This is a genomic window from Aeromonas oralensis, assembly GCF_049665575.1.
In the GTDB taxonomy this organism is placed as follows: Bacteria; Pseudomonadota; Gammaproteobacteria; order Enterobacterales; family Aeromonadaceae; genus Aeromonas; species Aeromonas hydrophila.
In genome coordinates, this window is record NZ_CP187186.1 from 3,614,553 (window position 1) to 3,727,688 (window position 113,136).

Sequence of the window (113,136 nt, forward strand, 5' to 3'; positions counted from 1 at the left end):
ACCGCGACATCCGCCCGGAGCGCACCGCCCAGAAGCTGGAGCCACTGCACAACGTCATGCTGCGCGCCCGCCTGCCCGGCGGCATCATCACCCCGGCCCAGTGGCAGGTGATCGACAAGTTCGCCGAGGATCACAGCCTGTACGGCAGCATCCGCCTGACCACCCGCCAGACCTTCCAGTTTCACGGGGTATTGAAGCGCGACATCAAGCTGATGCACCAGACCCTCAACAGCACCGGCATCGACAGCATAGCCACCGCCGGCGACGTGAACCGCAACGTGCTCTGCACCAGCAACCCGGTGGAGTCCGAGCTGCATCAGGAGGCCTACGAGTGGGCCAAGAAGATCTCCGAGCACCTGCTGCCCAAGACCCGCGCCTACGTGGAGATCTGGCTGGACGGCGAGAAGCTGGGGGGTGACGAAGAGCCGATCCTGGGTTCCAACTACCTGCCGCGCAAGTTCAAAACCACTGTGGTGATCCCGCCTCACAACGACGTGGACATCCACGCCAACGATCTCAACTTCGTGGCCATTGCCGATCACGGCAAGCTGGTGGGCTTCAACGTGCTGGTGGGCGGGGGTCTGGCCATGACCCACGGCGACACCAGCACCTACCCGCGCAAGGCGAGTGATTTCGGCTTCGTGCCACTCTCCCACGTGCTGGAAGTGGCGGCCGCCGTGGTCAGCACCCAGCGCGACTGGGGCAACCGGGTCAACCGCAAGAACGCCAAGACCAAGTACACCCTCGAGCGCGTCGGCGTCGAAGCCTTCAAGGCCGAGGTGGAGAGCCGCGCCGGCATCCAGTTCGGACCGGTACGCCCTTATGAGTTCACCAGCCGTGGCGATCGCTTCGGTTGGGTAGAGGGGATCGACGGCAAGCACCACCTGACCCTGTTTATCGAGAACGGCCGCCTGCTGGACTTCCCGGGCAAGCCCCTCAAGACCGGCATGCTGGAGATCGCCAAGGTGCATCAGGGGGATTTTCGCCTCACCGCCAACCAGAACCTGATCATCGCAGGCGTGCCTGCCGGCGAGAAGGCCCGTATCGAAGGGCTGGCACGCCAGTACGGCCTGCTGGATGACGGCGTGAGCGAACAGCGCAAGCAGTCCATGGCCTGCGTGGCCCTGCCCACCTGCCCGCTGGCGATGGCCGAGGCAGAACGCATGCTGCCGGCCTTCGTCACCGACCTTGAAGGGCTGCTGGCCAAACACGGTCTGGCCGATGACGCCATCATCTTCCGGGTCACCGGCTGCCCCAACGGCTGCGGCCGCGCCATGCTGGCGGAAGTGGGTCTGGTGGGCAAGGCGCCGGGTCGCTACAACCTGCACCTAGGGGGCAACCTCGAGGGGACCCGCATCCCGCGCCTGCACCTGGAGAACATCACAGAGCCGCAGATCCTGGCCGAGCTGGATGCCCTGATCGGTCGCTGGGCCAAGGATCGCAACACTGGCGAGTGCTTCGGCGATTTTGTCATTCGCGCCGGCATCATAGCCCCGGTCATCGACTCTGCGAGGGACTTCTATGCAGCCTGATCAGACCGATACAGAGCGGCTGGCGCGTACCGCCGACGGCCGGCTCGACCTCGACGCCCTGCTGGCCTTGAGTCGCGAGGAGCAGGTCGAGGCACTGGCCCCTATCAATCGGGCTCTCGATGCCATCAGCGCCCCCGAGCGGGTGCGCTGGGCCCTGGCCAACCTGCCGGGGGAGCATGTGCTGTCATCGAGCTTCGGCATCCAGGCGGCACTGATGCTGCACCTGGTGAGCCGCGAGCGGGCCGATGTGCCGGTGGTGCTGACCGATACCGGTTATCTCTTCCCCGAGACCTACCGCTTCATCGACGAGCTGACCGAGCGGCTCGCCCTCAACCTCAAAATCTACCGGGCCGAGCTCACTCCGGCCTGGCAGGAGGCCCGCTTCGGCCTCCTGTGGGAGCAGGGAGTGGAGGGGATCACCCGCTACAACCAGCTCAACAAGGTGGAGCCGATGGACCGCGCCCTGAACGAGCTGGGCGCACGCACCTGGTTCTCGGGCCTGCGCCGGGAGCAATCAGGCAGCCGGGGCAAGTTGCCGGTGCTGGCCATCCAGCGCGGCCGCTTCAAGTTCCTGCCGGTGATCGACTGGAGCAACAAGGACGTCTTCTACTACTTCAAAGAGTTCGACCTCCCCTACCACCCGCTGTGGGAGCAGGGCTACCTGTCGGTGGGCGACGTGCACACCACTACCAAGTGGGAGCCCGGCATGAGCGAGGAGCAGACCCGCTTCTTCGGCCTCAAGCGCGAGTGCGGCCTGCACGAGGAGAACGGCGAGAACGACGGCTCCGGCATCTGAGCCAGAAGGCCCGCCCGCACGGCGCCCATAAAAAAGGCTCTGTCCCAGTTATGTGTTGAAAGGCTAATCTTGAAGTAGGTCATCACCTTGAGGGCCTCCACCATGGATACCCAAGCCTTTCAACACCTACTGTCCCTCTTCCCATTACTCACTTTGCGTCAGCGTCGTCTCGCGCAACATGAACTCACCACCCCTCACCCCATCACCTCGTTGGCCACTCAACTGCCCGCATGCCAATGCTGCCCTCACTGTCAGGCCGAGGCCACACAGTTGGCTCCCTGGGGCTGGTCTCGCGGGCTGCGCCGTTATCGCTGCAAGCAGTGTTTGCGCACCAGTTCCGTTCTCACCAACACGCCTCTCGCCCGACTTCGCAAGCCACAATGCTGGGAAGACTATGCTCAGGCCCTCATCGAAGGTCTGACCGTCCGGCAGGCGGCGCTCCGCTGTGGGGTCGGTAAAAACACCGCCTTTTTATGGCGCCACCGCTTCCTGAAGGCCATGGCTAGCCACCAGGCAGTACGGGAAGAGGGTATCGTCGAGGTCGATGAGACCTTCTTCTTAGCGTCGTTCAAAGGACAGCGCGGATTGCCCCGCCCGGCCCGCCATCGTGGAGGCAAAGGCTGTACCCGAGGCACAGGGCCGGATTACATCCCGGTGATGGTGGTGCAAGACAGAGCAGGTCACCTGGCTGACTTCCAGTTGAAGCAGCTGAATGCCAGGGCAGTTAAGGCGGTGCTTGAGCCGCTTATCGCCCCGGATGCCGTCCTGTGCAGCGATGGCGCTGGGGTGTATGCCAGTTTCAGCAAGTCGCAGGGCATGACCCACCAAGTGGTGCACAACCGTGCGGGAGAGCGAGTGGTAGGTGCATATCACATCCAACATGTGAACGGGTACCACAGGCGATTGAAGGAGTGGATGGAACGGTTCCATGGGGTCGCGACCCACTATCTGAGGAATTATCTGGGTTGGCGAAGGATGTTGGAGCGCTATGGGCGGGAAGTGAATATCTCATGTTGCTTGCATGAGGCGCTGGGGCGCCCCATGCAACACGTAATTGGGACATAGCCATAAAAAACGCCCGGTAACTGCCGGGCGTTTTTATTTGCGCAAAGAGCGAGCTACCGCCCCTCGTTACTTGGCGGCGGCGCGCGCCTGGGCCAGCCAGTCGTTCACCAGCGCCTCGTGGCCATTGAGCCAGGCGTCGGCGTGACGCTCCACGTCCGCCGGCTTGTTCTGCCCCTTGTTCATCAGGCCGTTCTGGACGTTGATGTCATTGAGCGGCAGCTTGACGATGGAGAACAGCCTGGCGGCTGCCGGGTTGGCCTCGGCGAAGTGCTTGTTGGCGACGATGTGCATGGTGTTGACCGGGAAGCCGTAGTTCTTGCCGTTCGGCAGCCGGGTCTTGGCCGCATCAGGGCCGTCGGCGGGCACCTCCAGCCACACCACATCCTTGCCCGGCACCAGCTCGCTGCTGAGCCAGTAGGGGGTCCAGGTGTAGTAGAGCACCGGCTTGCCGGCCTGGTAACGGGCACGGGTATCGGCGATCAGCGCAGCGTAGTTGCCCTGCTTGTGGGTGACGGTCGGGGTCAGACCAAAGCCGGCCAGATGACGGTTGATCGCCTCTTCGCAGCCCCAACCCGGGTTGCAGCCCGCCAGGTCGGCCTTGCCGTCGCCATCGCCGTCAAACAGCGCCGCCAGCTTGGGGTCCTTGAGCTGACCCAGGCTGGTGATGCCGTAGCGGGTCGCAGTCTGCTTGTCGATGAGATAGCCCTGGGCGGCACCGGCCACATAGGTACCCTCACGGAAGAACACCTTGTCACCCCCCGCCTGCTCATACTTGTTGTTTTGCAGCGGTATCCAGTTGAACGCGAGGAAGGTGCCATCCCCCTGCGCCACCGAGGCGTAGGCCACGTTGTAGTCCACCTCCTGGGCCGGCTGGACGTCATAGCCGAGGCGCGCCATCAGCTTGCTCACCAGCAGGGTCTGAAAGCTCTCCTCCGGCAGCGAGCTCTGCAGGGGCTGGACGCGCACACCCTCCCCCGGCAGCTCGGTGCTGGCCATGGCGAGCGGGCCGAGCAGTTGGGAGCTCAACAGCAGGGAACCCAGGGTCAGCGTCTTGGTGATGAGTCTCATGCATTTACTCCTTTGTAATCGATAGACTTGTCGCGGCCGCGCAGGCGCAGCAGCAGGGCGGCGGGACCGCGTTGATACCAGCGGCCGCTACGGCTGCGATCCGGCTGTCCCATCGCCTGGGTCAGGCGGTCGAGCACGATGGCCAACAGCACGATGCCGAGGCCGCCGATGGAGGCGAGCCCCATGTCGAGCCGGCCGATGCCGCGCAGCACCATCTGGCCGAGGCCCCCCACCGCGATCATGGAGGCGATCACCACCATGGAGAGTGCCAGCATCAGGGTCTGGTTGACCCCGGCCATGATGGTGGGCATGGCGAGCGGCAGTTGTACCTTGAACAGCAGCTGGGAGGGGCTGGCGCCGAACGAGTGGGCCGCCTCCACCAGATCGGCGGGCACCTGGCGAATGCCCAGCATGGTCAGCCGGATCATCGGCGGCAGCGCGAAGATGACGGTCACCACCACCCCGGGCACGTTGCCAATGCCAAACAGCATGACGATGGGGATGAGGTAGACGAAGGCCGGGGTAGTCTGCATCGCATCCAGCAGCGGCCGGGTCCAGCGCGACAGCCGCTCGCTCCTCGCCAGCAGGATGCCGACCGGTAGCCCGATCAGCACGCAGAAGAACAGCGAGGTCAGCACCAGCGACAGGGTTACCATGGCATCGGACCAGGCGCCGATCAGTCCCACCACCACCAGTGAGAACAGGGTTCCCAGCGCCATGCGACCGTTCACCAGTTGCCAGGCGATCAGGGTCAGCAGGCCGATCATCAGGGTGGAGGGCACCGTCTGCAGCAGATGGGTCATGCCACCCAGCGCCAGCTCCACCGGCGCACGGATCAGCTGAAACACGGGACGCAGGTTGTCCACCAGCCAGCCGATGCCGCCCTCGACCCAGCTATCCAGCGGCACCAGCGCCTGCTGGAAGGGATCCAGCCAGTCGACGGCGGCAGTGGTGTCAACCGCCTCGATCTGGTTCTGCCAGTCGGTAGCCTCAGTGTCGATACTGCCCCAGGGATCGGCAACCTCGGTAGCCGCCGCACTGGCCCCCCAGGGGTCGGCTGCCACCTCATCGGCACGCAGGGAAGGGCTCGCCAGCAGCACCAGGGCCAGCAGCCCGCTCAGTAAAAAATGGGGATTCATCCGCTTCATGCCGGGGTACTCCTGTCCAGGGTGTTCAGCAGGTTGGCCTTGGAGATGAGGCCCAGGTAAGTGCCATCCTCCTCGACCACGGGCACCTGACAGGGGGCGGCCGCCACCTGGCTGATCAGTTCGTTGAGGGCGGTGTCCGCCAGAATGGGCTGGATGTCAGCCAGCAGCGCCTGCTCCAGGCTGCCTTTGGCCCTGACCGCCTGACCGAGCGACTCCACCGAGACGACCCCGATGAAGCGACGCCGGCGATCCACCACGTAACCGAACTCCCGCTCCTGCTCCTTGAGCTGGCGCAGGGCGTTGCCTGGCCCGTCGGTGGTGTGTTTCTTGATGAGCGGCATCTGTTTGCGGCTGGCCACGTCGCGGGCACTGAACACGTTGGCCAGATCCACCCCGCGAAAGAAAGCGCGCACATAGTCGTTGGCGGGCTGGTTGAGGATCTCGTCCGGGGTGCCGACCTGCACCAGCTGGCCGTCCTGCATGATGGCGATGCGATCACCGATGCGCATCGCCTCGTCCAGATCGTGAGAGATGAAGACGATGGTGCGCTGCTGACTGGCCTGCAGCTTGAGCAGCTCATCCTGCATCTCGGTGCGGATCAGCGGATCCAGCGCGGAGAAAGCCTCGTCCATCAGCAAGATGTCGGGGTCATTGGCGAGTGCGCGGGCCAGGCCGACCCGCTGCTTCATGCCACCAGAGAGGGCATCGGGGAAGGCATCAGTCCACTGACCCAAGCCCACCTGATGGAGCGCCTGACGGGCGCTCTGCTGGCGCTCCGTCAGCGGTACTCCGGCCAGCTCCAGCCCGAAGGCGGTGTTTTCCAGCACGCTCAGGTGCGGCATCAGGGCGAAGGACTGGAATACCATGCTGATCTTCTTGCGTCGCACCTGACGCAGCTCGCTGTCGGAAATGGCGGCGATGTCCTCGCCATCGATCAACACCTGACCGCGGGTCGGCTCGATCAGCCGGTTGAAGAGACGCACCAGGGTAGATTTGCCCGAGCCGGAGAGGCCCATCACCACGAAGATCTCCCCTTCGTCGATGGCCAGATTGACATCCTGGACTCCCAGGGTCTGCCCGGTTTTTTGCAGGATGCTGGCGCGGTCATGCCCTTTCGCCAGCAATTTGAACGCTTTTTCCGGCTGATCGCCGAAGATTTTGTAGAGTGATTTAACCTCGAGTTTGACTGTCATATTGTCCTTTTTTCTTGGCCGACGACTTGCCTGGCAAACCGTCGAACGTGAGCCAATTACTTTTAACACTAAGTAATTTACAACCAAAACAAAAGAACCAAAAGAGTCCAAACAAAAAGACAAAATCATAATCTATTGATTTTTAAAGATTATTTAACACCATAAAAATTAATCCTAAGGTGATACAAGACCCTGTACCAAGCCATTAAATGCAAACAAATTCAATCATGATGCCGGATTTATTGAGGAATAAAGCCAGGAAAAGGTCAAAAAAACGCGCCAGACAAGGAAGGAATCGCGCGTATCTGCCAAGGGCAACAAAATAATTAGACAGCTAATTATTTTTGAAATCCGCTTTAGGGAGAAAAACAGAGAGGGCGCGGGTCAATCGATGCCCTGATTAACACCGCCATTCATCCCTCGCGCGGCAGCTACGGACAACAAAAAGGCCCCTTGTGCAGCACAAGGGGCCTTTTATCTGCCAGCGAGTTAACGTCGCCCGTCAGCGCCGCTGCCAGGTCTCGAAACAATAGGAGTGAGGGTTCTTCTCGTCGGGCTGATGTGACTCGCGCTCGATGCACGACCAGTCGCCCTCATCGAAGGCCGGGAAGCGGGTATCCCCCTCCACCGCCAGATCGATGCGGGTCAGATAGAGCCTGTCGGCCCGTGGCAGCAGCTGGCCGTAGAGATGACCGCCCCCGATCACCATCAGCTCGGCCACGTCGCTACCGGTCAGCAACGCCAGCGCCGCCTCCACCGAGTCGATGACCTCCACGCCGTCGGCCCGGTAGTCGGGGTTGCGGCTGATCACCAGATTGCGGCGGCCAGGCAGCGGCCGCCCGATGGATTCAAAAGTCTTGCGCCCCATCAGTACCGGCTTGCCCAGGGTCACCCGCTTGAAGTGGGCCAGATCCGCCGGCAAGTGCCAGGGCATCTGGTTGTCCAGCCCTATCACCCGATCGTGGGCCATGGCGGCAATCATGGAAATCATCATGGGGTCAACCTCTCGAACCGTCGGTCAGATAATGGGGCGGTTACGGTACACGACCAGGGAGGGGATCGCCAAACCGAAACTGAGGGCCCCCACGATAAACAGCGCCTTGAGGCCGTTTTCCACCGCGCTCTGGATAAGCTCCATCGTCACTCCGGAGATATTGAGCTCCACCACCGCGATCATCGCCTTGAACGCATAGCTACCCGGGATCATGGGGATGATGGAGGCAACGCTGAACACCGGGCGCGGCGCCAGCAGCCGGCGCGACCAGTAGACACAGACAAAGCCGACCGTGGTCGCCGCCGCCAGGGTGGCCCACTCGATGGGCATGCCCTGATGGATCAGCAGGGTGCGCAGGCTGTGAGCCAGCGCGCCGCCCATGGCGCAGTACTTCAACATCCGTGGCGGCACGTTGAACAGCATGGCAAACCCCACCGCCGGAATGGCCGACCAGAAGGCATCCTTGGCCAGCAGCCAGATGAAATCCATCATACCTTCCACCCCCAGATACCGGTCACCGACATGGCGAGAATAATCCCTATCGCTGCGCTGATGGTCAGCAGGGTCGCCGTGCCCCAGCGGGCCAGCCCCATGTTGAAGTAACCCTTCACCATGTCGGAGACCGCGTTGATGAGCGGAAAGCCCGGTACCAGCAGCAGTACGCTGGCCGCCATGGCGAGATAGGGCTGCGCCCCCCAGTTGAAGAAGGTGGCGCTGGAGGCGAGCAGGGTGGCGATGAAACCGGTGACGGCAAAGTTGATGAGGGGGCTGTGATGATGGCGGGCGATCAGCTGACGCACCCGCATGGCGACCGAGGCCGAGAAGCAGGTCACCAGGAAGATGGGCCAGTCGCCGCCAAACAGCAGGCTGAAGGCGCCGCAGGAGAGCCCCACCATGGGCACCACCAGCCAGGGATGATAGTGAAACGGCACTATGGCATCGAGCCGCTGACGCACTTCCCGCGCGCCGATGAGCTCCTTCTCCGCCATGATGCAGATACGCTGGATCTCGCACACCACCTGCATGTTGATGCCATGCTCGCGCACCCGCCGGGTGGTGGTGACGCAACTGCCCTGATAGAGGCTGGTGAGCACGATGGCGCTGGAGGAGATGGCCATCTCGACGCTCTCCAGCCCGAGCGCCGTGCCGAGCCGGACCGTGGTCTGCTCGATGATGCGACTCTCGGCGCCGAACTGGGCCAGCATCTGGCCCACCTTGACGATAATGCGGGTGATCTCCGTCTGCTGCTCCCGCGACAGCACCCGTCTTGGTGTGATACTTCTCATAATCCCTTCGAGTCGTAGCAAATTAAAAAAGTCTCGCCATATTAGCCTAACAATCGGCGCCATACATCTACACATATCACGCCAATAACCAAACTCAAATAAAATAAAAGGCGACACAAAAATACATCAAATGGATTACAAATCACGCCAAACTGTTCAACGTTCGTCAACCAGCCTCACCCGGCAACTGCGCAGAATAACGGAGATATATTTTGATAATTACTCGGGAATAATATTATTTTTTCTTGCGGTAATAATCGCTGAAATAGAGAACATTGTTCTCCTTATATTCCGGCAGTGGTTCAGCATAATCAGGATTATTGAGATGAACCATTTCACAGCGCATGGAATAAAAGGAGTCGTGCATCATGGCGGCAATCCGGATGCAGCTGTCCAGGTTGTTTTTGGCCAGCTGACGTTGGCAGTCGATGCGAAATTGCAGACCGCGCAGACGCATTTGCTGCTGCGGGCTGACCCGGTCGATCAGCCCCTCAATCTGCTGCTGCAGCAACTCGTCAAGCCGCTCGGGCTCCGCCACCGCCAACCGTTTCAAGGTATCAAAATCAGGCAACTCCATATGCCCTCCCGCGGCCAGCCGCTGCATGGTGATACTCAAACAACAACAATCGGTTCATATTTTCACCAATCGCATATGGAGTTATATAAGCCGAACCCCGCCGCGGTTCAATCCGCCGGGCCCGCTTTCCCCTCCTCTTGCGCCAAAAGATGACGGCGCAGCCGGACCTCAGGCGGGTTATTCGTTATGGATCAACCGATTATTCCTGAATATCGATGGCGGGTTCGTTTATACATTTTTGGCACGGCAATATGCCTATGTTATGTCTTATTGAAAGGAGGTTGCCAATATGGCTTGCCATTTGACGCTCGCCTTCACGCCACCATCCGGCTGGTTTAACATATCTTGCTGATTATGTTATTTTATTTGCCACTTATAGCGGCAACCAAGAGCAGACCATGAGCAAGGCAAAAATCGGTATCGTCACCGTCAGCGATCGCGCCAGTGCAGGCATCTACGAAGACCTGTCCGGCAAGGCCATCATCGACACGCTGAACGCATATTTGACCTCGGCGTGGGAGCCCGTCTATCAGGTGATCCCCGATGAACAGGAACAGATCGAAGCGACCCTGATCCGGCTGGCGGACCAGGAGCAGTGCAACCTCATCGTCACCACCGGCGGCACCGGGCCGGCCAAGCGGGACGTCACCCCGGAGGCCACCGAAGCGGTGTGCGATCGCATGATGCCGGGCTTTGGCGAGCTGATGCGGGCCGAATCCCTCAAGTTCGTGCCGACCGCCATCCTGTCGCGCCAGACCGCCGGTTTGCGCGGCAGCTCGCTCATCGTCAACCTGCCGGGCAAACCCAAGTCGATCCGTGAGTGCCTGGATGCGGTCTTCCCCGCCATCCCCTACTGCATCGACCTGATGGAAGGCCCCTATCTCGAGTGCGACGAGACCGTCATCAAGCCGTTTCGTCCGAAGAAATAAAGGCTGGGCGGGGATTTGCCCCGCCCTTTGCTTATTTGCGGCCGTATACCTTGACCCCGGCCTTGCTCCCTTCCGAATTGCCGTACACCTCGATCCGCTTGATGCAGAGCCGGCTGCCGAGGGATTTCCACCCCGACTCCTGATCCTCTTTCAGATCCTTGTCGAAATAGAGGGTCTTGCTGCGATCGTTGCCATAAAACACCTTGACCCGCTCCAGGGTCAATTCCCGCCCAGCCTTGACCATGATGGATTTGGTCGGCCGGCAGGCGAGCATGGGAATGATGGCGGGATGATCGCCGACCCCGAGCAGAATGGTCTTGCCCAGCCGAAATTCATCATCGGCCATGGCGGGGGCGGCCAGCGCCCACAACAAGCTGGATAACAGAACGCCCTGCAGGACACGCAGCCGCGCGGCGGCACAAGAAAAACCAGATAACAAAGACATGATGCCTCCCGAAAAAAACGGGGGGCATATTAATTCATCAAGGCTAAACCCAGCCTGTACCGGTGCCCTGCCAGGCAGGGCACCGACACTCAGGACCAGCGTTTGAAGATGAGGGAGGTGTTGATGCCGCCGAAGGCGAAGTTGTTGGACATCAGGTACTCCACCGCCAGCGTGCGGCCGCTGCCCACAACGTGATCGAGCGGGGCGCAGGCCGGGTCCGGTTCGGTCAGGTTGATGGTGGGAGCAAACCACCCCTCCTGCATCATCTCCAGCGCCAGCCAGGCCTCGATGGCGCCACAGGCTCCCAGGGTGTGGCCGAAGTAGCTCTTGAGCGACGAGATGGGGGTACGGTCGCCAAAGATGGCGGCGGTGGCGTGGCTCTCGGCGATGTCACCGCGCTCGGTGGCGGTGCCGTGGGCGCTGATGTAGCCGATGTCGGCGGCCGCGAGCCCGGCCTGGGCCAGCGCCATCTCCATGCAAAGCTGCATGGTCTCCTGCTGGGGCTGGGTCACGTGGGCGGCATCGCAGTTGGTGGCAAAGCCCACCAGCTCGGCGAGGATGGTGGCGCCGCGCGCCTGCGCATGTTCCAGCTCCTCCAGCACCAGGGTGCCGGCCCCCTCGCCTATCACCAGCCCGTCCCGCTGCCGGTCAAACGGGCGTGGCGCCAATTCGGGGTTGTCGTTCATCTGGCTGGTGGCAAACAGGGTATCGAACACCACGGCCTCCGACGGGCAGAGCTCCTCCGCCCCGCCAGCCACCATCAGGGTCTGATAGCCGTGCTTGATCGCCTCATAGGCGTAGCCGATGCCCTGGCTGCCGGAGGTACAGGCGCTGGAGGTGGGGATGACCCGCCCGCGCAGGCCGAAGAACAGCCCGGTGTTGACCGCCGCCGTGTGCGGCATCATCTGCACATAGGTGGTGGCCGTGATGCTGGCAGTGCTCTTGTCGTTGAGCATGACCCCGAAGGCGCGGATAGGATCCGTGCTGCCAGTGGAGGAGCCGTAGGCGATGCCGGTACGCCCGTCGGTGAGCACCGGGTTGTCCAGCAATCCCGCCTGCGCCAGCGCCAGCTCGGTGGCGACGGTGGCCAGTGCCGAGACCCGTCCCATGGCGCGGGTCTTCTTGCGCGGATAGTGGGCCGGCAGCGTGAAGTCCGGAATGGGGGCCGCCAGCCGGGTGTTGAGGCCGTCGTAGATGGCCCACTCCGGCATGTTCACCACGGCATTGCGCCCCGCCTGCAGGCGGGCCCGCACACTCGACCAATCCTGCCCGAAGGCGGTCACCCCGGCCATGCCGGTCACCACAACCCGCTTCATACCATGCCTCCGTTGATGGAGATGACCTGGCGCGTGACATAGCCGGCGATGTCGGACATCAGGTAGGAGACCAGACCGGCCACCTCGTCGGCCTGCCCCATCCGCTTGAGCGGGATCAGCTTCATCGCCTCCGCCTTCACCTCTTCATCCACCATGCCGGTGTCGATGAGGCCGGGGGCCACGCAGTTGACCGTGATCTTGCGCTTGGCGAGCTCCAGCGCCAGCGCCTTGGTGGCCCCCATGATGCCCGCCTTGGCGGCGCTGTAATTGACCTGGCCCCGGTTGCCCATCAGCCCGGACACCGAGGAGATGGTCACGATGCGCCCACCCCGGCGCAGGCCGATCATCGGCATGATGCAGGGCTTGAGCAGGTTGTAGAAGCCGTCCAGGTTGGTGTGCAGCACCCCGTCCCACTCCTCGTCGGTGAGGGCGGGGAAGGCACCGTCACGGATGATGCCGGCGTTGCAGACCACGCCGTAATAGGCACCGTGCTCGGCCATGTCGGCCTCCAGCCGCGCCCGGCAGACCTGCCGATCGGCGATGTCGAACTGAAGCAGGCGCCCCTGCCCACCGGCCGCCTGCAGGCTGGCCAGGGTGGCTTCGGCCCCGGCCCGATCGCTGTGGTAGTGCACCACGATGGAAAAACCGTCGGCCCGCCAGCTTGAGGGCGATGGCGCGGCCTATCCCCTTGCTGGCGCCCGTGACCAATACGCTAGAGATCATGAAGCTTCCTCAGGCTAACAAATCGGACAATTCGCCGGGGCTCGGCTGGTAGGTGGAGAGTCGCGCCTGGGCGCACTCCTCCCCCGCCAGCAGGATCCGGCAATCAAAACTGGCCATGCCGCCGTCTTGCAACAGGCAGTAAGCCTCTATGGTGAGCAGGCTGCCGGCTGCAAAGGCGGGGCGCAGGCAGCGATACTTGCGACTGCCAAGCAGCATGCCGATGCGCACCGGCTCGCCGCGCAGACGCCCCTGCATGCCGGCCCAGGCGGCGATGGTCTGCGCCATCAGCTCGATGCCTACCCAGCCGGGCAGGTTGCCCTCACTATCCAGCAGCAGGGCATGGCGGGCACCGATTCGGGTCTCGCAGCGCGCCTGCTGGGCATCCGCCGCGCAGAGCCGGTCCAGCAGCAGCATGGGGGCCTGGTGGGGCAGCAGGGTCTCGATGGCGGGCAGTGAACTTGGCTCATTCATGGTGAACGCTCCCAAGCAGCAGGCTGACGTTGTTGCCACCGAAGGCAAAGGAGTTGGAGAGCACCCGGGGCACCGCCAGCGGCACCTCGCCGCTCACCAGCCGGATGGGCGCCAGCGCCGGATCCGCCGTGGCCACCCGCTGGGTTGGCAGCGGCAGAGCGCGCTCCAGCAGCAGGCAGGCAAGCGCCGCCTCGATGGCCCCCGCCGCCCCCAGGGCATGACCGGTGAGCGGCTTGGTGGAGCTGCAGGGCACCTCGACACCAAACAGCCGATGCACCGCCTGGCTCTCCATGGCGTCATTGAGACGGGTGGCGGTGCCGTGCAGGTTGACGTAACCCACCTGTTCCGGCGTCAGGCCCGCCTGGGCCAGCGCCATCTGCATCGCCGCCTCGGCGCCGATACCGTCGGGATGGGGCGCCGAGATATGCCAGGCATCGGACGATTCCCCCACCCCCAGCAGCGCCAGCGGCGCAGGCGTGCGGCTCAGCAGAAACAGCGCAGCCCCCTCGCCGATGTTGATCCCCTGGCGCGCCTCATCAAACGGCTGGCAACGCGTACAGCTGAGGGACTCCAGACTGTCAAAACCGTTGAGAGTGAGCCCGCACAAACTGTCGGCGCCACCCACCAGCACGGCGTCCACCAGCCCGGCCGCCAGCAGCCGCTGGCCGCTGATGAAGGCGCGCGCGCTGGAGGAGCAGGCGGTGGAGATAGTCCAGGCCGGCCCGGTCAGGCCGAGATGGCGGGCCAGAAATTCCGACGGCGAGCCCAACTCCTGCTGGCGATAGTCAAAGGCGGGCGGCACAGCCTCCCCGCGCCGGGCGGCGGCAACCGCCAGCTCGGCCTCGCCGATCCCGGCGGTGCTGGTGCCAAGCACCAACCCCACTCGCGCAGGGCCAAACGTTTCCAGCGCCTCGTCGAAGGCGGGCCGCACCTGGGCCAGCGCCGCCAGCAGCAACTGGTTGTTGCGCGAAGCATAGGGAGCCAGCGCCACCGGTATGGCCGGCAACTCCCCCTCCACCCGCCCCACCGGGGTCAGCCGGCCATCCAACAGCGGCGCCCGGTGGCGATCCAGCGGGCTCACGCCCGACTGCTGCCAGGCCAGCAGCGCCTCGGCGCTGGCATCACGCCCCGTCCCTAATGCCGAGACGAGGCCATAGGCGGCGATATAACAGCTCATTGGTTCAGGGTCTCCAGTTGCAGACGGTAGTGGAATACATGCTGCTGCAGGCCGACCGGCTCGCGCACGCCGTCGGCGTCGCGGTAGCGGATTTCGGTCACCAAAGTGCCGTCGGGGGCGCGCAGCCGGCGCAGCGGCCCTTCGTCGCGCAGCGTCCAGCCCGGTGGCAGCTGTGGCTGCCAGCTGGCCAGCGGCCAGTAGCAGAGCATCACATCCGCCAGCACCTGGCTCACCGGCGGTATGCCGGTAGTGAGCAGCGGGCTGAGCTGGCGAGTTGAAATCCCCTGCTGGTCATAGCGCACCAGGAACAGCCGCACCCCGCTCGGGGTCAGCCCAACCAAAATCAGCTGGCGGCCGTCAGCCTCCAGCACCGTCATCAGCTGGTGAGTGCTCTCCCCCACACTGGCGGTCAGCAGCTGCTGGCGATAGAAGGGGGCTGCCAGCACGGGAGCCGGCAGCGTCATGACGGTCCCCTTGTCGAGATAGGCGGTGGGAGTCGGCTGGCTGCTGCAGCCAGCCAGCAGCAAGACGATGAATATGAACAAGGCTTTCATGATGAGGTTGGCTCCCGGCCATGCGGCCCCGGCAACTGCGGTCGCACCCGGTCCAGCACCAGGGGCGAGAGCAGGAAGGCGGTAAAGATACCGCCGCTCAGCACCAGACCAAAGCCCGCGATGGCGGGGGTGTGACTCAGCGCCAGCAGACCGAAAGCCAGCTGGGTGGTGAGGTTGGCCAGCAAGATGGCGAGCAGGGTGGAGCTCTGGTGCGCCACCTGGTTGCCGCTGTGAGCAAGGAAGAGGCCGTAGTCGATGCCGATGCCGAAAATGAGGCTGAGCGCCAGCACCCCGAACAGGGTGAGCGGCTGGCCACAGGCGGCAAGCAGCGCCAGCCCCATGGCCAGTGCAATCAGGTTGACCAGCAGCACCCGGGCCGCCCGCGCCGCCCCCATCCGCCGCCACAGCAGCAAGGCCACCAGCGCGATGGCTACCGACAGCAGCTCCGCCAGCTTGATGCGGTAGTGGGCGAACAGCTGGCTCCATTGGCTGCGCTGATCCTGCCAGTAGACTCCCTGCTCGGCCGCCGCCAGCGCCGTCAAAGCCCCTTCATCTGCCACCCCCACCAGCGGCACCCAGATGGCGACGCGGCCATCGGCCAAGGCGTGCCACAACAGGCGGCTCCCCTCGCTGACCGGGCTGGCCAGCCAGGCGACCGGGGTCAGCCAGTGCGGCTCGCGGGTAGGCACCTGCAGCGGCAGACCGGCTGCCTTGAGCCGGCTCACCACCTCGGGCAGCAGGGTACGGATGGCGGCGGCATCCTCATGCTGGCGCGCCAGCGAAGGCAACCAGCGGGCAAGCGAGACAAAATCCTGCAGCGCTCCGCGCTGTTTCAGCTCGGCCAGCCGGCCATCGAGCCGTTCCAGTCGTTGCAGTGCCTGTTCGCCGTCCGCCCCCGTCACCAGCAAGCCCTGCATGCCCCCCTGCTGGCCGGTGAGAGCCTGGATCCGCTGCTCCTGCCCCTGCAGCGCCACCGGCAAGGGTTGCAGCCGGCGGATATCATCATCCACCTGCAGCTGGCTGATGCCGAGTGCTGCCAGCAGCAGACAGCAGAGCGGCAAACCGATGCGCACCAGCGGACGCTGCTGCCAGGCCAAAAGCCAGCCCAGCAGCCAGCGCTGGCCCCGCAGCGGCCTTGTCGGCAGCGGGCCGGCCCAACGCGGAAACAGGCAAAGTACCGTGATGAAGGCGCTGAACAGCCCCGCCAACGCGCACACCGCCAGTTGCTGCAAGCCGGGGAAGGGGGCGAACCAGAGCAGGCCATAGCCGATCAGGGTGGTCAGCACCGCCAGCGACAGGCTCGGCAGCAATTTGAGCCGGGTCTGGTGTGGCGTCTCGTTGTCGCCATGCAGCCGCCGCTCGCACAGGAAGTGAATGGCGTAGTCGATGGCGATACCGATGAGGCTGCTGCTGATCACCAGAGTGAAGATGTGGATCTCGCCGAACAGGATGAGCACTGTGCCGAGCCCCCACATCAATCCCACACCGATGGGCAGCAGGGAGAGCAGCAGCGCCCGGGTCGAGCGGAACACGCCCCACATCAGCAGGATGACCCCGACCATGGAACCCAGCCCTATGGTGGAGATGTCCTGTTGGGCAAGATTGCTGGCATGCTGGCTGTAGAAGAGCGTGCCGCGGCGCAGCAGCTCGGCGCCGGGATAAGCCTCGGCGAGGCGCTGCTCGGCCCCGGCCAGTTCACTCAGCAGCGCCTGGTTGCGCTGGATGTCGAAGGCGGAGAGATCCAGCTCGGCGCGCACCATGTACCAGTCGCGGCCCGCCTTGTCCCGGCTCACCAGCCAGCCCTCCTTGAGCTGCATGGGGCCGCGGGCCTCGGCCAGCACCCCGGCCCGGGTCAGCAGCAGGGGATCGTTTTGCCATTCGGCGCGGGAGACGCCGCCGAAAGGGGAGTAGATCTGGCCGAGCACCCACTGGCTCCAGCCCTCGGCCCCCTCGGCCAGCCGCGCCCGGCTCGCCGGATCCAGCCGCTGCCAGGCCAGCTCGTGCAGATAGCGCTGCCAGGCGGAGGCCAGCTCGGGCTGGTAGCCCTTGATGTGGGAGAACGCGGTCAGCTTGCCGAGCTGCGCCACCCAGAACTGGGCGGCGGCCCGTCCGTCCTGGCCGGCGGGCAGGCTCAGCAACCAGACCAGCTGGCGGTCGAGCTGCTGCAGCAGCCCCTGCTGCAGGGCCGGGTCCAGATCGCTACGGGACTCGTGGGGCAGCAGATCCATCAGGCTGGTGTTGATACGACTATGGGGCAACTGCCAGGCGAGCACCGCCGCCAACAGCAGGCAGAGCCAGATCCAGAGAGTGCCGAGCCGGCGCCAGGTGGTTTCAGCTTGCAGCAAGAGGAGCTCTCCTCGTCCCGGCGGGGGCGCCGCACTGGCGCGTCATCGTGCTAGTGGGCAGCAAAGCGGGCCTGCTCCTCAGGGGTCAATGGCAGGGCGCGATCCCGCCAGTCCGTGAAACGGATACGGGTGCTGTCGCCCTGCTTGTCGGCGATGAGCAGCTGATCCAGCTGCCCCTGTCCGCTCAGGGTGAGGCTGGCAAACACCTTGTCGAGCGGTGCCAGGGTCGGCACCAGCACCAGCTGCCAGCCCGTCTCCGTGCTGTGAAAATCGATGCTGAAGTAGCGGCTCAGGGTCGCCTCGTCCGAGCCGAACAGCGCCAGCAGCATCTGGCTGAACTCCAGCAGCTGGGGGTTGTCGATGACGGTAGCGGGCTGACCCGCCATCTGCTGCACCATGCGCGTCGGCGTCAGGACAAGGGTCAGCGGAAAGGGTTTCTGCTGCTGCCACCAGAGCCCCTGATCGCGCACCAGCAGCAGCTCGCCGGAGGCTTTGAGCGGCTGGCTCAACCCCGCCACCTGCTTCTCCTGATCGAAACGGGCCTGCTTGGCCTGACTCAGGGCCAGCATCTGCTGCACCTCGGCCCGGCTCAGGGGCGCCGCCTGCAGCGGCCATGTCAGCAGCAGGATCAGACCGGCCAGCAGTGGCCTTGTCAGCCGGCTCATTGCTTCACCCCCAGCTTGTCCAGCAGCACCTGGGGCGAAGCCAGGCACATCTCGCCGCTCGCCTTGCTCACCGCCACCTGGATGCTGTAACCCTTGCTGGTGCGGGTACCGCTCGCGGCGTCGCTCAGCAGGTAGTCGATCTTCAGGCGATTCTGGTACTCGGTCAGGGTGGCGCGCACCCGCACCCGCTGACCAAAGCGCAGCGGTGCCAGGTACTTCATCCGGGTGTCGATGATGGGCCAGAGGTAGCCGGAGGCCTCCATCTGCGGGTAGTTGTAGTCGATGAGATCGAGCAGGGCGCAGCGGGCCAGCTCGATGTAGCGAAAGTAGTGGCCGTGCCAGGCAACCGCCATCATGTCCACGTCGTGGAACGGGATGGTCACTTCGATCTCGGTGCTGATCTGCCAGGGTTCATTCTGCATGGGTTGTCTCATTAATAGTGACCTTGTCTCAGTCCCGGTGCGGCCCATAAAGGGGATAGTGACGCTGGCGAATGCGGGCGATCAGCGCCCTCAGCTCGGGCTCGAGCCCCCGATCTTCCAGCAGCGGGGCAAACTCGGCTCGCACCTGCGCGACCATGGCGGCCAGCGCCGTGCCAAGCGGACGGGTGAAGGGGGTGGGCCGGGCGAGGCGCAACTCCACCCCCTGCACCGCCGCCAGCAGGCAGGCGGCCGCCACCTGTTCGGTCAGGGTCAGCACCCGCAGCACATCGCGCGCCGCTATGGTGCCCATGCTCACCTTGTCCTGGTTGTGGCACTCGGTGGAGCGGGAGAAGACGCTGGCGGGCATGGTCTGCTTGAGCGCCTCCGCAGTCCAGGCCGAGACACCGATCTGCACCGCCTTGAAGCCGTGGTTGATCATCTGCCGCTCCTCTGGCGCGCCGGAGAGGTTGCTCGGCAGGCCGCCGTTGAACTTGCTGTCCACCAGCTGGGCCAGCTGGCGATCCAGCAGGTCGGCCAGGTTGGCGACAGCAGCTTTCATGCTGTCCATCGCCATGGCGATGTGGCCACCGTAGAAGTGGCCGCCGTGCATCACATGCTCACCCTCCCCGTCGATCAGCGGGTTGTCGTTGGCGCTGTTGAGCTCGTTTTCGATGAGCTGACGCCACCAGGGCAAGCTGTCGGCCACCACCCCGATGACATGGGGGGCGCAGCGCAACGAGTATCTGTCCTGCAGCCGGTCGCTGTGGCGCGGCAGCTCGCCGGCCACCAGATCTTCCCTCAGCCAGGCCGCGATGCCTTGCATGCCGGGGTGTGGCTTGGCGGCAAACAGCCGCTCGTCGAAGTGGAAGGCGTTGCCCCCCATGGCGACGCTCACCAGGGCGGTGATCCGGGTCGCCAGCCGCATCAGGTAATCGGTGCGGGCATAAGCGAGGCAGGCCAGCGCCGTCATCACCGAGGTGCCGTTCATCAGCGCCAGCCCCTCTTTCGGCCGCAGGGTCAGGGGGGTGACCCCCAGCTCCCGATAGACCTCGGAGGCGGGGCGCAGCACACCATCGTGATGAAGCTCGCGCTCCCCCACCAGCACGGCGGCGACGTAGGAGAGCGGGGTGAGATCGCCGCTGGCGCCCACCGACCCCTCTTCGGGAATGCGCGGCACCAGATCCTGCTCCAGCAGCCAGCAGAGCCGCTCGAGCAAGGCCGGGCTGACCCCGGAGACCCCCTGCGCCAGCGAGCAGAGCCGGGTCGCCAGCACGGCGCGGGCGGCATCGAGCTCGAGATCCGCCCCCAGCCCGCAGCCATGGAAGCGGGTCAGGTGCAGCGGCAGCTCAGGCACCAGCTCGGTCGGCACCGGCCGGGTCACCGAGTCGCCGTAGCCGGTGGTCACCCCGTAGATGACCCCCTCTTCGGCCAGCAGCCGGTCGAGAAAGTCGGCGCCCCGCTGGATGCGGGCCATGAAGGCGGGATCCGGATTCAGTGCGGGGGTGGCGCGCCCTTCGGCCAGCGCCACCACATCCTCTATGGTCAGCGGCTCGGCGCCGAAGGTGACCCGTCTCATCTCACTCTTGTTCATCGGTCAGCTGCCAGAAATCAAAAAAGTTGAACCAGTCCAGCGGGGCCTGCAGGCAGTGATGCTGCAGGCGATCGGCATAGGCCTGCACCCGGGACGCAAGAATCTGTTGACGCCCCTGCCGTGGCAGGGGTTGGCCGTCGGCAAAGGGTTCGAAATGCACCCGAAAGCGGCCCTGCTCCTTGAGGCCGAACATCAGGTAGACCGGGCAGCCCAGCACGCTGCTGAGCACGAAGGGCCCGAGCGGAAAGGGCGCCGGCGCGCCGAGGAAATCGGCCCAGATAACCCGCTTCTCCCGGGTCACCGAGGTGCGATCGCCGACGATCACCACCCACTCCCCCCGCTCCAGCTTCTCCTTGAGCAGGATGGCGGTATCGGCCCCCAGCTCCTGCACCTGGATCAGGTTGAGGTGCGAATCCGGGTTGATCTGTTTGAGCAGGGCGTTGAAGCGGGCCGCATGGCGGGTGAACACCAGCGCATTGATGCGCAGCCCCTGCTTACGGCTGCCAAGGGCACGGCACAGCTCCAGATCGCCGAGGTGGGAGCCCAGCAGCAGCACGCCCTGACCGCTGTTGATGGCCGTCTGGTAGTGCTCCGCCCCCACCAGCTCCACCTCTTGCTCGGTGATGTCGCCGCGCCAGCCGGCCAGCTTGTCGAGCGCCGCCTCGCCAAAGCGCAGGAAATGGCGAAAGCTCGATCTCGGCTCGGCGGTCAGCGCAACGCCCTGCGCGCTGGCGAAACGCTCGAGGCGGGCCAGATAGGCCCGGGATGCCTCCCGTTGGGCGCGGCCGGTCAGCCAGAAGTAGCCGATGACCGGATAGAGCAGCAGGGAAAACCCGCGCCGCCCCAGCAGGCGATAGCTGGTCAGCATGATCTGCATGCCGAGCAGCGATCCCCGCTCCGGGGTGCGTGACCAGTGGGTGCGCCGCTCGCGCCACAGCTGCGCCGCCCGGGTGCCGAGGCGGCGGGGCCAGCGGCAGAGGCGCAGCAGCTGATCCCACAGCAGGCGGCACACCAGCCGGGTGTGCATCCAGGAGATGTCGCGGTTGTCGCGCCAGAGCTGGAAGTGGGAGCTGCCATCAGCGGGATAGATGACCCGGGTCGGCACGAAGCGCACCGCCACCCCGGCCCAGTAGAGGCGCACCATCACCTCGGTGTCGAAATCCATCCGCCGGCCGAGCGCCACCCGTTCGAGCAGCGCGCAGGTGGCCGCCACTGGATAGACCCGAAAGCCGCACATGCTGTCCTTGATGGCGAACGACAACGTCTCGATCCAGACCCAGACATGGGTGATGTAGCGGCCGTAGAGGCGCCCCTTGGGCACGGAATCATCGTAGAGCGGGCGGCCGGAGACAAGCGCCGCCGGGTGCTTGTCCGCCTCGGCCAGCAGGGCCGGAATGTCCGCCAGATCGTGCTGGCCGTCGGCATCCACCTGCAGGGCGTGGCTGAAGCCGAGTGCATGGGCGCGGCGCAGCCCCGTCATCACGGCGCCACCCTTGCCCTGGTTGTGGGGGTGGCGCAGCAGGGTGACCCAGGGGTAACGCGCGGCCAGCGCATCCAGCTCGGCGGCGGCGACCGGCTCGCTGCCATCGTCGACCAGCAGGCAGGGCAGCCCGTATTCGGCCAGCCGTGCCAGCACGGCAGCCAGCGGGCCGGCATGGTTGTAACAGGGGATGAGAATGCAGGGCGTCATGGGATCAGCCGCACCCGTCCGCTGCTCGCCGGCTCATCGCCGAGCAGGTACTGAAAGAGGAGCTGGCCCTTGTCCGCCTGCCACTGCAGGTGCAGGCTGCACTCGGCCCCGGGGCGCAGGGGGCGCTGGAACTTGAGCTGATCCACCCCGTGAAACGGCTGCGCCAGCTTGAGCAGGCTGGCAGCATAGTGCATCACCCAGTGGATCTGGGTAACCCCGGGCAGCAGGGGCGCACCGGGAAAATGGCCTGCAAACCAGGGCAAATCGGGATCGAGCCGCAGTTGCAGGCGCACCCCGTCGGCCAGCGTCTCGCAGGCCAGCACGGTGGGCAAGGTGTTCGCTGGCAGAGAGTCAACCGAGAGGCTCATCGAACAGCTCCTTGAGTTGTGGCCAGGGGCGCTTGCCCTGGGCGTTGACGGGCATCTGTGCGACCCGGCGCACGCTGCGCGGCAGGGCGACCGGCTCGAGCCAGGGACGCAGCTGCTGGCGCAGGGCCAGCAAGAAACGCCCGGGCCCGAGCTCGGCCCAGCGGGCGGCGCCCAATTCGCTCAGCACCAGCACGGCGCCGAGGATCTGGCGCTGGCCCTGTTGCAGCGGCAGCACGGCGGCTGCCTCCACCTCCGCCAGTGCCTGCAGGCGCGCCTCCACCTCGTCGAGGGAGATGCGCTTCTCCTCCAGCTTGACCACCCGATCCTGGCGGCCCAGCAGCTCGAAACCGCCCTCGTGCAAGGCGATGCGATCGGCGCAGGCCAGCCACTCCGCCGTCGGCAGGAAGGGGGAGCGCAGCAGCAGGCTCTGATCCGGGCCGACCCGCACCTCGACCCCGGGCAGCGTCGTCCAGGGGGTATGTACCAGGTGGCGCTGGCGCCAGCCGATGCCGCCGGTCTCGCTGCTGCCGAAGATCTCTACCGGCAGCTGACCGAACAGCAGGTTGGCCCGCTGGGCATCGCCCGGTTGCAGGGGACCGCCGGAGGAGACGATCAACCGGCAGCCGGCGGCGGCAATGGCCGGATCGAGCCGGCTCAGAAACGCAGGGGAAGCGATCAGGCACCAGGGGGCCGTTTGCAGCGCCAGCTGCTCCGGGTAGTCGATGCTGCGACGATCAAAGGGGCGGCCGAGGCCAAGCGGCAACAGAATGCGAAACAGCAGGCCGTAGATGTGCTGGTGACTGACGCTGGCCAGCACCCGGGTGTCGGCCAGCCGTTCACCCCACAGTGCCATCTGCACCCGCAATTCCGCCTCCAGCTGGGGCCAGGCCTTGGGGATCGCCTTGGGCTCGCCGGTGGAGCCAGAGCTGAACAGGGTGAGATCGAGGCGCTCGGGCGGCAGAGTTGCGCCGTCTACCCCCGGTTCGTCATCCACCACCAGCAGCGGCAGCCTGAGCTGCGTCGCCATGAGCGCCGCCCCCGGCAGCTCGCCGTCGGTGAGCAGGCCGTCGAACTCGCTCTGCAGCGCCTGCAGACCGGCCAGTCGCTGATGGCCCGGAAGGATGGCCCTGTGCCCGCCGAGGGCGCAGGCGAGCAGCGCCTGAGTAAACAGCAGGCTGTCATCGAAGCAGAGTGCCCAGCGCATGCCGGGCCGATCTGGGCCAGCCAGACGGGCCATGGCCAGCGCCAGCTGCTGGCTGCCGCGACGCAGCTCGGCCAGGGTCACTTCGCCATCCGGGCCGAACGCCACCACGCGCTCGCCGTCCCGCTGCCAGATAGTTTGCAGCAGGGTCATGGGGCCAGCCTCTTGAGCAGGCGGCGGCGTACCAGATACTCAGCGCCCATCAGACCGCCCATCAGGGCGTAGCTGATGAGGCCGTTGTAGAGGCTCCAGAGCGCCAGATCCCCGTGCCAGATGGTGAAGGCCGCCAGCGCGCCGTTGATGACGAAGAAGCCGCACCATACCTGGGTCACCCGCCGGGTATAGCCGATGGCTGCCGGCGGCAAAGCGGGATCCTGCAGGCGGGCCAGCCGCTCCACCAGGCTCATGGGACGGGTCAGGCTCCAGCCGAACAAGCAGAGCAGCGCCAGGCTCACCGCCAGCGGATAGTAGAGCAGCCAGTGCCGGGCGCTGAACAGGGCCGACAGCAGGGTCAGTCCCAGCCCGATGCAGGCCAGCAGGCGGCCCAGCCAGAGCCACTCCGGCAAGGGGCCGAGCCGGACCCGCCCCTTGAGCAGGCCGGGCAAGAGTCGCAGCGAGAAGATGAGCAGCAAGCCGAGCAGCAGCGGGGTCTGACCGGCGTGGGTCAGCCCCCAGTAGACCGCCAGCGGGTAGAGCAGCAGGGCACCACCGGCCAGCCAGGAGAGCCAGCGCATCATGGCAGGGCGTGCACCGGCATCAGGCGTCTGCCAACAGACGTTCGACCGCATCCACCACGTCGTTGACACTGCGCACCGACTTGAACTCTTCCGGCTTGATCTTCTTGCCGGTCAGCTTCTGCAGGTGCACCACCAGATCGATGGCGTCGATGCTGTCGAGCTCGAGATCCTGATAGAGACGGGCCTCGGGGGTGATGGCCTCTTCGTCGACCTCGAACAGCTCGACGAGGGCGGCCTTGATCTGGGCAAAGATGTCGTCACGGGTCATGGCTCAGGCCTCCCCTTTCGACTGGGCCTGCACCAGGGCGACCAGCGCCGCGACGGAGGCAAAATGACGACGGGTGTTTTCATCCTCGGCGGAGAGCACGATGCCGTAGCGGCCCTTGATGGCAAGGCCCAGCTCCAGCGCATCGATGGAGTCCAGCCCCAGGCCGTCACCGAACAGCGGCGCCTGACTGTCGATGTCGTCAGGGGTGAGCCCCTCGAGGTTGAGGCTGTCGATGATGAGTTGTTTTATCTCTAGATGCAGGTCTTGCATAACTGTTCCACATGCTGTCATTGGGGCCCCGGTTGCAGGGCCTGGGTGAGAAACCGGGTCAACTGGCGGGCGGCCAGCGCACTGCTCTGGCCGGTGGCGACCACCTCGTCCGCCGCCACTTGCTGCAGGAATTCTATGGTGAAAATCGGCTTATTTTCCGGGATCTTGAACCATTTGTCCTGCTTGGTGAGAAATCGGGTGCTGCAGTGGATCCGCACCAGTTGCAACGGCACCTGGCTGCGCACCGCCAGCTGGGCCGCGCCGCGCTGCAGCTTGATGGGTTCGCCCGGGGTGGTGCGGGTTCCCTCCGGGAACACCAGCAGCAGGCCGCCGGCCCGGATCCGCCCCTGGCACAGGGCCAGCAGATCCTCGCCTGCCACGTTGGGCAGGTAGTCGGCGGCCCGCACCACGCCGCCGATGAAGGGGTTGCGCCAGAGGGACTGCTTGACGATGCAGTCGCACACCGGCATCTCGGCCGCCAGCATGACGTAATCGAGCAGGCTGGGGTGATTGGCCACCACCAGGGCACCGCGCAAGTGGGCGGGCATGCCGCTCACGCGGTAATCGAGCACTCCCCAGCCGCGCAACACGCCGAGAAACAGCCGAAAGCTGTGGCGAATGGTGAGCTGGGCCAGGGTACGACGCCGCTCGCCGCGCAGACAGAGCGCCAGCAGCGGAAACCAGCACAGGGAGAGCAGCAGGCCGCCCACCCCGAACAGGGTGAAGCCCAGAGCCGTGCCGATCAGCCGCCAGCCCCGGTTCAGCAACGCTGCCATCTCCATTCCTGACGGTCATCAGCGAGGATCAGGGTCGGCTCTCCTCGCAGCAGGGCACGCCAGCAGGCCAGACTCTGCGGCAGCGGGCGGGCAGCCGACTCGGCGGTGCGATGCGCCCCCGCGCAGCGCCACTCTTCGCCCGCCGTCAGCACCAGCCCCAACGCATGGGGTGGCGCCTCTTCCGCCAGCCAGGGGTGGTGAAACGCGGGCACCGGCCCCTCGAAGGCCACCAGCAACACCCGGCGGGCGCCGGCCTGCAGGGCGCAGACCGCTTCGGTCAGGCCCGCCATCAGGCTGTTCTCCCCCGCGGCCAGCGAGGTCATGGGGATGGCGGCCTTGCCCTGGATGGAGCAGAGCCCGGCGGCGGTGTTGTGCACCGACATGGAGAAATCGGTGGGCGACAACGCCTGCCCGTCCGCCAACGCCTGCAGCAGGGTCATGGAGCGGGCCAGCTCGCCGTGACGGCTGACGAAGACGGCACTGTCTATCTGGTGGCGGGCCAGCAGGCTCAGCCCCACCTGCACCGCCAGCCGGGCGCCCTGACTCAGGCGGCGCGCCATCATCATCGGCAGCAAGGGGGTGGCGGGAAACGGCGGGTCGACCGGCCAGCGGCCCTGCTGCGCCCACGCCTGCCAGGCAGCCTCATCTGCCAGACCGGGTGACAGGGCCTGACTATCCAGCAGCGAGAAAGAGAGCATGTTTCGGGCAACCTGTCCTTACATCGATGGGTGGACGCGAAGACGATAAAAGGCACTCACCCGGCGGGCAGTGCCTGCTCCACGACATTGAATGACGTCATCGGCTTAATACCGGCGGATAATACCATTATTCATCAAAAATAATAGCCAGCGCAGATTATCAACCGCCTTGGTGATTGAAAATAAACTATTTGTGTTGTCTCATTGCCACGCTCAAATTGATGAATATCCTTCCCAAGGAAAATATTATGAAACTCATTAATAAAATATCCCTGCTGCTGGCCTGTGCCCTGCTTGCCGCCTGCTCCACCAGCCAGCCAATTCGCAATATGGCAGCCAATCCGGTGCCCTTCAATCTCACCGAAGAACAGGTGGCCAATGCCATTATTACGGCCGGCATCAGCAAGAGCTGGGTAATGCGCCAGGAGCAGCCAGGACTAATTCGAGGCCAGGTCAATGTGCGCCAGCATCAGGCGGTGATCAATATTCCTTATAGCGCTCGCGATTATTCCATTAATTATGTGAGCAGCGTCAATCTGGACGACAAAGGCAAGGGCAGCATCCACCGCAGTTATAACCGCTGGGTACTGGGTCTGAACCAGGCCATTCAGGCAGAACTCGCCCGCCCCCAGAGCCGCTGATCCGGCAGGAGCCACCCCGTGAATCACTATCAGGCGGATCCCTACAATGCGCTGGAAGCCATCAGCGAGGCCCAGAAAATCGCCTTCGGGCCCATGCTGTTTCAGGCCAGCTGGTGCCTGCGTGAAACCGGGGTGCTGGCCTATCTAGAGACCCGCGGCTCGCGGGGGGCCGCGCTGGCCGACATCGCCCAGGCGTGTCAGCTCAGCGAATACGGCGCCGGCGTGCTGCTGGACATGGGGCTCGGCGGCGGACTCTGCTATCTGAGCGAGGAGCACTATGTGCTGGGCCGGGTCGGCAAATACCTGCTGCACGACGCCATGAGCCGGGTCAATCTCGACTTCACCCAGCACGTCTGCTATCAGCCTCTCGCCCACCTGCTCGATGCCATCCGTGACGGCACCCCGGCCGGTCTGCAGGAGTTCGGCCCCTGGCAGACCCTCTATCCGCACCTGAGCGAGCTGCCCGAACCGGCCCGCCGCAGCTGGTTCGCCTTCGATCACTTCTACTCCGACTGGGCCTTCCAGCAGGCCCAGGACAAGGTGTTCGGCTACGAGCCGCGCCACCTCTACGATCTGGGCGGCAACACCGGCAAGTGGGCCATCGCCTGCGCCAGGCGGGATCCGGCGCTGCAAGTCACCATCCTGGACTTGCCCGAGCAGCTGGCGCTGGCCCGCAGCAACATCGAGGAGGCGGGGCTGGCGGCACGGGTGCATGGCCACCCGGTGGATCTGCTGCAGGCGGGCCCCCTGCCCGGCGAGGCGGATATCTGGTGGATGAGCCAGTTTCTCGACTGCTTCAGCCACTCGCAGATCGTCGCCATCCTGAACCGGGTCCGGCTGGCCATGAAACCGGACGCCCGGGTCTGCATCCTGGAGCTGTTCTGGGACAGACAATCCTTTGAAGCCGCCAGTTTCAGTCTCAACGCCACCTCCCTCTACTTCACCTGTCTGGCCAACGGCAACAGCCGCTTCTACCACTCCAAACAGCTGTACCAGTGCCTGCGCGAGGCCCACTTTCACGTGGAGGCCGAGCACGAGATCCCGGGGCCGGGCCACACCCTGCTGGTTGCCCGCCCGTTGCACACGAGGCCATAATGCCGCCATCGGCATGGAGATGATGATGAAACGAGAAGGAGCACGGCATGAGGCGTGACTGCATGACCCTGATGGCCCTTGTCCTGACCCTGGGCAGCCTGCTCGGCGGCTGCGCCGACATCAAGGAGGCGGGCAGAACCGTGGGGCACACCACTCGCAACGTGACCCGCGAGATTGGCCACACCACCCGCGACGTGACCCGGGAGATCGGCCACGGCACCCGGGATACCGTCAAGAAGGTCGGGGATGAACTGAGCAAATGAAAACAGGGGCCGCGGCCCCTGTTTTCATGGTGCTCATGACCAGGCTCAGTTGCCCCACATGGCCATCATCTGAGACTCCATGGCCTCTTCCTGCTCATCCGGCAGCTCGGCGAAGAAGTCCAGCCCGGTCTGCTCCTCCACCGCATCCACCGTCACTATGTAGTCTGCCAGCTTGCTGGCCGACACGTTCTGCTGCGGCAAGATGAAGGCGATCGCCTCCTTGTTGGCCACATCCATCACCACCCGGTAATAGGCGTGGGGCACGGTCACGCCGTTGCCGATGGAGGCGTCGGAGTTGGTGAAGATGGGGCCGGTGATCACATAGACATCCTGATAGGCGATGGCCCACTGCCGGGTCTTCTCCTCCAGGATGCGCCAGGCCCCCTGGTTGAGCGCCGGCAGTTGCGGGGTCATGTTGGTCAGCAGGAAGCTCTGCTTCATGGTGGTGGCGGTGGAGCGCATGTCCGCCGCTGGCGCCTGATGGCCACGGTCATAACCGGAGCCCTTGTAGTCGGCCAGGGTGGCGCGGAACTGCACCGGCACCTCCTTGTCCTCGGCAAAGGCATCCTTGCGCGGCACCTGGCCCTGGGCGCTGGCGGCCGTCATCCGGTAAGAGACCCAGTCAGAAACCTTGGTGTCGTAGTTGTAACCGGCGGCATAGCCGTCCCGGCACAGCAGTTGACTGGATTGGCTGGGCACCCCGAGCTTGACGTGATCCTTGCATTGGAAGCCCGCCGCCAGGCTCGGGAAGGTGGTGAGAGTGAATCCGATAGCCAGAACTAATTTATTGATATTATTCATTATTATGCCACTCCTTGTATTAGGCGGAGTGATTTGACACCAGGTCGGATGAGTAAGGCAATCGAACAAATTGTGAGCGTGTCGGAAATGTGAAGAGGGCTGCAAATCGGTAAAATCGGCGTCGCCAGCTGGGGGATTGTCATCCTTTTGTCATTGTGTCAGTGCAGCAACTTTGACTGGCTTATCAGATAGATAGGCATGAAAAAGCGGAGCCGGTGGCTCCGCTGCAATCATCACTCCCGCTCAGCTCTTGACCTGAGGCCTGGGGGTATCGGGTTGGGAGGGCGGCAGAATAGGCAACACGATTTGCGGCTGCTCGCCGGTCAGGCTCTTGAGGTAGGCGGTCATGTCGTCCGCCTCCTGCTCGCTCAGGGTCTGGCCGAGCTGGATGTCCGCCATGACCTGCACCGCCTCCTTCAGATCCCACACCGAGCCGTCGTGGAAGTAGGGATAGGTCAGCTCGATGTTGCGCAGGGTCGGCACCTTGAACCAGCCGATGAACTGCTTCTCGCCGGTCACCCCACCGCGTCCCTGGGCCGGGTTGTCGGTCTTGAACGGCTTGACCAACCCCATCTTCTGGTAGGAGTTGCCGCCGATGGCCACCCCGTTGTGGCAGGCGGTGCAGCCCTTATCCTTGAACAGCTGATAGCCCTTCAGCTGCTGCGCGGTCAGCGCCTTGGCATCCCCCTTCAGCCAGCGATCGAACGGCGCATTGGGGGTGACCAGGGTCTCCTCGAAGGCGGCGATGGCATCGGTCACCTCGTCGATGCCGAAGTCCGCCTTGCCGTACACGGCGCTGAACCGGGCCCGGTACTCGGGCAGTGTGTGCAGGGTCTCCACCGCCAGCTTGTGGGTGAAGGCCATCTCCAGCGGGTTCTCGATGGGGCCCGCTGCCTGCGCCTGCAGATCCTTGGCGCGCCCATCCCAGAACTGCACGAAGTTGAGGCTGGAGTTGAGCACGGTGGGCGAGTTGATCGGCCCCTCCTTCCACTTGTGGCCGAGGGAACTGACCTGGTTGTCTACCCCGCCGGTCGCCAGGTTGTGGCAGGAGTTGCAGGAGATGGCGTTGGATTTCGAGAGCCGCGGCTCGAAGAACAGCATCTTGCCCAGCTCGACTTTTTCCGGTGCGCTCACCTTGGCCGCTTCCACCGGCTGGATCGGCTCGTTCGCCCACCCCATCCCTGGCAGGCCCAGCGCCAGCAACAGACAATATTTATTCATTTTTTCTCTCTCCCTTGTGGCTGTGCATAACAGCAGCCTCAGCCTGCCCGGGAAAGCCTGTGCATTATTTGTTCAAGATCAAATGAGACCAACAAAAACCACATTAAAAACAATGAATTAATATATTACAGACGGACTGGTGGCGGGGACTTGCGCGGCAAAGAAGAGCTGAATTCTGATGAATGAATTATGAGCAAATTCATCTGCGATAACAGCCAATTAATTAGATTGCTGTCATTGAATAAAGCGATTATTCAATATGCAGAGGTGACCGCCCATTATTTAGATTCATCTTGAATGCATCATAAATATCGTCGGCGATCACCCAGCCAATAATAAAAATACCGTCTGACCTTCTGTATCCCGCAATTCAGATGATGCCTTCCGTTATTTCCTCGTCAATGCAGGAAACGGATCGCCGTGCTTTTCAATCAAGATAAGGATGCATGATGAGAAAGTCCCTGTTGGCCGTCACCCTGTTGCTCTGCCCCACCGCCTTCGCCGCCACCCCCCATTGGGAATACAGCGGTGAGGCCGGCCCGGCGCAGTGGGCCAGACTGACCCCGGAATTTGGCCAGTGTGCAGGCAGCAACCAGTCGCCGGTCAACCTCGACGGTCTGGTCAAGGCCGAGCTGGCCCCGCTGCAGTTTCACTACCTGGCGGGGGGCCGCAGCGTCACCAACAACGGCCACACGGTGCAGGTCGACTATGCCCCGGGCAGCAGCCTTGAGCTCGACGGCATGCGCTTTGAGCTCAAGCAGTTCCACTTCCACGCCCCCAGCGAAAACCTCATCAAGGGCCACTCCTATCCGCTGGAGGGGCACCTGGTGCATGCCAACGCCAAGGGTGAGCTGGCGGTGGTGGCGGTAATGTTCGAGCCGGGCCAGGCCAATGCAGCCCTGAGCCAGGCCTGGCAGGTGCTGCCAGCCAAGGCGGGCGAGATCCACGCTCTCAATGAGCCGATCTCGGCCGAACAACTTCTGCCCATCAAACACGACTACTACCGCTTCAGCGGCTCGCTGACTACGCCGCCCTGCTCGGAAGGGGTGCGCTGGCTGGTGATGAAGCAGCCGGTGCAGGTGAGCCAGGCCCAGATCGACGCCTTCAAGGCGGTGATGCACCACCCCAACAACCGCCCCGTGCAGCCGCTGCACGGTCGGCTGGTGCTGCAATAACGCCCCCCGGCGACTCATAGAGCCGACATGAAAAAAAGAGGGCCCACGGGCCCTCTTTTCCATTCTCCACGAGCCGTTACAGGCTGGCGGCGATGCGCGCACCCAGCGCGGCGTTGTTCAGCACCAGCTGGGTAATGTTAGCAGCCAGCGAGTTGCCGCCGGTCAGTTCACGCACCAGAGCCAGCAGTTACAGGCAGGCTGCGATGCGAGCTCCCAGCGCGGCGTTGTTCAGCACCAGCTGAATGTTGGCCGCCAGCGAGTTGCCGCCGGTCAGTTCGCACACCCGAGCCAGCAGAAAGGGGGTGGACTCCTTGCCCTTCACCCCCTGCTCGTCCGCCTCTCGCAGTGCCTGGGCAATGGCGGCGTCGATGTCGGCCTTAGGCATGGCAAACTGGGTCGGGATCGGGTTGGCCACCACGGCGCCGCCCGCCAGCCCCAGCTCCCACTTCAGACGCAGTGCCTCGGCGATTGCCGCCGGGCTCTCGAGGCGGTAATCCACCTTGAAGCCGCTCTCGCGGGTGTAGAAGGCGGGCAGCTCCTCGGTCTGGTAGCCGATCACCGGCACCCCCTGGGTCTCCAGGTACTCCAGGGTCAGACCGATGTCGAGGATCGACTTGGCACCGGCGCAGACCACGGCCACCGGGGTCTGGGCAAATTCCTGTAGGTCGGCCGAGATGTCGAAGGTCTCCTGGGCACCGCGGTGCACGCCGCCGATGCCGCCGGTGGCGAACACCCGGATCCCGGCCATGGCGGCGATGATCATGGTGGAAGCCACCGTGGTCGCCCCCAACCCCTTGTTGGCCAGAACGAAGGGAATGTCGCGGCGGCTGCACTTGGTGGCGGCATGACCGGCCCGGCCCAGCGCCTCCAGCGCCCCCTCATCCAAACCCACCTTGAGGCGGCCATCGATGATGGCGATGGTGGCCGGCACGGCGCCGTTGTCGCGCACAACCTGCTCGACCTGGCGCGCCGTCTCCACGTTCTGGGGATAGGGCATGCCGTGGGAGATGATGGTGGACTCCAGGGCCACCACCGGCTTGCCGGCGGCCAGCGCGGCGGCAACTTCAGGTTGGATATCGAGGTAAGCGTTCAACATGGGTACTCCTCCAGCATGCGTTCAACGGCGGCCTTGGATAGGCCGGAAAAGACGGTATCGGAACAATTGACGGTGAGGGCGGCGCAACCGAGGGCGAACCGGGTTGTCTCCATGATGCCCTGCTCCTGCAACCAGGCGTGGGCCAGCCCTGCCATGAAGGCATCGCCGCCGCCGGTCACGTTGACGACCGGGCTGCCGAGCACGGGCAGATGGCCCTGGCACTCCCTGTCGCTATAGAAAATCCCCTGATCGCCGAGGCTCAGGAACAGCCGCTGCACCCCGGCGCGGTGGAACCAGGCCGCCACCATGGGCCAGGTGTCGGGCCCGGCGATGGTGAAGCCGCACAGCTGCTCCGCCTCGCTGCGGTTGGGTTTGAGGGTGTGGATGCGATGCAGCCAGGGGCGGATCTTCTCCACCTTGGCCACCGAGACGGTGTCAACGAAGATGATGTGCTCCCCCTGGCGCTCGAACAGCCAGTCGAGGGTGTGGGTGGCGAGGTTGGTGTCGAGCACCCAGAGCCGGGCCGCGCCGAGAAAACCGCTCAAGGGGGTGAGCCGGGCCGGGGTGAGCTGCTCGATGATCGCCATGTCGTTGACGGCGCAGCTCATCTCGCCGCTGCCATCGTGCAGGCTGAGGTAACAGGAGGTCGCCTGGCCATCCAGCATCAGCACCTGGCGCACGTCGACGCCAGCGCGCTGGGTCACGTCCAGCAGATGATGGCCGTATTGATCGTTGCCCACCGCGCTCAGCAGCCGGGTGTCGGTGCCGAGCCGCGCCAGGTTCTCGGCGATGTTGCGCCCCACCCCGCCAGCCGAGGTACGCACCTTGCCCGGGTTGGAGTCGCCGATGCGCAGGTTGTCGTGGCTGCAGCCGCAGATATCCATGTTGGCACCGCCGATCACCACGGCGTAGGGCCCTTCGCGCAGCACATAACCGCGCCCCTGCACATAGCCCTGGCGCATCAGGCTGGAGATATGGCTCGCCAGCGCCGAGCGGCTGATGCCGAGCCTGTCTGCCAGCTCCTGCTGGGCAATCATGGGGTCCTGGCGCAGCAGGGCGAGGATCTCTTGCTCACGTTCCGTCATAGACAAACATCCAGTTACAAACGTTTGTCTATTATTTACGAAAAACGTTTACTCACCATCGTCTCGTGCAAGAATTGTCGGCTTGCGCACAAAAAGCAGACGATAGGAAGCAAGCGAATCTCGGCCTCTACCTGTCACTTTTTCTGCGTTTGCCGGCGGGCACGGCTTATAATGCCGCCGCCACAGAGGAGAGCGAGATGAGAGAGTCAGATCACGAATGCCTGCCACCACAGGGGGATGAGTCAACGCCACACGGCGAGGCAGGCTATTGCTGCATCGGGCTGGTCAACCCCAAGTCACCGGAGAACGTGGGGGCCGTGATGCGTGCCGCCGGCTGCTACGGGGCGGACGAGGTCTACTACACCGGCAACCGCTTCGAGCTGGCGCGCCGCTTCGTCACCGATACCAAGCAGATGGTGGAGAAGATCCCCCTGCTCGGGGTCGACGATCTGATGGAGATGGTGCCGCTGGCTGCACGCCGGTGCTGGTGGATCTGATCGAGGGGGCCACTTCCCTGCCGGAGTATGTGCACCCGGAACGCGCCTTCTACATCTTCGGCCCGGAGGACGGTACTCTGGATCCCGCCCGCTTCAAGGCGGTGCAGGAGGTTATCTACGTCCCGACGCAAGGCTGCATGAATCTGGCCGCTTCGGTCAACGTGATCCTCTACGACCGGCTGGCCAAACAACTGCGTGCCAAGTAAGCAGGAGATGATCTACGTAGCCACACACAAGTGCAGCATGAGTCTGGCGACCCCGATCAACGTGATCCTCTATGACCGGCTGGCCAAGCAGCTGCGTGCCAAGTAAGCAGCAAATGCTCTACGTAGCCACACCCAAGGGCTGCATGAATCTGGTGGCCCCGGTCAACGTGATCCTCTATGACCGGCTGGCCAAGCAGCTGCGTGCCAAGTAAGCAGGAGATGATCTACGTAGCCACACCCAAGGGCTGCATGAATCTGGTGGCCCCGGTCAACGTGATCCTCTATGACCGGCTGGCCAAACGTTCAAGAACGGAGCAGGCAGAGCAAGAAGGTCTCTTGAGCGCCCATACCAGCAAGCCAGTGGATGTTACGGGACTCAGACTCTGATGGAGAAAGTACTGTTTGGCGGCAGCACATTTGGGATGGGACTGGCATTGGCGACTGCAGGTGTGGCCTGCGACTCGCCAGCTACGGGCTCACCTGTTCTGGCCTCTTCCGCCCGCAGACGCGCTATCTCGGCCATGATCTGCTCCAGCTGCTGACGCAGCATATTCATGTGATCTTGCCGCGCTTTTTCAGCCTGAGGATCTGCCTTCTCCTTATCTTCCTTCTGACTGGCCAGCTCTTTTAGATGCTCCCTGATCTTGGCAGCTTTGGCCTCCAGCTGGGCCACTCGCCCCTGAGGTTCATCAGACTTGGTGTAGGCATCGGGACGGCTGATGGCGCTGGATGGCAGGGACACTTGCATATGCTCTCTCTTCAAGGCGGTTGAACCCCTATTATCGACAGCTAATCGATATATTTAAGGCTCAATTGTCACCAAACTTCAGCCTCTGCTCCTGCTCTTCGATAAAATCACGATAGTAGTCATAGAGCCGGTAGCGCCGGTATATCTCGGCCAGGGTGCCGTGTCGCACCAGGTTGGCCATACCTTGATCCCAGAGCTGTTGCAGGCTGCGCCCCTTCTCGGTATCGGCAAAGATGGGATAAGTCGGGACCCAGCGCAGGAAGATCCGCTGCATGTTGGCGGGGATGGCGTCCGCCGAGTAAAGCACCCCGGCGGTCAGGTAGTAGCGATAGCGCTCCTTGGCCAGCAGCTGCAGCGCCATGTCGTGGCTGTCGATCTCGTGCCAACGCATGGAGACCGGTATGTACTTGTCAAAGGCCCAGCCCCGCAGCCATACCACCCCCTGCCCGCTCAGACTGTGCTCCCCTTGCCACTGAGGCCGCCACTTATTGAGCATCAGCACCGTCAGATCATCGGCCGAGGCGGGATGACGGGGTTGCAGCACACCGCTCACCTCGTCCCGATAGACCCCCATCGCCATGTCGCCCCCTTTCTGGGCGATCACCGCCAGGGCCCGCTTGTAGGGCACGATGCGCGGGATGACCTGGTAACCGTTGGGCTGATAGATGGCCCGCACTATGTCCAGATAGACGCCCCTGCCATCCGGCTGGCAGAAGCCCGGCCAGTCATCGCAATAGACATCGAGGGGATCGGCCCGACCCGGCCAGCAAATCAGCAACGTCAATGAAAGCAACAAACGAATCATGTCTTACCGTTTCTCCGCAGGCGATGCCATTTGCAGCCGCGCCCAAGCCATTTCCCATGATATGAAGATCTGACGGCAACGCACCTCTTTTTCCCGGTTTTGCGAGCGAGTCGAGGGTTATTGCCCGCTGAATCGGTATTATTGACAATAAGATTCATTAGTAACCCAACATAGGGGAGCCTTCATATGCCATCCATTAAAACCCTGCTCTGTCCGGTCGATTTTTCCCAGATGTCACAAGCCGTGCTCGACTATGCCGTCTTCATGGCCCAGAGCCACCAGGCCGAACTCAAACTGGTCCACGTGGTGGATCAACTGCACGGCTTCGACAGCTACAAGATTCTGCACATGACCGCCATCGAGATCACCCACGAGATGGAGCGTCAGGCCAAGAGCCAGATGAAGGAGCTGGTCGCCAGCCTGCCTATTCCGGCCACCTTCGAGGTGCGCTTCGGTCGCGCCGCCGACGAGATCGTCGTGCAGGCCAAGGAAGAGAAAGCCGACCTGGTGGTGATGGGCAGCCACGGCCGCTCCGGCATCAGCCATCTGCTGGTAGGCAGCGTGGCCGAGTCCGTGGTGCGCCACGCCCCCTGCCCCGTGCTGGTGGTGCGCAAGTAGCCGCCACGTCTCACTGTAAAAGGCCAGCATCTGCTGGCCTTTTTATTTGGGCTCGCGGCAGGCCTCAGCCGTGGGCGTAGATGACGCTGCCCCCCTTGATGATGTCGATGATGGCCCTGGACTGCTCCTTGGGCAGTGCAGGGCAGCCCCAGCTGCGGCCCAGTTTGTCATATTTGCGCAGATGGCGCGGGCTGGCATAGTCGGCGCCGTGCACCACGATGGCGCGCTTGCGGGCATTGCTGTTCTGGCCAGGGCTGAGGCCGTCGAGGCGCAGCGAATAGCCGTGCTTGCCCTGATAGGTCTCGGCGGTGCGATAGACCCCGAGCGAGCTCTTCATGGAGTTGAACTGGTTGGAAAACTGGTTGGCAGCCAACTCGCCCGAGTTGCGACCATGGCTGACCCAGGTGTGGTAGAGCAGCTTGTGGCGCTTCACGTCGATGACGAACAGCCGGCGCATGGTCGAGGGTTTGCTGTAGTCGATAATGGTGAGAATGGGTTTGCGCTTGTGGCGCACGCTCTGGTAACTGGTGATGGCCTTGCGAAATACCTGTTTGTCGAGCTTGCCGGCCAGCCCCAACTGGCGGTAGAGATCCTGATCCCAGCTGGCGTGGCTGTTGCTGCTAAAGCAGAGCGCCCCCAGCAGCAGCAGCGGCAACCCCAGCCAGAGCGCCCCCCAGCGCTTCATCCAATCTGTTTGCTTCATCCTTGAATCTGCTCCCTTTTTTGTGGCTAGCGCAGCGCTCAAAATATCGCCACACCTCGCTGGATAGTTATATGCAAGCCCCTGATAGCAGGCAAGAAAAAAGCAAAAAAATGCCGACCTGAGTCGGCATCTTCACACAGGAGCACAAAGGCGTCAGGCGCGACTCAGGTAGTCCGCCAATCCCACCCACTTGTAGCTGGTGAGCTCGGTCAGCCCCATGGGGCCGCGGGCGTGCAGCATCTGGGTCGAGACCGCCACCTCGGCACCCAGTCCGAACTGGCCGCCGTCGGTGAAGCGGGTGGAGGCGTTGACGTAGACCGCCGCCGAACCGGCCCCGTTGACGAAACGCTCGGCATTGGCCAGATCGTTGGTGAGGATGGCATCGGAGTGGCCGGCGTTGTGCTCGCGCATATGGGCCAGCGCCTCATTCACATCCGCCACCAGCTTGACCCCCAGGGTCAGCGAGAGCCACTCGGTATCGAAGTCTTCCGGGCCGGCGGCACGCAGGTTGTCGGCGCCCGCCAGCAGCGGCATGGCCTCGGGGGTCGCAACCAGAGCCACCTTGCGCTCGTTCATCAGGCCCACCAACTGCGGCAGCAAGGTCGCGGCGACCTTCTCATGCACCAGCAGGCTGTCGAGGGCATTGCAGGCGGAGGGGCGCTGCACCTTGGCGTTGTCGATGACCGCCAGGGAGCGCGCCAGATCGGCGCTCTCGTCCACGAAGATGTGGCTGATGCCGAAACCGCCGATGATCACCGGAATGGAGCTGTTCTCCTTGCACATCTTGTGCAGCCCGGCGCCGCCGCGGGGGATGATCATGTCCACATAGCGGTCGAGGCGCAGCAGCTCGCCCACCAGCGCCCTATCCGGGTTGTCGATATACTGCACCGCATCGCGCGGCAGGCCTGAGGCCGCCAGCGCACTCTGGATCACCCGCACCAGCTCCAGGTTGGAGTGGAAGGTTTCGCGGCCCGCCGCGCAGTATGCTGGCGTTGCCGGTCTTGAGGCAGAGGCTGGCGATATCGATGGTGACGTTGGGACGCGCCTCATAGATGACGCCGATGACGCCGATGGGCACCCGGCGGCGGGAGAGGCGCAGGCCGTTCTCCAGCACCCGGCTGTCGATTTCGGCCCCGACCGGATCGTCCAGGGAGATCACCTTGCGCACGTCCGCCACGATACCGGCCAGCCGGGCCGGGTTGAGCAGCAGCCGATCCAGCATGGCGTCTGACAAACCCGCCGCACGGCCGGCGGCGATGTCTTTCTCGTTCGCGGCCAGGATCTGGTGGCTGCGCGCCTCCAGCTCGTCGGCGATGGCGGCCAGCGCCCGATTCTTCTGCGCCGTGCTGACGGTGGCCAGCTGATAGGCGGCTTCACGGGCCGCCTGCCCCATTTTCTCCAGACTCATCTCTCTTCCCTTTGGTTCTTGCGGGGCCGCCCGATGGCAGCGTCCCCCTTTATCTTGATGTGCCGCTGCCCTTGCGTGGCAGCGGCTGGCGACTCACAGCAGCACCATGTCGTCGCGGTGGATGGCCACGGCACCGTAACCGTAACCCAGCACCTGTTCGATGTTGTCCGAATGGACGCCGCGCAGCTTGTCCAGCTCCAGGTGATTGTAACGGCAGATGCCGCGCGCCAGCTCGGCCCCCTTGGGGTCAAGAATGCGCACCACGTCGCCACGCACGAAATCGCCCTTCACCGCCACTATGCCCTTGGGCAGCAGGCTGGAGCCCTTCTCCTGCATGGCGGCCACGGCCCCCTGATCCACCTGCACTTCGCCGTGAGGAGGGGGCCCTGCCAGGATCCAGCTCTTGCGCCCTTCCAGCGGCGACGCCAGCGCCGGGAACAGGGTGCCGATGCGCTCGCCCTTGGCGAGACGGGCCGACCACTTCCGGCATCTGGCCGGTGGCGATCACCACGTTGACGCCGGCGCGGCGCGCCACGTCGGCGGCCTGCAGCTTGGTGGCCATGCCGCCGGTACCGAGCCCGCTGACGCTGTCACCCGCCAGCTTGCGCAGGGTGTCGTCGATGGTTTGCACCTCTTCGATGAGCTGGGCATCCGGGTTGGTACGGGGATCGGCGGTAAACAGCCCCTTCTGGTCAGTGAGCAGGATCAGCAGATCCGCATCGGCCAGGATGGCGGCACGGGCGGAGAGATTGTCGTTGTCGCCCACCTTGATCTCGGCGGTCGCCACCGCGTCATTCTCGTTGATGACCGGGATGATGCGGTGATCGAGCAGGGTTCGCAGGGTGTCGCGGGCATTGAGGTAACGCTCCCTGTCCTCCAGATCGGCGCGGGTCAGCAACATCTGGCCAATGTGCAGCCCATAGAGGTTGAACAGATCCTGCCATACCCGGATCAGCTGGGTCTGGCCGACGGCCGCCAGCATCTGCTTGTTGGGCAGGGTTGGCGCCAATGGAGGGTGGCCTAGATGCTCACGGCCGGCGCAATGGCCCCCGAGGTGACCACCACGACCCTGTGGCCGTGACGGTGCAAGGCTGCACACTGTCTGACCAGCTCGACCATGTGGGCACGATTGAGCTGGGAAGATCCCCCGGTGAGCACGCTGGTGCCCAGTTTGACGACTATGGTTCTGTTTTCCATGGGAGCAAAAAGGCTGAAATATAAGGAATCCCTTTATACCCACGGCCCTGTTGCCCTGCAAGGCAATTAACACCAGGGCAGAGGCGGGTGCAGGCAAAGCGGAGCAAGCAGCAAAGAAACGCCCCGCCAGCCGATGGGTGGCTGGCGGGGCGGCGGGTCATCAGGCGGCGGTGACGGTCAGCTCGTTGGTGACCTGCTCGGCGGGAGCGAGCTGGCAACCAAGCTGGTGCAGCTTGTCACTGATGAGCTTGTAGAAGTGGTTGAGGGTACGTTCGACTTCAGCCTGATGCTTCTTGGGCAGCGGCTTGTTGAGCCACTCCCCTTCGGCGTTGTAGAAGCCGACCTGATAGTGATAGCTGAAGCTGTGATCCTGCTGCTCCAGCACCAGCCACCAGCCCCAGAATTCCCGTTTGTCCGGCGCCGGCTTGGCGCTGACACAGACGGAAAGGCAGTCGAAACGGTAACGCCCCTCTTCACACAGGTCCTCACGTAAATAGGGGCCAATCGCGGCAAACTGCCTCAGCAGTCGCTTGTAGGTCACTCTTTCTGACATGTTAACCTCCCTGTTGAACAAGCCACATCACCCTGGGATGACGTTATATTTTAGCGCTATATCATGTACATAGGTGCTTCTTGAGCCAGTCGACCATCTCTTTCAACGCCTCGTCGTATACCTCCAGCAAGGGTTGCTTGTCGAACACCACCGCCTTGCCGTTACGGCTGGCGGACGCCAATGCCCGGACATCCTGCTCGGGACAAATAAAATCTTTCTTGTGTCCAATACTCAATATCGGCACGGAAGTGCGAGTCCCCAGCAATCCTTGCGTCTTGAGTGAAAATACCTGGCACTTGGTACGCAGCGACTCCCACTGGGCTGCATCGGCCCCCAGCCGGTTGGCCAGCCCGTCGCGCATCATGCGCGGGCAGCGGGCAAACATCTCCTGATTGGTAAACACCTGGTTGACGCCGGCGCCGATGCAGACCACGGTCCTGAGCTTGAACGGCTCGATGAAGGCGAGCCGTGCCGCCACATTGCCCGCCAGGCGAAAGCCCACCATGGCGATGCGCTGGTGATCGACCCAGGCCACTTCGGACAGATGATTCAATACCGCCTGATGCAGCCGGCTAGTGTCCTGTACCAGCGGCCAGTGCTCGGCATAGCCGATGCCCGGCATGTCGAGCGACAGCATGCCGATGCCGTTGGGCTCCAGGCACTTGAGATAGAAATTGAGGAAGTCGACCTGCAGCGAATCGATGCCGCCGCTGACGATGACCAGAGGCACCGGCTTGTCGGTGGTCGGCAGATGCAGGTAGCCCTGAATGTGCTTGCCGCGAAACGGCACCTGCAGCTCCTTGAGCGGCACCTTGAACAGGCGTCCCGCCTCGCGGTAGGCCATGTTGCCGAGCAGCTGGGCCTGATCCGCCAGCTCGTCATTCTTCAGATGGGGATAGCTGGCGATGGAGTAGTAGCGCACCGCCTTGAGCAGGCTTTTCAGGGCCGCGGCTCGCTCGCCCTGTGCCACCAGCTCGCGCCCCCGGTTGAAGTAGCGGCCAGCCAGCTGGCTCCACTCATAGACCCAGTTGCCGGGCACATAACCCTTGATGGTATCCAGGAAGCGCTCGTGGGTACGCTCGCCCTCTCCCATGGCGATGCAGGCCAAGGTCTGCTCCACCTCGACCGGGTCCGCCCCCTGCCAGGCCCAGGTCGGCCGGCGCAGCAGACGATACCAGCGCGATGACATGGAACCGTCGATGAAGGTCTCATCGACATTGTCATCCTGCTCCGCGACCGGGCTGGAGTTGGAGACTTCCGAGGTCTCCAGCACCTTTTTCACCCGGGTAAAGAGCTTCTCGGTCAGGTTAAGGTCGTCGTTCAAGTCCAAAGCTATTACTCATACTGTCATGCAATGGCTCCATCTTAACCACTTTTCCCGCCCGGCAGCCAGTTGCACCACAAAAAAACAGGGCTCCACATAGGAGCCCTGTGAAGCTGATTCGCTGCTTACTCTTCGTCGCAGATCGGCGTGGCAAACTCCAGCGCCATATCCCACGGCTGTTCGATCCAGGTGTCCTGCGGGATGGCGACTTCGAAGTCATCCAGCAGTTGCTCGCCCATGGGCTTGGCGAAGATCGCAATGAACTTGGCCTTGGGGTAGAGCTCGCGGATCGCTTTGGCGGTGGTGCCTGTGTCCACCAGATCTTCCACCACCAGCCAGCCTTCGCCGTCACCCGCGGTGGTGGCGGCCTTCACCACCACCAGATCACGCTGGCTGTTGTGGTCATAGCTGGAGATGCACAGGGTTTCGACGTTGCGGATGCCAAGTTCACGGGCCATCAGAGCAGCCGGTACCAGGCCGCCACGGCTGACCGCGATGATCCCTTTCCATTGGCTGACGGGCAGTTGACGACGGGCCAGACGGCGCGCTTCACGTTGCAGGTTGTCCCACGATACGTAGAATTTTTTTGGCATGCTATCGATCTCAACGAGTTATAAAAACAATCACTTACGACTTAAAAACCCGTGCTGACGCACGTGATTTCGTTAATGCTGACGGCCCTTTTCCCAAATTCGGCTTGCACCACGACCGCCTCGGGAGAAGACCCTCGGCAGCGAAAACAGATGCAATGAAAGCAGGATGGGCAGAGCTGGCGGTCATGTCACAGAGGGGGCAGGACCGCAGACAGGCTGTTGGGCCGGCATGATACCATCGTTTGCGGATAAATTGACTGGCAAACGTATGCGAAATGCAGGAAAAAAATCGAAGCAAGTCCGGCTGACTCCCTCTTTTCCCTCTCCCGGACGGAGTTCGCCGAGCAGCAGATAAAAAAATAGCAGGGGGAGGATAGATTCCTCACTCGCCTGCTGTTTTCGATCTGCCTGTCAGCCCGGCCGGCAACCTGCCTTAACGGCGGCTGGCGTAGGGATTCGGATAGTTGAAACCCTGGGTATAAAGAGACTGGGCGAACCAATAGGTTGAATTGCTGCCTGACATGATAAACTCCTGATTGCTTAACAAGTTACGTACCTTAATGCGGGTTCAGATCCTTGAACGGACACTCGGTTCCATGGAGGCGCACTTGCTTTGCTTCGGTTCCCTGGAGGCATTCATCGTCATCCTGACGGGTGGCGAACCACGGTCGTTAATTTACCAGCCGGCGCCATAAACTCAATATTTTTGTGATTTGAGTCACAAATTTTCTTTTGTGCTGGTTCGTTTCATCCATACCGGAGCTGTACGCTGCCATTCCCCCGCTTGCCAGCACAAGCCGCCCGCAATTTGCGCTGATCGCTCACATTTTTGTGTGATTGACTGTATTATCGTTATCCTCTTGCTCGCCCCGCTGCCGGGGCCCTGTCATCTTCCGTGCTGGTAAGGAGTCCCGACGTGGCACAGCTTAGTTCTCTCTCTCCCAAACTGATTTGGCATTTCTTCGAACAGATCTGCTCCATCCCCCACCCTTCCAAGCACGAGGCCCAGCTGAGCGCCTGGATCGTCCAATGGGCCCAAGGGGAAGGTCTGGCGGTCAAGCAAGATGCCGTCGGCAACATCATCATCAAAAAACCGGCCACGCCGGGGATGGAAAACCGCAAAGCCGTGGTGCTGCAGGCGCACATCGACATGGTGCCGCAGGCCAACGCCGACACCCAGCACGACTTCACCAAGGATCCCATCGATGCCTACATCGACGGTGAATGGGTCACCGCCCGCGGCACCACCCTGGGTGCCGACAACGGCATGGGCATGGCTGGCTGCCTGGCCGTGCTGGCCGACAAGACCATCAAGCACGGTCCGCTGGAAGTGCTGCTGACCACCGACGAAGAGACCGGCATGACCGGCGCCTTCGGTCTGGAAGCGGGCTGGCTGGAGGGCGAGATCCTGCTCAACACCGACTCCGAAGAGGATGGCGAGGTCTACATGGGCTGCGCCGGCGGGGTGGATGCCAATATCCGCTTCCCGCTGGAGCTGGTCGCCGCCACCGAGGGCGAAGGTTTCGAGCTGCAGGTCAAGGGCCTGCGCGGTGGTCACTCCGGGGTCGACATTCATCGCGGCCGCGGCAACGCCAACAAGCTGCTGGTGCGTCTGCTCAAGGCCGCCGACCCGCTGGGCGTGCGTCTGGCCGAGATCCATGGCGGCACCCTGCGCAACGCCATCCCGCGCGAGGCCCGTGCCAAGCTGCTGGTGCCCGCCGCCAGCGTCAACGAATTCAAGGCCCTGGTTGACCGTTATACCGGCATCTACCAGAGCGAGCTCGCCGCCACCGAAGCCAATCTGACCGTGCTGCTCACCACTCAGGATAAACCGGTCCAGTTGATGAGCGAGTCCCTGCAGGCCCGCCTGCTGGACTCCCTGATGGCCTGCCCGAACGGCGTCATCCGCATGAGCGATGCCATCCCGGGCGTGACCGAGACCTCCACCAACCTGGGGGTCATCAAGACCCAGGATGGCGAAGTGTACGTACAGTGCCTGATCCGCTCCCTCATCGACTCCGGTCGCGAGAGCGTCGAACAGATGACCCGCTCCCTGTTCAATCTGGCTGGCGCCAGCTGCGAGTTTACCGGCGCCTACCCGGGCTGGGCACCGAACGTGGACTCCCCGGTGATGGCGCTGGTACGCAACAGCTACCAGACCCTGTTCGGCGAGATGCCGAACGTCATGGTGATCCACGCCGGCCTCGAGTGCGGTCTGTTCAAGAGCGCCTACCCGGAGTGGGACATGGTCTCCTTCGGCCCGACCATCCGTGGTGCCCACGCCCCGGGCGAGAAGGTGCACATTCCGGCAGTCGAGCGGTTCTGGCAGCTGCTGGTTCACGTGCTGGAACAGATCCCGGCCAAATAAGCCCGCAGGCCAAGGCCGACCGGCCACACCACATACCCCGCCAGGTGCGGGGTATTTTTTTGCCTGCTCCCACCCTTGGCATGTTTCCCCTCGAAACCGCCGGACGGCTCTGCCTCCCCCATCCGCCTCTCACACAGGCCAGCCAGACCACCAGGTGTCAATCTGAGAGCCTGCTGAAACCGTCTCCATAAGCAACCTTGGATTTGAAAACCCTTTCTATGATTTATGTAAATTTACAACACAAAAAGTTGATCCAGCTCACAGAAGGCCATAGGATCAAAGCGTGACCCAGGTCACAGATAACAAATCAACGACAGAGCAATGAGGTGAATATATGTTTGAGAATCTGGCAGTTCTGTTCCACCTGAAGGGTGTAACCAGCAAGAAAGGCGTCGTAGAGAAAGATACCTATGCGCCGGCAACCCGCAACTACTACTTCCGCTATGGCGCCTGATGCCGCCAGCGGGCAATTTCGTGAAAGCGTGATCGAACATTTAAGTAGTAAAATTACAAAATACAAAATACAGCAATCCACACAGCAGCCATCCCCTTGCGGGGGAGCTGTCCTGCCCTGGCCAGATGTTCCACGGCCAAACCTGAACTCCAACCATGAAGATGGGGCCCGCAGGCCCCATTTTTTATTCGCTGTTTCCCGTGCCATCTTGCTGCGATGCGGGCACCGGCATCATACCGCCTTTCCCAGGGGGATCGCCTCGGCCAGCGGCAACGGCGTGTGGCAGGCCACCTGATGATCGGCCCCGTCGCACGGCTGCAGGCTCGGCGCCTTGGTGCGGCACAGCTCGCCGGCGTAAGGGCAGCGCTGATGAAAGTGGCAGCCGCTCGGCGGCGAGATGGGAGACGGCACATCCCCCGTCAGCAGGATGCGCTGGCTGCGCCGACGCGGGTCCGGCACCGGAATGGCCGAGATGAGCGCCTGGGTATAGGGGTGGCGGGGCGCCAGGTAGAGCGACTGGGCCTCGGCCAGTTCAACGATCCGGCCCAGATACATCACCGCAATCCGATCCGAGATGTGCTTGACCACCGACAGGTCGTGGGCGATGAAGATGATGGCGAGGTTCATCTCCCGCTGCAGGGTGAGCAGCAGGTTGACGATTTGGGACTGCACCGACACATCCAGCGCCGACACCGCCTCGTCACAGACCAGCAGCTTGGGCTTGAGGGCGATGGCCCGGGCGATGCCGATGCGCTGGCGCTGGCCGCCCGAAAACTCATGGGGATAGCGATCCACCGCGCTGCTGGGCAGCCCCACCTTCTCCAGCAACTCCTGCACCCAGACCCGCCGCTGTTCGGCGTTGCCCTTGCCGTGGATGACGAAGGGCTCCTCCAGGATTTGCCCCACCGTGTGGCGGCTGTTAAGGGATTCCGCAGGATCCTGAAACACGATCTGCATCTCCTGGCGCAAAGATCGCATCTCTTTGGGCGGGAGGTGGGTGATGTCACGTCCCTCGAAGGTGATGGTGCCGGCGGTCGGCTCGAACAGCTTGAGCAGGGTGCGCCCCAGGGTCGACTTGCCGCAGCCGGACTCACCCACCAGCCCCAACGTCTCTCCCTGCTTGAGATCGAAGCTGATGCCGTCCACCGCGTAGACATGGTACTTCTTGCGCAGCAAGCCGCCGCCCAGCTGGAAGTGCTGCTTCACGTCGCGCACCGATAAAAGCGTCTTCATACGGCTAGCTCCCTCCAGTGGTGGCAGGCCACCCCGTGCCGCTCGGCGAGCTGCTCGGTGGCCGGAATGGCCCTCACACAGATCTCGTTAGCATGGGGACAACGGTTGGAGAAACGGCACCCTGCAGGCATCTCGTGCAGGGCCGGCACCTGCCCCTTGATGGTCTTGAGCAGGCTCTTGGGCTCATCCTCGAGCCGCGGGATCGAGCTCATCAGACCATGAGTATAGGGATGGCGCGGGTGGTCAAACAGCTCGAACACATCGGCCTGCTCCACCGCCCGGCCGGCATACATCACCACCACCTCGTCGCACAGCTCCGCCACCACCCCGAGATCGTGGGTGATGAAGATGATGGCCATGCCGGTCTGGGCCTGCAGCTCCTTCATCAGCTCCAGGATCTGGGCCTGAATGGTCACATCGAGCGCCGTGGTCGGCTCGTCGCAGATAAGCAGCGCCGGCTCGCAGGCGAGCGCCATGGCGATCATCACCCGCTGGCGCATGCCGCCGGAGAGGTTGTGGGGATAGACGGCAAAGCGCTGGGCGGGCTCGGGGATCCCCACCTTCTGCAGCATGGCGATGGCCGCCTCCCTGCGCTGGGCCTTGCTGTAGTCGGGGCGGTGGAGGCGAAACACCTCCATCAGCTGATCGCCGACCGTCTGCACCGGGTTGAGCGCCGTCATCGGCTCCTGAAAGATCATCGAGATACGGTTGCCGCGCACCTTGTACATCTGATCCGGCGCAAGCGACAGCAGCTCCTCCCCCTGAAAGCGGATGGAGCCTCCTACCACCTGGCCATGGGGTTTGGGCAACAGCCCCATGATGGCGAGCGAGGTGACGCTCTTGCCGCAGCCGGACTCGCCGACCACCCCCAGCGTCTGGCCTGGGGCCACCTGGAAGCTGACTCCGTCGAGCACCTTGATCTTGCCGTCATCGACGGCAAACTCCACCGCCAGATCGCGCACCTCCAGAATGGGGGCCTTGCTCTGGCCATCCTTCCCATGCTCCCGGACACCGGGGTGAGGAGCCTGTGTGTTGGACATGACTGCTGCTCCCTTCTGCGCCATATCAGTGACGTGCATAGGTCTTGTCGAGCAGGTTGATGGGCGCCAGCGCCTCCCCTGCCTCCTTGGCTTTCAGGGTCTCTTCCTTCACCTTGGGATCGAGCCAGAGCAGGCCGCCACTGCTGTGGGGATAGCCGTCCATGGGCCAGTAGAGCAGATCCGGCGTGTTCTTGGTGGCGGGCACCTCGGGCAGCATCACGTAACGCCAGCTGCTGGCCCGCACGTAGTTGAGCTGCACCCCGGGCACGAAGATGGCGAGATCATAGATACGCTGCTGGATCTGGCGGGAGAGCTCGGCCCGCTTGGTCATGTCGAACTCGACGTTGTAGGCATCGATCAGCCCATCGAGCTCCTTGTCAGCCACGTTGAACAGGTTGTTGGTCTGCGGCTTGTTGGCATTGGCCGAGTGGAACGACTCCCAGTACTGCGGGTAGAGGCCACCGCCGCCCCAACCAAGCCAGGCCGCCTCGTGTTTTTTCTCCAGCATCGCCTTGAAGCCGGTGGCGCCGTCCACCAGGTTAAGCTCCAGATCCAGGCCCGCCTTCTTGGCCTCTTCTTTGAGCACGGTCAAACGCTTGGAGTGCTCCTGACTGGTGTAGGTGAGCGCCAGGGTCAGCCGATCCCCCTTGTCGTTTTGCAGGATGCCGTCCGGCCCCGGCTTGGCGTAACCGCCCTTGGCAAAGTAGTCGCGCGCCTTGGCGATGTCATAGGCCCGCTCCGGCAGCTGCATGTCGGTGAACTCGCCAAAGCCCGAGCCGAAAGTGGTGGCTCTGTCATAGTCGCCGCGCAGCACGGTTTTAATCATCTTGTCGATGTTGAAGGCGTGCTGGATGCCGAGCCGCACGTTGAGGTCAGCCAGCTTGGGATTGGCGACATTGAGGTGAACCCCCTGTCCGCCCTGCTTGGTGTCGGTCATGGCCATCACCTTCTGCACGTATCCCTGCTTGTATTCGGGGGTAACCGCTTTTTCATGCCACCAATTGGGCAGGATCATCTCGAAGGTATCCAGCTCCCCTTTCAGGAAGTGACGAAAGGCGATGTTGTGATCGCGGATCACCTGCACCTTGATGGTGTCGAGGTTGAACCTGTGCTGGTTGTAGCGATCGTCCTTTGCCCACCACTCCTTCTGCTTGCTGAAGGTGATGGACTTGCCCTTCTTCACGTCGCTCATCACGTAGGGGCCGGTGTTGGGCACCACGGCCCAGTTGTACTGCTTCACCCAGTTGGGGGTCAGCTTGTAGTAGTGCTTGGGCTGGGGCCACAGCTCGGTGGTGTTGAGCAGGTCCAGCTTGGCCTTGCGGGTACCCGCCTTGACCAGGATGGTGTGGTCGTCAACCTTCTCCACTGCCACCACTTCGGTGGTGTAGTAGTTGTTGAACCAGGGCCCCTTGATGTCCTTGGAGCGCATCATCTCGTAGCCGAAGGTGTAGTCATCGGCGACCACCGGCTTGCCATCGGACCACTTGGCGCGCGGATCCAGCTTGAAGTAGACGGTCTGGTTGTCCGGCGCGATGGCCCAGTGGGTCGCGAGCGACGGAATGGGGTTGCCGGTATTGGGGTGGAAGCTGATAAGCCTCAGCTGGTTATCCATGATGAAGGAGCGGAACGCGCCGTTGGAGTCCGGCCCCACGGTGCGAAACGTCAGTGGAAAACTGTCCACGAACATGGTGATGCTGCCACCGGGCAGCGCCTTGGGCGAGGCGAACACGGGGTCGGTGTCGTTGGTCTCCCATTTGAGATCTGCAGGCAGGCTGGCCGCCCACACCCAGGATCCGTTCACCAGCACAAAGAGAGCACCAATCCATTTGATTTTATTTTTCATGTTTGACTTCCAGGTCATACCCCTGCACTGGGGGCTTGTCGATTCAAGGGTGAGCAACCCGGGGCCATAAGCCCGCCCCAGGTCACTGATAACGGGTAAATTTGCGCGGATCGAACGCCTCGCGGATCGCCTCGCCGATGAAGGAGACCATGATCAACACCAGGCTCACCGCTGCCACCACCGAACTCACGATCCAGATGGCATCCAGGTTGTTGATGCCCTGGGAGAGCAATTCCCCCCAGCTCGGGGTAGGCGGCGCCAGGCCGAAGCCCAGATAGTCCAGCGCCGTCAGGGTGGAGATGTTGCCCACCACGGCAAACGGCGCCAGGGTGACGATCATCATCAGGGTGTTGGGCAGAATGTGGTGGAAGATGATCCGCCCGGTGCCGGCCCCCTGAGCCCGCGCCGCCATCACGTAGTCCCGCGCCCGCTCCTTGTAGGTAAGGGTGCGCATGTACCAGGTGATGCCCATCCAGCCGAACAACACGTTGATGGCCACGAACAGGCCGAAGTTGGGCTTGGCCAGCGACACCAGGATCATGATGACGTAGAGAAACGGCACCTGGGACCAGATCTCGATAAAGCGCTGCAGCACCAGATCAAACCGCCCGCCGAGAAAGCCCATCATGCAGCCGATGGTGACCCCGATGGCATAGCTGGCCACCAGCGCGATGAAGGCGAAACCGATGGCGATGCGAAAACCGTAGACCAGCCGCGCCAGCACATCGCGGCCGCTGGTGTCGGTGCCGAGCAGATGGCGCTCGGCCAGGCTGGGCGCATAGGGTGGGTAGGCGTCCTGCTTGAAATCCTGCTCATAGGGGTTCCAGGGCACCGGCGGCAACACCACCCAATCCCCCTTGCCATCGGCGGCGAATTTGTCTTTTAGCTGGCGATAGTTGGTCTCGTACTCGTAATCGAGCCCGAACTGCTGACCCGGGATCACGTCGCCATAGGTAGGAAAATAGAGCTCCCCCTGATAGCTCACCATCAGTGCCCGGCTGTTGACCAAAAGCTCCGCCAGCAGGGAGAGCAGCACCAAGGTGGTGAAGATGATGAAGGAGTAGTAACCGCGCTTGATCGATTTGAAACGCTTGAGTTTTTTTAAGGTGACAGGGTTCATGTTCATGTTCATGCTCACTCTCCAAACCGTACTCGGGGATCGACCAGGGCAACGCAGATGTCGGAGACGATATTGCCCACCAGCATCAGCATGGAGGTGATGGCCAGAATGCCCATCACGGTGGGGTAATCCCGCTCGACGATGGCCTCGTAACCGAGCAGACCGATGCCGTCGATGTTGAAGATGGTTTCGATGAGAAAGGATCCGCCGAAGAAGACGGTGAGCACCGACCCCAAGTGACTGGCGATGGGGATCAGGCTGTTGCGCATGGCATGATCGGTCACCGCCTTGCGAAACGGCAGCCCCTTGGCCACGGCGGTGCGCACGTAATCTGCCGAGAGGTTCTCCATCAGGCTGTTCTTCATGGTCATGGTGAGGATGGCAAAATCCCCGATGGCGTAAGCGATGAGCGGCAGCAGGGCATGGGCGAACACGGTGCGGATCTGATCCCAGCTGCTCTCCATGCCGTCAAACTCGTCCCCCGGGAAGCCTCCCATGGGCAACCACTCCAGATGGAACGCAAAGACGGTGATAAGAAAGATCCCCACCACATAGGCGGGCAGCGCATAGGCCATGTAGATGAGCATGGAGCTGAACGAATCGAAGCGGCTATTGTGCCTGAGCGCCTTGGCCACCCCGAGCGGAATGGAAACGGCATAACTGAGCAGAAAGGTCGCCAGCCCGAAGAAGGCGGTCACCGGCAACCTGTCCTTGATGAGACCCCACACCGGCTCGTAATAGCGGGTCGATTCGCCAAGATCCAGTACCGCCAGCTTCTGCAGCCACTCCCAATAGGCGACCAGCATGGGCTTGTCGAGTCCGTAAAAGGCCTTGAGCTCCTCGATCTGTTCATCGGAGAGCGCCTGCGCGCCCTTGCTGCCGCTGGAGCGGCCCGATTCGTTCTGAGAAACCTGAGCTTGCAGCAGCATGCGTTCGACCGGGCCGCCCGGCACGAAGCGGGTGATGGTGAAGACGAGCAGGGTGATACCGAGAAACGTCGGGATGATCAAAAGCATCCGACGTAAGAAATACGACAGCATGGTGGAACCTCGTCCTTGTTGTTCTTTTATGGCCAGTCACATCCGGTGACGGGCCTGTCCTTCCTGGCATTACTCACTGGATAGCCGGTTATTGACAGACTATCCGCTCGGTCACTGTAAAAGCTCTGCAACAAAAATCAAGTAGAACGAAGGGCATGACATGCCCCTTTGGCAAACCATGGAATTTACTGTGAGTTTTTTATGAAAAAGCCAACTTCAAGATAAAAAACTGCGAGATGAACAATTTAAATAACGTTTAAAACTTAAATAAAACCCATAAAAACAGTCTCAACAAAGGATTTTTTGATTACAAAACAATGACATAATTGAAATTCAAAATAAAACTCCCTTCTCTATATGCAAAAGCTGAAATCCGCTTCGACTATGCAATCTGAACCTCAGCCGAACACGCTACCAAAACAGAAAATAATGCTGAAAAAGTCTTGGTTAACAATATAAAAACTATCGGGACATCGCCCTTATCGATAAGTTCAAAATTAATCAATAAAATGGGAAGCGTTCATTTTAACATCGATTTCACATCGTAAAATATCATCAAGTCAGAATAAATCGCTGCAAAACCAGAACTATTAAAACATAGTCAGCTTATTGCGCTCTCCTTCCCCATCCGCACCGCCTCAATTGACGTCAGCCGTCAAAGCTTGATAAGCCTTACGCATCGCTCCAACGAGGGCGGTATGGAAGCAAACAAAAAAACAACCAGGAAGGATATAGCGATGCTTAGGAAAAGCAGACTCTCTGCTGCCGTAGCGTTTGCCTTGGCGAGCGCGGCAGTAGTGGCCACCCCTGTCTTGGCCGAAGAAGGCCAAAACGTCGAAAAACTCCAGAAGATCAAGGTTACCGGCTCACGCATCTCCCGTGTCGACGTGGAAGGCGCCACTCCGGTCGTCGCCATCAGCAAGGCCAAAATCGAGCAATCCGGTCAACAGACCGTGGCTGACTACCTGAAACAGGCCTCCTACAACTCCTTCGGCGGCTTCTCCCCCTCCTCCGGCAGCTCAGCCCAATCCCAGGCCACTGTTGGCCTGCGTGGACTAGGTTCCGAGCGCACCCTGGTGCTGCTCAACGGCAAACGGGTCGCCGGTTCTCCTTCCATGGGGGGCAGCTCCATCAACCTCAACTCCATCCCCATGGCGGCGGTGGAGCGGGTGGAAGTGAACCTGGACGGTGGCTCTGCCCTGTATGGTTCCGATGCCATCGGTGGCGTCATCAACGTCATCCTGAAACAGGACTATGAAGGGCTGGCATTCCAAGGCCGTATCGGCTCTCCCACCGAAGAGGGTGGTGACGAGAAGAGCGGCTCCATCGTCAGCGGCATCACCGGGGAGAAAGGCGCCCTGATGATGGTCTACGAGCACGACGTCAAGGACGAGATCTACTACAAGGATCGCGACTACCTGGCCCGTGAAGGTGCCTCTGCACCCAGCCTGTATGGCCGCAACATCAAGGGCATCGACGCCGCCACCGGCAAGACCGTGACCCGTACCCTGGATGGCATCGACTGTGCCAATACCGGCCCCGGCTTCGTACCGGTCGGTACCGCCTGTCGCTTCGACTTTGCCCAGGTCGCCGCCAAGACCGCTTCCCGTACCCGGGACACCGTCTACGTCAACGGTCGCTATCACATCAATGACAACGTCGACTTCGTACCCCAGCTGATCGGCTCGCGGGTCACCAGCTTCGGCCGCTTTGCCCCGGCCGCCGGCCCCTTCTCCATCGACGGCACTACCCCGGGCGGCGCCGAACTGCTGGCCGACAACGGCTTCATCGGCGACAAGGCCACCGTCTACTACCGCTTCAGCAACGTCGGTCCCCGTGACAACCATGTCACCGACATGACCGGCAGCATGAACCTGGGCTTCGAAGGCACCCTGCCGACCGAAGCGGTGGGCGATGTGGAGTGGAATGCGGGCTACATGTATTCCAAGACCGACAACAAGAACCGCGGCACCGGCTATGTGCTGAACCCGGCGGTCCAGCAGGAGGTCGACAGCGGCAACTTCAAGAACGGCGAGTTCTCCAGTGCCGCCACCAACAGCCTCTCCTATGACACCAGCCGCACCTCCAAGATGGACTTCTTCCAGTGGTACGGTGGCCTGGGCTGGAGCATGGGTGAACTGCCGGCCGGCCCCATCGGCTGGTACCTGGGGGCCGAGTACAACGACTGGGTCTACTCCGACACCTATGACAGCCAGTCTGCGGCCGGCAACGTCATCGGTTCTTCCGGCAACTCGGGCGGTGGCGTGCGCGACGTCTTCGCTGCCTATATTGAGAGCCTGATCCCCATCACCGAGCAGATCGAGCTGAACCTGGCCGGTCGTTTCGACAAATACAGCGACTTTGGCAGCGCCTTCTCGCCCAAGGCGAGCCTGCGTTACCAGCCACTGGACAACCTGTTGTTCCGTACCTCCTGGTCGCAGTCCTTCCGCGCCCCAGGCCTGGAAGATCTGTATGCAGCCGATGCCGACTCCGCCGACTTCGCCAAGGACTATGTCTCCTGCCAGGCCAACGGTGTCGCCAACTGTCCGGAAGAGCAGTACTCCACGGTGCGTCAATCCAACAAGAACCTGAAGGAAGAGACGGCTGACACCTTCGGCATCGGCGCGGCCTACAGCCCGATCGACGATCTCAACCTCTCGCTGGACTACTACTACATCAAGATTGATGACGTGATCCAGCTGGCCACCACCCAGACCCAGTTCTATCAGGAGCTGAACACCGGCAGCAACCCGAACGTCATCCGCGATGCCAACGGCGATGTGGAACAGGTTTACGCCGGCATGGTCAACCTGGGTCAGCTCAAGACCAGTGGTCTGGACTTCAAGGCTGACTACAAGTACGACTTCAACGTCGTAACCGTGCGCTACGACTTCGGCAGCACCTACATTCTGAAATACGAAGAGGGTCTGTTCGCCGGTGGTCCCATGGTCGACAAGAAGGGCTGGAATGCCAAGCCTGAACTGCGCTTCAACTCCGGTGTCGGGGTCAATGTGCCGCAGTGGTGGAACATGGACGCCTACCTGAGTGCCAACTACATCGACTCCCAGAGCCAGGACTACGTGGATGGTCAGACAGAGGGCCATATCGCCTCCCAGACCACCTGGAACCTGAACGTCGGTGTGGACACCCCCTGGAACGGCAAGCTGCAAGCCGGTGTGAAGAACATGTTCAACGTAGGCCCCTCGCTCTCCAGCGACGGCTTCACCTACGACGAAGATCTCTACAGCATCGACGGGCGCATCGTCTACCTCGACTACACCCAGAAGTTCTAATCAACTCCCGTTGAGATATAAACCCAAGCCGGCCCGGTCGGGCCGGCTTTGCCCAACGTCCAAGGAAGTTACGGAGATAGGGTAATCCTATGAAAACAAGGACAATTACAATGAAGAAAGCGCTCCTCGGCAGCCTGGTTTCTGCTGCCTTGCTGACCAGCTTCAATCTGAGTGCCGCCTCTGCCAGCCAGGCAGTGGACGCTCAAGCCGCCACCGACAATGCATCCAAAGTTTCCCAGCAGAAGATCGACAACTACGCCGACTCTGCCGAATCCGCCCTCGCCCAGTACAAGGCCGCCTTGCGTCAGGTCGACAGCCTGCGTACCTACAACGAGCAGGTGGGCAAGATGGTCGACTCCCAGAGCAGCGAACTGGCCTCGATGCAGCGCCAGATCGCCCAGATCGATCAGACCAGCACCGAAGTGGTGCCGCTGATGCTCAAGATGATCGACTCCCTCGAGCAGTTCGTGGCGCTGGATCTGCCGTTCCAGAAGGTCGAGCGGGAGGATCGCGTGGCGGCCCTGACCGACCTGATGAACCGGGCTGACGTCACCATCTCCGAGAAGTACCGCAAGATCCTGGAGGCCTACCAGATCGAGGAGGGCTTCAGCCGCACCATCGAATCCTACAAGGCCAGCCTGGCCAAGGATGGCGGCGAGAAGACCTATGAGTTCCTGCGCGTCGGCCGCATCGCCCTGCTCTACCAGTCCCCGGACGGCAATGAGACCGGCATGTGGAACAAGAAGACCCGTCAGTGGGAAGAGTTGCCCCAGGAGTATCGCAGTGCAGTGGAACAGGGCCTTCGCATCGCCAAGAAGCAGGCGCCTCCCGCCCTCATCAAGCTGCCGGTTCAAACTGCGGAGAAAGCATCATGAAAGGAATCAAACTTGCCATCGCCTCGCTGATCGCGGGCGCTACCCTGATCACCCTGCCGGTGACCGCCGCAGAGAAACCGGTGGATCTGAACGCCCTGCTCAATCAGGTCAAGGCCGCCAGCACCACCGAATCCCAGCTCAACAAGGAGCGGGAAGCCCGCTTCCTGGCCGACAAGAACGAGCAGGCCGCCCTGCTGGCCAAGGCCAAGGCAGAACTGGCCGCCGAAACGGCCAAGGGTGAGCGGCTCAAGGCCACCTTCGATGCCAACGACAAGCAGCTGACCGAGCTGACCGAGACCCTGCGCCAGCGTGCCGGCAACATGGGCGAGATGTTCGGGGTGCTGCGCCAGTTCGCCGGCGAGTTCAAGGGGATCTTCAACGCCTCTGCCCGCCGGGTCGAGCATCCGGAGCAGACCGCCCTGCTGACCCGCCTGGCCGAGAGCAAGGAGCTGCCCTCCAGCGATGACCTGACCGCCTTCTGGACCACCACCCTCAGCCGCATGGTCGACGGTGGCAAGGTGAGCCAGATCCCGGCCACCGTGGTCTATGGCGAAGGCAACCAGGCCGAGAAGACCGTCACCCAGATCGGCGAGTTCAACACCGTCTCCGAAGGCAAGTACCTGACCTTCGTGCCGGAGACCGGCAAGTTCGAACAGCTGCCCCGCCAACCCGACAAGGGGGTGCTGGAGCCCATCGCCGACTTTGAACAGGGTGGCGGCGGCGTCAAGCCGATCTTCGTCGACCCGTCCCGCGGCGTGATCCTCTCCCTGCTGGTGCAGTCGCCGACCCTGAAGGAGCGGATCGACCAGGGTGGTGAAGTGGGTTATGTCATCATGGTGCTCGGCGTACTCGGCACCCTGCTAGCACTGTTCTGCGGCGCTCGCCTCTCCCTCATCGGCGGATCCATGCGCAAGCAGCTCAAATCCGATCAGATCATCAAGGGCAATCCCATCGGCGAGATGCTGGGGGCCTACCAGAGCCATCGTGGCGACAACATCGAGGATCTGGAGTCCAAGCTCGACGAGATCATCCTGCGCAACGTGCCCAAGTTCGAGAAGGGCATCAGCATCATCAAGCTGATCGCCTCGGTCGCACCGCTGCTGGGTCTGCTGGGTACCGTGGTCGGGATGATCGCCACCTTCCAGGCCATCACCCTGTTCGGTACCGGCGATCCCAAGCTGATGGCGGGCGGTATCTCCGAAGCCCTGGTCACCACCATGCAGGGTCTGGTGGTCGCCGTGCCCATGCTGTTCCTCTACACCATCGTGCAGACCCAGAGCCGTCGTCTGATCCAGGTGCTGGAAGAGCAGAGCGCCGGTTTCGTCGCCCGCTACCAGGAACGTCTGCACGCCTCCAAAGCCGCAGCGTAAGGAGTCATCCATGTGGTTCTGGTTGATTGAAGAAGTCGAGTCGGTCCGCCGGTTTCTGGGATTGGGGGGCGACGTACTGGTCGCCCTGTTCTTCCTGACCCTGATGATGTGGGCCCTGCTGCTGGAGCGCTGGTTCTACTTCATGGCGGTCTACCCCAAACAGGTGAAGCAAACCAAGGCTACTTGGCTGGCCCGCAGCGATCACCTCTCCTGGTCTGCCAAGCAGATCCGACGCGAGCTGGTCTCGCGGGTGGCCATGGCGGTGGACAAGGGGATGCCGGTCATCAAGGTGCTGATCGCTCTCTGCCCGCTGATGGGGCTGCTCGGGACCGTGGTCGGCATGGTGCAGGTGTTCGACACCCTGGCCATCACCGGCACCGGCTCACCGCGGGCGATGGCCTCGGGGATCTCCAAGGCGACGGTACCGACCATGGCGGGCATGATTGCCGCCCTTTCCGGCCTGTTTTTTGTCAACCAGCTCGATCACAAGGCCAAGCTGGCGGTCGAGAAGCTGGAAGACAACCTGAAACACGGTTGATGCAGGATGCACTCCCCCGCCGGGCCCGGCTCTGGCGGGGGCACAGAACAAGCAAGGAGTTTTTGCCATGAGAAAACGTCACAGCGACAGCAGTGCTGATGAGGCGGCCATCGATTTGACCCCCATGCTGGACATAGTGTTCATCATGCTGATCTTCTTCATCGTCACCACCTCGTTCGTCAAGGAGTCCGGCGTGGAGATCAACCGCCCGAGCGCCAGCACGGCCGAGACGGTGAAGAAGGGGAACATCATGGTCGCGGTCCGTGAAAACGGCCAGGTCTGGGTCGACAAGCGCATCGTCGAAGTGGGTGCCGTGCGCGCCAACATCGAGCGGCTGCGGGCCGAGAACCCGGAGAGCGCCGTGGTGATCCAGGCCGATACCGAATCCCGTTCAGGTCTGGTGGTCCAGGTCATGGATCAGATCCGCATGGCCGGTGTCCAGAACATCTCCATCGCGGCGAGCAAGAGCAGCTGATGCCGGAGCGAGCACCATGAGATACCTGATATCGTTGGCGGTCTCCTGTGTGGTGGTGTTCTTCCTGTTTCTGGGAATGAACAAGCTCATCACACCGGATCACCGGGAGTTGGTGGAGAAGGAGGACGTCAGCATGACCGACTTCATCCGCATCAAGCCTCAGGAGACCCTGCAAGAGAGACAACGCGAGCTGCCCAAGCCGCCGCCCCCGAACCGGCCCCCTCCCCCTCCCGAGATGGAAGTGGCCAGCACGGATCGGGCCGCAGATGGAGAGCTCGCCGATGGACATGCCCAAACTCGACATCCCGGTCAACATCGGTGGCGGCAACGCCCTCGGTGCCTACAGCACCGGTGGCGGTGGTGGCGGCATGGGCGGCAACAACGGCGCCATTCCGTTGGCGACCTTCGAGCCCATGATGCCCCGCAAGGCGGCGCTGGCCGGCCTCGCCTCCGGCAAGGTGCTGGTGGAGTTCACCGTCACCGAGCGCGGCACCGTCAGCAACGTGCGGATCGTCAAAGAGGATCCCCGCAGCTACGACCTCGGCAAGGCAGCACGCCAGACCATCGCCAAATGGACGTTCAAGCCGGCCATGGTGGATGGCAAGCCGCAGGCCACCCGCATGCAGCAAGAGATCGAGTTTGCGACCAACTAAGGAAGGTGGCGATGAAAAAGTTACATACCCTGATCCTCGCCCCGGTCGCCATGGCGGTGCTGCTCAGCACCGCCGGCTGGGCCGCCGAGCAGCCCGCCCTCTCTGACCGCGCCTACCGCGCGGTCAACAAGGCGCAGGCACTGATCACCGAGAAGAAATACGGCGAGGCCAATGCCAAGCTGCAGGAGGCGCTGTCCGGCGCCGGCGAGCGGGTCTACGACAAGGGGGTCATTCTGCAGACCCTGGGCTTCGTGGCAGCGCAACAGGAGAAGTACGGTCAGGCGACCAAGTACTTCGCCGATGCCATCGCCACCGGCGGACTGCCCCAGCCGGTGGCCCAGCAGGTGCGCTACAACCTGGCCCAGCTCTACATGGCGGAGGGGAACTTCAAGGCCTCCATCAGCACCATGAACCAGTGGTTCGCGAACCTCGGCAAGGACGAGAAGCCGACCCCGCACGCCTACATCACGCTGGCCAACGCCCATGTGCAGCTCAAGCAGTATCGGGAAGCCATTCCGGCGGTGGACAACGCGATCAAGCTCTCCGCGGGCAAGGCACCGGAGTCCTGGTATCTGCTGAAGATGGCGGCCCACTACGAGCTGAAACAGTACAAGCCGGCCACCGAGGTGCTGACCGCGCTGGTCGACCGCTATCCGGAGAAGAAGAAGTACTGGACCCAGCTGTCGGCCATGCATATGCAGGCGGGCAACGATGGCAAGGCGCTGGCGGCGCTGGAAGGGGCCTACAACCTCGGCATGCTGACCGAGGCGGCCGAGTTGCAGCGTTTGGCCAACTACCTGGCCTTCGCCGGCATCCCCCACCGTGCCGCCCGCGTGATGGAAAAGGCGATGAAGGAAGGGACCATCGAGAGCAACGCGGCCAACTACAAGACGCTGGCCAACTACTGGCACCAGGCCAAGGAGCTGGACCCGGCCATCGATACCCTGGCCAAGTCCTACAAGCTGGCCCCCAGCGCCGAGCTGCAGCTCAAGATGGCGCGCATGATGATCCAGAGCAAGCGCTACCAGGATCTGGTGGCATTCGCCGCCAAGCCCGCCGCCAATGCCAGCGGCGAGCAGCGGGCGGATCTGAAGTTCCTGACCGGGGTCGCCTATTTTGAGCAGCAAAAACCGAAGGAGGCGCTCAGCGCCTTCACTCAGGCAGCCCAAAACGGCAACGTCAGTGGTCGCGCTTCCCCTTGGATCAGCTTCTTGAAAGAGCAGCAGGGCGGCGCCGTCACCCAATAAGCAACCCAGGCGTGCCGGCCCGGGGCATTTGTTCGCGGCATGGCAAGCAATGACACCCGGCAGGACGGGCACCCTCCCCGCCCTGCCGGTCAACAACAAGGGGGTCACCCCGCAGATTGCCTTGGTGGCAATTGGCCGCTCCCCGGAGCGGTCTTTTTTATGCCTCTACCTTTGTCATCTCACCATAAAAAAATCCGGAGCCTGGGCTCCGGATTGGGTCATTGCCTTGCGAGAGGACAGGCTAGGCAGAGTGCCGGCCTGCCCCTCAAACGGTCATCAGTAGCTGCATATCAGTTCCAGCTGCCGTCGCCAGCTCTGAGCTCGCTGCTGGTACAGCAGCCTGGACAACTCAGTAGCTGCATACCAGCTTCCAGCTACCGTCGCCCGCCTTGGGCTCGCTGCTGGTCCACCAGTTGGCCTGCCACACCGCCTTGTTGTTGGTCATCCGGTCACCGCCGTTGGCGTGATCCCCCTGCGGCCAGGTCGGATAGGCCTTGTAGGCGGCCGGGTTGACGTTCTGGCTGCTGCAGGTGGCGCCGCCCGGGTTCTCGCCGCCACCACTGCTGCCCAATACGGCCTCCGGCAGGGTCGGGAACTCAGCCTTGAGACCGGCGGTCTGGGTGCCGCTGATGATGCGGATACCGCTCGGCACACCGGCGGCCGGCAGATAGTAGGTCATCGCCACTTCCACGTCGCTGCCCGGCGCCCACGCCTTCCAGGTCGGCAGCGTAAAGGCCGCCTTGTGGAAGTCCTTCTCGCCCGCGATGCCGTCGGAGTTCTGGTTGCCACCGCTCTCCACCACTTTCAGTCCCATCCCGCTTTGGTCGGTGATGGTGTCGGAGGTGGAAGTGGGCACCAGGAACTCGATGCGAGTACCGCCCGGAATGGTCTGGGTCGAGTTGTTGGTGAGCTTCAGGGTCGGGTTAATCGGGTAGTTGGAATCCCCCTCCTTGAAGCCGGAGAGGCTCACCGCGATGTCGAGCTGGGCGGTTGGCGCCGCCAGATCGTTCTGCTTGGTGTTGTACTTGGTCGCCTTGGCAAACTTCTCGTAGGCGAGCGTGGTCAGCATGCTGCCCATGCCGTACTCGTTCTTGGCCGGATCGAAGGCGTAGTCACCCGCCATCTCCCAGAACATGACCCCGCCCAGGCCCCGCTTGATGATGTAGTCAAGCTTGTGGCCCATGGACTCTTCATCTTCGGTGGAGAGGAACACCTTCTTCTCTTCGTTCCACAGCCAAGGCGCCTGCGCCTTGTCATCGTAGTAACGCACGTACTTGCCCTGCATCACGTGGGCCGGGTTGTTGGGATCCAGCCCCCAGGCCTGGCCGTAGCTCGGCATGGTGGTGATACCCAGGCTGGCGGCGTTCTCCAGGTTCTTGGCATGCCACATGGGCACGGCGCCACCGCCGATCTCCTTGCCGTTCTTGTCGAGATCGTGCCAGATGTTGTCGATGCCGACCGCCCCGTTGCCGCACGGAATGGTGCTGCCACCGGTGCCCGGCTGACAATCGCTCTGGCTCGGCAGGGCTGCCTTGCCGGCCAGGCCGTGGGTGCCACCGCTGACCCCTTGCCAGCCGCGGGTGTAGTAAGGCACGCCCACGTTGATCTTGCCGGCCGCCAGGGCGCCACGGAAGTAGTGGGCAGACCAGGCCGCGTTGAGGTAGCCGATGCCGCCAAACTGGCTCTGGGTATAGACGCCCCAGTGGGCAAGTTCGGCATCAGCCTTGTTGTCAAACAGGGCCGCGTTGTGACCGACGAAGTTGTTCCAGGCGCCGTGGAAGTCGTAGGTCATCAGGTTGACGTAGTCGAGGTACTGGGTGACCTGGAAGTTCTCCATGCCGCGCAGCAGGTAGGCCGAGGCCGGCGAGGCGATGGTCAGCATGTACTTGCGACCATCCTCGCTGCCGGCGCTGTCGAGCTTGTTGCGCAGGGTCTGCATCAGCACCTTGTAGTTGGCAAACAGCTTGCCGCGGCACTGGTTGGATAGCGGGAAGTCATTGGGGTTGCCCGCATCCTTCATGGAGGTGGGGTATTCGTAGTCGACGTCGACCCCGTCAAAGCCGTACTGACGGATGAAGCTCACCGCCGAGTTGGCAAAGGCGTTGATGCCGTCATTGTTGACCGAGCAGTCACCCTTGGTGGTAGCGGTATAGAAGCCGCGGGTATCGGCCCAGCCCCCCACCGAGATCAGGGTCTTCACGTCCGGATACTGCTTCTTGTACTTCGACAGCAGGTTGAAGTGGCCCTTGTAGGCAAACTCCGGATCCATCTCGGCACCCGGCACGCCGTCCCAGGTCATCTTGGTCGCCGAGTCGTCCACCTTGATGGTGTGGCTCTGCTCGTCCACCGCCGCGAAAGCGTAGTTGATGTGGGTGATCTTGTCCCAGGGGATGTCGCTCACCAGATAGGAGGGCAAGCCGTTCTTGCCGGTACGCCAGGAGGTGAAATAACCGATGACCCGACGGGCGTGATCATCCCCCATGCACTCGTAACCGTCCGGGCGGTAGATCTGGCGAATGTCGCAGGAGAGGTTGCCACCGGTGGGCGGCAGGGCTGCCTCTTCCACCTGTACGTCGACCTGGCTCGATTCGCCGCTCAGGTTCTCCTTGTCGGTCGCCACCAGCTTGAGGCCGGCCAGCCCCTTGCTCTGGGGCGTCCAGTTCACCTGCCAGGGGGCACTGGTGTCTTCACCCACCTTCTTGCCATCGACGAACAGCTCGACCCTGGCGACGTCGTTGTTGGCATCGGTGACGTTGCCGCTCACCGCCACGCTGCGACCCAGGGTCACCTTGGCGCCGCTGGCCGGGCTGCTGATGCTCACCTTGGGCGCCTCCGGCGCCACCACGGCGGCGACGTTGAAGCTCGAATCCGCCTCGCTCAGCACCTTGCCATCTTTATCCAATGCCCGTGCCTTGAGGGCATGGGCGCCGACACCGGCGGCACTCCAGCTGCCGTTCCAGGGCGAGGCGCTCGCCGTGGCGACCAGCTTGCCGTCGATGAGGTATTCCACCCGAACCAGCGCCGTCACCGGGCCGCTCAGGGTCACCACCAGCGCGACGCTGGCCCCCTCGTTGAAACTGGCGCCGGCAGCTGGCGAGCTGACGGCTACGCCGAGTGCCGGGGGCGGCACGTCCCCGCCATACAGCTTCCAGGCATCGGCCCAGACCACCCCCACTCCGGGAGCGTAGTGATAGGGCGAGGCCCCGCACCAGCCGGAGTAGGGAAATTCTTTGCACTCATAGAGATTGCCGACGTTGCTGACGATGTCGCCGGCCTTGTAGGCAGTACCGGCCTGATAGGCGGGATAGGCAGCCTGTGCCCAGGCGGGCATGGCAGCCAAAGCCACCAGCATGGCAAGCCTGCTGGGCCTTAGGGTCTGTTGCATATTGTTATCTTCCTTGTTTTGTCTTGGCATTGGTCACCAAGGCAAAGAACAAGCGCAACCTGTGTGATGGGCGCAGACAACTGGCAATGGACCTGCCACAAACGTCACCCTCACCCTGGGAAGCCCCGCTATCTGGATCGCGCGATCTGAAGACCGGAGGCATTGCGTCCCGGCATCTCGACCGGTTTGCCCTTTACCTGGGTTCCGTGAGGAACAAGCCGAGTATAGGAATCAACCAGCCGAGTCTCAATCTTCATTCTCGAGGAAAAATATGTGGATGCCAGCCAGATCACATTTTCACTGATGTGACAAAATAACTCTTTTGTCATTAATTTCATACTGTTAGCCAAGTCAAAAAAACCGGCATTGCCCTCATTTGTATCCCCGTAATGTGCGTTGGCTCACTGGTATGACATGCCAGAAATGTGACAATGCGCGCCCTTGGCCGATGTGCCAAGGCTATGGAAACACTGGCAAAAAATAAAAAAGGAACAGTTATGAAAGGAACACGTACCCTGCTGTCGCTGGCCGTGGGGCTTGCGCTCGCCTCCCCGTCCGTCTATGCCGCCGGCTTCAGCTGCCCGGCCGACAGCGCCCTCACCCCGATCCCGGTCATTCAGGGCAGCGGCGACAAGAGCCCGCTCATTCCCGCCGACAAGTTCGAAAGCCCCCAGAGTGTCATGGTCAAGGCAGTGGTCTCTGGCCTCGGCGAGAGCCTCAACAAGGGGTTCTACCTGCTGGATGTGCAGGGCGACGGCAACCCCCAGACCTCGGACGGCATCTTCGTCTTCCTGAACGACAAGAACTTCGCCAGCAAGTACCCGGACATCAAGCCGGGTGCCGAAGTCTGCCTGGAGGCCAAGGTCGAAGAGTATTACAACCACACCCAGCTCAAGCCGGTGTTTGACAGCGGCACCCCGCGCCTGCAGGTCGTCGCCCAGGGCTCGGTCCCGGCCGCCATCCCGCTGCGGGTGCTGGAAAACGAAACCCTGGCCCGGGCGCTGGAGCGCCACGAAGGGATGCGGGTACGGCTCGACGCCGACAGCGCGCTCAAAATCAGCCGCAACTTCAGCTATGACTACGCCGCCCGGCGCAACAACCTGGTGCTCTCCCACCAGGCGCCGCTGATGAAACCGACCCAGCTGCACGACGCCGACAGCAAGGCCGCCAAGGCACTGGCCAAGGCCAACGCCGGCAACCGGGTGTTCCTCGAATCGGACTTCAAGGCCGCCGACGGCAAACTACCCTGGCTGCCGGCCTGGGAGCCGGAGCAGGGTTACCTGCGCATCGGCGACGCCCCGGTCAATCTGGACGCCATGGTGGGCTACAGCTACAACGAGTACCGGCTGATCGTGCCGCAGGATCAGGTGATCACCGCCGGCGATCTGCTGCGCACCAGCGACAACGACCGCCAGAGCGCCCCGGCCCGTGCCGACGGCACCGATCTGCGCGTCGGCAGCTTCAACGTGCTCAACTACTTCACCAGCCACTCCAGCGTGGGCGGTGCCCTCAACGTGCTGTGCAAGGATCAGGCGGATGCAGACAGCGCCAAGGGCTGCAACCGGGGCGCCAAGAATCTGGAAGATTTCCAGAAGCAGCGCACCAAGATCGTCAACGCCATCACCGAGATGGATGCCGACCTGCTCGGCCTGATGGAGATGGAGAACAACGGCTTTGACAGCCACTCCGCCATCAGCGACCTGGTACAGGCCCTCAACGCCCAGCAGAAAGAGGCGGGCAAGCAGTACGCCTTCGTCACCCTGCCCAAGGCGCTGCTGCAGGGCGAGCACTACTTCGGTGGCGACGCCATCATGGTGGCCATGATCTACCGGCCGGCCAAGCTGGCACCGCAAGGGGACGCCAACGTCATCACCCTGCCGGTGCAGAAATACCTGGATGCCAAAGGGGTCGAGAAACAGGCCTCCCAGCGTGACTCCCTGGTGCAGACCTTCACCGTCGAGGGCAGCAAGGATCCGCTGACCCTGGTGGTCAACCATCTGAAGTCCAAGGGTTCAGGCTGCCTGGAAAACCTGGACGGCAAGGAGCCGGCCGATCTGCAGGGCAAGTGCACCGAGTTCCGGGTCAGCGCCGCCAAGGTGCTGGGCGAGGCGGTGAGCAAGCTGCCCGGCCAGGTGCTGCTGGTGGGCGACTTCAACTCCTACGCCCGGGAAGATGCGATCCGGGTGCTGACCGACTATGTGCCGACCGACGGCCAGCGCAAGATAGTCTCCGCCTCCCAGACCTTCCTCGGTGACCAGGTCTTTGAGCAGACCGGCAGCGAAGTGGCCAAGAGCTACGGCCTGGTGGACATGAACGTCAAGTTCAACAAGGAGAAGGCCATCTCCTACAGCTACGAGGCCGAGCTCGGCACCCTGGACTATGCCCTCGCCAACCCGGCGCTGGCCGGCAAGGTGATCGCCGTGGCCGACTGGCACATCAACTCGTTCGAGAGCAACCTGTTCGAATACGGCCGGGACTTCTCCGGCGACATGATCAAGTCGGACAACCCGTTCAGCGCCTCCGACCACGATCCCATCATCGTCGACCTCAAGCTGCAAGAGGAGAGCAACGGCGGTGGCGGAGCCATGGGCGCCCTGCTGCTGGCGCTGCTGCCGCTGGCCTGGCGTCGTCGCCACGGCTGATGAGCCATCGCCATCAAACCAAAAGCCCGCAGCGATGCGGGCTTTTTTATGGGCCGGCCGGCACGCCCGGTGAACGGAGCGCAAAACAAAAAGGCCACCGCAGTGCGGTGGCCTTTTCTACTTTCGTTACGAAAGATGGTGGAGCTACGCGGGATCGAACCGCGGACCTCTTGCATGCCATGCAAGCGCTCTCCCAGCTGAGCTATAACCCCGATGTGTGTGAGTGACGCTGAGTCACTCTGAATTTGGTGGAGCTACGCGGGATCGAACCGCGGACCTCTTGCATGCCATGCAAGCGCTCTCCCAGCTGAGCTATAACCCCAAATTCGGCACTGAATGAATGGTTCTGGCGGCCATTCATCCTAAATAATGGTGGAGCTACGCGGGATCGAACCGCGGACCTCTTGCATGCCATGCAAGCGCTCTCCCAGCTGAGCTATAACCCCACAAAGGTCGGCCTGGGTGATACACACCGCACAGCCCTGGGTACTTCATTTCAATCAGGAACCTGGTGGAGCTACGCGGGATCGAACCGCGGACCTCTTGCATGCCATGCAAGCGCTCTCCCAGCTGAGCTATAACCCCTTTGATTCCAGATTGTTCGAGGAGAATTTGGTGGAGCTACGCGGGATCGAACCGCGGACCTCTTGCATGCCATGCAAGCGCTCTCCCAGCTGAGCTATAACCCCTTTGATTCCAGATTGTTCGAGGAGAATTTGGTGGAGCTACGCGGGATCGAACCGCGGACCTCTTGCATGCCATGCAAGCGCTCTCCCAGCTGAGCTATAACCCCAACTCACCTCGGCGCTACCAAAGTTATCTCCGGCAACGGAGGCGCATGATAGGCACCGACCGCTTTGCTGTCAACCCAAAAATAACGCCGATTCGCGCGTTTAGTCAAAATTCAAGCAGTTAGCCGATTTAACCGGCAATGACATAGCTATCTCGCTGTTTTATGTCACAAAACCGGCCTTTGACCAAAAACAAAGGGCCCCCGTACGGGAGCCCTTTCGCAAGCACTGACTGGCGCTTATTCAGCGGCCATGCGCGCTTCGATATACGCCAAAGCGCGGTCGATGCGGGCCAGTACCCGCTCCTTGCCCACCAGCGCCATCACGGCGTCGATGGCAGGAGAGAGATTACCCCAGACCGGTGACGGCAATGTGCGACGGCAAGCTTACTCGGCGGCCATGCGTGCTTCGATGTACGCCAGGGCGCGGTCGATACGGGCCAGTACCCGCTCCTTGCCCACCAGCGCCATCACGGCGTCGATGGCAGGAGACTGACCCAGACCGGTGACGGCCACACGCAACGGCATACCAACCTTGCCCATGCCCTGACCCAGCTCGGCGGCGGTCGCTTCAATCAGCTCGTGCAACGCTTCGGTGGTCCAGCTATCCAGGGCAGCCAGCTTGGCCTTGGCCAGGGTCAGCGGCTCGGCAGCAACGCCGCGCAGGTGCTTCTTGGCAGCCGCTTCGTCGATGGCCTCAAAATCTTCGAACAGGTAGCGGCTCTGGGCAGCCATCTCGACCAGGGTGTTGCAGCGCTCGGCCAGCAGGGTGACCACGTCGGCCAGGGCCGGGCCATTGCTGGTGTCGATCTTCTGGTTTTCCATGTGCCATGCCAGATGCTTGGCAACATAAGCCGGGTCCAGGCTGCGCATGTAGTGGTTGTTCAGCCACAGCAGCTTGTCGGTGTTGAAGGCAGAGGCGGACTTGGAGATGGCATCCAGGCTGAACAGCTTGATCATCTCTTCCAGGCTGAAGATCTCCTGATCGCCATGGGACCAGCCCAGACGCACCAGATAGTTCAGCAGCGCTTCCGGCAGGTAGCCGTCGTCGCGGTACTGCATCACGGACACGGCACCGTGGCGCTTGGAGAGCTTGGCACCGTCGTCACCCAGGATCATGGAGACGTGGGCAAACTCCGGCACCGGCGCGTTCAGCGCCTTGTAGATGTTGATCTGGCGCGGGGTGTTGTTGATGTGGTCTTCGCCACGCACCACATGGGTGATCTCCATGTCCCAGTCATCAACTACCACACAGAAGTTGTAGGTCGGCGCGCCGTCGGTACGGCGGATGATCAGATCGTCCAGCTCGGTGTTGGCGAACTCGATACGGCCACGGACGTGGTCATCGAACACCACGGAACCTTCGGTCGGGTTGCGGAAGCGGATGACGTGCGGCGCATCGGCCGGGTGATCGTGGGCGTGGTCGCGGCACTTGCCGTCGTAGCGGGGCTTCTCGCCGTTGGCCATCTGGCCTTCGCGCAGCGCTTCCAGCCGCTCCTTGGAGCAGTAGCACTTGTAGGCACGGCCGTCAGCCAGCATCTCGTCGATCAGGCCGTTGTAGCGATCGAAGCGCTTGGTCTGGTAGTAGGGACCCTCATCCCAGTTCAGCTCCAGCCATTCCATGCCCTCAATGATGGCGTCGATCGCCTCCTGAGTGGAACGTTCCAGGTCGGTATCCTCGATACGCAGCACGAACTCACCGCCCTGGTTCTTTGCAAACAACCAAGAATAGAGTGCGGTACGGGCACCGCCGACATGCAAAAAGCCGGTCGGGCTGGGAGCAAAACGGGTTTTGACTTTCATCTTTAAGCCTTGTGTAGAGGGCCTTGGGCCAATTCGTTAAAAAAACCGTCGCATTTTAGCACCGACAATGACGGATGGGAAAACCATGCAGTCGCAGCGGGCAAAAGTAGGGGGTTGCACAGGCGTCCCAGCCGCTTGCCGCCTGATATTTGAAGGGGATCGCAAAACAAAATCCCGGTTTCCGTTTTGCTATGACAAGTGTTGGAGAGCTGCCTCCTCCGGCCGATATCCAAATAACGCTCACCAACAAGGAAGAGACGATGCAGTTCCGTTCTATCCAGAATCGCATTCTGGTGATGGCCGGGATCGCCATGACCGCCGCCCTGGTCATCCTGATCCTGCTCAACCAGTACTCGGGTCAACAGACCCAGAAGCTGACCATCAGCTCCAGCCGCGCCGCCCTGCAGCAGGAGGCATGGCAGAAGGTCAGCGCCAACGCCCGTGCCGAGGCCGCCACCATCACCCAGTTGCTGCAAAAGGGGCTCTCCTATACCCAGCAGATGGCCAGCGCCCTCGCCCTGCAGCAGGAGGGCAAGCTGCCGCTGGATCGCCAGCAGGCCACCGATCTGCTAAAGGCCCAGCTCGCCCTCGAACCCCAGCTCTACGGCGCCTTCGCCGGCTTCGAACCCAACGGTTTCGACGGCCAGGATGCCAGCTTCGCCGGCCAGACGGCGCTGGGCAGTGACAGCAAGGGGCGCTTCGTGCCCTATTTCTATCGCGACAAGGAGAGCATCGGCACCGACCTGCTGCTCTCCATCGAGAAGAGCGATCCGGACGAGTTCGGCAATCCGGCCAACGACTACTACGCCTGCCCGAAACGGGAGGGACGCTCCTGCCTCATCGACCCCTTCAAGGTGGACATCAACGGCCAGCAGGTGCTGGTGAGCACCATCACCACCCCCATCATGGTGGGCGGCCAGTTCAAGGGGATCGCCGCGCTCGATCTGGCGGTGGACTCCATCAGCCGTCAGGCCCAGTCCCTCAACAGCAACATCTATGACGGCAAAGGCGAGACCCTGATCGTCAGCGCCGCCGGCGTCATCACCGGCACCAGCGGTGATGCCAGCCTGCTCGGCAGCCGCGCCGACAAGCTGCTCGGCAACGGCTGGCAGCAGTACCTCAAACCCGAGGTACAGCGCCAGGAGCTCGACGATGCGTTTCGTATCTCGGTGCCCATCGCAGTGCCGGGCATGAGCCGCAACTGGGCCATCATCGTCACCCTGCCCTACAAGGTAGTGCTGGCCGGGGCCGACCAGCTGGAAGCCCAGCTGAGCGACATGAACCGGGCAGCCATGACCCAGCAACTGGTGGGCGCCGTCGTCGTGCTGGTGCTGGCGCTGGCCACCATGCTGGTCATTGCCCGCAGCATCACCGGCCCCATCCGCCAGATGGTCAGCCTGGTAGATGACATCGCCGATGGCGAGGGAGATCTCACCAAGCGGCTCAATACCCAGTCCCGCGATGAATTGGGGGATCTGGCCAAGGGCATCAACCGCTTTATCGACAAACTGCAGGTGCTGCTGGGGGATGTGCTCAAGACCGCCAGAGAGGTCAACCGTCACGCTGGCGACACCGATCGCATCGCCGGCCAGACCGACACCAACCTGCAGCACCACCAGGCGGAGATGGAGCAGATGCTGACTGCGGTACAGGAGATGTCCTACGTCAGCCAGGAGGTGGCCACCCACGCCAACAACACCGCCGACTCGGCCAAGCAGGCCCAGGGGGCGGCGGATCAGGGCAAGGTACGCTTCCAGCAGGTGATCCAGTCGATGCACAAGGTGGCGGCCGAAGCCGGCAAGGGGGCCGAGGTGGTCGAGGGGCTGGCCCACGACAGCGAGCAGATCACCAGCATCCTCACCGTCATTCAGGGGATCGCCGATCAGACCAACCTGCTGGCGCTCAACGCCGCCATCGAGGCGGCCCGGGCCGGCGAGCAGGGCCGCGGCTTTGCGGTGGTGGCCGACGAGGTACGCAAGCTGGCGGGCAACACCCAGCAGGCGGTGCAGAATACCCAGGAGCTGATCGAGAAGATCCGCCACAGCTCGGCCAACGCGGTCAACGCCATCAACCAGAGCCAGCAACTGACCCATCAGGCGGTGGGCGAGGCGGATCTGGCGGAAGAGGCGCTCGGCAGCATCTATCAGGCCATCTCCACCATCAACGACATGACCTACCAGATCGCCTCCGCCGCCGAAGAGCAGAGCTCGGTTTCCGAGACCGTCTCCGGCAACCTGTCAAAAACCAACGCACTGGCCAACGACATCGCACTGGATGCGACCGAAACGGCCAAAGCCAGCCAGGCGTTGCGCCAGGCGGCCGAGCGTTTACAGCAATTACTGGGACAATTTCGTCTCAGCTGATAATTTTCCACCTCAGGACTCTCCCCCTCGGGGGCGAGTCCGTTTACCATAGGCACGAATTTGCCTGATGGCAGGCAATGTAGTGAGAGGTAAATGCCGTGCCCACCCCGGACCGTCGCCCCCGTGGCCACAACAGACGAGCCCAGCAGCGTCGCCAAGACGAATCACAAGGATCCCTACTCCATCGTATCAATGCCGCCACCCTGCCCCTGCGTCAACGCATCGGCCAGGGCATGAGCGGACTTGGCCAACGCGGCCAGGAAGCCAAAACTGGCAAGTTCAAGCTGGCGAGCCCGCTGCCGCGCAAGCACACCATAGGGCTGCTGATCCTGATCCCGCTCTGGTTGCTGGTGCTGGCCTGGGAGCCGGCCGCCCCCGCGCCCAAAGCCGCGCCGTCCGGTTCGCTGGCGGTCCCCATCGCCGTACCGGCGCAGGCCCTCACCGTCGGCAATGGCGCCGCAGACAGTGCACCGGCTGCTGCCAAACCGGCCGAAGAGAAGGTGGATGGCACCTGGCTGCAGCACGACGTGCAAGCCGGCGAGACCCTCTACTCCATCTTCCGCAAGTTCGAGCTGCCGGGCGCCGAGCTCAGCCGCCTGATCGCCATCGAAGGGCCTGATCGGCCGCTGACCCGCCTGCAATCGGGTCGGGCCGTGTTCATCCTGATCGATGACACCCGCCGCATCCAGCGGGTCGAGATCCGCTCCTACGGTCAGGCCATCTACCGCTACGACCGACAGGGTGAAGGATTCGCCCTCAAGGAATGAAACAACGGGAGGCCTGGTGCCTCCCGTTTTTTTGACCTGAGTCCATGAAATAAGCCGCTGAGTTCACAATATTTTTAGCTTGCTCAAAAAATGAAAAGTGCCAAATTGACAAGGGATCGCGCTCACGTACAATCGTTTGTGCTTTAGACAGGGATTGTTCTACATGCTACTGGGACAAATTGACGTGGTCAGTCATGCTTCAACCCCTGATTTCTAGGCAAATGCTGCCCAACAAGGCTTAGTTTCATTTTGTTATAGATAGGACTTACCACATGTCTGACATTCGCACCGGCCAAGTAAAATGGTTCAATGAGACCAAGGGTTTTGGCTTCATCGAGCAATCTCAGGGACCGGACGTTTTCGTTCACTTCTCCTCCATCCAGAGCGCCGGTTTCAAGACCCTGGCTGAAGGTCAAAAAGTCCAGTTCACTGTGACCCAGGGCAAAAAAGGCCCTCAGGCTGAGAACGTTACCCTGCTCTAAGCCACGCCAGTGAGCCTGTAGGAGGAGCCATCGGCCCTCCTATTTTTTTGCCCGCTGTTTCCCCTTCCCCGCCACGCTCACAAGCTTGCCCGCAGCAACAGCAACCCTCCCCACGACAATCATAAGCTTGCCTATAACCACAGCCCTCCCCAGCACCTGTGTACCACGCGGGTGAAGAAGACATGGGCCTGATCTGGCTGAACGCCGGATACGACAAATCATCGCGGCGCGATGTGATGGGCAATTCAAAGGGATGATGAGAACTTCGAAGAGAGATTGGAGCGGGAAACGAGACTCGAACTCGCGACCCCGACCTTGGCAAGGTCGTGCTCTACCAACTGAGCTATTCCCGCAACAGGGTGTCATTTGCAAGTGATTGGAGCGGGAAACGAGACTCGAACTCGCGACCCCGACCTTGGCAAGGTCGTGCTCTACCAACTGAGCTATTCCCGCAACGGAATGTCACTTACAAATTTTTGGAGCGGGAAACGAGACTCGAACTCGCGACCCCGACCTTGGCAAGGTCGTGCTCTACCAACTGAGCTATTCCCGCAACAGGATGTCATCTGCAAGTGATTGGAGCGGGAAACGAGACTCGAACTCGCGACCCCGACCTTGGCAAGGTCGTGCTCTACCAACTGAGCTATTCCCGCATCGGAATATCACTTACAAATTTTTGGAGCGGGAAACGAGACTCGAACTCGCGACCCCGACCTTGGCAAGGTCGTGCTCTACCAACTGAGCTATTCCCGCAACATTAGGTTGTCTTGAGGCTGTGCTGATGATTGGAGCGGGAAACGAGACTCGAACTCGCGACCCCGACCTTGGCAAGGTCGTGCTCTACCAACTGAGCTATTCCCGCATCGGAATGTCATCAGCAAACTTTTTGGAGCGGGAAACGAGACTCGAACTCGCGACCCCGACCTTGGCAAGGTCGTGCTCTACCAACTGAGCTATTCCCGCAACTACCTTAAAACGGCCGCACAGCATTTGGTTGCTTGCGCTACTGTACGGGAGCCGAATTATAAGAGCAGACATTCCAATTGCAAGGGCTTTTTTGTCTGGTTGCGCGCGTTCGCTCAAAAGCTGGTCGAACTGTCGATTTTAGCAACCGGGAGAGCACAAGCCCTTGCCGCAGACTCAGATCTTGAAGACGTGGCTGCGGTAAAACTGCAGTTCGGCAATGGATTCGCGGATGTCGTCCAGCGCCTGATGGGTACCGCTCTTCTTGAACTGGTCCAGCAGTTCCGGCTGCCAGCGGCGTACCAACTCCTTGATGGTGCTGACGTCTACGTTGCGATAGTGGAAGAAGGCTTCCAGCTCGCTCATGTGCTTGACCATGAAGCGACGATCCTGGCCAATGCTGTTGCCGCACAGCGGGCTGGTACGCTCTGGCACCCACTGGCGAATGAACTCGAGGGTCTCGGCGACGGCTTTCGCCTCATCATGCTGGCTCGCCTTGACCCGGGCCACCAGACCGCTGTTGGTATGGGTGTTGACGTTCCAGTCGTCCATCTTGGCCAGCTCTTCATCGCTCTGGTGAATGGCGATGACCGGCCCTTCGGCCAGCACGTTCAGGTCCTTGTCGGTGACGATGGTGGCGATCTCCAGTACCACATTCTGTTCGGGGTCCAGACCCGTCATCTCCATGTCGATCCATACCAGGTTCTGCGCGCTGACTGTCATGATTGCTCTCTCTATTGGGAGGAATGGCGGAATTTTGCCAATTTGCATGTATCATACTGGCTTTGGATCTGTTCATAAACTGGCGAATCGAGTGGCAAAGAAAGCAAAACTCAATCTGGGTCAACAAAGGCGCGTCCAGGCCAACCGCGAGCGGCGGCTGCAAAAAGAGCACACCACGGTCGTGGATGACACCCTGTTTGGCCCGGCCATCGAAGGGGTGGTGATCAGCCGTTTTGGTCAGCACGCAGACGTTGAGGCGAGCGATGGTGCCATCCACCGCAGCAACCTGCGGCGCAGCAGCATCAGCAGCCTGGTGTGCGGTGACAAGGTGGTGTGGCGTCCCGGCCTCAATGCCGCGACTGCCGGCGTCATCGAAGCGGTGCATCCGCGTCACTCGGTGCTGACCCGGCCGGACTTCTACGACGGGGTCAAACCCATCGCCGCCAACATCGACCAGATCATCATCGTCTCGGCGGTGATGCCCGAGTTCTCCACCAACATCGTCGACCGCTATCTGGTGGCCGCCGAGGATGTGGAGATCCGCCCCCTGATCGTGCTGAACAAGGTCGACATGCTCGATGACGCGGCCCGCGCCCGCATCGAGCGCCAGCTCGAAACCTACCGCAAGCTCGGTTACGAGGTATTGCTGGTAAGCTGCGAGAGCGGCGAAGGTCTCGATGAGCTGAAAGCCGCACTGACCGACAAAATCAGCATCTTCGTCGGCCAGTCCGGGGTGGGCAAGTCGTCCCTCACCAATGCCCTGATGCCGGGGCTGGATGTGCTCACCGGCGAGATCTCCGAGAACTCGGGGCTCGGCCAGCACACCACTACCACGGCGCGACTCTATCACTTCCCGAGCGGCGGCGATCTGATCGACTCCCCCGGGATCCGCGAGTTCGCCCTCTGGCATCTGGAAGCCGACCGCATCACCTGGTGCTTCGTCGAGTTTCGCGACTACCTGGGTGGCTGCAAGTTCCGCGACTGCACCCACAAGGACGATCCCGGCTGCGCCCTGCGGGCCGCCGTCGACAGTGGCTCTATCAGCGCCGATCGCTTCCACAACTATCACCGCATCCTGGAAACCATGCAGGAAGCCCGTCACGGTCGCCAACAGGCGCGGCTGTGACCCTATTCAACCTACCTTGATGATGAACATGAGCATTACTGACAACCTGAAAATTGCCGGTCAATACTGTCTGCCCAAACACGCCCTCTCCCGCCTGGTCGGCAAACTTGCGGCTGCCGAAGCAGGCAACCTCACCACCAGGGTGATCGAGGCCTTTATCAAGCAGTACCAGGTCGACATGAGCGAGGCGCTGCACGAGAGTCCGGCCCACTACAAGAGCTTCAACGAATTCTTCACCCGCGAGCTCAAACCCGGCATCCGCCCCGTGGTGGAAGACGCCATGACCCTGGCGCTGCCGGTGGATGGCACCGTCAGCCAGCTCGGCCCCATCCAGCAGGGTCGCATCATCCAGGCCAAGGGCCACGACTACAGCGCCCGCGAGCTGCTGGGCGGTTATGAGGATCTGGTGGCGCCGTTCAAGGATGGCGAGTTCGCCACCATCTACCTGGCACCCAAGGATTATCACCGCATCCACATGCCGCTGGACGGCGTGCTGGAGAGCATGGTGTTCGTGCCGGGGGATCTCTTCTCCGTCAACCCGCTCACCGCCGAGAACGTGCCCAACCTGTTTGCCCGCAACGAGCGGGTGGTTGCCACCTTCCGCACCCCGCACGGCCCCATGGCGCTGGTGCTGGTCGGTGCCACTATCGTGGCCAGCATCGAGACCATCTGGGCCGGCAACATAGCGCCGACCAAAGAGAAGCGCGTCGTGCGCTGGGACTACACCGGCGACGAGGCCATTACCCTGCAAAAAGGTGCCGAGATGGGCCTGTTCAAGCTGGGCAGTACCGTGGTCTGTCTGTTTGGCCCGGGCATGCTGGCCGGTTTCGAGCCCCATCTGACCAACGGGGTCACCACCCGCATGGGTCAGCCCTTTGCCAAGCTGGCGGCGCTGGCATGAGCGAGCAACCCGCCTCCTCGCAGAAGAACAACCCGCTGCACGGGCTGACCCTGGAAGCCATCGTCACCGCACTGGTCGAATACTATGGCTGGGAAGAGCTGGGGCAGCAGATCAATATCCGCTGCTTCACCGATAATCCCAGCATCAAGTCCAGCCTGAAGTTTTTGCGCAAGACCCCCTGGGCCAGAGAGAAGGTCGAGAGCCTCTATCTGTACGTTCAGCGCAAGCAGGCCAAATCAAAGGAATAACGCCATGGCGTTCAAGATTACCTACACCTACGGCAAAAAAACCAAAGAGATTGGCTACGCCAACGACAAGTTCAACAGCATCTACGATGCCATTGCCGCTGCCGAGGGGATCAACCTGGCCAGCTTCCATGCCATGGAAGAGCAGCTGGCCCAGGTATGCCGGCGCGACAAGAAGAGCGTGAAGGATTACCGGGAGAACTACTTCAAGGAGCTGGGCTTCTCCAACATCGTCATCGAACGGGACGCCAAGGAGTAAGCATGCGCACCTTGACCCTGATGGCCGCCTCCCTGCTGCTGGCGGCCTGCAGTACCCCGGAACAACATCTGGTTGGCAGTGATCGCGACAGCCACGGCTGCATCGGCAGTGCTGGCTATCAGTGGTCGGCGCTGACCAAGCAGTGCGTGCGGCTGTTCGAGCAGGGCATCCGGCTCAATCCGACCGATGCCGGCCAGACCAGCAGCGCCTTCGTGCTGTTCAACGCCGATCAGAGCCAGGCCGAGCTCACCCTGCCGAGCGGCGAGCAGCACCTGCTCACCCGCCAAGGGGCGGAAGGCAACTGGTCGTGGCAAGGCAGCGGCTACACCCTCTTCCCCTGGAAGGGCTATGTGCTCAAAGTTGGCGAGCAGACGCTGTTTCACGGCGACGTCGCCCGCTAAGCCACCCGTATCTATTCAACCCCCGGCCCTGCTGGGGGTTGTTTTTTACGGCTATCGACAACGGCTACATGCACCTTGTCGCCAGGCCGGAAACAAAAAACCCCGTTGCAGGCAACGGGGTTTTTGCTGGCACTCGGCGCGACTTAATTGCCGAGGGTGGAGAACAGGCTCTGTTCCAGGCTGCCACGGGAGACGCACACCGGGGTGATGGAGGGTGCCAGCACCCGTTCGCCGGAGGACTCGACGAAGTAGAGCTGGGTGTTGCCCTTGACGTTGACGGTCGCCACGCTGTTGTTGCCGCTCTGGGTGATGATCAGGTTGATCTGCAGGTTTGGGTTGCCCAGTGAGACCTTGGAACCCATGGTACCGCAATCCAGCCACTCCAGACCGTCGGCCGAATTCTCGACGTTGGCGGTCATCAGGCCGGAGCCGCGCTGGCTGTTCTCGATGTTAAGACCGTGATCGCCAAACCACTTCTCGGCACGGGCCCACACCAGATCCACCGGGATCTGCATCTCCTGGGTGTTGTTGGTCGCCTTGGCTACCGGCGGGGTATAGCGGTACTGTTCGCCGCCATTGTTGTCGCTGGCACAACCGGCCATCAACAGGGCCAGTGCTACTCCCACAATCTTTTTCATGCTGCTTCTCTCATCCATATAATCCGGCCATCGGCCGACCGGCGGCTATTATGGCGTCAGCGACACAGACTGTCAGCAGGGATCAGCAGAAATGAGTCAGCCTTAACCCAAGCTTTACAAAACCAGCCTGCTATCATAGATTTGCTCGAAATTTCCCCCGTGAGTGTCTGTGTGAACTCCTTGCTCACCCTGCCCCTGCTGCAGCAGATCATCGACCAGCTACCCATGAATATCTTCTGCCGGGATACGGATGGGCGCTACCTGTTTGCCAACCGTGCCTTCACGGAACAGGCGGGCCTGTCGCAACCGGCGGATCTCATCGGCAAGACCGATGCCGACATGCCCTGGGGCGACATCTTTCGGGAAGAGGATCTGCGCCTGCTGGCGGAGGGTAAACCACTGCTCTATCAGCAGTTGCACTGCAACAGCGGCGATGCCACCAGCTGGATGGAGATCCACAAGATCCCGCTCTACGACGGGCAAGGCAAACCGGTGGCCCTGTTCGGCATGGTCAATGAAATTGACCAGCGCAAGGAGCTGGAACAGACCTTCCGCCAGCAGCAGCTGCTGCAACGCCGCCTGCTGGACGCCATCCCGGATCCGATCCGGCTGGAAGACCACCAGGGGCTGCTGATCGACTGCAATCAGGCCTTTCTCGACTTCATGGGCATGGTGGCGAGCGAGGCGCTCGGCCAGCGGGTCGCCCACCGCCTCTCCACCGAGCTGCCGATGGGGCGCGGTGAATACTGCCTGGTGGACGCCAACGGCCAGGGCCGCCATCTGGAAGTGACCCGGGTCGATGTGCCGGATGACGAGGGCAACTCCCTCGGCATCCTCACCCTGAGCCGCGACATCACCGGACTGCGCACCACCCAGGCCCAGCTGCAGCAGGAGCAGCACTACGACAGCCTGACCGGCCTGCTCAAACTCTCCCACTTTCTGCAGACCAGCCGCCATCTCGGCGCCCGCAAGGCGAGCCTGGTGCTGGTCGATTTGCAGCACTTTCGCGAGATCAACGACCGCTTCGGCATCCGGGTCGCCGACCGGCTACTCAATCAGGTGGCCCGCCGCCTGCAACAGCTGGCCCCGCCCCAGTCGCTGGTGTGCCGGGTCGCCGCCGACGACTTTGCCATGCTGCTGCCCGAGCTGAGCGAGCCGCTGACCAGCTGGAGCCGCCGTCTACAGGAAGCGCTGATGGTGCCCTACCAGGTGGAAGAGCACAGGATCCAGATCCCGGTGTTCCTCGGCATCGCCCACGGCAAGGCCAATGACGCCGAACGGCTGCTGAGCCACGCCGAAGCCGCGCTGGCCCAGGGCAAGCGCCAGCAGCAGCACTGCACCCTGTTCGATCCCGAACTCGATGCCAAGCTCAAGCGCCGCCAGCTGATCGCCGCCCAATTGCCGCTGGCCATCAAGTCCGGCCAGCTGACTGCCGTCTACCAGCCCATCATCAGCACCCGCACCAGCCAGCTGCACGGGGCCGAGCTGCTCTGCCGCTGGCCCCACCCCGAGCTCGGCATGATCTCGCCGGACGAGTTCATCCTGCTGGCGGAGGAGCTGGGGCTTATCGGCCTGCTCGGCAGCCACATGCTGGAGCAGGGCTGTGCCCAGCTGGCCCGCTGGCAGGTAGCGGCACCAGACCTGGTGCTCTCCATCAACCTGTCGCCGCTGCAATTTCGCGACCCCGAGCTCTGTCCGCAGATCTTCGCCTGCATCGAGCGCCACGGCCTCGCCCCCTGGCAGCTGGAGCTGGAGATCACCGAAGGGGTGCTGATGGAGAATGCCGACGAGATTGAGAGCAACCTGGCCAACCTGATCGAGGCGGGCTTTCAGCTTGCCATCGACGACTTCGGCACCGGTTACTGCTCGCTCGCCTATCTGCCCAGACTGCAGGTGGCCACCCTCAAGCTGGACCGCAGCTTCACCCAGGGGCTTGCCACCAACCAGGCAACCACCGCCATCGTGCGCTCCGTCATCGGGCTGGGCCACGAGCTCGGCATCAAGATCACCGCCGAAGGGGTGGAGACGCAGGAGCAGCAAGCTTGGCTGGTGCAGGCAGGCTGCGATCGGCTGCAGGGCTACCTGTTCAGCCGTCCCCTGCCCCCCGCCGAGTTTGCCCGCAGTTACCAGCTGCCGGAGCAGTAAGCCAGCAACAACAAGGCCACCCGAGGGTGGCCTTGTTGTTTTTGCAACGCGTGCATGAGCTGGCGCCCTTACTCCTGGAAGTAGGTACCCCAGCCGTCGTAGTCCACGCCGTATTTTTCGAGGAATGAACGGCCAGCATGGTGGCGATGACGCCCCCTGAGCAGGATCACTCCTGGAAGTAGGTGCCCCAACCGTCGTAATCCACGCCGTATTTTTCGAGAATGGGCAGCATCTTGGCGATGTCCGCGACTATGGTCTCGATGTCCAGCTTGCACTCGGTGGTGGCGTCAAAGCAGAAGATGGTGGCGCCGTCATCCAGCTCCATCTCTTCGGCATCGGTCACTTCGAAACCGGCCTTGAACAGGTCGACCGCCGCCTTCTCCAGCAGCTCGAAATCCTGGCAGGCAAAGTGGTGCTCAATCTCGTATTCCAGATCCGGGTTGCTGCCATCGGCCAGCAACTCGTTGACGATGGCGGTGGTCTCTTCGCGCCACTCTTGCATATCAAGACTCATATTAACCCCAGATGCGACTGTGTTGGTATCAAATGCCCGCGCGGGCGGGCGCCGTAGCGGCTGTGTCCCTGCCCCGCAGACATGGTTGCGGCAAAGCATACCCGCACAGCCACCTTGGCTCAATGCGGCAAGCCAAGATAAGCAGCTGGCAACGGCCACCCCAAATGGGGTGCCATCACAAAAGGTTAATAAAGCGTAATCTTTTGCCGAGAATGAGTTGCTCCATACGGAGCTTCAATGGGGCGCATGAAAACCGCACAACCCCCGCAACAAGCCGTTTGAAATTAGCAGGATCCACCAGCGGAGCCCCGGTGACAAAGGCCATGGACGAGGTGTATCAAGGGACGCGGGCGGAGCACTGCCCGTACGGAAAGAGGAGCCAGCCAGGCTCCCTTTTTATCATGTGAAGGAGCACATAGATAATGCCTAAAAAAACAATAATGAGCCTGCTTGTCGGCTCAACCCTTATGATTGGAAACCAGGCCATGGCCGCCCCGGTCCACGGTCCGTTCGATGCCCCGCTGGCCGACGAGGTGAAGGTGCTGGAGATGCTCAAGAAGAGCGGCCGCATCCCCACCCTGGCCTCCCCCGAGCAGGAGCAGGCGGCCCTCGCCAGCTACTACCGCGAGAAATCGCGGGCCTATCAGGGCAACAGCGGCACCCTGGCGGTGAAAGAGGGCAAGGTGCGCGAGACCATCCTCAAGAAGATCCGCCTCAACGGCACTGCCCGTCCCGGTGATCGGGTACCCACCCTGCTGCTCAAGGCCATCGAGCGGGAGCACTACCAGGGCCAGATGCGCAAGGACAAGATCCTCGCCATCCTGGTGGACTTCCCCGACTACCCGAAGAACAGCGTGCGCCCCGAGCTCACCAAGATGTACTACCCGGATTACACCCCGGCGCACTACAACGATCTGCTGTTCTCGTCCAAGGGCTATGCCGGCCCGAACGGCGAGCGGTTCATCTCCATGCGCCAGTTCTACGAGCAGCAGTCCGGCCAGAGCTACAGCGTGCGCGGTCAGGTGGCGGGCTGGTATACCGCCGACAAGAACGCCGCCTACTACGGCGCCAACGCCACCCCGAATACCATCCGGGAGCTGGTGAAGGAGGCGCTGATCCAGGTGGCGAACGACCCCTCCATCGATCTGGCGCAGTTTGACCAGGAGGATCGCTACGATCTCAACGGCAACGGCAACCGCAACGAGCCGGACGGACTCATCGACCACCTGATGATCTTCCACTCCAGCGTCGGCGAGGAGGCTGGTGGTGGCGATCTCGGCGAAGACGCCATCTGGGCCCATCGCTGGAACCTGGGCGCCCCCTACCCCATCCCCGGCACCAGCAGCCCGAGCCAGAACTTCGGCGGCCAGTTTGCCGCCTACGACTACACCATCCAGCCCATCGATGCGGCCGCCGGGGTCTGTGCCCACGAATATGGCCACGATCTGGGGCTGCCGGACGAGTACGACACCAAGTACACCGGCAAGGGTGAACCGGTGGCGACCTGGTCCATCATGTCGTCCGGCTCCTGGGCCGGGGTCATCGGCGGCACCGAGCCGACCGGGTTCTCTGCCTGGGCCAAGGAGTTCCTGCAGGCCTCCCTCGGCGGCAACTGGCTGCATGGCAGCAACGTGCAGCTCGCCGATCTCAGCCCTCGCGGCAACGTCTACATGCTGGATCAGGCCAACGACAAGGGGCGCAACGATGACGTGGTGCGCATCAACCTGCCGGCCAAGCAGATCCCGCTCAACCCGCCCTACGCCGGCCAGTACGAATACCACGGAGGCAAGGGCAACAACCTCGACAACCGCATGAGCATCAAGCTGGATCTGAGCGGCAAACAGAGCGCCAGCCTCGGCTTCAAGGCCTGGTATCAGATTGAAGAGGGATACGACTACGCCCGGGTGCTGGTCAACGGCCAGCCCATCGCGGGCAACCTGACCACCAGCGACGATCCCAACGGGGTCGGCTTCGGGATCGGCATCACCGGCAACTCCAACGGCTGGACCGATGCCGAGTTCGACCTCACCCCCTGGGCCGGTCAGCAGGTCACCCTCACTCTGCAATATCAGAGCGATGGCGGCGTGGCCGAGAACGGGTTGTTCGTGGACGAGCTGCAGATCCTCGCCGATGGCGACACCCTGCTGAGCGATGGGGCTGAGGGTAGTTCCCCCTTCACTCTGGCCGGCTTTGTGAAGAGCAACGGCAACGAGGCCAAGGATCACTACTACCTGGCCGAGTGGCGCAACCACGCCGGGGTGGACAAGGGGCTGGCCCACATCAACGTGGCCGACCAGCTGATGCGCTACGAGCCGGGCATGCTGCTCTGGTACGTGGACAACAGCCAGGCCAACAACTGGGTGGGTGTCCACCCGGGTGAGGGCTTCCTCGGGGTGGTGGATGCGGATCAGCGCACCCTCAAGTGGAGCGACGGCGCCGTGGCCGGCACCCGCTACCAGATCCACGACGCCACCTTCAGCCTGGGCTTCCAGCAGCCGCTCAACCTGAAACACCCAAGCGGCTCACTGCTGCGCGACTTCTGGATCACCCCGAACCGGGTGTTCAAGGATTCCCGCAGCTACCAGAGCAAGGAGATCCCGGATGCCGGTCGCCTGCTGCCCGAATACGGGCTCAAGATCAGTGTCACCGGCCAGGCCCGTGACATGAGCACCGGGCGGATCATCGTCAGCCGCCACTGAGGAGCACAACAGTTATGACCAGGGGGCCCCTCAGGCCCCCTTTTCTTATCTGCTGACCTGCCGCCCAGGATGAAAACGGGCCAAACCGCCCAACAAACGCCCTAATCGCTCACTTGTCGAGCGAACAGTTCAACTGTCTGCACCCTGAGGTTGACACATCCGTTCAGAAAGGGTTTAATGCGCGCCGTTGCCCAGATAGCTCAGTCGGTAGAGCAGGGGATTGAAAATCCTCATGACAGTTTACATACCACAGCTCTGGACAGCACACTCCACAAGGCTTCGCTTTCAATGCGAGGCCTTTTTGTTATGCGTCTCTGGTCAATCTCTGGCACGTTTAGGCTCTACAAGCTTAGGATTAAAAAATTTCGCCTTTCTGCTCCCTGATGCTAGTCAGCGCTTCATGGCTCAAACGCATTATCCGGTGATTAGACCTTCAATACCCTGCCAGATTAACACTTACCGTTTCCTGCTCCGAAACAGACTATTTATTTAGCTAGGATTGCAGTGTTCTGTGTGGGCTCCTCGTCATAGAGCAAAGGAGCTTGCAGTCTCATGAATCGCCCCTAGTTTCCGCTCAAAATCTGTTACAGGTTCCTGAGCTCTATGCCTACATACCTACCCAACTGATGGAGTGCTTACAAGATAAAACCAATGAGAACCATCATCTAATTCTGTTTTTTGACCTAGAACAGCGCAGTAAGCCCTCTCCCCACATGATGACGTGCATCCAGCTCGGAACAGCCTCGATGAGAAACATCTGCTGAGGAATTTGGTAGGATATTGATTTCGGTTTAATCATTGCTTCGACCTCAAGAACATGCAGGTAGAAACTGGGGCACAAACTATGCGCCAAGCCAAAAAAAGTCCCTTTCGAAACTCATTTTTGGGATGAAAGCGATTGGTAGTTCGGCACAATTTTGAAAAACCATAAAAGATTACCATGTCACAGCAAGGCTCTAGATGACGCGAAAAGAACCTCATATGAAGCCCAATTAATGAGCGTCCGATCTAGATTTGTCTCTAACCACAACCAATATGTTGCATATGCCACATTCAAGGTGTATATATGGCATATGCCAGTAAGGAACCCTAATGGCTAGACCTAAGATTCCACGTAACATCTGTGGCCGCCCAGCGGATAGTTGCTTCAAGCCAAATGCTCGACCCATGAGCCAGTTGGAGCAAGTTCGCTTGAAAGATGATGAGTTTGAAGCCTTGCGATTGGTCGATTTACTCGGCATGCAACAGCAAGAAGCGGCGGTGGAGATGGGGGTTTCCCGGCAGACACTGGCCAATGTTCTGAAAGCAGCCCGTTTCAAGGTCGTGGACTGCTTAACCCAGGGCAAGGCCCTTATGATGCACCTTGAGGATGAAGGAGTTACAAAACATGATCACAGCCATTCCAATGATTGATGATCGGGTCGCCAACCATTTTACCAAGGCTAATTGCTTAGTCTTTCTAGATGAACGTGGCGTTGAGATTAACCGGGTCGACAATCCTGCACTGGCGGCTAATTGTGCCGGTAAACAGAAAATGGTCGATCTATTAGCAGAGCAACAGGTTGAGCGGATTGTAGTTCGCAATATCGGCGAGCAGATGTTGGGAAAATTGCTGGCCCGGCAGTTTGTCGTGTATCAGACTGACTGTGGTCGCCGCCCAACTCATGAGCTGGTTGATCCAGTTACCAGTGGACTGAAGCAGTTGCATCAGGCTAGTCAAGGCCGTCAATCGCTGAATCATGAAGTGAAGAAAAAGTCTGGTGGTTGTAAGCATTCCGAAGGGGAGTACTCAGTGGCTTGCTGTCACGAAACTAAGCCTCTTCAGCAAGAGATGGTTCATGGTCAAGGGAACCAGATACACAGACATGGCTGTGGTCATCGCGGCCAGGGTCGTGGCAAATGCTGTCAGTCCTAAGTCAATGTGTGTTGCCAATATTGTTCACTTGGCTGAACTTGTTGGGTGTTGCACTTCTGTTCTGGCTCCGCCAGGTGCGCAAGCGAGAATTGACAATATCACCTGAAACTGGTCAAGAGCGGCTTTGTGGTTGTCATACACGATGTGATGAGCATTTATATCAGATATCCGAACCAGTTAAACAGCAACGCTAATTTTGTAATATTACCTTAGTAAAAATAAACATAGGTAAAGGTTCTGACTGAGCATGGACTGAATGCTCAGTCAGATATTTATTATTATTTCATCAAGATGAAGAAGTTGAGACAAATCAGTTGAATTAGACATCTCTAATGTAGTAGCTTGAATAAAATCAACACTCATGGTGGATATCAAAATGACTTTAAATGTTCCTCAGTCTAATCTTGAGCCTGACTTGCCTAGAATTGCTTATTTTCCAGTGTCATTTTTTTCGATGATTATGGGATTGTCCGGATTTACTCTGGCTTGGAAAGGTGCCTCTGCCATTTTCTTTCATGGCATGGCCATTTGGTCAATATTTGCTTACGCGACATCAATAGCGATGGTCATATTGTCAATCCTTTATGCGGTAAAAATAGGGCGTTATACTCATTCAGTGCTAGAAGAAATTCGCCACCCGGTTCGAATAAACTTCTTTCCTTCTTTTTCTATCAGCCTCTTGCTACTTTCTGTTGTTTGGCAGCATGAAACAATAACTTCCACTTATTTATGGATTGCTGGAACCACCTTGCAAATTGCTCTTACCATGTATGTGATGAGCAGTTGGATTCACCACACTCACTACACTCTATCACATGCGAACCCAAGTTGGTTTATTCCTGTGGTTGGCAATATTATTGTCCCTATTACAGGTAGCCAATTAGGTTACACCGAGTTGAGCTGGTTTTGTTTCAGTATCGGGATCGTATTTTGGATCGTACTGTTGACGATCATCATGTACCGGCTGTTCTTTCATGAGCCATTACCCGCTCGAATGACCCCTATGCTATTTATTCTTCTAGCTCCCCCCTCTGTTGGATTTGTCTCCTATACCAGCCTAGTTGGCCAGCTTGATGTTTTTGCAAGAGTTATCTATTACATCGCACTATTTCTAGGCTTATTACTTGCAATGAATATATTTAGATTTTTCAAAGTGCCATTTTTTATCTCTTCCTGGGCCTATTCCTTTCCTTTAGCCGCTTTAACTATTGCCTCAATGAAAATGGCACATCTGACATCATCTGTATTTTTCCAAGCGTTATCGGGCGTACTATTGTGTTTATTGACTGTTTTATTGTTCTGGTTGGTAATTCGCACCATAAAAGCTGTGCTTGCTGCTGAATTGTGCCGACCTGAATAAGAGTCGTTAATTGATTGTACCGTAGGGATTTTTATGATGAAGATTGTAATTGTCGGTGGTGTCGCCGGTGGGGCCTCCGCAGCTGCACGAGCAAGAAGAGTAGCAGAAGATGCTGAAATCATAGTTCTAGAGCGTGGAGAGTTTGTATCCTTTGCAAACTGTGGTTTGCCGTATCATATCAGTGGTGAAATCGAATCACGGGATGCCTTGATACTTCAAACTCCTGATAGTTTCAAAAACCGATTCAATGTTGATGTTCGTGTATTTAATGACGTTATAGACATTGATGTAAAAAATAAAGTTATAACGATTCAGCAGACGTTGACGGGGGAAACCTATCAGGAGTCATATGATAAGCTATTATTAAGCCCAGGCGCATCACCGATTAAACCGCCAATACCGGGCATTAATAGTCATCATGTCTACAGTCTGCGTAGCATACCGGATATGGATAAGATCCTAGTTGTACTGGCAGCGGAGAAGCCTAAGCATGTAACTGTTGTCGGGGGTGGTTTTATTGGGTTGGAGATGGTTGAAGCACTGCACCATAGAGGGATTGACGTCACCCTTTTGGAACTCTCCGATCAGGTTATGGCCCCGGTTGATCGTGAAATGGCCAATATGTTGCACCGCCATATGTGCGAAAAAGGCATCGATTTGCGTCTTAAAACCGGTTTGGCGGCCATTTCAGTGGCTGACTTTTATCCGGCCGAACCTGAGGCGACTGCTGTATATGACACCCCCGTCACACATACCCATAACTTGGATTTGATGTTGAGTTCCGGCGATATGTTGCAGACAGGCATGGTCATTCTTGCTATTGGTGTAAAACCTGAAACGACGCTGGCCGTAAAAGCTGGTTTGGAATTAGGTGCTCTGGGCGGAATCAAGGTTAATAGCGCCATGCAAACGTCTGAACCAGATATTTATGCGGTAGGCGATGTGGTAGAGACGGAAAATTTCGTCACCGGCGACGCGGCGCTGGTGCCATTGGCAGGGCCCGCTAATCGGCAAGGTCGGATTGCTGCTGACAATATGCTTGGTCGCCATGAGCATTATCGCCGGACACAAGGCACAGCGATCTGCAAATTGTTTGACATGGCAATTGGCAGTACAGGCTTGAATGAAAAAACACTCAAGCGATTGAATATGAACTATGAAAAGATTTACGTGCATACCGCCAGTCACGCCAGTTACTACCCCGGTGCTCACCCGGTGACCTTGAAATTACTGTTTGATCCAACGGATGGCCAGATCCTGGGTGCCCAGGCGGCTGGTTTGGATGGTATCGACAAACGGATTGATGTTTTAGCCGTTGCGCAACGAGCCCGGATGACCGTTCAGCAGTTGGCTGATCTGGAATTGACATATGCGCCACCGTTTGGTTCGGCGCGTGATGTGGTGAACCAAGCCGGTATGGTTGCCAGTAATGTGATGAATGGTGATGAGGCAATTTGTCACACCGAAGAACTATTGCTGGGCGCTTCCGATCAAGTCGTGCTGGATGTGCGAAATCCGCCAGAGCTGGAGGCATCAGGCGTCTTTCCGAACGCATTGAATATTCCACTCGATGCGTTACGGGATCGTTTATATACGCTACCTGTCGATAAAGAAATTTTGGTGGCTTGCCAGGTCGGTTTGCGCGGACATGTTGCCTATCGCATGTTGGTACAAAACGGATTTCAAGCCCGCAATCTGACCGGGGGCTACAAGACCTATCAGATGGTTACAGATTCGTTTTGATCTGTAATAACAACTTGTCGAGGTACTTTATGGCTAAGAACTACACAGAGATTAATCAGGAACAACGTCAATTCGGATCGGCCTACCGCAAGGCTAGTCCAGACACCATGAATGCATTTCTCGCTTTGCATAAAGCAGCGATGTACGACGGTGAACTCAGCATTAAACATAAAGAGTTGATGGCAACGGCAATTGCGATTGCTGCACGCTGTGATGGTTGCATTGCAGCCCATGTGGCAGCAGCGCTGAAAGCTGGCGCGAGTAAACAGGAACTGGTTGAAACTATTGATGTGGCCATCCTGATGGGCGGTGGTCCGGCGGTGATCTATGGCACACAGGCGCTGGCAGCCGTAGACGAGTTAGCCGGTTAATTTATAATCCGATGCGGCAGTCTGGTTATCGGCCTGCCGCTAAGAAGGAATGGATGACACCTTATCTCATTGCCAAACCAAGTCATGCTCAGTGTATGGTTTGTGGTTCCCGTGACAATAATCCGGACTCCTTGGAACTAGCGTTCTCGCAACACCAAGATGGCTCCGTGCGAGCTCCGTTTGTGGTGAGCCAGAAACATCAGGGCTATACCGGACTGTTGCACGGTGGCATGACCAGCACCTTGCTCGATGCTGCGATGACGCACTGTTTATTGATGCAGGGAATCAAGGCACTGACCGCGGAGTTGACGGTTCGATTCGTGGCACCGATCCGCATGGGTCAGACTATTACGATCTGTGCCCAGCTACTTGGGCAGCGGCGGGGCATCTATCAGCTCGAAGCATGGCTGCTCTCAGGGTTGCATATTGCCGGACAGTGCATCGACGGAGAGCAGCGGCTGGCTCGCGCTTCGGCCAAGTTTATCGCACCACCCGATGGGGGTATGGCCCACGGTTGCTGAAATTCAGATCATGGTGCTTTGTGACAATCATGGTCAAGGTGAGTTACAGACTGAACATGGCTTTGCACTCTAGTTGCATTCACCCGAGCTGAACTTGCTTTTTGATACCGGCTCGGGTCAAACACTGCTTACCAATGCCGAGGGGCTAGACACCCAGTTAAACGACTGTCAGATGGCGGTGATCAGTCATGGTCTTTATGATCATTCCGGTGGCTTGAATACATTCTATTATGCATATCTGCCGAGTAACTAGAATTGACATAATGGGGTGCACTCGAATCTTTCATCTGTTGCATATGAGTTAACCCAGTTTGACCCATATCTTGAATTTATTGAAGCGGTGTCAGCTTGATTTACTGTGGACAGGTAACTGCACCAAGGATGGAGTGAACGAATACTTGTAGTAAAAGTTACCAGATGTGGATGTACAATTACTCTATGTGGATGCCCATTACAATACTAATGGTTTTGCCAGTCACAATCCAAGGAGAGCTGTGATTATGATTACTTATCTGCAAGGGATCACCCAGCAGCGTTCATCCTGGGTCTTATTGCTGGTTTCGGCTCTATTTTTAGAACTCAGTGCAATGGTGTTCCAACATGCGTTAGGATTATCCCCCTGTAAGATGTGTATTTATGAACGCATTGCTATCATGGGACTGATAGCCGCAGCACTTGTTGCCTTGATCAATCCCAAATATTGGGTATTTCGTTGGTTCGGAATCCTGATCTGGGGTTACAGTGCCTTCCGTGGGCTACAGCTTGCGTTGCTGCATGTAAACTACCTATTCAATTCGTCACCTTTCAGTACCTGTAGTGTACTTCCTGATTTTCCGGGTAGATTACCCCTCGATACTTGGGCCCCCTGGTTTTTTGCGGCGTATGTAGATTGCGCTGAACATCAATGGTCATTTCTCAACCGAGAGATTCCCGAGTGGTTGGTACTGATCTTTGGGATCTATTTGGTAACTTGGCTACTAATCCTGATCGCTAATTCGTCGCAGAAAGGGCGCTTTGGCACCTGTGTTGAATGAATATCCAGTACGTGAGCTGCACTAGATATTTCATAAAGGATAAATATATGTGGATACGAACTTGGATACTGACCGGCATTTTGTTTAGTTGTCTGAGTGTATCAGCAAAAGAGTGGTTGATTGATGTACGGACCGCTGAGGAATACTTGGCTGAACATGTGTCTGGTGCAATGAATATAGAATATCATAGAATAGTGCACGAAGTGGCCAATTTGGGGATCAGAAAATATGATTCAATTCAGCTCTATTGTCGTTCAGGTCGACGAGCTGAGATTGCGCGGAAGGCTTTGATAAAACAAGGTTTTCACCGAGTAACTAACCTTGGCTCTGTAGTTGATGCACAAGACGCGTATCAGCGTAATTAATAACTTTGGTGTTTAAACTACGTATCATTATTTGATGTAAATCATTTTTCATTTAATCGATAGCCTGTTGTAGTACATCAATAGTTTATTGAAGTTTAACGTTACTATAAGTCCTGTTGTATAGTTATTGAATGTGGTATACGCTGTGTAGACGTAAACATGATATGGAGGTTCAACAATGAGTAAGCAAGTTATAGATATTGGTATTTCTGAGTCAGCAAGGCTGAACATTACTGAAGGATTGTCTCGGCTTTTGGCGGATAGTTATACTTTATATATAAAAACACACTACTATCATTGGAATGTTACTGGGCCAATGTTCAATGGTTTGCACTTGATGTTTGAAAATCAATACAACGAATTAGCTCTGGCGGTAGATCAAATTGCTGAACGAATTCGTTCATTAGGTTGTTTTGCACCTGGTACATATCATGAATTTTCACGCTTGACAGTCATTCCGGAAGATCATGCTGTTCCTACTGCTACAGCAATGATTGAAAATCTTGTCATAGGACAGGAAGCTATAGTTAAAACTGCACGTTCTTTATTCCCTCTTGTCGATGCCGCCAATGATGAAGCTACAGCTGATTTATTAACACAGCGTATCCAATTACACGAGAAAACCGCCTGGATGCTTCGTAGCTTACTTGAATAATTATTCAATGTGTATCCAGATAAAACTAACCTGACACCGACGTAAAGCCGGTGTCAGGTTATAATTAGATCTGTACACATTGAATCCCCTAGCTCCCTAGACACCTTGCAGTCTAAAAATGAGGCGACTCTTGAACGTGTTTCTTATGAAAGTTTATCTATATCATTCAGGAAGCTCTTTAATAATGAAAGTCGATTACATAACATTTGATAGTCCTCTCTACCAACATCAAGCATAGAATATGAATCATACTTTTGAAAATAAGCTGGGTATCTGAGATTATTATGAAGGTGGTTATATTTTGTATTAACCAATACATATTCCGTCAACTGCTTCGATACTTGTTGTTGAGTTATAGGATCTGAACTTACAACTTTAATAAGAAAATCAATTGCAGAATCTAAGGAATGATTTCTGTTCTCATCTCTAAAATATTTGATGTCTGCATTTACCAAACTAAATATCTTAGCCCTTATATATTTTTCCATAGACTGGATAATGAAATAGCATGCCTGTCTATAGCAATCAACCTGCGATAGTTTCTCTGCTGCAATCTCATCCGAACTGGCTAGAGCTAAATACTCTTTTGAAACGTTGACTCGCTGCCTAAAAGTACCGACCTTCATACTTAAACACTCGAAGATAAAACGTATCAACCAATATAACTCTCACATCCAAATGAAGAAATAAAAATTCATAAAAAAATCTAGGTCGCTCACAAAGATAATTCATCCTGCATCCACTGTTGACTATAGTGATTGTAACCCCTAGCGTTGAGCTCTAGGGGTTACTTATTCAAGATATCTGTAGAGAAACTTTAGCTAGTCGTTTCTTCGACTTCACACATTGGAACAATTTCCGACAGGTTCTCAATTCTTCAGGATACCGCTGCGGGTAGCTCCTGATGGCAGGGATTAGCTCCGGGATTATGCGCACAATCAGTCGCCCCAACTTAACCTTCTCCTTGCGAGTTGCCAGCCGCCGTTTGAGTTTGTATGCGTAGAATCGCTCTCCAATAAAGACATCATCCAACTCAGTACCAAATATAGATCTCAAAGCACGATAAATCCTCTCCTCAAATGAATTCAAATTAAACATCTCTCGATGAGTACAACTTACAATCTCATTGATCTGGTAGGAATCCATTGGATTGATGAACAGGCTTGTTATTTTGAACATGATTGTCTCCTTTTAAAATATGAGTAGTGGTTTCCCGTGCCTGTTCAACAATATCTTCATCTACCTATCAACGTAGCTCTCATGTTGTCATCGTTAATTATAACTTACGGTTCAATTTCAAGAAAGTAAATAGAATTTCTTAAATGTTAACCTTCACTTATTTATTCTCGCGCGCGCGAGAATAACCTCATGTGAAATATACAGGATTAATATTTAAAGACATGCCAACTACCGAATTATCTATCAATTTAAATATATATAAATCCTTTGATATCCAATAGCCATTGCGGTTATTTAAATTCAAAGGAGAACATCCATGTCAGAACTTTCATTGTTCGATGCCATTGGTGAAGGCAAAAACGCGACTCAGGATTATCTGGATACCCTGTCGCGGGCACTGCTGCGCCATCATCAACTGGTCAAAGCTATCCGCATCCACGGTCGTTATGTACCGGAATCCTTGCCAATGCCCGGTCTGCCGGTACTGGTTGCTATCTTCAGTCACACCAATACCTACACCTTGCACCAACTGCCCTCTACTCAGATAGGGCAGTTGGTGCTGTCGATTGCTCGCTTCTCCGGTCAGGCCACCCATGACCTGGACAACGGCATCTTTGAAGAGGTCTGGGACATGGGGGACAGCAGCTTCACCACGGACAGTGCCGAGCAAGCCGTCTACTGGTTGCCGTTACCGGAGCGCTGGATTGCTCTGGAGGGCACACAAGTGGCGCTGCACGATAAAGACCATCCGGTGTTCAAGTTGCTCAGCGTCACCGCCCGGAACGCGGGTCCGGTCCTGGATATCTGCGATGGCGTGGTCAGTCTGGCGCTGGCGTCAGATTGGGGTGGGGAGTGGGCCGCATGACCGAGATCAACCGCTCCTCGCTACTCGCCAAGCTCAAGCACATCAAGGGCATGAAGCTGATGGTTGAGCAGGCTGTCTTGCTCTACCTGTTGATGGCCGATGAGCAGACGCCTGTGTGGGTCAAGACCATCGTGGTCAGCGCACTCGCCTATTTGCTCTGTCCGGTCGATGCCGTACCGGACTTTATCCCCGGCGTGGGGCTCACCGATGACCTGGGGGTCATCAGCGGTGCCATTGCCTCGTTAGGCAGTCATATCCATCAAGGTCATCGCAGCAAAGCGGCTGACTTCTTCAAGTAATCCCTTCAGAAGGAATTTCATCATGGCTAAAGCCACACAACCGGCAGCGTCGGCTGCTCCGGTCTGGACTGTTATTAAATCTGCTAAGGCACCGAAGATAAGCGCTCGGGCCAGTGGTTTGCTGCACTACGAGGTGGGCAAAAACGATGACGGTCGCTATGCCCTTCGCATTACTGCCAACGACACGGGCGGCCTGTTCAGTAAGCACTGGTTATCGCTCGATGACATCCTGGCACTGCTGGATATCCTCAAGGATGCGCCATTCAAATCGGTGGCGCTCAGGGCGCTGTTTGTTCGAGGCAGTGCCAATAACCACGGTTTCCTCGCCGCCATCCTGCGGGCTGAAAAGTTACTGGTCGCCGCAGAGCCCAACTCGCCGTTCCACCGGGTCGGTCTCTCTCTCAGCGACTGGTCAGCAGAGTTGGATGAACCGGCCAATATGGATAAACAGGCTCGCAAGGGAAAAGCCAAGGGACAGAAGAGCCAAGATGACACGACCGATGAGAAAACCATCGAGGAAAACAATGAGCCCCTATTTCTTGAAACAGCCAACGACCAGGCCGGTTTGTCAGACAAGATGGAGGAGGCCGGAGCCGAAACGGGAGCCGAGACCGGCGACGAGGAAGCCGGGCAGGAGACCCATCAATGAGCAACCGTGACATAACACTGAACTGGCAGGGCCTCCCCCTGCCGGTTTCACCCCGGCTCGCCGTATGTCTAACCGACCTGCTGAACACGCACCATCCCACATGGTCACAAGCCCGTGCTGTCACGATGAACTTTCGTGATCCGGGTTATGGCCCGGAAACTGGCGGCTTTCATCCGGTGGAAATCCGCCTGCAACGGCAAGGAAATCTATGGTCCTTGGTCTATATCACGGACTTTTCCTATGTCGGCATGGGCGATTATGCCGAATTGGCCAAGGAGGTCGATTTTGACTTCTCAAGCCAGGAAGGGCTGGTTGCCTATGCGCATGTGGTGCCGTTGTCTGAGTTGGGTGAGTTCTATGAATTATGGGAGGGCAATTTCCTCACCTACCTGTCGCTGGGTGTCTACGCGATCAGGGTAGCCACTGAATGATCCCTCCCTGTTAATGCGCAAATTTCACGGGTTCACGGGGTTGGCGTCGAATTACGCAGTATCTCCAAGGGAAAAACGCGCCCCATTTCCCCCCGTTGGTGCGGGGCGGGCACGGGGCACAGCGGGAGTTCACGGGGCAACCCGACCTATTCATTAACTCACCCATTATTTCCGCGAATTTCGCGGGTTCACGGGGTTGAGATGGAAAAGCCCAATCACTCAAAGGGAAATACCAGCCCCGTTTCCCCCCGCTCACACGGGGCGGGCACGGGGCCCGCCGTGAATGTGCGGGGCAACCCGACCTCTTTATTCACTCCCCCCATTATTCCCGCAAATTTCGCGGGTTCACGGGGTTGAGATGGAAAAGCCCAATCACTCAAAGGGAAAAACCAACCCCGTTTCCCTCCGTTTGTGCGGGGCGGACACGGGGCTCGGTAGCATTTTTACGGGATCGGACCGGGTAGCGACCGGGGCGGCCATCTGTTCACTCACCTTTCCCGCGTTGTCATCGTGCCGGGCCAACCAGGCCAAGGCGCGATGAGCAACGACCACTTCAATCGCCAAGCCAGAGACGGGGATTAGACCTCCTTTCCACTGTGAAGGGAGCCCAATGCCCTGTTGCACCAGCTCACATGTTGAGGAGCGAACCATGAACGAAACACCTACCCGATTTAAATTCACCAATCGACGGATTGCCGATCTGCCCCCTAACCCCGATGACGCTCGCAGTACCGAAGCGGAGTATTCAGATACCGATGTGACCGGTCTGCGCTGTCTGGTGGGAAAAGGGGAGGGGCGTCGCAAGTTCCTGCTGCGCTATCAAATACATGGGCGCAAACGGGCGATTGCGCTGGGGCACTATCCCACATTGGATGTCAGCGCGGCTCGCAAGCTGGCGCTCGACTACAAACGCAAGATCGCCGAAGGCGTTGACCCGCAACAAGCCAAGGAGGACAAGCGCAACCAGAAGACCCTGAGCAATTTGTTTCAGGAGGACTATCTCCCCTATCTGCAATCGCGAAATCGCAGTTGGAAGACGGATGAACATCGCTTCCGTAATCACCTACGGCCAATCTTCGGCAATCTGATCCCGGAAGAGATCACCGTTACCCGCATCCAGAACATGCAACAGATGTTGCTCAAGCGCCTCACTCCGGCCACCTGCAATCGCGTCTTGGCATTGCTCAAGGCCATCATGACCTGGGCGGCCCGTGCCGGACTGATTAAAGAGAATCCCGCCGCCTTGGTGTCATTGCTGCGAGAGAACAATCGGCGCGAACGCTACTTCACTCCAGATGAAATCCGTCGCCTGTTCCGGGCCGCTGATCAGCATGAGAGTTTCTATACCGGTCAGTACGTCAAGATGTTGCTGCTCACCGGCTTGCGTCGGGCCGAGCTGGCAAGGGCCAAATGGCAGCACTACAACAAGGAGGACAAAACCCTATACATTCCCCACACCAAGAACGGCCATAGCCGTGTGTTGCACCTGAACCATATGGCGGTGGAGCTGTTGAACTACTTACCGGTGACACAGGGAAATCCCTATCTGTTCCCCGGCAAGCGACAAGGGCAGCCATTGCAGAATCCCACCAAGGGTTTTCAGCGGATGCTGGCGCGGGCCGGTATAGATAAGGAGGGCGTGTGCCTGCACACCTGCCGTCATTCGGTCGCCGCGCTGATTGTCTCCAACGGCGGCACATTGTTTGACGTGCAATCCCAGTTAGGGCACCGGAGCAGTCAGACATCACTGCGTTATGCTCACCTGCATAACACTCGGATGCAGCAGACCAGCCAGAAAATAGCCAACTGCATCCATGATGCCCTGACCAGTTCTGTGCCATCCAAACCGCTGCCGCTTCCCGAAGAGGGCGAGTGGGTTCAGGCCAGCTAGGTATGTCGGTATCTCACGGCTGGGTGAGATACCGAAGCCCTTTACTGATTCATCCTCGAAATTATTGTTTCAAGTTATCAAGAGGATATCTTCTCAGAAACCGCCACTCCCGCTGTTGCAGTTGCAGCTCCAGCGACAGCTCCTCCAGCAGCAATAACAGCAGTTCCACCAGCCATCCCTGCACCACCTGCAGCAAGTGCACCGCCGCCAACGGCAGCCAGAGATGCGTTCGTTAATGCGGCACCTGAGAGAGTGCTAATTGCTGTCCCCGTTGAGGCTGCTCCAAGTAACCCCGCCCCTCCAGCTGCAGCAGCAATGGCAGGAGCAGCAACAAACGCAGCACCACCTGTCACAACGGCGGCACTGACCACAGCCAACGTCTTACCTGGATTTTCAGAAACATATTCGACACAGTCGCCAGCCAGCTCAAGCGCACCACCTGCGACATCACCAGCCATGTCAACTACACCTCCCGCAATGGTACCTGCGGTATCAGCAACACTACCGACAGCATCCACTGCGCTACTAGCAACATCGCCAACCATTTCAGCAGTGCCACTAGCTATGTCACCGGCGACATCTATAGCACCACTAGCGACATCACTGACGATTTCAATAGTTCCGCCAACAACATCACCAACCATATCGACGGCACCACTAACAACATCACCAACGAAATCAAAGAAACCCATACTGTTCTCCCCGCTACGCAACGTAACTAACCTATTGAAAGATAATGCTCTATTTATTCCATGGAAAACATAATCTGTGAAACGCATTTTCTTTCTTGCGATCACATAAATCGTATTCACTAACCTGCAGGAGAGCGGTTCATATCGCGCAACAAGACTCGCGACGTCTCTCCCCTATCCCCCTAGATAGCAAAATCTCTGCTGAGTCGCCGGAGAGGCCGGTTTGGTCCGCCCTCCTCACCAACAGCCACAACCTGCCCTGACCGGTCTTCCTGGCCCGCTCAACCGCTTCTCACCGGTTGATAACAAAACCCCTCACCTGATGACAAAAGCCCATCGCCGATGATGGGTTTTGCGAAAAACTGCCTGCCATCCAATTCGTCACGCCGTGTCGCGGCCTGTTTGGATAATCCGCGACAAGGTTATTCCCTTTCTGTGATGGTATGCACGAACACGACAAGATTGCTCAACGCCTCGGTATGCTCCTCACCCGCCTGTACAGTGGTGAGAAGCTGCACTTGGGTGATCTGGCCACCGAGTACAACGTCACCGTGCGCACCCTGCAGCGGGATTTCAATCAACGCCTCAGTTATTTACCGATAGAACACCGCAACCAGCAATACTGGCTGGATCCTGGGTTCCTCAATCACAAGAGCGATGGAAAGCTGCGAAAGCTGGCCGAACAGTTGGGTATCACCGACCTGTTCCCCCACGCCAGTGAACATCGTCTGGGTCAGCTGCTGGACAGAGGCACCCCAAGCCTCTTCGCTATCAAGGGGTTCGATGCTCAGTCCACCGACTCACTGAGTCATCAGTTACCGGTATTAGAGCAGGCACTGACCCAGCATCTGCAATGCTGGCTCATCACCAAAGACCAGCGCAAGCAGCTGTTTAGCCCCTATCAGCTCGTCAATTACAAGGGCACTTGGCACTTGGTCGGCGTCAGCGAGGGGCGGTTGCAAGCCTATCCGCTGAGCTCCATCGCGCTGGTTGAGCTATCACAACAGACCTTCACCCGTGACACGCTCATTGCGCGACAGATCGATACCGATCCGACGCTCTGGCGCTCCGGCATGATTGAGGTGCTACTCAAAGCCAGTGCCTCCATCGCCATCAACTTTCAGCATCGTCCGTTGTTGCCCGAGCAGGAGATTGTCAAAACCTTCGATGACGGTGCGCTGTTATTGAGCAGTCGCGTGCTCGATACCAATCAGATTCTGCCTGTCATCAAATCCTGGATGCCGGGGCTCACCGTGATCTCGCCCGGTTTTATCCATGAGCAGATCGTCCGTGATTTACGCCATCTATTGACCCTGATGAGTCAGGCTCCGCCCTGACCCATTTGTGACAAAGATCCCAGTTTATACATCTGGCGACAGCGCCTGACATGCCGCGACACCACCTGTCGCCGCTGTTTCACATTGTCGTCAACCATCCCGCAGTCGATATCCAAGGAGTCATGCATGAACACCATCAGCCTGCAAAAAGTGTCCGACAACACTCTTTGCTCCACCAGTCCCTATGAGCCACTCTTCGAGCATGTCGCCGCCCATTTGCAAGCTCAGGGCGGCACGTTAAAAGCCGTCGAGCGCACACAAGGCAGGATCGAAGCCGCATGGAAATATGGCTTTAACCCTTTCGGGTTGCGCATCACCGTGAATTTCGCCTCTCAAGGCGATGAGACCATCCAGCTCACGCTCAATGGCTCGTTTGTCGATGCCATCGATACCTTCGGCGCCGCCAAGAAGAAAGCCAGGGCAATCACGGATGAGATCCTGAAGCCTATCGATATCGCAGCATGGCCGATTAAAGAGGGGGCAACCCCCTCCCAGCCCCCCTCTACCGCGACCACTCCCCCGCAGGCACCGCTAAACGGCGCAAACGCCGTTGCGCACCGTGGCAAGCGCAAGGGGCTCACCGCTGTGTTCGCATTCTTGGGCGGCGGCATTGGTCTGCATAAGTTCTACACCGGGAACTGGGGCTGGGGGCTTATCTACCTCGCACTCTGCACCACCGGCCTCCCCCTGGTCTTGTCCGTGATCGAGTTCATCCGTGTTTTGTGCCTGACACAGGAGGAGTTTGACCGTCGCTATAACTACCGCCCCATATCCGCGTTTTCATGGGTGTGGTAAGGAGCGCCTTGTATGAACATAAAAACTGCAGTCGGTTTACTGATGCTCTGCTCGACAGGGGCTCAGGCTGGCTTGCTCAGCCTGCTGGATGTGGCAACCCTCAAGGAAAGCGAGCTGGAGATGTGCCCGAACATCTCCGTCGAGAAGATGGTCAACAGCTTTTTCGAAGACCCCGAGTGGACCGGCGGGAAAGCGGCGGATGGTCGGAAATTGGTGAATGTCAGCGGCACCATCACCTATGCCAGTCAGCCCGCACGGGCCATGGTGCAGGTCTGGGTGCAAGATGATGGTTTTTCTGTGGAGGCGCTGGAGATTAACGGGCGACCACAGCCAGAGGGGATGCTGGATCTGCTGCTAGAGAAAATGTGCCAGAGCGCCAGAGGTACTGACCATATCGGGGATCCACAGCAGCAAGCCGTGGCGCTGCCGTTCACGGGAACCCGGTACTTCAACTTCGGAGGTGAAAATGGGATTCAACAATCCATCACTATCGCCCCCAATGGACGCGTCACATTGAGATCCCATGGTGCGACCGCTGTCTCCGTCGATTATCAGGGCATGTATGAAAACCCACTGCTGACCCCGGCGGGTAACTACCGCGTCCATGCCGACAAGATATATCTCACCGACGAAGGCGGAGACTTCCCTGACCCATCAGAGTGCGAGGTCATCGTATGCGAGACAGAACTGTCTGCACCTTGATGCACTGAAGCTAAAAACAACGACAAGCACGGTGAATAGAAACGCATAAATTAGAGGCTAATCAACATTTTATAGCCGTACACCGAGATAAAATTATCACGATGATAACGGGCCATGCTCTGGACGTTATCGCATACCAATAATAAACGGGAAACTAACAATGAAGAAAACCCCCTTGGCCATGGTGTTGATGGCTACTTTGTCAGGCTGTGGCGGTGGTGGTAGCGACGGTGGAAACACGGATAGTCCAACCCCACCGAGTGCCTCCTTGGCGATGTCAGGAAAGGCGATTGATGGATACATTCAAGGCGCGACCGTCTATCTCGATCTCAATTTCAACCGTCAGTGGGATGATGGTGAACCCAAGACAACCACCAATGATGCCGGTGATTATCGGTTAGAGCTGCCGGTAGACCTGCAAACCTGCGCTCAATACGCCCCCTTGGTGGTCGATGTGCCGGTGGATGCCGTGGACCTGGATCTTGGCCCGGTGACAGAAGCCTATCAGATGGTCCTTCCTCCCACCTTTGCCCCCATCACCAAAGATGATGCCTACCATGTGACACCGTTGACCACGGTGCTCTGGAGCAGTGTGGAAAGTGAGCTGGCAGCCCAATCGCAGACAACTTGCCAGACCGTCATGGCGAACCGGCAAAAGCAGGAACAGTTGATCGCCTCGATGAAACAGGCCGTCAGCCGTGTTGTCAGTCACTACAACATCTCTGAGCAGAAGCTGTATGCGGACTTCATCGCCAGCGGTGATAGCGAGACAGCCACGCTGGCCCAGGAGATCGTGCGCGGCTTGCAGCAGTCCTTCACCGAGACAGAGGCCTTGAAACGGGAAAACCCGGACGCCACCTTTGTCTATGTCGATTACCACAAGGGGGATAGTCGCGATAAGGACAATGCCTATCCGGACGCTTGGTATCGTGAAACCCTGTTGCACTGGGGAACTCAGAACCGCACCGAGCTGGTGAAGGTGAGCGGTGACTTCGCACAAATCATCAAGACCATCATCTATGGTGAAGAGCGCCAAGTAACAGGTAATAACTACACCTACACAACCGGCTACGATTTTGAATCGCGTAATGGGGACAACACCCCCTATAGCTGCGACATCAAGGAGACCCTCACGACGCGCACACACGATAAGACGTACACACTGGTGAATCTGGCTAAAACATTGGCAGAGAGCTTCAACGACTGTGCACCTGACGATATGGCAGCAGCGATCACCCACCGCTACGCCTTTATCAACTACAGCAACAACGATCTCAGCTACGTCACCCAGTTCATCTATAACCGGCAGGCGGGCGCATTCAGCTTCCTGAACGACTGGGTCGGTTTGGAAGGGCAGCTACCCACCCTGAACATGGGTGAGCTCTCTGCTGCTCTTGAAGCCCTCCCCTATCAGTATGACGAACCATCCCAAGATCCTGATGCGGCTAGCTGGGTCAAGAGCATGACGGCCAGTGAAAATGGCAATACCATCAAAACGAGCTACAACAGCAGCGGCCTCTATCAGAAGCAGACAACCTATGCGGACGGTACTCATAGCCTGGAATGTGGCACGGACGGCGTAAACTGGGGAACCTGTCAGTAATCCGGCACCATAGAGCAGAAAACACAGAGGTCAGGGCCGGTCGGCACTGGCCTCTTTTTTTGGGACCGTTCGACTACTCCTTCTGATCTTGAGAGCGGCTGGGATCACACCAGTGCGCAGCATCGATAGCTTCCCCCACGGCGAGACACCCGTATCGCGGTTTAGCGACCCAATGAGCCGCTTTGGCCTCACCGCCCTCTGAACCTCCACAACAAGATCATCCTGGCCTTCTCGGCCTTCTGAAACACACCTCCCCCTTCTGCCTGCCGCATCGGTCAACCACCCCATGACTGACAGTATTCGCAGCCCTGAGTAACCGTGTAGAGACCACGGTAATTTGCCACCGGATCCCACAAAGCAAGGGGGCCAGTTCGCACTGGCCCCCCTTCATCTTTTAGAATTTTTCGACATCTACCGGTATCTCTGACATGTCAGGTGAGGACTCAACCATCACGCACCCCGTCTCGCTCGTCGCGCGGCGGGTGAAACTCGGAGCGGAGGATGGAGACTCTCGGGATGCCCCCTCGTAACCCTCTATCTCTTCGATACCACCGGTAAAGCCCATCACCTTGTCGTGATCCAGCGCATAGTAATTACCAGCTCTATACTTGGTATCCCGGCTGGTGTTGCGCAACCGGATGTATTTTTTGTTATCTGGACCAGGCCGCAGATAACCATGTTTCTCAAGCCATGCAATCACCTGCTTGCCATATTGCGGGACCAACTCATCGAACCATGACACGCGCACCAAGAATTCATTACCTCGAATGAATCCCATGTGCTTATTCTCTTTCACCGAGTCAATGTCAGGAAACATCTGGCGGTTTCGGATCAGGGTATTGAGGAGTCCATGCGCGGCCAGAGATACATCATCAGGCTTCTCCCTTAATGAGGATGCCCATCGATTAGCCCCTTCGACTACTGCATCCAAAACCTCACTCTCAGTGAAGGGCAACACACCCAGCTCGATACCATACAAGCCGGTAGCCAGCGTCATGGCAAAGAAATCCAGACCTCGACGAATAAGCGGTGACTCGGTAGCACCATTGACCAAAGACTCCAAACGCCCGGCGCACTCATTAACCCGATCACGAGCCAACTGCTGCAACGCCTCATAGGAAGTGGCCTCCGGCAAGTTCAACAGCCCTTGCGCCAGAGCCGGGAGCGCTGTGCCGTAGTATTGACCACAGGCCGCCTTGAGTTGGTCAATCCGGGCTTTGGCTTGGGCCAGTGTTTCGCCCGGCAGCCTGGCATCATCCTGCAGGATCTCGATATTAAGCATCCGGACACGAGCGCCTGAGTTTACAGAGTCACGCAATTTGCGCAAAAAATCATCAGAGCTCATCTCGCCCGTCGAGAAAATGCAGAGCGCCGCTGTGTTTTTGGCTTCAATCAGAAGGCTATCTTTGTCACAACGCCCTTTGCTTTGCCCGTTTGTCATCGCATACATGAGCGAGCTGAAATTCCTCCCGGTGAATGAACCCAACTCGTCAAGTACCAACCCCATCCCATGGTGCATTTCAATGAGTGATATCAATGCATTGGAAGTATTGTGCCATTTTCTAATAGCAGACGTGCCATCCTCACTAGGGTCGGTAGCCCGTCCTACTGTACTCTGAGCCAGCATCGCTAGAGTCGTCTTCCCCACGGAGCTCAGGCCATGAACATGAACAATCGTTGAGGACTTTTGTAGCAGGTTTATCAACACATTGGTCAGCATCACCAATATCGAAAACACCATGATCGGGAACTGCCGTACTGGCTCCGCGAGATTCAGTTTCCAGGCTTTTAATAAACCTCTAGAACTCAGTTGCCCAAGCTGCTTGCGAAGTCGATATCGGCTTCGCTTTGCTGAGTGCCCATCTTCGCGGCTCAGGGTAGCTTCATGAGTCACATAGACCTGTTTTTCAGGCACAAAACCTGCCTGTTCAACCAAGTAAATGGACTTCATCAGCTCCATCTTCGCGCAGCCTAGTATAAAGCGCATCAGTCGGCTCTCTGTTCCTTGGTTGTAAAATAGTCGGTAAGAGCTCAGCGTTGTCTTGACTTTTTTCAGGTCGTTATGAATGTCCTTCAGAGATAACTGGAAGGTAACTACACTGCCATCAGGAGCAAGGCAAGCCAGCTCCACGGCTTCAAGCCGACCGTCTTTGTCCAGGTATGTGGCTATTGGCAATGTGACCCCCTCAAAGACCTCGGAGTGGGATTTACCAGCCATGAACATGACCTTGCCCTCAGGAGTGATCTTGAAATTTTCAGGGATAAATGGTGAGCCCAGCCACTCTGTCAGCTCCTTGATGCAGTGAGGCGACAAGGAGCCATCCCGCAAAACTAGACACTCATCTGGCTCTTTACCCTTATTGAGGGCTTGCCCCTCGTCAGAAGCATAAAAGGCGGCGTGCATATGCCTAACACGGAATGCCTCCAGCTCTTGAGCTACCTGCGCTCTTGTACAGTAATCATCATGAGGTTGCTCATCATGCGTTACCGATACCAGTAATGGCTGCGATCCAGGGGCGACCGTAGGGATCGATTCTGGCGCGGATGCCTCCTGATCCGAGTCCGGTACCGAGTCTGTCGGCGGTACACCCTGACTTGCCATCCTATCAATAGATGCTTGAGTCCCTGGACGACGGGCAAAACGCCTCTGGGGGTTATCACTACTAGATCTGGGTCTAAGCATAATTCTTTATGGGGGAGTCTCTTCCCCCATTCTCCAAAAAATTGTTAACAGGTGATGCGTGGGAGGTCCCACAAGGTGTGTAATTCGTTGACGGCCTTAACCAGCGTGGTATCGTGGAGGCGTGCATAACGCTCAGTCATTTTTGGCGAACTATGGCCTAGGACTTTTTGCAGCACATCCAGCGAGCAACCTTGGTTTAACAGCGATGTAGCGACGGTATGGCGGGCGTCATGCATGCGCACTCCTGATAGTCCGCAATCATTGCAGACTCGGTACCAATACCGCCGAGGTTCGGAAATCTGAGAAACACCATCCTGGCCTCTAAACAGCAGGCCGGTTGTGCCATGGCGCTGGAATTGGAGTTGAATCAACTCCAGCGCGAAATGATTTAGTGGTATGAGCCTTTCTCGACCAGACTTACTGGTGGGCAAATACGCAATCTGTTGATTGATATTACAATCTTGAAGTTGTAGCGCTCGGGCCTCACCCAGCCTGCACCCTGTTGCAAACAGGAACAGCAGAAGCCTAGCTTTTTCATCGCCGATGTCTTTCATCAAACGATGTACTACCTTATTCACCACCTCATCAGGCAACCCCTTGGGCGGCAAAACAGCTTCATGCTTTGCCGGAATGCCTGCTGCTGGCGATGATTTGATGATACCGCGCTCAAGAGCAAAGGACATGATGGCCTTTACCTGTGCCAAGTAGCGGTTCCGCGTGGCTACAGAGCGCGTTTTATTTGATGCTGTAAGAAAATCCTCGATGTCGAAACGGGTTACTCTATTTAATGGCTTGTGCCCTAGAGCTGCCACGATCGGCTTTACCCGAGACTCGATGGTTTTATGTGATCTATGAGTTGCTCGCACTGCGGGCAAGTATTTATCATGTATAAACTGTTCTACTGACAAGCTCGAAAGATAGGTTTGATTGAATCCCACTGGATCAAGTACAAACTCCGCTTTTAGCTTTCTTGCCTGCTCACGAATCTCTTTAACGCTGACTTCGTCCGTGCTCGCAATTTTTAACCGATAACGGACTTTATTTTTGGTGAAACTAAGACAACCAACCTTGCGACCAGTGGCATAAGTAATCCACGTAAGGGAACGCTCGTATTTATCTTTACTTTCACGCTGCTTTGAACTGCACTCCTCCAACTTGGTACTTTCTACAGTTGGAGCTACAGCCTGTTCGGGCATCGCACCTCCTATCATCTAGAGCCCCCACCGTGGTGACTCATGACAAGAATGTTGGACGAAGCAAAACCGAAAGGGAAGACCAGCTCCAGAGCGTAACCATCCGATAATGCCTTATAAAAACAAACTCCCCTGAACATGGTATGTTTTGTGCTTTACAAATTTTTCCCATAGCAGGTGAATCGAAATCAGTTTTTGCCCCCCTCTAAAGAATCAGAAAAAAGAAACTCAATGGAGTCTGATTTTGTGGCAGAAAAATATTTTTATTTTTTTTCCGTCCCCCCGACGTCCTGCTCGCTTTATGAGCTAAAACACCACATTGAGCACAAGTATTTACTTCCCCTACAGCTCTTGCTGTAGGGGGTTATCACTCTTCTTCAAACGCAGATACGGAAGTTGAGCGACCGGAGGTCCTTCGGTATCGACGCACCAAACCCCGTCTGGTCAATTTCTGGTAACTTTTCAGCGCACAAAAAACATGCAGGTTAGTTCATCAGTTTTTTGACAAAAAATGGGCTCACTTGTTGGGGGCTCGGGATGTGTGAGAGAGCGAAAAGGCAATTCCATAAAGGGAAAAAACCTCGATAGCAGAACCTACCGCCAACCGTATCCCGGTGTTGAGTCAGGGGCTTCTTGCACACTATCTCGCCACTTAGTTCACCCTATGCAAAAACATGCCAGAAACTGGGGCTGCAAGGTTGACACCCCAGCCCAGAAAGGGTTTAATGCGCGCCGTTGCCCAGATAGCTCAGTCGGTAGAGCAGGGGATTGAAAATCCCCGTGTCGGCGGTTCGATTCCGTCTCTGGGCACCACAATTCCTCCTTAGTTCAGTCGGTAGAACGGCGGACTGTTAATCCGTATGTCACTGGTTCAAGTCCAGTAGGAGGAGCCAAATTTGAAAAGCCCGCTCATCGAGCGGGCTTTTTTCATTTCGGTCAGCTGCCGTTGCAAGTTGCCAGCAGCAGGGTCGCCCCGCAGGTGGCACTGAACAGCAGCAAGCCGGTCTGCAGCACACCCTCCGGGTTTACCCGTTTCTCTTTTTTGCGAAATCGTATCCACTTAGGCTTCATCAAGCCCACCTCGTCCTGTTACGACCCCTGCCCCGTCGGCAGGCGAGCCATCTTTGTGCAGCCGCCCGCCGCCGTCAACTTCCTTGCCGACAATAAATTCATCACGCTGCCAGCGCCCGTTTTCCCTTCGTGACAATGTTAACAATTTGGAAAACCGGCGTGACCCGTTCCCACGCCGGGGCTATGATGAGGCCGACGATTTTCCTACCCTCAGGGAGACCCCAGATGAGCAGCCCGTTGCGTTACGTGCTGGACGGCATCCATTGCGAGCCCCGCTTCTTCACCGTGCCCCTCGACCACCAGCGACCGGATGACGAGGAGACCCTCACCCTGTTCGGCCGCACCCTCTGTCGCCAGGACCGGCTGCACGACGATCTGCCCTGGCTACTGTTCTTACAAGGCGGGCCCGGCTTTGGTGCCCCGCGTCCGACCGCCGACAGTGGCTGGATCAAGCGTGCCCTGCAGGAGTTTCGGGTGCTGCTGCTCGATCAGCGCGGCACCGGCCACTCCAGCCCCATCAGCGCCGATGCGCTGGCCCAGCTCACCGCCCCACAGCAGGCGGAGTACCTCGGCCTGTTTCGCGCCGACAGCATAGTGCGCGATGCCGAATACATTCGCGAGGTGCTGAGCCCGGGTCGCCCCTGGAGCCTGCTCGGCCAGAGCTTCGGCGGCTTTTGCAGCCTCACTTACCTCTCCCTGTTCCCGGACAGTCTGCACGAGGTCTACCTCACCGGCGGGGTGGCCCCCATCGGTCGCAGTGCCGACGAGGTCTACCGCGCCACCTACCAGCGGGTGGCCGACAAGAACCGCGCCTTCTTCGCCCGCTTCCCCCACGCCCAGGCCATCGCCAACCGGCTGGCTAACCACCTGCACAGCCATGAGGTGCGCCTGCCCAACGGCCAGCGCCTGACGGTGGAGCAGTTGCAGCAGCAGGGGCTGGATCTGGGTGCCAGCGGCGCCTTCGAGGAGCTCTACTACCTGCTGGAGGACGCCTTCATCGGCGAGCGGCTCAACCCAGCCTTCCTCTACCAAGTGCAGGCCATGCAGCCGTTCAACACCAACCCGGTGTTCGCCATCCTGCACGAGTCCATCTATTGCGAAGGGCGCGCCAGCAACTGGGCGGCCGAGCGGGTGAGAAGCGAATACCCGGCCCTGGCCTGGGCGCCGGGCAAGGATTTTGCCTTCACCGGCGAGATGATCTTCCCCTGGATGTTCGAGCAGTTTCGCGAGCTCATCCCGCTGAAAGAAGCCGCTCACCTGCTGGCCCAGAAAATGGACTGGGGTCCCCTCTACGACCCGGCGCAGCTGGCCCGCAACACCGTACCGGTGGCCTGCGCCGTCTATGCCGAGGACATGTATGTGGAGTTCGACTACTGCCGCGACACCCTCAAGGGGCTTGGCAACAGCCGCGCCTGGATCACCAACGAATACGAACACAACGGCCTGCGGGTTGATGGTGAGCAGATCCTGGACCGGCTCATCCGCATGAATCGGGATCACTGATCCCGCCGGGCTCGCGCCCGCAGCAAGACGACAATATCGAGGGCGACCCATGAGTCGCCCCGCCCCTCTGGAAGCAGCACAAAATAATAAGGACACCCATTGGATCATCCGGAAATCTCGGCGGGCTGGCTGAGCCGCCTCTTCTATCACTGGACCGGCCCGCTGCAGCGCAAGGGGCTGAGCGAGCCCCAGGTCAACCTCGACGATCTCTATCCCCTGCTGCCGGAAGACAGGCGCGATGGCCGCGCCGACGCCTTCCTCACTCTCACCGCCGCCCAGCCGGTGCGCCCCTGGCCCATCACCGCCTTCATCTGGCGCCATTACCGCGGGCGCATTGGCCTGCTCACCCTGCTGCAAATGCTCGGCATGCTGGCCACCCTGGCCAGCCCCTGGCTGCTCAACCACAGCATGACCCAGCTCGGTGCCGGCGCCCCCACCGAGCAGAAATTGCTGCTGGCGTTCGCCCTGTTTGCCTCGGTGCTCGCCTCCGGCATGCTGGCGGAGCACTCGCTGCAGCTGGCACTCAAAATGCACGTGCCCATCCGCCGTCTGCTGGCCGAGTCCCTGCTCGCCAAGGTGATGAAGCTGGGTGGCAAGAGTTTCGACGACCGGGCCGGTGGCCGGGTGCAGAACCTCATCAACCGGGACGTGTGGGACATCACTTGGATCCTGGCTGACCCCGCCATGCCGCTCACCATGCTGCTGCAACTGCTCGGCACCATCGCCCTGCTGGTGTGGCAGGTGGGCAGCGCCGGTCTGGTCGGCTTTGCCGTGCTCACCCTGCTGCTGCTCATCTCCACCCGGGTGGTGCGCCGCATGAACCAGCAGGAGCAACAGCTCAAGCGTCAACAGGACGAGCGCAACGGCATCCTGGCCGAATACATCAAGAAGCTGCGGCTGGTGCGCCAGAACGGGCTCGGCGCCTTCTTCACCCAAGCCGCCGGCCACAAGCGCCAGCAGGAGCTGGGGGTGCTGGGGCGAGTGCTCAGGCTCGATGCCATCAACGAGAGCCTGATGCTGAGCACCCCGCTGCTGGTGACCCTGGCCACCTTCACCACCTATCTGGTCTCGGGCAGAGAGCTCACCCTGCCCCAGGTGTTCACCACCATCGCCCTGTTCACCGTGCTGCGCATCCCCATGATGCGGCTGCCCTACCTCATCCGCACCCTGATCAACTTCAACACCGGCTTCAACCGGCTGTGCGAGTTCCTCAACAGCCCCGAGCAGCATCGGGATCTCACCGACCCCAGCTTGCCGGTGGGCGGCCTGCAGCTCGACAACGTCACCGCCCTGCACCAGCAAAAACCGGTGCTAGAAGGGATCCGTCTGCACATCGAGCCGGGGGAACTGGTGGGGATCACCGGTGCCACCGGGGCGGGCAAGAGCTGCCTGCTGCACCTCATCGCCGGTTTCGACAACGGCTTCGAGGGCAGCATCCGTCGCCACGGCCGGGTCGCTCATCTGGGCCACAAGCCCTGGCTGATGAACGACACCATCCGCAACAACATCCTGTTCGGTCAGCCCTGGCATGGCGAACGCTATCGCTGGGTATTGGGAGCCTGTGCGCTGGGTGCCGACCTCACCCTGCTCAGCCATGGCGACCAGACCCTGGTGGGCGAGCTGGGTACCCGCCTCTCCGGCGGCCAGCAACAGCGGGTCGCGCTGGCCCGCGCCCTCTACGCCCAGGCCGACATCCTGCTGCTGGACAACCCGCTCTCGGCACTCGACCCCATCGTCTCGGCCCAGGTGCTGGAGCAGGGGCTCGCCTTCAAGCCGGGGCCGACCCGGCTGCTGGTGAGCCACGACCCGGACGTGCTGGCCCACTGCGATCGGGTGATCCGCATCGAGCAGGGCCGACTGGTGGAGCTCGATGCCCACCAGCTGGCGGATCTCATCCAGCATCCCCGCCCCACCCCGCCGGTGCCGCCTCAGGAGGCGGAGCAGTTCAGCGAGGAGAAAGTGGTGGAAGGCAAGGTGGACTGGGGGCTGTTCGGCTTCATGTGGCAGCGCCTGGCCGCCCCCGGCGCCATCCTGCTCGCCCTGCTGCTCACTCTGGGCCAGGAGGGGCTGCGCATCGCCTCGGATCTCTGGCTCGGCGGCAAGGCCGGGGTGACCGGGGTGAGCGAGCTACTCGGCATCTATGTGCTGCTGGGGGCGGGCTCTCTCACCTGCATCATGGTGGTGCGGGTCATCAACTACAAACTCGGCCTCAAGCTGGCCTGGACCCTGTTTGACGGCATGCTGGGGCGCATCAGCCGCGCCCCCATGGCCTTCTTCGACAAGGTGCCGCAGGGACGCATCCTCAACCGCTTCGATCGGGATCTGGGGGAAGCCCAGGAGATCCTGCTGTCGATGCTGATGGGGCTGTTCGGCATGCTGGTGTCGGTGGCGCTGCAGGTGGTGGTGATCGGCGTCAACATGCCGCTGTTGCTGCTCATCGCCCCTCTGGTGGGCTGGGCCCTCTACGTGCTGCAGCGCCGCTACCGGGCGGTACAGCTCAAGCTGCGGCGACAGGCGTCGGTGCTGCGCTCGCCGCTCTACATCAGCATCAGCGAGACCATCCGCGGCGCCCCCGCCCTGCGCTTGGCCGGGGCCGAGCGCTTCGCGCTGGATCAGGTGCTGCTGCACTATGACAACAACCTGCGCAGCTGGTACACCACCACCTCCATCAACCGCTGGCTCGGCATGCACCAGACCCTGCTCTCCGCCGCCCTGGTGGGCGCCGTGGCGCTGATGGTGGCCTTTGGCAACAGCTCGCTGCTGGGGGCCGTGGCCATCACCTACGCCTTTACCGCTTCGGCCATGCTCAACTCCCTCATCCGCACCTTCGCCGAGGTGGAGCAGGTGATGAACGCGGTGGAGCGGGTGCGCGAATACAGCGAAATAGAGAGCGAGCGCCAGGAGGGGGAGGCCCTCGCCACCCCTCACCCTGCGGTGCGCTTCGACAACCTGGGGCTGCGTTATCCGCAGGCCAGCCAGTGGGCGCTGCACAAGGTCAACTTCGAGCTGGCCCCCGGCGAGAAGGTTGGCGTGTGCGGCCGCACCGGCGCTGGCAAGAGCTCGCTGCTGGGAGTGCTGCAGGCCATGTATCCCGCCTCTCAGGGGGAGATCTACTACGGCGAGCAGCCGCTGTCCCGGCTGGCACCGGAGGCGGTGCGCGATCTCTACGACACCGTCTCCCAAATCCCGCTCACCTTCTTCGGTACCCTGCGTGCCAATCTGGCTCCCCTGACCAAGCACGACGACGCGGCACTGGAGCTGGCGCTAGCCCGGGTGGGGCTGGCCGAGCGCTGCGCCGGCCGGCTGGACGAGGAGCTCGACAAGCTGCAGTTATCCGCCGGTGAGACCCAGCTGCTGGTGATCGCCCGCATCCTGCTGTCGCGCCGCCCGCTCATCGTGCTGGACGAAGCCACCTCGGATCTCGATCACATCGGCATGCGCAAGATGGCGGAGCTGCTCTATCGCTACCGGCCCGAGGCCAGCTATCTGGTGATCGCCCACCATCTGGAGCCGCTGCTGTCGGTGGACCGGGTGGTGGTGATGGAGGCCGGCACCGTGGTGGAGCAGGGCTCGCCGGTGAGCCTGCTGGCCAACTCCCACTCCCGCTTCCACCAGCTGTTCGTGGGTCAGGTGAACCGTCAGGTGCCCCAGACGGTGTGAGGGCCGAAAATGACAAGGGCTGCCCGCGGGCAGCCCTTGTTGCTTGAGGAGAGCCTCAACGCTCCATGATCTGGGTGACGTCATCCTTCTTGATCATCACCTCCCGCCCTTCGGTATCGTAATAGCGGTACATGCCGGTGCTCTCGTCCAGCTTGGGTTTGCTGTCGGTGGTGATCATCTTGCCATCCTTGGTGCTCATGATGTACTGAGAGCTGCACGCCACCAGTGCCAAGGCACACACCAGGATCATCATCAGTTGCTTCATCGCCTGTTTTGCCTCCCGCTTCACCCTCACCACGAGGGTGGTGTCTGAAGCCTAGTTCAACCAGATGAGCCCCGTTAACTCTGGTTACCGTAACAAGATCCACTCAAAGAATCAGTCAGTTAGCCACTGAGGATGGACTCTTCCCGACCAGTCGGGAAAAGAAAGGCCGGACATGGGTCCGGCCTGTTCTGTCATCGTCGTCGGTTACTTGGCGGGCTTGCGCTCGCCGGTTACGATGGGGTTCTTGGGATCGGCGCTCCACTCGTACCAGCCGCCGTCGTAGACGCTGATCCGCTTCCAGTCCATCAGCCAGGCGTAGAAGAACGCCTCGGAGGCACGCCAGCCGGTCCCGCAGTAGAAGGCGGCCTGCTGGGTCGGCTCTATGTTCCACTCGTCCCACATGGCGAGGATCTCGCGAGCCGGCTTCATGGTGCCATCCGGGTTGTGGAAGTCGCTCATGCTGTTGGCATCGACACCACCACGACCCCACTTGGCACCGGGAATGTCACCCTTCGGTTTGATGTAGCTGTAGCCGGAGGTGTTGCCGACGAACTCGTCCCAGGTGCGCACGCTGACCAGGGCGCCGTCGGGCTGTTTGAGCAGCTCCTTGGCCTGGCTCAGGGTGGTGTAGTACTCGGGATGGGCCGGAATGGCGACGCCGAACTCCTTGGCCGGGGTGAACTTGTTGGCCAGTCCGGTCTCGGTGCGCAGATGCTGCACGAACCAGGCATCCAGGCCGCCGTCCAGCACCCGTACGTCCTGCACGCCGGCATACATCATCAGGTGGGCCGCACGGGCCGCCGCCATGGTGTTGCGGCCGTAGAGGATGACGGTGGTGTCGTGGCGGATGCCGTTTTCCAGCAGCAGCGCCTTGAGCGCCTCGTCAGAGACCTTGTTCCACAGCGGCTCCTCTTCCAGCCGGTTGGTGTCGATGTAGCCGGCACCCGGGATGTGGCTCAGCAGATAGGCCTTGGGTGAACCCCACGCCACCTCGAACAGCTTCCAGTCGCCCTTGGGTGCAGCCACCACCGGCTTGCCCTCCTGCAGGTCGGCCAGCCAGCGCGGATAGACCAGCTGCTGCCAGCGGGCCAGATGCTCGCGCGGCGCAGTTTTCCAGCCCTGCAGCTCGAACAGCTGCTTGATGCCCTGCTGGCGCAGCAGGCGGGCCACTTCGGCCACCTCGCGCGGGGCACCGTAGAGCGCCACCGGCCGCTCGGCCTTCAGCCCCTTGGTCGCCAGTGCCACCGGCCACTCCTCATCGCTGTACTTCCACTCGGCGGAGAGGTTCTCGGCGCCGACCACGTGGCCGCCTTGCTGCTCGCCCTCCATCGGCCAACCCTGATAGAAGTAGCTGGCGCGGGTATCCAGAATGACCGCCTGCTTGGCGTTGGCATCCGTCAGCGAAAGCGGTGGCAGTTCGGCAGCCAGGGTCGGCAGGGCATGCCAGAGCAGCAAGGTTGCCAGGGTGGCCCGTAACAAGCTCATTATTCGTTTCATGGTGATCTCTCGATTCAGAGTGACAAGGTTAAAAAATGGAGCGGCCCAGACGCTCGGCCAGCAGTTCCAGCGCCGCCGTGCCCGCCAGCGAGTTGCCCGCCTTGTTGAGCTCGGGCGACCAGACACAG

General features: G+C 60.1%; 102 protein-coding genes, 15 tRNA genes, 7 pseudogenes and 1 riboswitch (2 of these 125 running past the window's edge). Of the genes and pseudogenes, 54 read left to right on the forward strand and 70 right to left on the reverse strand.

The genetic code is table 11. The features are described from left to right. The 3 genes from cysI to ACPDZI_RS16705 form a co-directional block, all read left to right on the forward strand. Positions 1-1,532, forward strand: the 3' portion of a protein-coding gene (gene cysI / locus ACPDZI_RS16695; RefSeq protein WP_438833500.1) for an assimilatory sulfite reductase (NADPH) hemoprotein subunit. 181 nt of this gene lie to the left of the window's left edge; the window shows 1,532 of its 1,713 coding nt (coding positions 182-1,713); its start codon lies beyond the left edge, outside the window; it ends in the stop codon at positions 1,530-1,532. Beyond that, on the forward strand, positions 1,522-2,328 hold the full coding sequence (locus tag ACPDZI_RS16700; protein ID WP_130631798.1) for a phosphoadenylyl-sulfate reductase: 807 nt from the start codon (positions 1,522-1,524) through the stop codon (positions 2,326-2,328). The genes cysI and ACPDZI_RS16700 overlap by 11 nt, the downstream gene beginning before the upstream one ends. A gap of 102 nt (positions 2,329-2,430) precedes the next feature. Further along, positions 2,431-3,393 (forward strand): IS1595 family transposase, encoded by a 963-nt coding sequence (locus ACPDZI_RS16705; protein WP_438833501.1) that lies wholly within the window; start codon positions 2,431-2,433, stop codon positions 3,391-3,393. 66 nt (positions 3,394-3,459) lie between these two features. Here ACPDZI_RS16705 and proX read toward each other — a convergent pair whose 3' ends face one another. The 7 genes from proX to ACPDZI_RS16740 all read right to left on the reverse strand — a co-directional run bounded on the left by proX (position 3,460) and on the right by ACPDZI_RS16740 (position 9,659). Further along, entirely contained in the window at positions 3,460-4,461 is a 1,002-nt protein-coding gene (gene proX, locus ACPDZI_RS16710; protein ID WP_438833502.1) for a glycine betaine/L-proline ABC transporter substrate-binding protein ProX, read from the reverse strand. Continuing rightward, positions 4,458-5,609, reverse strand: a complete 1,152-nt coding sequence (gene proW, locus ACPDZI_RS16715; RefSeq protein ID WP_268013576.1) for a glycine betaine/L-proline ABC transporter permease ProW — start codon at positions 5,607-5,609, stop codon at positions 4,458-4,460. Before proW ends, proX begins: the two co-directional genes overlap by 4 nt. Beyond that, entirely contained in the window at positions 5,606-6,802 is a 1,197-nt protein-coding gene (gene proV / locus ACPDZI_RS16720) for a glycine betaine/L-proline ABC transporter ATP-binding protein ProV (protein WP_268013577.1), read from the reverse strand. Before proV ends, proW begins: the two co-directional genes overlap by 4 nt. A 502-nt stretch (positions 6,803-7,304) precedes the next feature. Continuing rightward, on the reverse strand, positions 7,305-7,796 hold the full coding sequence (folA, locus tag ACPDZI_RS16725; RefSeq protein ID WP_268013578.1) for a type 3 dihydrofolate reductase: 492 nt from the start codon (positions 7,794-7,796) through the stop codon (positions 7,305-7,307). A 24-nt stretch (positions 7,797-7,820) separates the two neighbouring features. After that, the gene (locus ACPDZI_RS16730; protein WP_011707143.1) at positions 7,821-8,288 is read right to left on the reverse strand and encodes a threonine/serine exporter family protein; all 468 of its coding nucleotides are present in this window, start codon (positions 8,286-8,288) and stop codon (positions 7,821-7,823) included. Then, positions 8,285-9,082, reverse strand: coding sequence for a threonine/serine exporter family protein (locus ACPDZI_RS16735; RefSeq protein ID WP_438833503.1), 798 nt, complete (start codon positions 9,080-9,082; stop codon positions 8,285-8,287). Before ACPDZI_RS16735 ends, ACPDZI_RS16730 begins: the two co-directional genes overlap by 4 nt. A 235-nt stretch (positions 9,083-9,317) precedes the next feature. Then, positions 9,318-9,659, reverse strand: a complete 342-nt coding sequence (locus ACPDZI_RS16740) for a DUF3135 domain-containing protein (RefSeq protein ID WP_073351432.1) — start codon at positions 9,657-9,659, stop codon at positions 9,318-9,320. Positions 9,660-10,057: 398 nt separating this feature from the next. Between ACPDZI_RS16740 and mog the strand changes: the two genes are divergently transcribed. Continuing rightward, the gene (gene mog / locus ACPDZI_RS16745) at positions 10,058-10,588 is read left to right on the forward strand and encodes a molybdopterin adenylyltransferase (protein WP_438833504.1); all 531 of its coding nucleotides are present in this window, start codon (positions 10,058-10,060) and stop codon (positions 10,586-10,588) included. A 31-nt stretch (positions 10,589-10,619) separates the two neighbouring features. On the opposite strand, the gene ACPDZI_RS16750 is transcribed toward mog, so the two are convergent. From ACPDZI_RS16750 to ACPDZI_RS16835, 18 genes and pseudogenes are all read right to left on the reverse strand, one after another. Next, positions 10,620-10,958, reverse strand: coding sequence for a DUF2541 family protein (locus ACPDZI_RS16750; RefSeq protein WP_017409337.1), 339 nt, complete (start codon positions 10,956-10,958; stop codon positions 10,620-10,622). Positions 10,959-11,122: 164 nt separating this feature from the next. After that, positions 11,123-12,349, reverse strand: a complete 1,227-nt coding sequence (locus tag ACPDZI_RS16755; protein ID WP_076360468.1) for a beta-ketoacyl-ACP synthase — start codon at positions 12,347-12,349, stop codon at positions 11,123-11,125. Continuing rightward, positions 12,346-13,072 (reverse strand): annotated as a pseudogene (locus ACPDZI_RS16760) (3-ketoacyl-ACP reductase FabG2). The gene ACPDZI_RS16755 and the pseudogene ACPDZI_RS16760 overlap by 4 nt, the downstream one beginning before the upstream one ends. Positions 13,073-13,081: 9 nt before the next feature. Further along, a complete protein-coding gene (locus ACPDZI_RS16765) occupies positions 13,082-13,543 on the reverse strand; it encodes an ApeP family dehydratase (RefSeq protein WP_043162006.1) in 462 nt (153 codons plus the stop codon). Further along, positions 13,536-14,720 carry a beta-ketoacyl-[acyl-carrier-protein] synthase family protein gene (locus ACPDZI_RS16770; protein WP_438833505.1) on the reverse strand — a complete coding sequence of 395 codons (1,185 nt, stop codon included), beginning with the start codon at positions 14,718-14,720 and terminating at the stop codon, positions 13,536-13,538. Before ACPDZI_RS16770 ends, ACPDZI_RS16765 begins: the two co-directional genes overlap by 8 nt. Then, the gene (locus ACPDZI_RS16775) at positions 14,717-15,274 is read right to left on the reverse strand and encodes a DUF3261 domain-containing protein (protein WP_438833506.1); all 558 of its coding nucleotides are present in this window, start codon (positions 15,272-15,274) and stop codon (positions 14,717-14,719) included. The genes ACPDZI_RS16770 and ACPDZI_RS16775 overlap by 4 nt, the downstream gene beginning before the upstream one ends. After that, positions 15,271-17,619 carry an MMPL family transporter gene (locus tag ACPDZI_RS16780; protein WP_438833507.1) on the reverse strand — a complete coding sequence of 783 codons (2,349 nt, stop codon included), beginning with the start codon at positions 17,617-17,619 and terminating at the stop codon, positions 15,271-15,273. The genes ACPDZI_RS16775 and ACPDZI_RS16780 overlap by 4 nt, the downstream gene beginning before the upstream one ends. 50 nt (positions 17,620-17,669) lie before the next feature. Continuing rightward, positions 17,670-18,284, reverse strand: a complete 615-nt coding sequence (locus ACPDZI_RS16785) for an outer membrane lipoprotein carrier protein LolA (RefSeq protein ID WP_438833508.1) — start codon at positions 18,282-18,284, stop codon at positions 17,670-17,672. Beyond that, a complete protein-coding gene (locus ACPDZI_RS16790) occupies positions 18,281-18,706 on the reverse strand; it encodes an acyl-CoA thioesterase (protein ID WP_323059308.1) in 426 nt (141 codons plus the stop codon). The genes ACPDZI_RS16785 and ACPDZI_RS16790 overlap by 4 nt, the downstream gene beginning before the upstream one ends. A 28-nt stretch (positions 18,707-18,734) precedes the next feature. Beyond that, a complete protein-coding gene (locus ACPDZI_RS16795; RefSeq protein WP_438833509.1) occupies positions 18,735-20,297 on the reverse strand; it encodes an HAL/PAL/TAL family ammonia-lyase in 1,563 nt (520 codons plus the stop codon). Next, positions 20,284-21,987, reverse strand: coding sequence for a glycosyltransferase family 2 protein (locus ACPDZI_RS16800; RefSeq protein WP_438833510.1), 1,704 nt, complete (start codon positions 21,985-21,987; stop codon positions 20,284-20,286). Before ACPDZI_RS16800 ends, ACPDZI_RS16795 begins: the two co-directional genes overlap by 14 nt. Further along, a complete protein-coding gene (locus ACPDZI_RS16805) occupies positions 21,984-22,355 on the reverse strand; it encodes a 3-hydroxyacyl-ACP dehydratase FabZ family protein (RefSeq protein ID WP_323967043.1) in 372 nt (123 codons plus the stop codon). Before ACPDZI_RS16805 ends, ACPDZI_RS16800 begins: the two co-directional genes overlap by 4 nt. Further along, positions 22,339-23,709 (reverse strand): AMP-binding protein, encoded by a 1,371-nt coding sequence (locus ACPDZI_RS16810; protein WP_438833511.1) that lies wholly within the window; start codon positions 23,707-23,709, stop codon positions 22,339-22,341. The genes ACPDZI_RS16805 and ACPDZI_RS16810 overlap by 17 nt, the downstream gene beginning before the upstream one ends. Continuing rightward, entirely contained in the window at positions 23,706-24,293 is a 588-nt protein-coding gene (locus ACPDZI_RS16815) for a hypothetical protein (protein WP_016351791.1), read from the reverse strand. The genes ACPDZI_RS16810 and ACPDZI_RS16815 overlap by 4 nt, the downstream gene beginning before the upstream one ends. Before the next feature lie 19 nt (positions 24,294-24,312). Next, on the reverse strand, positions 24,313-24,561 hold the full coding sequence (locus ACPDZI_RS16820; RefSeq protein WP_011707160.1) for an acyl carrier protein: 249 nt from the start codon (positions 24,559-24,561) through the stop codon (positions 24,313-24,315). Between the two features lie 3 nt (positions 24,562-24,564). After that, positions 24,565-24,831: a phosphopantetheine-binding protein gene (locus tag ACPDZI_RS16825; protein ID WP_005297932.1), complete on the reverse strand. Its 267-nt coding sequence runs from the start codon at positions 24,829-24,831 to the stop codon at positions 24,565-24,567. Positions 24,832-24,848: 17 nt separating this feature from the next. Next, positions 24,849-25,607, reverse strand: coding sequence for a lysophospholipid acyltransferase family protein (locus ACPDZI_RS16830; RefSeq protein ID WP_219312302.1), 759 nt, complete (start codon positions 25,605-25,607; stop codon positions 24,849-24,851). Continuing rightward, positions 25,592-26,305, reverse strand: a complete 714-nt coding sequence (locus ACPDZI_RS16835) for a beta-ketoacyl synthase chain length factor (RefSeq protein ID WP_438833512.1) — start codon at positions 26,303-26,305, stop codon at positions 25,592-25,594. Before ACPDZI_RS16835 ends, ACPDZI_RS16830 begins: the two co-directional genes overlap by 16 nt. Positions 26,306-26,481: 176 nt before the next feature. On the opposite strand from ACPDZI_RS16835, the gene ACPDZI_RS16840 reads away from it, so the two are divergent. Genes ACPDZI_RS16840 through ACPDZI_RS16850 form a run of 3 tightly spaced genes read left to right on the forward strand, consistent with a single transcriptional unit; the run spans position 26,482 to position 28,304 of the window. After that, the gene (locus tag ACPDZI_RS16840; RefSeq protein WP_438833513.1) at positions 26,482-26,946 is read left to right on the forward strand and encodes a hypothetical protein; all 465 of its coding nucleotides are present in this window, start codon (positions 26,482-26,484) and stop codon (positions 26,944-26,946) included. Positions 26,947-26,964: 18 nt separating this feature from the next. After that, positions 26,965-28,041 (forward strand): methyltransferase, encoded by a 1,077-nt coding sequence (locus ACPDZI_RS16845; protein WP_438833514.1) that lies wholly within the window; start codon positions 26,965-26,967, stop codon positions 28,039-28,041. 47 nt (positions 28,042-28,088) lie between these two features. Beyond that, positions 28,089-28,304 carry a hypothetical protein gene (locus tag ACPDZI_RS16850; RefSeq protein ID WP_408798240.1) on the forward strand — a complete coding sequence of 72 codons (216 nt, stop codon included), beginning with the start codon at positions 28,089-28,091 and terminating at the stop codon, positions 28,302-28,304. Positions 28,305-28,349: 45 nt separating this feature from the next. Here ACPDZI_RS16850 and ACPDZI_RS16855 read toward each other — a convergent pair whose 3' ends face one another. Both ACPDZI_RS16855 and ACPDZI_RS16860 read right to left on the reverse strand, forming a co-directional pair. Continuing rightward, positions 28,350-29,105 (reverse strand): DNA/RNA non-specific endonuclease, encoded by a 756-nt coding sequence (locus tag ACPDZI_RS16855; RefSeq protein ID WP_408798239.1) that lies wholly within the window; start codon positions 29,103-29,105, stop codon positions 28,350-28,352. 243 nt (positions 29,106-29,348) lie between these two features. Further along, positions 29,349-30,326, reverse strand: a complete 978-nt coding sequence (locus ACPDZI_RS16860; RefSeq protein WP_241417364.1) for a cytochrome-c peroxidase — start codon at positions 30,324-30,326, stop codon at positions 29,349-29,351. A 449-nt stretch (positions 30,327-30,775) separates the two neighbouring features. Here ACPDZI_RS16860 and ACPDZI_RS16865 point away from each other — a divergent pair, with 449 nt between their 5' ends. Next, positions 30,776-31,501: a carbonic anhydrase gene (locus ACPDZI_RS16865; protein WP_336989084.1), complete on the forward strand. Its 726-nt coding sequence runs from the start codon at positions 30,776-30,778 to the stop codon at positions 31,499-31,501. A 76-nt stretch (positions 31,502-31,577) separates the two neighbouring features. Here the strand turns inward: ACPDZI_RS16865 and ACPDZI_RS16870 are convergent. From ACPDZI_RS16870 to ACPDZI_RS16880, 3 genes and pseudogenes are all read right to left on the reverse strand, one after another. Further along, a pseudogene (locus tag ACPDZI_RS16870) lies at positions 31,578-31,688 on the reverse strand (pseudouridine-5'-phosphate glycosidase); the annotation flags it as partial. Continuing rightward, positions 31,689-32,597: a pseudouridine-5'-phosphate glycosidase gene (locus ACPDZI_RS16875; protein WP_438833515.1), complete on the reverse strand. Its 909-nt coding sequence runs from the start codon at positions 32,595-32,597 to the stop codon at positions 31,689-31,691. Further along, the gene (locus tag ACPDZI_RS16880; protein WP_438833516.1) at positions 32,591-33,682 is read right to left on the reverse strand and encodes a PfkB family carbohydrate kinase; all 1,092 of its coding nucleotides are present in this window, start codon (positions 33,680-33,682) and stop codon (positions 32,591-32,593) included. The genes ACPDZI_RS16875 and ACPDZI_RS16880 overlap by 7 nt, the downstream gene beginning before the upstream one ends. A gap of 197 nt (positions 33,683-33,879) precedes the next feature. Between ACPDZI_RS16880 and ACPDZI_RS16885 the strand changes: the two are divergent. From ACPDZI_RS16885 to ACPDZI_RS16900, 4 genes and pseudogenes are all read left to right on the forward strand, one after another. Next, positions 33,880-34,385, forward strand: a pseudogene (locus tag ACPDZI_RS16885) (RNA methyltransferase). Between the two features lie 7 nt (positions 34,386-34,392). Further along, entirely contained in the window at positions 34,393-34,491 is a 99-nt protein-coding gene (locus ACPDZI_RS16890; RefSeq protein ID WP_236662822.1) for an RNA methyltransferase, read from the forward strand. Positions 34,492-34,498: 7 nt separating this feature from the next. Further along, on the forward strand, positions 34,499-34,597 hold the full coding sequence (locus ACPDZI_RS16895; protein WP_207136570.1) for an RNA methyltransferase: 99 nt from the start codon (positions 34,499-34,501) through the stop codon (positions 34,595-34,597). A gap of 7 nt (positions 34,598-34,604) precedes the next feature. Further along, positions 34,605-34,772, forward strand: a complete 168-nt coding sequence (locus ACPDZI_RS16900) for a hypothetical protein (RefSeq protein ID WP_207136881.1) — start codon at positions 34,605-34,607, stop codon at positions 34,770-34,772. Here the strand turns inward: ACPDZI_RS16900 and ACPDZI_RS16905 are convergent. Further along, positions 34,762-35,133, reverse strand: a complete 372-nt coding sequence (locus ACPDZI_RS16905) for a FlxA-like family protein (RefSeq protein WP_076360488.1) — start codon at positions 35,131-35,133, stop codon at positions 34,762-34,764. The two genes, ACPDZI_RS16900 and ACPDZI_RS16905, sit on opposite strands and share 11 nt — an antisense overlap. Positions 35,134-35,194: 61 nt before the next feature. Then, positions 35,195-35,938: a hypothetical protein gene (locus ACPDZI_RS16910; RefSeq protein ID WP_168966539.1), complete on the reverse strand. Its 744-nt coding sequence runs from the start codon at positions 35,936-35,938 to the stop codon at positions 35,195-35,197. Positions 35,939-36,124: 186 nt separating this feature from the next. Here ACPDZI_RS16910 and ACPDZI_RS16915 point away from each other — a divergent pair, with 186 nt between their 5' ends. Next, on the forward strand, positions 36,125-36,556 hold the full coding sequence (locus tag ACPDZI_RS16915; protein WP_060389869.1) for a universal stress protein: 432 nt from the start codon (positions 36,125-36,127) through the stop codon (positions 36,554-36,556). A gap of 64 nt (positions 36,557-36,620) precedes the next feature. Here the strand turns inward: ACPDZI_RS16915 and ACPDZI_RS16920 are convergent, their stop codons facing one another. The 6 genes and pseudogenes from ACPDZI_RS16920 to gpt form a co-directional block, all read right to left on the reverse strand. After that, positions 36,621-37,259: a murein L,D-transpeptidase catalytic domain family protein gene (locus ACPDZI_RS16920; protein ID WP_438833517.1), complete on the reverse strand. Its 639-nt coding sequence runs from the start codon at positions 37,257-37,259 to the stop codon at positions 36,621-36,623. 153 nt (positions 37,260-37,412) lie between these two features. Next, positions 37,413-38,667 (reverse strand): annotated as a pseudogene (locus ACPDZI_RS16925) (glutamate-5-semialdehyde dehydrogenase). Between the two features lie 93 nt (positions 38,668-38,760). Next, a pseudogene (gene proB / locus ACPDZI_RS16930) lies at positions 38,761-39,864 on the reverse strand (glutamate 5-kinase). A 160-nt stretch (positions 39,865-40,024) separates the two neighbouring features. After that, positions 40,025-40,417 carry a sigma factor-binding protein Crl gene (gene crl / locus ACPDZI_RS16935; RefSeq protein ID WP_011707187.1) on the reverse strand — a complete coding sequence of 131 codons (393 nt, stop codon included), beginning with the start codon at positions 40,415-40,417 and terminating at the stop codon, positions 40,025-40,027. A gap of 61 nt (positions 40,418-40,478) precedes the next feature. Next, positions 40,479-41,747: an esterase FrsA gene (frsA, locus tag ACPDZI_RS16940; protein ID WP_011707188.1), complete on the reverse strand. Its 1,269-nt coding sequence runs from the start codon at positions 41,745-41,747 to the stop codon at positions 40,479-40,481. A 119-nt stretch (positions 41,748-41,866) separates the two neighbouring features. After that, positions 41,867-42,334, reverse strand: coding sequence for a xanthine phosphoribosyltransferase (gene gpt / locus ACPDZI_RS16945; RefSeq protein WP_016351815.1), 468 nt, complete (start codon positions 42,332-42,334; stop codon positions 41,867-41,869). Between the two features lie 916 nt (positions 42,335-43,250). Here gpt and ACPDZI_RS16950 point away from each other — a divergent pair. Continuing rightward, positions 43,251-44,702 (forward strand): aminoacyl-histidine dipeptidase, encoded by a 1,452-nt coding sequence (locus ACPDZI_RS16950; RefSeq protein ID WP_076360493.1) that lies wholly within the window; start codon positions 43,251-43,253, stop codon positions 44,700-44,702. A 685-nt stretch (positions 44,703-45,387) separates the two neighbouring features. On the opposite strand, the gene ACPDZI_RS16955 is transcribed toward ACPDZI_RS16950, so the two are convergent. The 5 genes from ACPDZI_RS16955 to ACPDZI_RS16975 form a co-directional block, all read right to left on the reverse strand. After that, positions 45,388-46,389 carry an ABC transporter ATP-binding protein gene (locus ACPDZI_RS16955; protein ID WP_438833518.1) on the reverse strand — a complete coding sequence of 334 codons (1,002 nt, stop codon included), beginning with the start codon at positions 46,387-46,389 and terminating at the stop codon, positions 45,388-45,390. Further along, the gene (locus tag ACPDZI_RS16960) at positions 46,386-47,429 is read right to left on the reverse strand and encodes an ABC transporter ATP-binding protein (RefSeq protein WP_438833519.1); all 1,044 of its coding nucleotides are present in this window, start codon (positions 47,427-47,429) and stop codon (positions 46,386-46,388) included. Before ACPDZI_RS16960 ends, ACPDZI_RS16955 begins: the two co-directional genes overlap by 4 nt. Before the next feature lie 25 nt (positions 47,430-47,454). Further along, positions 47,455-49,272, reverse strand: a complete 1,818-nt coding sequence (locus ACPDZI_RS16965) for an extracellular solute-binding protein (protein WP_438833520.1) — start codon at positions 49,270-49,272, stop codon at positions 47,455-47,457. Between the two features lie 82 nt (positions 49,273-49,354). Beyond that, positions 49,355-50,398 (reverse strand): ABC transporter permease, encoded by a 1,044-nt coding sequence (locus ACPDZI_RS16970; RefSeq protein ID WP_026080473.1) that lies wholly within the window; start codon positions 50,396-50,398, stop codon positions 49,355-49,357. 8 nt (positions 50,399-50,406) lie between these two features. Continuing rightward, positions 50,407-51,432, reverse strand: coding sequence for an ABC transporter permease subunit (locus ACPDZI_RS16975; RefSeq protein ID WP_024943518.1), 1,026 nt, complete (start codon positions 51,430-51,432; stop codon positions 50,407-50,409). 737 nt (positions 51,433-52,169) lie between these two features. Between ACPDZI_RS16975 and ACPDZI_RS16980 the strand changes: the two genes are divergently transcribed. The 7 genes and pseudogenes from ACPDZI_RS16980 (at position 52,170) to ACPDZI_RS17010 (ending at position 59,883) form a co-directional block, all read left to right on the forward strand. Beyond that, positions 52,170-54,725 carry a TonB-dependent receptor gene (locus ACPDZI_RS16980; RefSeq protein ID WP_168966525.1) on the forward strand — a complete coding sequence of 852 codons (2,556 nt, stop codon included), beginning with the start codon at positions 52,170-52,172 and terminating at the stop codon, positions 54,723-54,725. Between the two features lie 110 nt (positions 54,726-54,835). Beyond that, positions 54,836-55,600, forward strand: coding sequence for a DUF3450 domain-containing protein (locus ACPDZI_RS16985; RefSeq protein ID WP_016351821.1), 765 nt, complete (start codon positions 54,836-54,838; stop codon positions 55,598-55,600). Continuing rightward, positions 55,597-56,970 (forward strand): MotA/TolQ/ExbB proton channel family protein, encoded by a 1,374-nt coding sequence (locus ACPDZI_RS16990; protein WP_017410944.1) that lies wholly within the window; start codon positions 55,597-55,599, stop codon positions 56,968-56,970. The genes ACPDZI_RS16985 and ACPDZI_RS16990 overlap by 4 nt, the downstream gene beginning before the upstream one ends. Before the next feature lie 10 nt (positions 56,971-56,980). Further along, positions 56,981-57,508, forward strand: a complete 528-nt coding sequence (locus ACPDZI_RS16995; protein WP_016351823.1) for a MotA/TolQ/ExbB proton channel family protein — start codon at positions 56,981-56,983, stop codon at positions 57,506-57,508. 67 nt (positions 57,509-57,575) lie between these two features. Beyond that, positions 57,576-57,983: an ExbD/TolR family protein gene (locus ACPDZI_RS17000; RefSeq protein ID WP_010633018.1), complete on the forward strand. Its 408-nt coding sequence runs from the start codon at positions 57,576-57,578 to the stop codon at positions 57,981-57,983. A gap of 16 nt (positions 57,984-57,999) precedes the next feature. Further along, positions 58,000-58,636, forward strand: a pseudogene (locus ACPDZI_RS17005) (energy transducer TonB). 11 nt (positions 58,637-58,647) lie between these two features. After that, a complete protein-coding gene (locus tag ACPDZI_RS17010) occupies positions 58,648-59,883 on the forward strand; it encodes a tetratricopeptide repeat protein (RefSeq protein ID WP_024941433.1) in 1,236 nt (411 codons plus the stop codon). Between the two features lie 349 nt (positions 59,884-60,232). Here the strand turns inward: ACPDZI_RS17010 and ACPDZI_RS17015 are convergent, their stop codons facing one another. Beyond that, positions 60,233-63,235, reverse strand: a complete 3,003-nt coding sequence (locus tag ACPDZI_RS17015; RefSeq protein WP_438834590.1) for a glycosyl hydrolase family 18 protein — start codon at positions 63,233-63,235, stop codon at positions 60,233-60,235. A 148-nt stretch (positions 63,236-63,383) separates the two neighbouring features. Further along, a riboswitch (cyclic di-GMP riboswitch) is annotated at positions 63,384-63,469 on the reverse strand. A 296-nt stretch (positions 63,470-63,765) separates the two neighbouring features. Between ACPDZI_RS17015 and ACPDZI_RS17020 the strand changes: the two genes are divergently transcribed. After that, the gene (locus ACPDZI_RS17020; RefSeq protein WP_438833522.1) at positions 63,766-65,910 is read left to right on the forward strand and encodes an ExeM/NucH family extracellular endonuclease; all 2,145 of its coding nucleotides are present in this window, start codon (positions 63,766-63,768) and stop codon (positions 65,908-65,910) included. A gap of 136 nt (positions 65,911-66,046) precedes the next feature. Here the strand turns inward: ACPDZI_RS17020 and ACPDZI_RS17025 are convergent. The 8 genes from ACPDZI_RS17025 to gltX all read right to left on the reverse strand — a co-directional run bounded on the left by ACPDZI_RS17025 (position 66,047) and on the right by gltX (position 68,503). Then, positions 66,047-66,122 (reverse strand) — tRNA-Ala (locus ACPDZI_RS17025). Positions 66,123-66,156: 34 nt separating this feature from the next. Next, positions 66,157-66,232: transfer RNA gene (locus ACPDZI_RS17030), tRNA-Ala, on the reverse strand. A 48-nt stretch (positions 66,233-66,280) separates the two neighbouring features. Continuing rightward, positions 66,281-66,356, reverse strand: a tRNA-Ala gene (locus tag ACPDZI_RS17035). 63 nt (positions 66,357-66,419) lie between these two features. Then, a tRNA-Ala gene (locus ACPDZI_RS17040) sits at positions 66,420-66,495 on the reverse strand. A gap of 28 nt (positions 66,496-66,523) precedes the next feature. Next, a tRNA-Ala gene (locus tag ACPDZI_RS17045) sits at positions 66,524-66,599 on the reverse strand. Between the two features lie 28 nt (positions 66,600-66,627). After that, positions 66,628-66,703 (reverse strand) — tRNA-Ala (locus ACPDZI_RS17050). A 237-nt stretch (positions 66,704-66,940) separates the two neighbouring features. Continuing rightward, a complete protein-coding gene (locus ACPDZI_RS17055) occupies positions 66,941-67,072 on the reverse strand; it encodes a glutamyl-tRNA synthetase (protein ID WP_223302521.1) in 132 nt (43 codons plus the stop codon). Between the two features lie 15 nt (positions 67,073-67,087). Beyond that, positions 67,088-68,503, reverse strand: coding sequence for a glutamate--tRNA ligase (gene gltX / locus ACPDZI_RS17060; protein WP_331414661.1), 1,416 nt, complete (start codon positions 68,501-68,503; stop codon positions 67,088-67,090). A 260-nt stretch (positions 68,504-68,763) separates the two neighbouring features. On the opposite strand from gltX, the gene ACPDZI_RS17065 reads away from it, so the two are divergent. From ACPDZI_RS17065 to ACPDZI_RS17075, 3 genes are all read left to right on the forward strand, one after another. Then, positions 68,764-70,866 (forward strand): methyl-accepting chemotaxis protein, encoded by a 2,103-nt coding sequence (locus ACPDZI_RS17065; RefSeq protein ID WP_438833523.1) that lies wholly within the window; start codon positions 68,764-68,766, stop codon positions 70,864-70,866. A gap of 98 nt (positions 70,867-70,964) precedes the next feature. Next, positions 70,965-71,633, forward strand: a complete 669-nt coding sequence (locus tag ACPDZI_RS17070; RefSeq protein WP_438833524.1) for a LysM-like peptidoglycan-binding domain-containing protein — start codon at positions 70,965-70,967, stop codon at positions 71,631-71,633. Between the two features lie 272 nt (positions 71,634-71,905). Further along, the gene (locus tag ACPDZI_RS17075; RefSeq protein WP_011707209.1) at positions 71,906-72,115 is read left to right on the forward strand and encodes a cold-shock protein; all 210 of its coding nucleotides are present in this window, start codon (positions 71,906-71,908) and stop codon (positions 72,113-72,115) included. Between the two features lie 277 nt (positions 72,116-72,392). Here ACPDZI_RS17075 and ACPDZI_RS17080 read toward each other — a convergent pair. The 8 genes from ACPDZI_RS17080 to orn all read right to left on the reverse strand — a co-directional run bounded on the left by ACPDZI_RS17080 (position 72,393) and on the right by orn (position 73,801). Next, positions 72,393-72,468 (reverse strand) — tRNA-Gly (locus tag ACPDZI_RS17080). Between the two features lie 24 nt (positions 72,469-72,492). Next, a tRNA-Gly gene (locus tag ACPDZI_RS17085) sits at positions 72,493-72,568 on the reverse strand. A 24-nt stretch (positions 72,569-72,592) separates the two neighbouring features. Next, positions 72,593-72,668 (reverse strand) — tRNA-Gly (locus tag ACPDZI_RS17090). A 24-nt stretch (positions 72,669-72,692) separates the two neighbouring features. Beyond that, a tRNA-Gly gene (locus ACPDZI_RS17095) sits at positions 72,693-72,768 on the reverse strand. 24 nt (positions 72,769-72,792) lie between these two features. Next, a tRNA-Gly gene (locus ACPDZI_RS17100) sits at positions 72,793-72,868 on the reverse strand. A 33-nt stretch (positions 72,869-72,901) separates the two neighbouring features. Continuing rightward, positions 72,902-72,977, reverse strand: a tRNA-Gly gene (locus ACPDZI_RS17105). A gap of 25 nt (positions 72,978-73,002) precedes the next feature. Then, a tRNA-Gly gene (locus ACPDZI_RS17110) sits at positions 73,003-73,078 on the reverse strand. A gap of 177 nt (positions 73,079-73,255) precedes the next feature. Then, a complete protein-coding gene (gene orn / locus ACPDZI_RS17115; protein WP_206818734.1) occupies positions 73,256-73,801 on the reverse strand; it encodes an oligoribonuclease in 546 nt (181 codons plus the stop codon). A gap of 91 nt (positions 73,802-73,892) precedes the next feature. Between orn and rsgA the strand changes: the two genes are divergently transcribed. From rsgA to ACPDZI_RS17140, 5 genes are read left to right on the forward strand one after another with little or no spacing between them, the layout of a single operon-like run. Then, the gene (gene rsgA / locus ACPDZI_RS17120) at positions 73,893-74,927 is read left to right on the forward strand and encodes a small ribosomal subunit biogenesis GTPase RsgA (protein WP_438833525.1); all 1,035 of its coding nucleotides are present in this window, start codon (positions 73,893-73,895) and stop codon (positions 74,925-74,927) included. Positions 74,928-74,955: 28 nt separating this feature from the next. Further along, entirely contained in the window at positions 74,956-75,828 is an 873-nt protein-coding gene (gene asd, locus ACPDZI_RS17125; RefSeq protein WP_438833526.1) for an archaetidylserine decarboxylase, read from the forward strand. Further along, positions 75,825-76,076 carry a VF530 family DNA-binding protein gene (locus ACPDZI_RS17130; RefSeq protein ID WP_041217797.1) on the forward strand — a complete coding sequence of 84 codons (252 nt, stop codon included), beginning with the start codon at positions 75,825-75,827 and terminating at the stop codon, positions 76,074-76,076. The genes asd and ACPDZI_RS17130 overlap by 4 nt, the downstream gene beginning before the upstream one ends. A gap of 4 nt (positions 76,077-76,080) precedes the next feature. Further along, positions 76,081-76,332 (forward strand): DUF2960 domain-containing protein, encoded by a 252-nt coding sequence (locus ACPDZI_RS17135; protein WP_011707214.1) that lies wholly within the window; start codon positions 76,081-76,083, stop codon positions 76,330-76,332. Positions 76,333-76,334: 2 nt separating this feature from the next. Next, entirely contained in the window at positions 76,335-76,733 is a 399-nt protein-coding gene (locus ACPDZI_RS17140) for a hypothetical protein (RefSeq protein ID WP_202009082.1), read from the forward strand. 143 nt (positions 76,734-76,876) lie between these two features. Here the strand turns inward: ACPDZI_RS17140 and ACPDZI_RS17145 are convergent, their stop codons facing one another. Then, entirely contained in the window at positions 76,877-77,371 is a 495-nt protein-coding gene (locus ACPDZI_RS17145) for a hypothetical protein (protein ID WP_187267895.1), read from the reverse strand. Positions 77,372-77,542: 171 nt separating this feature from the next. Here ACPDZI_RS17145 and ACPDZI_RS17150 point away from each other — a divergent pair, with 171 nt between their 5' ends. Then, positions 77,543-79,516, forward strand: coding sequence for a putative bifunctional diguanylate cyclase/phosphodiesterase (locus ACPDZI_RS17150; RefSeq protein ID WP_438833527.1), 1,974 nt, complete (start codon positions 77,543-77,545; stop codon positions 79,514-79,516). Positions 79,517-79,682: 166 nt separating this feature from the next. Here ACPDZI_RS17150 and rraB read toward each other — a convergent pair whose 3' ends face one another. After that, a complete protein-coding gene (rraB, locus tag ACPDZI_RS17155; protein WP_438833528.1) occupies positions 79,683-80,030 on the reverse strand; it encodes a ribonuclease E inhibitor RraB in 348 nt (115 codons plus the stop codon). A 485-nt stretch (positions 80,031-80,515) separates the two neighbouring features. Here rraB and ACPDZI_RS17160 point away from each other — a divergent pair, with 485 nt between their 5' ends. The 10 genes from ACPDZI_RS17160 (at position 80,516) to ACPDZI_RS17205 (ending at position 90,693) form a co-directional block, all read left to right on the forward strand. Continuing rightward, positions 80,516-82,729, forward strand: coding sequence for an immune inhibitor A domain-containing protein (locus ACPDZI_RS17160; RefSeq protein WP_438833529.1), 2,214 nt, complete (start codon positions 80,516-80,518; stop codon positions 82,727-82,729). Positions 82,730-83,821: 1,092 nt separating this feature from the next. Then, entirely contained in the window at positions 83,822-84,142 is a 321-nt protein-coding gene (locus ACPDZI_RS17165) for a DUF134 domain-containing protein (RefSeq protein ID WP_160839161.1), read from the forward strand. Further along, the gene (locus tag ACPDZI_RS17170) at positions 84,117-84,644 is read left to right on the forward strand and encodes a NifB/NifX family molybdenum-iron cluster-binding protein (protein WP_160839159.1); all 528 of its coding nucleotides are present in this window, start codon (positions 84,117-84,119) and stop codon (positions 84,642-84,644) included. Before ACPDZI_RS17165 ends, ACPDZI_RS17170 begins: the two co-directional genes overlap by 26 nt. 361 nt (positions 84,645-85,005) lie before the next feature. Continuing rightward, a complete protein-coding gene (locus ACPDZI_RS17175) occupies positions 85,006-86,004 on the forward strand; it encodes an SLAC1 anion channel family protein (protein ID WP_226031392.1) in 999 nt (332 codons plus the stop codon). Positions 86,005-86,037: 33 nt separating this feature from the next. Beyond that, positions 86,038-87,747 (forward strand): FAD-dependent oxidoreductase, encoded by a 1,710-nt coding sequence (locus ACPDZI_RS17180; protein ID WP_438833531.1) that lies wholly within the window; start codon positions 86,038-86,040, stop codon positions 87,745-87,747. A gap of 29 nt (positions 87,748-87,776) precedes the next feature. Continuing rightward, on the forward strand, positions 87,777-88,118 hold the full coding sequence (locus tag ACPDZI_RS17185) for a carboxymuconolactone decarboxylase family protein (protein ID WP_160839155.1): 342 nt from the start codon (positions 87,777-87,779) through the stop codon (positions 88,116-88,118). Positions 88,119-88,171: 53 nt separating this feature from the next. Beyond that, the gene (locus ACPDZI_RS17190; RefSeq protein WP_182859730.1) at positions 88,172-88,639 is read left to right on the forward strand and encodes a PaaI family thioesterase; all 468 of its coding nucleotides are present in this window, start codon (positions 88,172-88,174) and stop codon (positions 88,637-88,639) included. 500 nt (positions 88,640-89,139) lie between these two features. Further along, positions 89,140-89,673, forward strand: a complete 534-nt coding sequence (gene dsbB / locus ACPDZI_RS17195; protein WP_182859729.1) for a disulfide bond formation protein DsbB — start codon at positions 89,140-89,142, stop codon at positions 89,671-89,673. A gap of 47 nt (positions 89,674-89,720) precedes the next feature. After that, positions 89,721-90,038: a rhodanese-like domain-containing protein gene (locus ACPDZI_RS17200; RefSeq protein ID WP_182859728.1), complete on the forward strand. Its 318-nt coding sequence runs from the start codon at positions 89,721-89,723 to the stop codon at positions 90,036-90,038. A gap of 178 nt (positions 90,039-90,216) precedes the next feature. Further along, positions 90,217-90,693: a Dps family protein gene (locus ACPDZI_RS17205; protein WP_182859727.1), complete on the forward strand. Its 477-nt coding sequence runs from the start codon at positions 90,217-90,219 to the stop codon at positions 90,691-90,693. 143 nt (positions 90,694-90,836) lie between these two features. On the opposite strand, the gene ACPDZI_RS17210 is transcribed toward ACPDZI_RS17205, so the two are convergent. Next, positions 90,837-91,319: a HEPN domain-containing protein gene (locus tag ACPDZI_RS17210; RefSeq protein WP_226031389.1), complete on the reverse strand. Its 483-nt coding sequence runs from the start codon at positions 91,317-91,319 to the stop codon at positions 90,837-90,839. An 869-nt stretch (positions 91,320-92,188) separates the two neighbouring features. On the opposite strand from ACPDZI_RS17210, the gene ACPDZI_RS17215 reads away from it, so the two are divergent. From ACPDZI_RS17215 to ACPDZI_RS17235, 5 genes are all read left to right on the forward strand, one after another. Continuing rightward, complete coding sequence (locus ACPDZI_RS17215) at positions 92,189-92,737, forward strand: hypothetical protein (protein WP_438833532.1); 549 nt, start codon at positions 92,189-92,191, stop codon at positions 92,735-92,737. Beyond that, positions 92,734-93,036 carry a YkvA family protein gene (locus tag ACPDZI_RS17220; protein WP_323579843.1) on the forward strand — a complete coding sequence of 101 codons (303 nt, stop codon included), beginning with the start codon at positions 92,734-92,736 and terminating at the stop codon, positions 93,034-93,036. Before ACPDZI_RS17215 ends, ACPDZI_RS17220 begins: the two co-directional genes overlap by 4 nt. A gap of 22 nt (positions 93,037-93,058) precedes the next feature. After that, positions 93,059-93,685 carry a hypothetical protein gene (locus tag ACPDZI_RS17225; protein ID WP_438833533.1) on the forward strand — a complete coding sequence of 209 codons (627 nt, stop codon included), beginning with the start codon at positions 93,059-93,061 and terminating at the stop codon, positions 93,683-93,685. Further along, positions 93,682-94,116: a DUF2787 family protein gene (locus ACPDZI_RS17230; protein WP_438833534.1), complete on the forward strand. Its 435-nt coding sequence runs from the start codon at positions 93,682-93,684 to the stop codon at positions 94,114-94,116. Before ACPDZI_RS17225 ends, ACPDZI_RS17230 begins: the two co-directional genes overlap by 4 nt. Positions 94,117-94,765: 649 nt before the next feature. Continuing rightward, positions 94,766-96,007 carry a tyrosine-type recombinase/integrase gene (locus ACPDZI_RS17235; protein ID WP_438833535.1) on the forward strand — a complete coding sequence of 414 codons (1,242 nt, stop codon included), beginning with the start codon at positions 94,766-94,768 and terminating at the stop codon, positions 96,005-96,007. A 77-nt stretch (positions 96,008-96,084) separates the two neighbouring features. Here ACPDZI_RS17235 and ACPDZI_RS17240 read toward each other — a convergent pair whose 3' ends face one another. Beyond that, complete coding sequence (locus tag ACPDZI_RS17240; protein WP_323094553.1) at positions 96,085-96,819, reverse strand: hypothetical protein; 735 nt, start codon at positions 96,817-96,819, stop codon at positions 96,085-96,087. A 323-nt stretch (positions 96,820-97,142) separates the two neighbouring features. Here ACPDZI_RS17240 and ACPDZI_RS17245 point away from each other — a divergent pair, with 323 nt between their 5' ends. The 4 genes from ACPDZI_RS17245 (at position 97,143) to ACPDZI_RS17260 (ending at position 101,136) form a co-directional block, all read left to right on the forward strand. Then, positions 97,143-98,036, forward strand: a complete 894-nt coding sequence (locus tag ACPDZI_RS17245) for a helix-turn-helix transcriptional regulator (protein WP_438833536.1) — start codon at positions 97,143-97,145, stop codon at positions 98,034-98,036. Positions 98,037-98,162: 126 nt separating this feature from the next. After that, positions 98,163-98,831 (forward strand): TM2 domain-containing protein, encoded by a 669-nt coding sequence (locus tag ACPDZI_RS17250; RefSeq protein WP_323579846.1) that lies wholly within the window; start codon positions 98,163-98,165, stop codon positions 98,829-98,831. 12 nt (positions 98,832-98,843) lie between these two features. Next, positions 98,844-99,533, forward strand: coding sequence for a hypothetical protein (locus ACPDZI_RS17255; RefSeq protein WP_323094527.1), 690 nt, complete (start codon positions 98,844-98,846; stop codon positions 99,531-99,533). A gap of 160 nt (positions 99,534-99,693) precedes the next feature. Further along, a complete protein-coding gene (locus tag ACPDZI_RS17260; RefSeq protein ID WP_323094528.1) occupies positions 99,694-101,136 on the forward strand; it encodes a hypothetical protein in 1,443 nt (480 codons plus the stop codon). A gap of 394 nt (positions 101,137-101,530) precedes the next feature. Here the strand turns inward: ACPDZI_RS17260 and ACPDZI_RS17265 are convergent, their stop codons facing one another. Continuing rightward, positions 101,531-103,540, reverse strand: coding sequence for a DUF927 domain-containing protein (locus ACPDZI_RS17265; RefSeq protein ID WP_323094530.1), 2,010 nt, complete (start codon positions 103,538-103,540; stop codon positions 101,531-101,533). 323 nt (positions 103,541-103,863) lie between these two features. Beyond that, positions 103,864-105,015, reverse strand: a complete 1,152-nt coding sequence (locus tag ACPDZI_RS17270; protein ID WP_323094531.1) for a tyrosine-type recombinase/integrase — start codon at positions 105,013-105,015, stop codon at positions 103,864-103,866. A gap of 734 nt (positions 105,016-105,749) precedes the next feature. On the opposite strand from ACPDZI_RS17270, the gene ACPDZI_RS17275 reads away from it, so the two are divergent. Then, positions 105,750-105,825, forward strand: a tRNA-Phe gene (locus tag ACPDZI_RS17275). 4 nt (positions 105,826-105,829) lie between these two features. Further along, a tRNA-Asn gene (locus ACPDZI_RS17280) sits at positions 105,830-105,905 on the forward strand. A gap of 43 nt (positions 105,906-105,948) precedes the next feature. Here the strand turns inward: ACPDZI_RS17280 and ACPDZI_RS17285 are convergent. Next, complete coding sequence (locus ACPDZI_RS17285; protein WP_011707223.1) at positions 105,949-106,083, reverse strand: hypothetical protein; 135 nt, start codon at positions 106,081-106,083, stop codon at positions 105,949-105,951. 225 nt (positions 106,084-106,308) lie between these two features. On the opposite strand from ACPDZI_RS17285, the gene ACPDZI_RS17290 reads away from it, so the two are divergent. Both ACPDZI_RS17290 and ACPDZI_RS17295 read left to right on the forward strand, forming a co-directional pair. Next, positions 106,309-107,586: an alpha/beta hydrolase gene (locus ACPDZI_RS17290; RefSeq protein ID WP_438833537.1), complete on the forward strand. Its 1,278-nt coding sequence runs from the start codon at positions 106,309-106,311 to the stop codon at positions 107,584-107,586. Between the two features lie 99 nt (positions 107,587-107,685). After that, positions 107,686-111,246 (forward strand): ATP-binding cassette domain-containing protein, encoded by a 3,561-nt coding sequence (locus tag ACPDZI_RS17295; protein WP_438833538.1) that lies wholly within the window; start codon positions 107,686-107,688, stop codon positions 111,244-111,246. A gap of 55 nt (positions 111,247-111,301) precedes the next feature. On the opposite strand, the gene ACPDZI_RS17300 is transcribed toward ACPDZI_RS17295, so the two are convergent. The 3 genes and pseudogenes from ACPDZI_RS17300 to glsB form a co-directional block, all read right to left on the reverse strand. Further along, complete coding sequence (locus ACPDZI_RS17300) at positions 111,302-111,511, reverse strand: YgdI/YgdR family lipoprotein (RefSeq protein WP_016351843.1); 210 nt, start codon at positions 111,509-111,511, stop codon at positions 111,302-111,304. A gap of 204 nt (positions 111,512-111,715) precedes the next feature. Beyond that, entirely contained in the window at positions 111,716-113,008 is a 1,293-nt protein-coding gene (locus ACPDZI_RS17305) for a sulfurtransferase (protein ID WP_268032225.1), read from the reverse strand. Positions 113,009-113,036: 28 nt separating this feature from the next. Beyond that, positions 113,037-113,136 (reverse strand): annotated as a pseudogene (gene glsB / locus ACPDZI_RS17310) (glutaminase B); it runs 822 nt beyond the window's last position.

Bases quoted from the DNA above. Each gene is read 5' to 3' on its own strand.
- ACPDZI_RS16700 (WP_130631798.1), top strand. From the start codon at position 1,522: ATGCAGCCTGATCAGACCGATACAGAGCGGCTGGCGCGTACCGCCGAC.
- ACPDZI_RS16705 (WP_438833501.1), top strand. From the start codon at position 2,431: ATGGATACCCAAGCCTTTCAACACCTACTGTCCCTCTTCCCATTACTC.
- proX (WP_438833502.1), bottom strand. From the start codon at position 4,461: ATGAGACTCATCACCAAGACGCTGACCCTGGGTTCCCTGCTGTTGAGC.
- proW (WP_268013576.1), bottom strand. From the start codon at position 5,609: ATGAAGCGGATGAATCCCCATTTTTTACTGAGCGGGCTGCTGGCCCTG.
- proV (WP_268013577.1), bottom strand. From the start codon at position 6,802: ATGACAGTCAAACTCGAGGTTAAATCACTCTACAAAATCTTCGGCGAT.
- folA (WP_268013578.1), bottom strand. From the start codon at position 7,796: ATGATGATTTCCATGATTGCCGCCATGGCCCACGATCGGGTGATAGGG.
- ACPDZI_RS16730 (WP_011707143.1), bottom strand. From the start codon at position 8,288: ATGATGGATTTCATCTGGCTGCTGGCCAAGGATGCCTTCTGGTCGGCC.
- ACPDZI_RS16735 (WP_438833503.1), bottom strand. From the start codon at position 9,082: ATGAGAAGTATCACACCAAGACGGGTGCTGTCGCGGGAGCAGCAGACG.
- ACPDZI_RS16740 (WP_073351432.1), bottom strand. From the start codon at position 9,659: ATGGAGTTGCCTGATTTTGATACCTTGAAACGGTTGGCGGTGGCGGAG.
- mog (WP_438833504.1), top strand. From the start codon at position 10,058: ATGAGCAAGGCAAAAATCGGTATCGTCACCGTCAGCGATCGCGCCAGT.
- ACPDZI_RS16755 (WP_076360468.1), bottom strand. From the start codon at position 12,349: ATGAAGCGGGTTGTGGTGACCGGCATGGCCGGGGTGACCGCCTTCGGG.
- ACPDZI_RS16765 (WP_043162006.1), bottom strand. From the start codon at position 13,543: ATGAATGAGCCAAGTTCACTGCCCGCCATCGAGACCCTGCTGCCCCAC.
- ACPDZI_RS16770 (WP_438833505.1), bottom strand. From the start codon at position 14,720: ATGAGCTGTTATATCGCCGCCTATGGCCTCGTCTCGGCATTAGGGACG.
- ACPDZI_RS16775 (WP_438833506.1), bottom strand. From the start codon at position 15,274: ATGAAAGCCTTGTTCATATTCATCGTCTTGCTGCTGGCTGGCTGCAGC.
- ACPDZI_RS16785 (WP_438833508.1), bottom strand. From the start codon at position 18,284: ATGAGCCGGCTGACAAGGCCACTGCTGGCCGGTCTGATCCTGCTGCTG.
- ACPDZI_RS16790 (WP_323059308.1), bottom strand. From the start codon at position 18,706: ATGCAGAATGAACCCTGGCAGATCAGCACCGAGATCGAAGTGACCATC.
- ACPDZI_RS16795 (WP_438833509.1), bottom strand. From the start codon at position 20,297: ATGAACAAGAGTGAGATGAGACGGGTCACCTTCGGCGCCGAGCCGCTG.
- ACPDZI_RS16800 (WP_438833510.1), bottom strand. From the start codon at position 21,987: ATGACGCCCTGCATTCTCATCCCCTGTTACAACCATGCCGGCCCGCTG.
- ACPDZI_RS16805 (WP_323967043.1), bottom strand. From the start codon at position 22,355: ATGAGCCTCTCGGTTGACTCTCTGCCAGCGAACACCTTGCCCACCGTG.
- ACPDZI_RS16810 (WP_438833511.1), bottom strand. From the start codon at position 23,709: ATGACCCTGCTGCAAACTATCTGGCAGCGGGACGGCGAGCGCGTGGTG.
- ACPDZI_RS16815 (WP_016351791.1), bottom strand. From the start codon at position 24,293: ATGATGCGCTGGCTCTCCTGGCTGGCCGGTGGTGCCCTGCTGCTCTAC.
- ACPDZI_RS16820 (WP_011707160.1), bottom strand. From the start codon at position 24,561: ATGACCCGTGACGACATCTTTGCCCAGATCAAGGCCGCCCTCGTCGAG.
- ACPDZI_RS16825 (WP_005297932.1), bottom strand. From the start codon at position 24,831: ATGCAAGACCTGCATCTAGAGATAAAACAACTCATCATCGACAGCCTC.
- ACPDZI_RS16830 (WP_219312302.1), bottom strand. From the start codon at position 25,607: ATGGCAGCGTTGCTGAACCGGGGCTGGCGGCTGATCGGCACGGCTCTG.
- ACPDZI_RS16835 (WP_438833512.1), bottom strand. From the start codon at position 26,305: ATGCTCTCTTTCTCGCTGCTGGATAGTCAGGCCCTGTCACCCGGTCTG.
- ACPDZI_RS16850 (WP_408798240.1), top strand. From the start codon at position 28,089: ATGAGGCGTGACTGCATGACCCTGATGGCCCTTGTCCTGACCCTGGGC.
- ACPDZI_RS16855 (WP_408798239.1), bottom strand. From the start codon at position 29,105: ATGAATAATATCAATAAATTAGTTCTGGCTATCGGATTCACTCTCACC.
- ACPDZI_RS16860 (WP_241417364.1), bottom strand. From the start codon at position 30,326: ATGAATAAATATTGTCTGTTGCTGGCGCTGGGCCTGCCAGGGATGGGG.
- ACPDZI_RS16865 (WP_336989084.1), top strand. From the start codon at position 30,776: ATGAGAAAGTCCCTGTTGGCCGTCACCCTGTTGCTCTGCCCCACCGCC.
- ACPDZI_RS16875 (WP_438833515.1), bottom strand. From the start codon at position 32,597: ATGTTGAACGCTTACCTCGATATCCAACCTGAAGTTGCCGCCGCGCTG.
- ACPDZI_RS16880 (WP_438833516.1), bottom strand. From the start codon at position 33,682: ATGACGGAACGTGAGCAAGAGATCCTCGCCCTGCTGCGCCAGGACCCC.
- ACPDZI_RS16890 (WP_236662822.1), top strand. From the start codon at position 34,393: ATGATCTACGTAGCCACACACAAGTGCAGCATGAGTCTGGCGACCCCG.
- ACPDZI_RS16895 (WP_207136570.1), top strand. From the start codon at position 34,499: ATGCTCTACGTAGCCACACCCAAGGGCTGCATGAATCTGGTGGCCCCG.
- ACPDZI_RS16900 (WP_207136881.1), top strand. From the start codon at position 34,605: ATGATCTACGTAGCCACACCCAAGGGCTGCATGAATCTGGTGGCCCCG.
- ACPDZI_RS16905 (WP_076360488.1), bottom strand. From the start codon at position 35,133: ATGCAAGTGTCCCTGCCATCCAGCGCCATCAGCCGTCCCGATGCCTAC.
- ACPDZI_RS16910 (WP_168966539.1), bottom strand. From the start codon at position 35,938: ATGATTCGTTTGTTGCTTTCATTGACGTTGCTGATTTGCTGGCCGGGT.
- ACPDZI_RS16915 (WP_060389869.1), top strand. From the start codon at position 36,125: ATGCCATCCATTAAAACCCTGCTCTGTCCGGTCGATTTTTCCCAGATG.
- ACPDZI_RS16920 (WP_438833517.1), bottom strand. From the start codon at position 37,259: ATGAAGCAAACAGATTGGATGAAGCGCTGGGGGGCGCTCTGGCTGGGG.
- crl (WP_011707187.1), bottom strand. From the start codon at position 40,417: ATGTCAGAAAGAGTGACCTACAAGCGACTGCTGAGGCAGTTTGCCGCG.
- gpt (WP_016351815.1), bottom strand. From the start codon at position 42,334: ATGCCAAAAAAATTCTACGTATCGTGGGACAACCTGCAACGTGAAGCG.
- ACPDZI_RS16955 (WP_438833518.1), bottom strand. From the start codon at position 46,389: ATGAAGACGCTTTTATCGGTGCGCGACGTGAAGCAGCACTTCCAGCTG.
- ACPDZI_RS16960 (WP_438833519.1), bottom strand. From the start codon at position 47,429: ATGTCCAACACACAGGCTCCTCACCCCGGTGTCCGGGAGCATGGGAAG.
- ACPDZI_RS16965 (WP_438833520.1), bottom strand. From the start codon at position 49,272: ATGAAAAATAAAATCAAATGGATTGGTGCTCTCTTTGTGCTGGTGAAC.
- ACPDZI_RS16970 (WP_026080473.1), bottom strand. From the start codon at position 50,398: ATGAACATGAACCCTGTCACCTTAAAAAAACTCAAGCGTTTCAAATCG.
- ACPDZI_RS16975 (WP_024943518.1), bottom strand. From the start codon at position 51,432: ATGCTGTCGTATTTCTTACGTCGGATGCTTTTGATCATCCCGACGTTT.
- ACPDZI_RS16980 (WP_168966525.1), top strand. From the start codon at position 52,170: ATGCTTAGGAAAAGCAGACTCTCTGCTGCCGTAGCGTTTGCCTTGGCG.
- ACPDZI_RS16985 (WP_016351821.1), top strand. From the start codon at position 54,836: ATGAAGAAAGCGCTCCTCGGCAGCCTGGTTTCTGCTGCCTTGCTGACC.
- ACPDZI_RS16990 (WP_017410944.1), top strand. From the start codon at position 55,597: ATGAAAGGAATCAAACTTGCCATCGCCTCGCTGATCGCGGGCGCTACC.
- ACPDZI_RS16995 (WP_016351823.1), top strand. From the start codon at position 56,981: ATGTGGTTCTGGTTGATTGAAGAAGTCGAGTCGGTCCGCCGGTTTCTG.
- ACPDZI_RS17000 (WP_010633018.1), top strand. From the start codon at position 57,576: ATGAGAAAACGTCACAGCGACAGCAGTGCTGATGAGGCGGCCATCGAT.
- ACPDZI_RS17010 (WP_024941433.1), top strand. From the start codon at position 58,648: ATGAAAAAGTTACATACCCTGATCCTCGCCCCGGTCGCCATGGCGGTG.
- ACPDZI_RS17015 (WP_438834590.1), bottom strand. From the start codon at position 63,235: ATGCTGGTGGCTTTGGCTGCCATGCCCGCCTGGGCACAGGCTGCCTAT.
- ACPDZI_RS17020 (WP_438833522.1), top strand. From the start codon at position 63,766: ATGAAAGGAACACGTACCCTGCTGTCGCTGGCCGTGGGGCTTGCGCTC.
- gltX (WP_331414661.1), bottom strand. From the start codon at position 68,503: ATGAAAGTCAAAACCCGTTTTGCTCCCAGCCCGACCGGCTTTTTGCAT.
- ACPDZI_RS17065 (WP_438833523.1), top strand. From the start codon at position 68,764: ATGCAGTTCCGTTCTATCCAGAATCGCATTCTGGTGATGGCCGGGATC.
- ACPDZI_RS17075 (WP_011707209.1), top strand. From the start codon at position 71,906: ATGTCTGACATTCGCACCGGCCAAGTAAAATGGTTCAATGAGACCAAG.
- orn (WP_206818734.1), bottom strand. From the start codon at position 73,801: ATGACAGTCAGCGCGCAGAACCTGGTATGGATCGACATGGAGATGACG.
- asd (WP_438833526.1), top strand. From the start codon at position 74,956: ATGAGCATTACTGACAACCTGAAAATTGCCGGTCAATACTGTCTGCCC.
- ACPDZI_RS17130 (WP_041217797.1), top strand. From the start codon at position 75,825: ATGAGCGAGCAACCCGCCTCCTCGCAGAAGAACAACCCGCTGCACGGG.
- ACPDZI_RS17135 (WP_011707214.1), top strand. From the start codon at position 76,081: ATGGCGTTCAAGATTACCTACACCTACGGCAAAAAAACCAAAGAGATT.
- ACPDZI_RS17140 (WP_202009082.1), top strand. From the start codon at position 76,335: ATGCGCACCTTGACCCTGATGGCCGCCTCCCTGCTGCTGGCGGCCTGC.
- ACPDZI_RS17145 (WP_187267895.1), bottom strand. From the start codon at position 77,371: ATGAAAAAGATTGTGGGAGTAGCACTGGCCCTGTTGATGGCCGGTTGT.
- rraB (WP_438833528.1), bottom strand. From the start codon at position 80,030: ATGAGTCTTGATATGCAAGAGTGGCGCGAAGAGACCACCGCCATCGTC.
- ACPDZI_RS17160 (WP_438833529.1), top strand. From the start codon at position 80,516: ATGGCCGCCCCGGTCCACGGTCCGTTCGATGCCCCGCTGGCCGACGAG.
- ACPDZI_RS17165 (WP_160839161.1), top strand. From the start codon at position 83,822: ATGGCTAGACCTAAGATTCCACGTAACATCTGTGGCCGCCCAGCGGAT.
- ACPDZI_RS17170 (WP_160839159.1), top strand. From the start codon at position 84,117: ATGATCACAGCCATTCCAATGATTGATGATCGGGTCGCCAACCATTTT.
- ACPDZI_RS17175 (WP_226031392.1), top strand. From the start codon at position 85,006: ATGGTGGATATCAAAATGACTTTAAATGTTCCTCAGTCTAATCTTGAG.
- ACPDZI_RS17180 (WP_438833531.1), top strand. From the start codon at position 86,038: ATGATGAAGATTGTAATTGTCGGTGGTGTCGCCGGTGGGGCCTCCGCA.
- ACPDZI_RS17185 (WP_160839155.1), top strand. From the start codon at position 87,777: ATGGCTAAGAACTACACAGAGATTAATCAGGAACAACGTCAATTCGGA.
- ACPDZI_RS17190 (WP_182859730.1), top strand. From the start codon at position 88,172: ATGACACCTTATCTCATTGCCAAACCAAGTCATGCTCAGTGTATGGTT.
- dsbB (WP_182859729.1), top strand. From the start codon at position 89,140: ATGATTACTTATCTGCAAGGGATCACCCAGCAGCGTTCATCCTGGGTC.
- ACPDZI_RS17200 (WP_182859728.1), top strand. From the start codon at position 89,721: ATGTGGATACGAACTTGGATACTGACCGGCATTTTGTTTAGTTGTCTG.
- ACPDZI_RS17205 (WP_182859727.1), top strand. From the start codon at position 90,217: ATGAGTAAGCAAGTTATAGATATTGGTATTTCTGAGTCAGCAAGGCTG.
- ACPDZI_RS17210 (WP_226031389.1), bottom strand. From the start codon at position 91,319: ATGAAGGTCGGTACTTTTAGGCAGCGAGTCAACGTTTCAAAAGAGTAT.
- ACPDZI_RS17215 (WP_438833532.1), top strand. From the start codon at position 92,189: ATGTCAGAACTTTCATTGTTCGATGCCATTGGTGAAGGCAAAAACGCG.
- ACPDZI_RS17220 (WP_323579843.1), top strand. From the start codon at position 92,734: ATGACCGAGATCAACCGCTCCTCGCTACTCGCCAAGCTCAAGCACATC.
- ACPDZI_RS17225 (WP_438833533.1), top strand. From the start codon at position 93,059: ATGGCTAAAGCCACACAACCGGCAGCGTCGGCTGCTCCGGTCTGGACT.
- ACPDZI_RS17230 (WP_438833534.1), top strand. From the start codon at position 93,682: ATGAGCAACCGTGACATAACACTGAACTGGCAGGGCCTCCCCCTGCCG.
- ACPDZI_RS17235 (WP_438833535.1), top strand. From the start codon at position 94,766: ATGAACGAAACACCTACCCGATTTAAATTCACCAATCGACGGATTGCC.
- ACPDZI_RS17245 (WP_438833536.1), top strand. From the start codon at position 97,143: ATGCACGAACACGACAAGATTGCTCAACGCCTCGGTATGCTCCTCACC.
- ACPDZI_RS17250 (WP_323579846.1), top strand. From the start codon at position 98,163: ATGAACACCATCAGCCTGCAAAAAGTGTCCGACAACACTCTTTGCTCC.
- ACPDZI_RS17255 (WP_323094527.1), top strand. From the start codon at position 98,844: ATGAACATAAAAACTGCAGTCGGTTTACTGATGCTCTGCTCGACAGGG.
- ACPDZI_RS17260 (WP_323094528.1), top strand. From the start codon at position 99,694: ATGAAGAAAACCCCCTTGGCCATGGTGTTGATGGCTACTTTGTCAGGC.
- ACPDZI_RS17265 (WP_323094530.1), bottom strand. From the start codon at position 103,540: ATGCACGCCGCCTTTTATGCTTCTGACGAGGGGCAAGCCCTCAATAAG.
- ACPDZI_RS17270 (WP_323094531.1), bottom strand. From the start codon at position 105,015: ATGCCCGAACAGGCTGTAGCTCCAACTGTAGAAAGTACCAAGTTGGAG.
- ACPDZI_RS17285 (WP_011707223.1), bottom strand. From the start codon at position 106,083: ATGAAGCCTAAGTGGATACGATTTCGCAAAAAAGAGAAACGGGTAAAC.
- ACPDZI_RS17290 (WP_438833537.1), top strand. From the start codon at position 106,309: ATGAGCAGCCCGTTGCGTTACGTGCTGGACGGCATCCATTGCGAGCCC.
- ACPDZI_RS17300 (WP_016351843.1), bottom strand. From the start codon at position 111,511: ATGAAGCAACTGATGATGATCCTGGTGTGTGCCTTGGCACTGGTGGCG.
- ACPDZI_RS17305 (WP_268032225.1), bottom strand. From the start codon at position 113,008: ATGAAACGAATAATGAGCTTGTTACGGGCCACCCTGGCAACCTTGCTG.